The sequence below is a fragment of the Wenyingzhuangia gilva genome (genome assembly GCF_030519655.1).
Taxonomy (GTDB): Bacteria; Bacteroidota; Bacteroidia; order Flavobacteriales; family Flavobacteriaceae; genus Wenyingzhuangia; species Wenyingzhuangia gilva.
Genome location: NZ_JAUMIT010000001.1, coordinates 115,343 through 230,685, shown reverse-complemented (window position 1 = coordinate 230,685; position 115,343 = coordinate 115,343). Strand labels below are relative to the sequence as shown.

Annotated in this window: 98 protein-coding genes, 3 tRNA genes, 1 other RNA gene and 1 riboswitch (2 of these 103 running past the window's edge); of the genes, 54 read left to right on the top strand and 48 right to left on the bottom strand. The window is 31.7% G+C overall.

The genetic code is table 11. The features are described 5' to 3' along the window. On the top strand, nucleotides 1-655 hold the 3' portion of the coding sequence (locus QVZ41_RS00985; RefSeq protein WP_302882691.1) for a GMP reductase. 386 nt of this gene lie to the left of the window's left edge; 655 of the gene's 1,041 nt are visible here — the last part of the coding sequence; the start codon falls outside the window, past its left edge; it ends in the stop codon at nucleotides 653-655. A 34-nt stretch (nucleotides 656-689) separates the two neighbouring features. On the opposite strand, the gene QVZ41_RS00980 is transcribed toward QVZ41_RS00985, so the two are convergent. Further along, nucleotides 690-1,316 (bottom strand): 2OG-Fe(II) oxygenase, encoded by a 627-nt coding sequence (locus tag QVZ41_RS00980; protein WP_302882690.1) that lies wholly within the window; start codon nucleotides 1,314-1,316, stop codon nucleotides 690-692. A gap of 139 nt (nucleotides 1,317-1,455) precedes the next feature. Here QVZ41_RS00980 and QVZ41_RS00975 point away from each other — a divergent pair, with 139 nt between their 5' ends. The 4 genes from QVZ41_RS00975 to QVZ41_RS00960 are packed head-to-tail and all read left to right on the top strand — an operon-like array spanning nucleotide 1,456 to nucleotide 6,043. Beyond that, nucleotides 1,456-2,076 (top strand): TetR family transcriptional regulator, encoded by a 621-nt coding sequence (locus QVZ41_RS00975; protein WP_302882689.1) that lies wholly within the window; start codon nucleotides 1,456-1,458, stop codon nucleotides 2,074-2,076. Further along, nucleotides 2,066-3,367 carry a TolC family protein gene (locus tag QVZ41_RS00970; protein ID WP_302882688.1) on the top strand — a complete coding sequence of 434 codons (1,302 nt, stop codon included), beginning with the start codon at nucleotides 2,066-2,068 and terminating at the stop codon, nucleotides 3,365-3,367. Before QVZ41_RS00975 ends, QVZ41_RS00970 begins: the two co-directional genes overlap by 11 nt. Before the next feature lie 15 nt (nucleotides 3,368-3,382). Further along, a complete protein-coding gene (locus QVZ41_RS00965; protein WP_302882687.1) occupies nucleotides 3,383-4,465 on the top strand; it encodes an HlyD family secretion protein in 1,083 nt (360 codons plus the stop codon). A 3-nt stretch (nucleotides 4,466-4,468) separates the two neighbouring features. Beyond that, a complete protein-coding gene (locus tag QVZ41_RS00960; protein WP_302882686.1) occupies nucleotides 4,469-6,043 on the top strand; it encodes a DHA2 family efflux MFS transporter permease subunit in 1,575 nt (524 codons plus the stop codon). A 62-nt stretch (nucleotides 6,044-6,105) separates the two neighbouring features. On the opposite strand, the gene QVZ41_RS00955 is transcribed toward QVZ41_RS00960, so the two are convergent. From QVZ41_RS00955 to QVZ41_RS00930, 6 genes are all read right to left on the bottom strand, one after another. Further along, entirely contained in the window at nucleotides 6,106-7,293 is a 1,188-nt protein-coding gene (locus tag QVZ41_RS00955; protein WP_302882685.1) for an efflux RND transporter periplasmic adaptor subunit, read from the bottom strand. A 5-nt stretch (nucleotides 7,294-7,298) separates the two neighbouring features. Continuing rightward, entirely contained in the window at nucleotides 7,299-11,606 is a 4,308-nt protein-coding gene (locus QVZ41_RS00950) for a CusA/CzcA family heavy metal efflux RND transporter (RefSeq protein WP_302882684.1), read from the bottom strand. 61 nt (nucleotides 11,607-11,667) lie between these two features. Continuing rightward, nucleotides 11,668-11,988 (bottom strand): DUF6660 family protein, encoded by a 321-nt coding sequence (locus QVZ41_RS00945; protein WP_302882683.1) that lies wholly within the window; start codon nucleotides 11,986-11,988, stop codon nucleotides 11,668-11,670. 20 nt (nucleotides 11,989-12,008) lie between these two features. Then, nucleotides 12,009-13,598: an L-aspartate oxidase gene (gene nadB, locus QVZ41_RS00940; RefSeq protein ID WP_302882682.1), complete on the bottom strand. Its 1,590-nt coding sequence runs from the start codon at nucleotides 13,596-13,598 to the stop codon at nucleotides 12,009-12,011. A 3-nt stretch (nucleotides 13,599-13,601) separates the two neighbouring features. Beyond that, nucleotides 13,602-14,600, bottom strand: coding sequence for a quinolinate synthase NadA (nadA, locus tag QVZ41_RS00935; protein WP_302882681.1), 999 nt, complete (start codon nucleotides 14,598-14,600; stop codon nucleotides 13,602-13,604). A gap of 73 nt (nucleotides 14,601-14,673) precedes the next feature. Continuing rightward, nucleotides 14,674-15,747 carry a branched-chain amino acid aminotransferase gene (locus QVZ41_RS00930; RefSeq protein ID WP_302882680.1) on the bottom strand — a complete coding sequence of 358 codons (1,074 nt, stop codon included), beginning with the start codon at nucleotides 15,745-15,747 and terminating at the stop codon, nucleotides 14,674-14,676. 127 nt (nucleotides 15,748-15,874) lie between these two features. Here QVZ41_RS00930 and mnmC2 point away from each other — a divergent pair, with 127 nt between their 5' ends. After that, complete coding sequence (gene mnmC2, locus QVZ41_RS00925; protein ID WP_302882679.1) at nucleotides 15,875-16,540, top strand: tRNA (5-methylaminomethyl-2-thiouridine)(34)-methyltransferase MnmC2; 666 nt, start codon at nucleotides 15,875-15,877, stop codon at nucleotides 16,538-16,540. 2 nt (nucleotides 16,541-16,542) lie between these two features. Next, on the top strand, nucleotides 16,543-16,677 hold the full coding sequence (locus tag QVZ41_RS00920) for a hypothetical protein (protein WP_302882678.1): 135 nt from the start codon (nucleotides 16,543-16,545) through the stop codon (nucleotides 16,675-16,677). On the opposite strand, the gene QVZ41_RS00915 is transcribed toward QVZ41_RS00920, so the two are convergent. Both QVZ41_RS00915 and QVZ41_RS00910 read right to left on the bottom strand, forming a co-directional pair. After that, on the bottom strand, nucleotides 16,678-17,760 hold the full coding sequence (locus tag QVZ41_RS00915) for a glycosyltransferase (protein ID WP_302882677.1): 1,083 nt from the start codon (nucleotides 17,758-17,760) through the stop codon (nucleotides 16,678-16,680). Then, nucleotides 17,757-18,653, bottom strand: coding sequence for a hypothetical protein (locus tag QVZ41_RS00910; RefSeq protein WP_302882676.1), 897 nt, complete (start codon nucleotides 18,651-18,653; stop codon nucleotides 17,757-17,759). Before QVZ41_RS00910 ends, QVZ41_RS00915 begins: the two co-directional genes overlap by 4 nt. A gap of 56 nt (nucleotides 18,654-18,709) precedes the next feature. Here QVZ41_RS00910 and ruvC point away from each other — a divergent pair, with 56 nt between their 5' ends. Both ruvC and hemW read left to right on the top strand, forming a co-directional pair. After that, nucleotides 18,710-19,264 carry a crossover junction endodeoxyribonuclease RuvC gene (gene ruvC, locus QVZ41_RS00905; protein WP_302883461.1) on the top strand — a complete coding sequence of 185 codons (555 nt, stop codon included), beginning with the start codon at nucleotides 18,710-18,712 and terminating at the stop codon, nucleotides 19,262-19,264. A gap of 140 nt (nucleotides 19,265-19,404) precedes the next feature. Then, nucleotides 19,405-20,529, top strand: coding sequence for a radical SAM family heme chaperone HemW (gene hemW, locus QVZ41_RS00900; RefSeq protein ID WP_302882675.1), 1,125 nt, complete (start codon nucleotides 19,405-19,407; stop codon nucleotides 20,527-20,529). Here the strand turns inward: hemW and QVZ41_RS00895 are convergent. Then, nucleotides 20,526-21,866, bottom strand: coding sequence for an aldehyde dehydrogenase family protein (locus QVZ41_RS00895; RefSeq protein ID WP_302882674.1), 1,341 nt, complete (start codon nucleotides 21,864-21,866; stop codon nucleotides 20,526-20,528). The two genes, hemW and QVZ41_RS00895, sit on opposite strands and share 4 nt — an antisense overlap. Nucleotides 21,867-21,952: 86 nt before the next feature. Here QVZ41_RS00895 and QVZ41_RS00890 point away from each other — a divergent pair, with 86 nt between their 5' ends. The 3 genes from QVZ41_RS00890 to QVZ41_RS00880 all read left to right on the top strand — a co-directional run bounded on the left by QVZ41_RS00890 (nucleotide 21,953) and on the right by QVZ41_RS00880 (nucleotide 23,738). Further along, a complete protein-coding gene (locus QVZ41_RS00890; RefSeq protein ID WP_302882673.1) occupies nucleotides 21,953-22,312 on the top strand; it encodes an MmcQ/YjbR family DNA-binding protein in 360 nt (119 codons plus the stop codon). 72 nt (nucleotides 22,313-22,384) lie between these two features. Next, a complete protein-coding gene (locus QVZ41_RS00885) occupies nucleotides 22,385-22,993 on the top strand; it encodes a GDSL-type esterase/lipase family protein (protein ID WP_302882672.1) in 609 nt (202 codons plus the stop codon). A 16-nt stretch (nucleotides 22,994-23,009) separates the two neighbouring features. Continuing rightward, on the top strand, nucleotides 23,010-23,738 hold the full coding sequence (locus tag QVZ41_RS00880) for an esterase family protein (RefSeq protein WP_302882671.1): 729 nt from the start codon (nucleotides 23,010-23,012) through the stop codon (nucleotides 23,736-23,738). Between the two features lie 86 nt (nucleotides 23,739-23,824). Here QVZ41_RS00880 and QVZ41_RS00875 read toward each other — a convergent pair whose 3' ends face one another. Beyond that, nucleotides 23,825-24,292: an OsmC family protein gene (locus tag QVZ41_RS00875; protein ID WP_302882670.1), complete on the bottom strand. Its 468-nt coding sequence runs from the start codon at nucleotides 24,290-24,292 to the stop codon at nucleotides 23,825-23,827. Then, nucleotides 24,285-25,682 carry a dipeptidase gene (locus QVZ41_RS00870; RefSeq protein WP_302882669.1) on the bottom strand — a complete coding sequence of 466 codons (1,398 nt, stop codon included), beginning with the start codon at nucleotides 25,680-25,682 and terminating at the stop codon, nucleotides 24,285-24,287. Before QVZ41_RS00870 ends, QVZ41_RS00875 begins: the two co-directional genes overlap by 8 nt. A 90-nt stretch (nucleotides 25,683-25,772) precedes the next feature. Between QVZ41_RS00870 and QVZ41_RS00865 the strand changes: the two genes are divergently transcribed. Together QVZ41_RS00865 and QVZ41_RS00860 are read left to right on the top strand one after the other, a co-directional pair. Further along, a tRNA-Leu gene (locus tag QVZ41_RS00865) sits at nucleotides 25,773-25,854 on the top strand. A 332-nt stretch (nucleotides 25,855-26,186) separates the two neighbouring features. Next, nucleotides 26,187-29,384, top strand: a complete 3,198-nt coding sequence (locus QVZ41_RS00860) for a T9SS type A sorting domain-containing protein (RefSeq protein WP_302882668.1) — start codon at nucleotides 26,187-26,189, stop codon at nucleotides 29,382-29,384. A 22-nt stretch (nucleotides 29,385-29,406) separates the two neighbouring features. Here the strand turns inward: QVZ41_RS00860 and QVZ41_RS00855 are convergent, their stop codons facing one another. Continuing rightward, the gene (locus QVZ41_RS00855) at nucleotides 29,407-30,039 is read right to left on the bottom strand and encodes a low molecular weight phosphatase family protein (RefSeq protein ID WP_302882666.1); all 633 of its coding nucleotides are present in this window, start codon (nucleotides 30,037-30,039) and stop codon (nucleotides 29,407-29,409) included. 77 nt (nucleotides 30,040-30,116) lie between these two features. On the opposite strand from QVZ41_RS00855, the gene QVZ41_RS00850 reads away from it, so the two are divergent. After that, the gene (locus QVZ41_RS00850) at nucleotides 30,117-30,656 is read left to right on the top strand and encodes a Smr/MutS family protein (protein WP_302882665.1); all 540 of its coding nucleotides are present in this window, start codon (nucleotides 30,117-30,119) and stop codon (nucleotides 30,654-30,656) included. Nucleotides 30,657-30,714: 58 nt separating this feature from the next. Here QVZ41_RS00850 and QVZ41_RS00845 read toward each other — a convergent pair whose 3' ends face one another. Genes QVZ41_RS00845 through QVZ41_RS00830 form a run of 4 tightly spaced genes read right to left on the bottom strand, consistent with a single transcriptional unit; the run spans nucleotide 30,715 to nucleotide 35,800 of the window. After that, nucleotides 30,715-32,547 carry an ABC transporter ATP-binding protein gene (locus tag QVZ41_RS00845; protein WP_302882664.1) on the bottom strand — a complete coding sequence of 611 codons (1,833 nt, stop codon included), beginning with the start codon at nucleotides 32,545-32,547 and terminating at the stop codon, nucleotides 30,715-30,717. Nucleotides 32,548-32,550: 3 nt separating this feature from the next. Continuing rightward, nucleotides 32,551-34,269, bottom strand: a complete 1,719-nt coding sequence (locus tag QVZ41_RS00840) for a phospho-sugar mutase (RefSeq protein ID WP_302882663.1) — start codon at nucleotides 34,267-34,269, stop codon at nucleotides 32,551-32,553. A gap of 57 nt (nucleotides 34,270-34,326) precedes the next feature. Beyond that, complete coding sequence (locus QVZ41_RS00835) at nucleotides 34,327-35,280, bottom strand: glycosyltransferase family 2 protein (protein ID WP_302882662.1); 954 nt, start codon at nucleotides 35,278-35,280, stop codon at nucleotides 34,327-34,329. A 7-nt stretch (nucleotides 35,281-35,287) separates the two neighbouring features. Then, entirely contained in the window at nucleotides 35,288-35,800 is a 513-nt protein-coding gene (locus QVZ41_RS00830; protein ID WP_302882661.1) for a DUF4199 domain-containing protein, read from the bottom strand. Nucleotides 35,801-35,936: 136 nt separating this feature from the next. Here QVZ41_RS00830 and ffs point away from each other — a divergent pair. Continuing rightward, an RNA gene (ffs, locus tag QVZ41_RS00825) (signal recognition particle sRNA small type) lies at nucleotides 35,937-36,035 on the top strand. A 95-nt stretch (nucleotides 36,036-36,130) separates the two neighbouring features. Here ffs and QVZ41_RS00820 read toward each other — a convergent pair. Then, nucleotides 36,131-36,985: an RluA family pseudouridine synthase gene (locus tag QVZ41_RS00820; RefSeq protein WP_302882660.1), complete on the bottom strand. Its 855-nt coding sequence runs from the start codon at nucleotides 36,983-36,985 to the stop codon at nucleotides 36,131-36,133. A gap of 185 nt (nucleotides 36,986-37,170) precedes the next feature. On the opposite strand from QVZ41_RS00820, the gene QVZ41_RS00815 reads away from it, so the two are divergent. Beyond that, nucleotides 37,171-38,481, top strand: a complete 1,311-nt coding sequence (locus QVZ41_RS00815; RefSeq protein WP_302882659.1) for a DEAD/DEAH box helicase — start codon at nucleotides 37,171-37,173, stop codon at nucleotides 38,479-38,481. Between the two features lie 115 nt (nucleotides 38,482-38,596). Here QVZ41_RS00815 and QVZ41_RS00810 read toward each other — a convergent pair whose 3' ends face one another. Further along, nucleotides 38,597-39,544 (bottom strand): DMT family transporter, encoded by a 948-nt coding sequence (locus QVZ41_RS00810; RefSeq protein ID WP_302882658.1) that lies wholly within the window; start codon nucleotides 39,542-39,544, stop codon nucleotides 38,597-38,599. 38 nt (nucleotides 39,545-39,582) lie between these two features. Further along, a complete protein-coding gene (locus tag QVZ41_RS00805) occupies nucleotides 39,583-40,893 on the bottom strand; it encodes a DEAD/DEAH box helicase (protein ID WP_302882657.1) in 1,311 nt (436 codons plus the stop codon). Nucleotides 40,894-41,399: 506 nt separating this feature from the next. Between QVZ41_RS00805 and QVZ41_RS00800 the strand changes: the two genes are divergently transcribed. Continuing rightward, the gene (locus QVZ41_RS00800) at nucleotides 41,400-42,455 is read left to right on the top strand and encodes a hypothetical protein (protein ID WP_302882656.1); all 1,056 of its coding nucleotides are present in this window, start codon (nucleotides 41,400-41,402) and stop codon (nucleotides 42,453-42,455) included. A gap of 192 nt (nucleotides 42,456-42,647) precedes the next feature. Here the strand turns inward: QVZ41_RS00800 and QVZ41_RS00795 are convergent, their stop codons facing one another. The 7 genes from QVZ41_RS00795 to QVZ41_RS00765 all read right to left on the bottom strand — a co-directional run bounded on the left by QVZ41_RS00795 (nucleotide 42,648) and on the right by QVZ41_RS00765 (nucleotide 49,246). Beyond that, nucleotides 42,648-44,210, bottom strand: a complete 1,563-nt coding sequence (locus tag QVZ41_RS00795; RefSeq protein WP_302882655.1) for an NAD(P)/FAD-dependent oxidoreductase — start codon at nucleotides 44,208-44,210, stop codon at nucleotides 42,648-42,650. Between the two features lie 133 nt (nucleotides 44,211-44,343). After that, nucleotides 44,344-44,790 carry a KTSC domain-containing protein gene (locus QVZ41_RS00790; RefSeq protein WP_302882654.1) on the bottom strand — a complete coding sequence of 149 codons (447 nt, stop codon included), beginning with the start codon at nucleotides 44,788-44,790 and terminating at the stop codon, nucleotides 44,344-44,346. Nucleotides 44,791-44,887: 97 nt separating this feature from the next. Next, nucleotides 44,888-45,835: a tRNA dihydrouridine synthase gene (locus QVZ41_RS00785; RefSeq protein ID WP_302882653.1), complete on the bottom strand. Its 948-nt coding sequence runs from the start codon at nucleotides 45,833-45,835 to the stop codon at nucleotides 44,888-44,890. Nucleotides 45,836-45,909: 74 nt separating this feature from the next. Further along, nucleotides 45,910-46,545 (bottom strand): hypothetical protein, encoded by a 636-nt coding sequence (locus QVZ41_RS00780; RefSeq protein ID WP_302882652.1) that lies wholly within the window; start codon nucleotides 46,543-46,545, stop codon nucleotides 45,910-45,912. A gap of 91 nt (nucleotides 46,546-46,636) precedes the next feature. Further along, complete coding sequence (locus tag QVZ41_RS00775; protein WP_302882651.1) at nucleotides 46,637-46,957, bottom strand: hypothetical protein; 321 nt, start codon at nucleotides 46,955-46,957, stop codon at nucleotides 46,637-46,639. A 5-nt stretch (nucleotides 46,958-46,962) separates the two neighbouring features. Continuing rightward, entirely contained in the window at nucleotides 46,963-48,129 is a 1,167-nt protein-coding gene (locus tag QVZ41_RS00770; protein WP_302882650.1) for a tetrahydrodipicolinate N-succinyltransferase N-terminal domain-containing protein, read from the bottom strand. A 76-nt stretch (nucleotides 48,130-48,205) separates the two neighbouring features. Then, entirely contained in the window at nucleotides 48,206-49,246 is a 1,041-nt protein-coding gene (locus tag QVZ41_RS00765; protein ID WP_302882649.1) for a sugar ABC transporter substrate-binding protein, read from the bottom strand. Nucleotides 49,247-49,372: 126 nt separating this feature from the next. On the opposite strand from QVZ41_RS00765, the gene QVZ41_RS00760 reads away from it, so the two are divergent. Both QVZ41_RS00760 and uxuA read left to right on the top strand, forming a co-directional pair. Beyond that, nucleotides 49,373-50,188: an SDR family oxidoreductase gene (locus tag QVZ41_RS00760; RefSeq protein WP_302882648.1), complete on the top strand. Its 816-nt coding sequence runs from the start codon at nucleotides 49,373-49,375 to the stop codon at nucleotides 50,186-50,188. A gap of 20 nt (nucleotides 50,189-50,208) precedes the next feature. Further along, nucleotides 50,209-51,372 carry a mannonate dehydratase gene (gene uxuA, locus QVZ41_RS00755; RefSeq protein ID WP_302882647.1) on the top strand — a complete coding sequence of 388 codons (1,164 nt, stop codon included), beginning with the start codon at nucleotides 50,209-50,211 and terminating at the stop codon, nucleotides 51,370-51,372. 72 nt (nucleotides 51,373-51,444) lie between these two features. Here the strand turns inward: uxuA and QVZ41_RS00750 are convergent, their stop codons facing one another. Then, on the bottom strand, nucleotides 51,445-51,843 hold the full coding sequence (locus QVZ41_RS00750; protein ID WP_302882646.1) for a DUF2721 domain-containing protein: 399 nt from the start codon (nucleotides 51,841-51,843) through the stop codon (nucleotides 51,445-51,447). 196 nt (nucleotides 51,844-52,039) lie between these two features. Between QVZ41_RS00750 and ychF the strand changes: the two genes are divergently transcribed. The 6 genes from ychF (at nucleotide 52,040) to QVZ41_RS00720 (ending at nucleotide 60,039) form a co-directional block, all read left to right on the top strand. Next, nucleotides 52,040-53,131, top strand: a complete 1,092-nt coding sequence (gene ychF, locus QVZ41_RS00745) for a redox-regulated ATPase YchF (protein WP_302882645.1) — start codon at nucleotides 52,040-52,042, stop codon at nucleotides 53,129-53,131. 71 nt (nucleotides 53,132-53,202) lie between these two features. After that, nucleotides 53,203-54,099 carry a DMT family transporter gene (locus QVZ41_RS00740; RefSeq protein ID WP_302882644.1) on the top strand — a complete coding sequence of 299 codons (897 nt, stop codon included), beginning with the start codon at nucleotides 53,203-53,205 and terminating at the stop codon, nucleotides 54,097-54,099. Nucleotides 54,100-54,196: 97 nt separating this feature from the next. Next, entirely contained in the window at nucleotides 54,197-56,053 is a 1,857-nt protein-coding gene (locus QVZ41_RS00735; protein WP_302882643.1) for a DNA topoisomerase IV subunit B, read from the top strand. A gap of 62 nt (nucleotides 56,054-56,115) precedes the next feature. Further along, the gene (locus tag QVZ41_RS00730; protein ID WP_302882642.1) at nucleotides 56,116-58,692 is read left to right on the top strand and encodes a DNA gyrase/topoisomerase IV subunit A; all 2,577 of its coding nucleotides are present in this window, start codon (nucleotides 56,116-56,118) and stop codon (nucleotides 58,690-58,692) included. Nucleotides 58,693-58,892: 200 nt separating this feature from the next. Next, nucleotides 58,893-59,450, top strand: a complete 558-nt coding sequence (locus tag QVZ41_RS00725) for a transposase (protein ID WP_302882641.1) — start codon at nucleotides 58,893-58,895, stop codon at nucleotides 59,448-59,450. A gap of 91 nt (nucleotides 59,451-59,541) precedes the next feature. Further along, complete coding sequence (locus tag QVZ41_RS00720; protein ID WP_302882640.1) at nucleotides 59,542-60,039, top strand: hypothetical protein; 498 nt, start codon at nucleotides 59,542-59,544, stop codon at nucleotides 60,037-60,039. Nucleotides 60,040-60,243: 204 nt separating this feature from the next. Here the strand turns inward: QVZ41_RS00720 and QVZ41_RS00715 are convergent, their stop codons facing one another. From QVZ41_RS00715 to QVZ41_RS00695, 5 genes are read right to left on the bottom strand one after another with little or no spacing between them, the layout of a single operon-like run. Beyond that, nucleotides 60,244-61,368, bottom strand: a complete 1,125-nt coding sequence (locus QVZ41_RS00715; protein ID WP_302882639.1) for an ABC transporter substrate-binding protein — start codon at nucleotides 61,366-61,368, stop codon at nucleotides 60,244-60,246. A 2-nt stretch (nucleotides 61,369-61,370) separates the two neighbouring features. Then, nucleotides 61,371-61,910 (bottom strand): alpha-ribazole phosphatase, encoded by a 540-nt coding sequence (gene cobC, locus QVZ41_RS00710; protein ID WP_302882638.1) that lies wholly within the window; start codon nucleotides 61,908-61,910, stop codon nucleotides 61,371-61,373. Continuing rightward, nucleotides 61,907-62,659, bottom strand: a complete 753-nt coding sequence (locus QVZ41_RS00705) for an adenosylcobinamide-GDP ribazoletransferase (protein ID WP_302882637.1) — start codon at nucleotides 62,657-62,659, stop codon at nucleotides 61,907-61,909. Before QVZ41_RS00705 ends, cobC begins: the two co-directional genes overlap by 4 nt. Before the next feature lies 1 nt (nucleotide 62,660). Further along, nucleotides 62,661-63,674, bottom strand: coding sequence for a nicotinate-nucleotide--dimethylbenzimidazole phosphoribosyltransferase (gene cobT, locus QVZ41_RS00700; RefSeq protein WP_302882636.1), 1,014 nt, complete (start codon nucleotides 63,672-63,674; stop codon nucleotides 62,661-62,663). A gap of 7 nt (nucleotides 63,675-63,681) precedes the next feature. Further along, the gene (locus QVZ41_RS00695; RefSeq protein WP_302882635.1) at nucleotides 63,682-64,185 is read right to left on the bottom strand and encodes a bifunctional adenosylcobinamide kinase/adenosylcobinamide-phosphate guanylyltransferase; all 504 of its coding nucleotides are present in this window, start codon (nucleotides 64,183-64,185) and stop codon (nucleotides 63,682-63,684) included. 94 nt (nucleotides 64,186-64,279) lie between these two features. Between QVZ41_RS00695 and QVZ41_RS00690 the strand changes: the two genes are divergently transcribed. The 3 genes from QVZ41_RS00690 to QVZ41_RS00680 all read left to right on the top strand — a co-directional run bounded on the left by QVZ41_RS00690 (nucleotide 64,280) and on the right by QVZ41_RS00680 (nucleotide 68,416). After that, nucleotides 64,280-65,206 carry an ABC transporter substrate-binding protein gene (locus tag QVZ41_RS00690; RefSeq protein WP_302882634.1) on the top strand — a complete coding sequence of 309 codons (927 nt, stop codon included), beginning with the start codon at nucleotides 64,280-64,282 and terminating at the stop codon, nucleotides 65,204-65,206. A 21-nt stretch (nucleotides 65,207-65,227) separates the two neighbouring features. Then, a riboswitch (cobalamin riboswitch) is annotated at nucleotides 65,228-65,434 on the top strand. 24 nt (nucleotides 65,435-65,458) lie between these two features. Beyond that, nucleotides 65,459-67,348, top strand: a complete 1,890-nt coding sequence (locus QVZ41_RS00685) for a TonB-dependent receptor plug domain-containing protein (RefSeq protein ID WP_302882633.1) — start codon at nucleotides 65,459-65,461, stop codon at nucleotides 67,346-67,348. A 6-nt stretch (nucleotides 67,349-67,354) separates the two neighbouring features. After that, nucleotides 67,355-68,416 (top strand): YncE family protein, encoded by a 1,062-nt coding sequence (locus QVZ41_RS00680; protein ID WP_302882632.1) that lies wholly within the window; start codon nucleotides 67,355-67,357, stop codon nucleotides 68,414-68,416. A 57-nt stretch (nucleotides 68,417-68,473) separates the two neighbouring features. On the opposite strand, the gene QVZ41_RS00675 is transcribed toward QVZ41_RS00680, so the two are convergent. Next, entirely contained in the window at nucleotides 68,474-68,989 is a 516-nt protein-coding gene (locus tag QVZ41_RS00675; protein ID WP_302882631.1) for a DUF7935 family protein, read from the bottom strand. 102 nt (nucleotides 68,990-69,091) lie between these two features. Between QVZ41_RS00675 and cdaA the strand changes: the two genes are divergently transcribed. Next, nucleotides 69,092-69,865: a diadenylate cyclase CdaA gene (gene cdaA / locus QVZ41_RS00670; protein ID WP_073122112.1), complete on the top strand. Its 774-nt coding sequence runs from the start codon at nucleotides 69,092-69,094 to the stop codon at nucleotides 69,863-69,865. Here the strand turns inward: cdaA and QVZ41_RS00665 are convergent. After that, a complete protein-coding gene (locus tag QVZ41_RS00665; RefSeq protein WP_302882630.1) occupies nucleotides 69,862-72,537 on the bottom strand; it encodes a putative LPS assembly protein LptD in 2,676 nt (891 codons plus the stop codon). The genes cdaA and QVZ41_RS00665 overlap by 4 nt on opposite strands. 207 nt (nucleotides 72,538-72,744) lie before the next feature. Here QVZ41_RS00665 and QVZ41_RS00660 point away from each other — a divergent pair, with 207 nt between their 5' ends. The 11 genes from QVZ41_RS00660 (at nucleotide 72,745) to QVZ41_RS00610 (ending at nucleotide 83,698) form a co-directional block, all read left to right on the top strand. Then, the gene (locus tag QVZ41_RS00660; protein WP_302882629.1) at nucleotides 72,745-74,100 is read left to right on the top strand and encodes an N-acetylmuramoyl-L-alanine amidase; all 1,356 of its coding nucleotides are present in this window, start codon (nucleotides 72,745-72,747) and stop codon (nucleotides 74,098-74,100) included. A 20-nt stretch (nucleotides 74,101-74,120) separates the two neighbouring features. Further along, entirely contained in the window at nucleotides 74,121-75,086 is a 966-nt protein-coding gene (locus QVZ41_RS00655; protein ID WP_302882628.1) for an MlaD family protein, read from the top strand. 5 nt (nucleotides 75,087-75,091) lie between these two features. After that, nucleotides 75,092-76,405, top strand: a complete 1,314-nt coding sequence (locus QVZ41_RS00650; protein ID WP_302882627.1) for a 4Fe-4S dicluster domain-containing protein — start codon at nucleotides 75,092-75,094, stop codon at nucleotides 76,403-76,405. A 76-nt stretch (nucleotides 76,406-76,481) separates the two neighbouring features. Then, entirely contained in the window at nucleotides 76,482-77,267 is a 786-nt protein-coding gene (locus tag QVZ41_RS00645) for a (Fe-S)-binding protein (RefSeq protein ID WP_302882626.1), read from the top strand. A gap of 79 nt (nucleotides 77,268-77,346) precedes the next feature. Then, nucleotides 77,347-78,240 carry a 1,4-dihydroxy-2-naphthoate octaprenyltransferase gene (gene menA / locus QVZ41_RS00640; RefSeq protein WP_302882625.1) on the top strand — a complete coding sequence of 298 codons (894 nt, stop codon included), beginning with the start codon at nucleotides 77,347-77,349 and terminating at the stop codon, nucleotides 78,238-78,240. 31 nt (nucleotides 78,241-78,271) lie between these two features. Continuing rightward, nucleotides 78,272-78,802, top strand: a complete 531-nt coding sequence (locus QVZ41_RS00635; RefSeq protein ID WP_302882624.1) for an SRPBCC family protein — start codon at nucleotides 78,272-78,274, stop codon at nucleotides 78,800-78,802. Between the two features lie 59 nt (nucleotides 78,803-78,861). After that, nucleotides 78,862-79,896, top strand: coding sequence for an o-succinylbenzoate synthase (locus QVZ41_RS00630; RefSeq protein WP_302882623.1), 1,035 nt, complete (start codon nucleotides 78,862-78,864; stop codon nucleotides 79,894-79,896). Then, nucleotides 79,878-80,792, top strand: a complete 915-nt coding sequence (locus tag QVZ41_RS00625; protein ID WP_302882622.1) for a CPBP family intramembrane glutamic endopeptidase — start codon at nucleotides 79,878-79,880, stop codon at nucleotides 80,790-80,792. The genes QVZ41_RS00630 and QVZ41_RS00625 overlap by 19 nt, the downstream gene beginning before the upstream one ends. Before the next feature lie 111 nt (nucleotides 80,793-80,903). Further along, nucleotides 80,904-81,482 (top strand): acyltransferase, encoded by a 579-nt coding sequence (locus tag QVZ41_RS00620; protein ID WP_302882621.1) that lies wholly within the window; start codon nucleotides 80,904-80,906, stop codon nucleotides 81,480-81,482. Then, the gene (locus QVZ41_RS00615) at nucleotides 81,482-83,176 is read left to right on the top strand and encodes a gliding motility protein RemB (RefSeq protein WP_302882620.1); all 1,695 of its coding nucleotides are present in this window, start codon (nucleotides 81,482-81,484) and stop codon (nucleotides 83,174-83,176) included. The genes QVZ41_RS00620 and QVZ41_RS00615 overlap by 1 nt, the downstream gene beginning before the upstream one ends. A 6-nt stretch (nucleotides 83,177-83,182) precedes the next feature. After that, on the top strand, nucleotides 83,183-83,698 hold the full coding sequence (locus QVZ41_RS00610) for a DinB family protein (protein ID WP_302882619.1): 516 nt from the start codon (nucleotides 83,183-83,185) through the stop codon (nucleotides 83,696-83,698). Between the two features lie 29 nt (nucleotides 83,699-83,727). Here the strand turns inward: QVZ41_RS00610 and era are convergent, their stop codons facing one another. Both era and QVZ41_RS00600 read right to left on the bottom strand, forming a co-directional pair. Then, entirely contained in the window at nucleotides 83,728-84,609 is an 882-nt protein-coding gene (gene era / locus QVZ41_RS00605; protein ID WP_302882618.1) for a GTPase Era, read from the bottom strand. A 136-nt stretch (nucleotides 84,610-84,745) separates the two neighbouring features. After that, a complete protein-coding gene (locus tag QVZ41_RS00600) occupies nucleotides 84,746-85,633 on the bottom strand; it encodes an SDR family oxidoreductase (protein WP_302882617.1) in 888 nt (295 codons plus the stop codon). 146 nt (nucleotides 85,634-85,779) lie between these two features. Between QVZ41_RS00600 and QVZ41_RS00595 the strand changes: the two genes are divergently transcribed. Beyond that, complete coding sequence (locus QVZ41_RS00595; protein WP_302882616.1) at nucleotides 85,780-86,154, top strand: winged helix-turn-helix transcriptional regulator; 375 nt, start codon at nucleotides 85,780-85,782, stop codon at nucleotides 86,152-86,154. On the opposite strand, the gene QVZ41_RS00590 is transcribed toward QVZ41_RS00595, so the two are convergent. From QVZ41_RS00590 to lacZ, 3 genes are all read right to left on the bottom strand, one after another. Beyond that, the gene (locus QVZ41_RS00590; RefSeq protein WP_302882615.1) at nucleotides 86,151-87,347 is read right to left on the bottom strand and encodes a hypothetical protein; all 1,197 of its coding nucleotides are present in this window, start codon (nucleotides 87,345-87,347) and stop codon (nucleotides 86,151-86,153) included. The genes QVZ41_RS00595 and QVZ41_RS00590 overlap by 4 nt on opposite strands. Before the next feature lie 189 nt (nucleotides 87,348-87,536). After that, nucleotides 87,537-89,891, bottom strand: a complete 2,355-nt coding sequence (locus QVZ41_RS00585) for a glycoside hydrolase family 95 protein (RefSeq protein WP_302882614.1) — start codon at nucleotides 89,889-89,891, stop codon at nucleotides 87,537-87,539. A 78-nt stretch (nucleotides 89,892-89,969) separates the two neighbouring features. After that, entirely contained in the window at nucleotides 89,970-93,074 is a 3,105-nt protein-coding gene (gene lacZ / locus QVZ41_RS00580; RefSeq protein ID WP_302882613.1) for a beta-galactosidase, LacZ type, read from the bottom strand. Between the two features lie 245 nt (nucleotides 93,075-93,319). Here lacZ and QVZ41_RS00575 point away from each other — a divergent pair, with 245 nt between their 5' ends. Beyond that, nucleotides 93,320-95,893 carry a carboxylesterase family protein gene (locus QVZ41_RS00575; protein WP_302882612.1) on the top strand — a complete coding sequence of 858 codons (2,574 nt, stop codon included), beginning with the start codon at nucleotides 93,320-93,322 and terminating at the stop codon, nucleotides 95,891-95,893. A 95-nt stretch (nucleotides 95,894-95,988) separates the two neighbouring features. Here the strand turns inward: QVZ41_RS00575 and QVZ41_RS00570 are convergent, their stop codons facing one another. Next, nucleotides 95,989-96,993 (bottom strand): LLM class flavin-dependent oxidoreductase, encoded by a 1,005-nt coding sequence (locus QVZ41_RS00570; protein WP_302882611.1) that lies wholly within the window; start codon nucleotides 96,991-96,993, stop codon nucleotides 95,989-95,991. An 89-nt stretch (nucleotides 96,994-97,082) separates the two neighbouring features. After that, nucleotides 97,083-97,523, bottom strand: a complete 441-nt coding sequence (locus tag QVZ41_RS00565; protein ID WP_302882610.1) for a YHS domain-containing (seleno)protein — start codon at nucleotides 97,521-97,523, stop codon at nucleotides 97,083-97,085. Nucleotides 97,524-97,916: 393 nt separating this feature from the next. On the opposite strand from QVZ41_RS00565, the gene QVZ41_RS00560 reads away from it, so the two are divergent. Beyond that, nucleotides 97,917-97,989, top strand: a tRNA-Met gene (locus QVZ41_RS00560). A 430-nt stretch (nucleotides 97,990-98,419) separates the two neighbouring features. Here QVZ41_RS00560 and QVZ41_RS00555 read toward each other — a convergent pair. Together QVZ41_RS00555 and QVZ41_RS00550 are read right to left on the bottom strand one after the other, a co-directional pair. Then, nucleotides 98,420-99,028 carry a hypothetical protein gene (locus QVZ41_RS00555; RefSeq protein ID WP_302882609.1) on the bottom strand — a complete coding sequence of 203 codons (609 nt, stop codon included), beginning with the start codon at nucleotides 99,026-99,028 and terminating at the stop codon, nucleotides 98,420-98,422. Nucleotides 99,029-99,084: 56 nt separating this feature from the next. Beyond that, the gene (locus QVZ41_RS00550) at nucleotides 99,085-99,801 is read right to left on the bottom strand and encodes a LytR/AlgR family response regulator transcription factor (RefSeq protein ID WP_302882608.1); all 717 of its coding nucleotides are present in this window, start codon (nucleotides 99,799-99,801) and stop codon (nucleotides 99,085-99,087) included. A gap of 607 nt (nucleotides 99,802-100,408) precedes the next feature. On the opposite strand from QVZ41_RS00550, the gene nrdG reads away from it, so the two are divergent. Next, entirely contained in the window at nucleotides 100,409-100,855 is a 447-nt protein-coding gene (gene nrdG / locus QVZ41_RS00545; RefSeq protein ID WP_302882607.1) for an anaerobic ribonucleoside-triphosphate reductase activating protein, read from the top strand. A gap of 5 nt (nucleotides 100,856-100,860) precedes the next feature. Next, nucleotides 100,861-102,648 (top strand): anaerobic ribonucleoside-triphosphate reductase, encoded by a 1,788-nt coding sequence (nrdD, locus tag QVZ41_RS00540; protein ID WP_302882606.1) that lies wholly within the window; start codon nucleotides 100,861-100,863, stop codon nucleotides 102,646-102,648. On the opposite strand, the gene QVZ41_RS00535 is transcribed toward nrdD, so the two are convergent. After that, nucleotides 102,645-103,091: an RrF2 family transcriptional regulator gene (locus tag QVZ41_RS00535; RefSeq protein WP_302882605.1), complete on the bottom strand. Its 447-nt coding sequence runs from the start codon at nucleotides 103,089-103,091 to the stop codon at nucleotides 102,645-102,647. The genes nrdD and QVZ41_RS00535 overlap by 4 nt on opposite strands. A gap of 130 nt (nucleotides 103,092-103,221) precedes the next feature. On the opposite strand from QVZ41_RS00535, the gene QVZ41_RS00530 reads away from it, so the two are divergent. Further along, nucleotides 103,222-103,294 (top strand) — tRNA-Met (locus QVZ41_RS00530). Nucleotides 103,295-103,352: 58 nt separating this feature from the next. Here QVZ41_RS00530 and QVZ41_RS00525 read toward each other — a convergent pair. The 3 genes from QVZ41_RS00525 to QVZ41_RS00515 form a co-directional block, all read right to left on the bottom strand. Beyond that, a complete protein-coding gene (locus QVZ41_RS00525; RefSeq protein ID WP_302883460.1) occupies nucleotides 103,353-103,520 on the bottom strand; it encodes a transposase in 168 nt (55 codons plus the stop codon). Between the two features lie 11 nt (nucleotides 103,521-103,531). Further along, nucleotides 103,532-103,672, bottom strand: coding sequence for a hypothetical protein (locus tag QVZ41_RS00520; protein ID WP_302882604.1), 141 nt, complete (start codon nucleotides 103,670-103,672; stop codon nucleotides 103,532-103,534). Nucleotides 103,673-103,905: 233 nt separating this feature from the next. Continuing rightward, entirely contained in the window at nucleotides 103,906-104,169 is a 264-nt protein-coding gene (locus QVZ41_RS00515) for an ISAon1 family transposase N-terminal region protein (protein WP_302882603.1), read from the bottom strand. 614 nt (nucleotides 104,170-104,783) lie between these two features. On the opposite strand from QVZ41_RS00515, the gene QVZ41_RS00510 reads away from it, so the two are divergent. From QVZ41_RS00510 to QVZ41_RS00480, 7 genes are all read left to right on the top strand, one after another. After that, entirely contained in the window at nucleotides 104,784-105,392 is a 609-nt protein-coding gene (locus QVZ41_RS00510; RefSeq protein ID WP_302882602.1) for an RNA polymerase sigma factor, read from the top strand. Between the two features lie 165 nt (nucleotides 105,393-105,557). Continuing rightward, nucleotides 105,558-106,691, top strand: coding sequence for a FecR family protein (locus QVZ41_RS00505; RefSeq protein ID WP_302882601.1), 1,134 nt, complete (start codon nucleotides 105,558-105,560; stop codon nucleotides 106,689-106,691). Between the two features lie 136 nt (nucleotides 106,692-106,827). Continuing rightward, nucleotides 106,828-110,463 (top strand): SusC/RagA family TonB-linked outer membrane protein, encoded by a 3,636-nt coding sequence (locus QVZ41_RS00500; RefSeq protein ID WP_302882600.1) that lies wholly within the window; start codon nucleotides 106,828-106,830, stop codon nucleotides 110,461-110,463. Nucleotides 110,464-110,468: 5 nt separating this feature from the next. Continuing rightward, entirely contained in the window at nucleotides 110,469-111,890 is a 1,422-nt protein-coding gene (locus QVZ41_RS00495; RefSeq protein WP_302882599.1) for a RagB/SusD family nutrient uptake outer membrane protein, read from the top strand. Nucleotides 111,891-111,892: 2 nt separating this feature from the next. Then, complete coding sequence (locus tag QVZ41_RS00490; protein ID WP_302882598.1) at nucleotides 111,893-114,319, top strand: zinc-dependent metalloprotease; 2,427 nt, start codon at nucleotides 111,893-111,895, stop codon at nucleotides 114,317-114,319. Then, the gene (locus QVZ41_RS00485; protein WP_302882597.1) at nucleotides 114,316-114,840 is read left to right on the top strand and encodes a DUF3347 domain-containing protein; all 525 of its coding nucleotides are present in this window, start codon (nucleotides 114,316-114,318) and stop codon (nucleotides 114,838-114,840) included. The genes QVZ41_RS00490 and QVZ41_RS00485 overlap by 4 nt, the downstream gene beginning before the upstream one ends. A gap of 178 nt (nucleotides 114,841-115,018) precedes the next feature. Beyond that, nucleotides 115,019-115,343, top strand: the 5' end (the start) of a protein-coding gene (locus tag QVZ41_RS00480) for a glycoside hydrolase (RefSeq protein ID WP_302882596.1). The gene runs 1,226 nt beyond the window's last position; only the first 325 of its 1,551 coding nucleotides appear in the window; it begins with the start codon at nucleotides 115,019-115,021; its stop codon lies off the right edge, out of view.

The following is a 115,343-nucleotide window of genomic DNA, read 5'->3' as shown; positions in this document are numbered from 1 at the left end:
TGTGGCTAATGGTTATTCAGAGCACTTTGTGAGTTTTGTTCAGAATACAAGAAATTTATATCCCGATAAAGTAATCATAGCAGGAAATGTGGTGACGGGTGAAATGGTTGAAGAATTATTGTTGTCTGGTGCAGATATAATCAAAGTCGGAATTGGACCAGGTTCTGTTTGTACCACAAGAGTAAAAACAGGTGTTGGGTATCCACAATTGTCTGCTATTATAGAATGTGCTGATGCTGCTCATGGTTTGGGTGGACAAATAATTAGTGATGGTGGTTGCGCTACACCAGGTGATGTTGCTAAAGCTTTTGGTGCAGGAGCAGATTTTGTAATGTTAGGAGGAATGTTGGCTGGACATGATGAAAGTGGAGGAGAATTGATTGAAAAAAACGGAGAAAAATTCAAGCAGTTTTATGGAATGAGTTCTGCTACAGCTATGGAAAAACACGTTGGAGGAGTGGCAGAATATAGAGCCAGTGAAGGAAAAACAGTTGAGGTTCCTTACAGAGGAAAAGTAATACAAACCATACACGATATTTTAGGAGGGATCAGAAGCACTTGTACTTACGTTGGAGCACAACGCTTAAAGGAATTAACCAAAAGAACTACTTTTATTAGGGTAGCAGAGCAAGAGAATAGAATTTATACTAAATAAAAAAAGAGTCAGATTTTTCTGACTCTTTTTGGTTTTAAACACTTTTTAACCAACCAGCAATGCTGATTCTATTTCTTGTTAATGATGGATGCACTTCGTGTTCTAATTCATCACTTTTAAAAAAGACAACTCTACCCTCTAGCGGATATACATCATCTATTTTATTATCGTTAATATACAATGATAATTTCCCACCGTCTTTTGTAGACCAATCTTCGTTTAAATAAATTACCAAAGAGAACTTTCTTCCTTTTTCACTTTTAAATTGATCCAAATGACGTTTGTAAAAACTATTTACTTCATAAGTAGCATAGTGGAATTCTGATGCATTTATTGAAGTATAACAGGTTCTATTTAAATAAGAAATAAATCTATTGATTTTGTTTAATAACGAACGCTCAAATGCATTGGTAGAATTTTCATCAATCCATTTAATTAAATCTCCTCTTACCAAAGTATTCTTTTGGTAATCAAACTTTTTACCTATTCCTGCAGGATGCATTTCACCATTTTCTCTATATCTAAAAAGGTTGTCTCTTAGTCCAGAAATGGTATCAACATCCATAAAACTCTCAGTAAAACCGTACTGATTATTTAAGAGTCCGTCAATCAAAGCTTCAAACTGAAGCTCCTCTTGTTCTATGCTTAATTCGTTTTTCATATAACCGCCTAAAGTAGCTGATTTTAATATTGTTTTTTCTTATTTAAAAAAATATCACAAAAAATAATTTATTAAACACTTGTTTAAATTAAACGTTTGTTTAATTTTGTATAAGATTTAAGATTAAATAATCGGAGACATGAAATTAAATAAAAAACAGGTTCACATTTTAAGCGTAGCAGAAAAGCTGTTTGCAGAAAATGGTTTTGATGGTACATCTGTTAGAACCATTGCAAAAGAGGCTGATGTTAATGTGGCAATGATTTCTTATTACTTTGGTTCAAAAGAAAAATTACTAGAAACATTTTTGTTGTATAGAATTGCAGATTTTAGAAATGAACTGGTAAAAGTTATCAATCAAGAAAAATCTTTTTTAGAAAGGCTAGACAATTTAATAGAATTAATTATTCATAGAATTCATTCAAAAAGAAGAATGTATAAAATCATTCATTTTGAATTTTCTAACGAAACAAGAGGGTTTGATTTTAAAGCATATACCAAGGAAAAATTAGAAAGTTTTAAAACAATAAAGGCTTTTGTGGAAAAAGGACAAGAAGCAGGGGTATTCATCAAAAATGTGAATGTAGAATTGTTAATGCCTACCGTACAAGGATCTTATTTTAATTTTTATTATAACAAACGTTTTTACAAAACCTTAATACCCTTAGAGAATGATGTTGCCGTTGATATTTATGTGCATCAAACTTTAACAAAACACATTCAACAAACCATAAAATCATTATTAACAAATGAAATTTAAAATACTATTGCTTAGTGTTTTTGTAACTATTGGATTACAGTCACAAAGCAAACAATCGATGAATTTAAAAGAAGCTATTCACATAGCGCTTGAACAAAGTGACATGTCTAAAATAGCGGATGTAAAAGTAACCACAGCAGAAAATGAAATGCAAGTGGCTAAGAATTTATTGTATCCTGATGCTAAAATTACTGGTCAGTATGCCTATTTAACCAATGCAAATATAGATTCAAAATTAAATGATAATAGTTCTTCATCAGGGAGTAATAGCAGTCCTAATATCAATCAATTAATGTTTGGACAAGCTAGTGTTTCTATGCCCTTGTTTACAGGTTTTAAATTAAAAAATACGGTTCAAGCAAGTGAAAATAATTATAAAGCTGCGACTTTAAATGCCGAAACTAAAAAAGAAGAAATTGCTTTAAGCGTTACGCAAAGTTTTATCAATTTATACAAGGCAAATCAAACTATTTTATTGATACAAGAAAGCTTAAAAAGTGCAAAACAAAGAGTAAAAGATTTTACCTCTATGGAGCAAAACGGAATCATTGCTCGTAATGATTTGTTAAAAGCACAAATTCAAGAATCAAACATTGAGGTAGGTTTAGAAGATGCTAAAAAGACAGCTAATATTTTAAATTACAGATTGGCTATGATGTTAAAATTACCTGAAAATACAGTGATTGATATCCAGTCAGATGATTTGGGAAAACTAGAATTGGTGAATGATAATATTTCCATAGAAAGAAGTGATTTAGAAGCTTTAGATTATCAATACAAAGCAGCTGAAAATCAAATTAAAGTAGCCAAAGGAAATTATTATCCAACCATTGGGTTGTCTGGAGGATATGTGGCTTTAGACTTAAAAAATGCTTTAAGTGTGACTAATGCTATGAATATTGGAGTAGGGGTTTCTTATGATATTGGAAGCATATTTAAAAATAAAAGCAATGTTAAGGTTGCCAAGAGCAAAGCTAAAGAGTTGGAATATGCAATTGATGTTCAGAATGATGCAGTTAAAGTAGAAGTAGAAAATGCAAGACAAGAATATCAATTGGCAGTAAAAAAATATACGGTTTTTACAAGATCTGAAGAGCAATCAATAGAAAATTACAGAATTGTACAAGATAAATATAACAACGGTTTGGCTGATACGAACGATTTGTTAGAGGCAGATGTAGATCAATTACAAGCCAAATTAAACGTGACTTACGCCAAAGCAAACATTACAGAAAAATATTACGCTTGGTTAAAAGCAACAGGATTATTAATCAACACATTAGAAAAATAAAGAATATTTCATATCATGGAACAAAAGAAAAAAATCAATAAAAAGTTTGTAGCCATCATTTCAGTATTGGTTACTATTGGAGTGGTTTACGGAACTTACAAGTTTGTCCACTCATTATCTCATGAAGAAACAGATGATGCTCATATGGAAGAAAATATGAGTCCTATCATTCCTAGAGTAGGAGGTTATATACAAAAAGTTTATGTATCAGATAATCACAGTGTACAAAAAGGAGACACTTTATTTGTGATTGATAATAGTGATTATGTAGTAAAAATTGAACAAGCAAAAGCGAATTTATTAGCTGCTCAAAATGCTTTGTTAGTAGCGCAAGCAAGCATTGGTTCTTCTGAAGCTAATTCAGCTACCGCAAGTGCACAAGTGAATACTGCTACAGAAACCATTAAATCTGCCGAAATTAAACTATGGAGAGCAGAAAATGATTTTAAGAGATATGAAAATTTATACAAAAATAATTCTATTACAGCACAACAATACGAGCAAGCGTTGGCTGCAAAACAGGAAGCTGAAAATCATTTACAAGTTTTAAAAAATCAAAAGCAAGCAAGTAGCAGTCAAAAAAATGCGGCTGTTTCTCAAACGGATATTTCTAAAAAACAAGTAGCAGTTGCCGAAGCAAATGTGAAAAGTGCAGAAGCAGTTTTAAATGCTGCAAAATTAAATTTAAGTTATACAGTGGTTACAGCTCCAATTAGTGGACAGTTATCAACAGTGAAAATTCAAGAAGGACAATTTGTACAGCCAGGTCAATCTTTATTTTATTTAATTGATACATCAACTAAATGGGTGGTTGCTAATTTTAAAGAAACACAATTATCAAAAATGGTGGTGGGTCAAAAAGTAGGAATTAAAGTAGATGCCTATCCAGGAGATGAATTTGAAGGAGTTGTTGCAACTTTTTCTCCAGCAACAGGATCTAAATTTTCTTTGTTACCACCAGATAATGCTACAGGGAACTTTGTAAAAACCATTCAGCGTTTGCCTGTAAAGATTGAATTTACAGAAAACAATAATAAAGAAGCATTGGCAAAATTACGTTCAGGAATGAATGTAGAGGTTGATGTGCATTTAAAATAAGTTATGCAGGATCAAGACAGTTTAGTAGAATATGGTTACAGAAGGGTTATTATAACTATTACAGCAATTCTGTGTGCCTTACTAGAAATAGTAGACACTACTATTGTAAATGTAGCTCTGAATGACATGAAGGGAAGCTTGGGAGCTACTCTTACTGATGTTGCTTGGGTAATTACGGCTTATGCTATTGCCAATGTAATTATTATTCCTATGACAAGTTGGTTGTCTAAGCAATTCGGTAGACGAAACTATTTTGCAACCTCCATTGTTATTTTTACGGTGTCTTCATTTTTATGTGGAAATGCCGATAATATTTGGGAATTGGTGGCTTTTAGATTTGTTCAAGGTTTAGGAGGAGGAGCCTTATTGGTAACTGCTCAAACCATTATTACAGAAAGTTACCCAGCCGCAAAAAGAGGAATGGCACAGGCTATTTATGGAATGGGAGTGATTGTAGGACCAACTTTAGGACCTCCATTAGGAGGGTATTTGGTTGACAATTATTCTTGGCCCTATATCTTTTATATCAATATTCCCATTGGAATTATTGCGACAGCTTTGACTATTTTTTTTGTGAGAAGTCCTAAGTATGGAGAAAAATTGAAAGCAAAACAAGTAGATTGGATAGGAATTATTTTATTAACCACCTTTATTGGATCGTTACAATTTGTACTAGAACATGGTCAACAAGATGATTGGTTTGATAATTCATTAATTACAGCATTGTCGGTAACGTCCGTTTTTGGTTTGATATTGTTTATTTGGAGAGAATTAACCTATGAACATCCTATTGTAAATTTAAGTGTACTAAAAGATAGTAACTTAAGAATAGGAACTATCATGACTTTTATTTTAGGATTTGGTTTGTATGGTTCAACCTTTATTATCCCAATTTATACACAATCCGTTTTAGGATTTACAGCAACCGATGCTGGTTTGTTATTGGTACCAAGTTCTATTACAACAGCCATTATGATGCCTATTATTGGTAAGTTATTGCAAAAAGGAGTTCCGCAAAAATATTTGGTAGCAGGTGGTTTTGCCATTTTCTTCTTGTATAGTTTATGGATGTATTTGGTGATGACACCAGATACGGGAACAGAACATTTCTTTTGGCCATTAGTGGTAAGAGGGTTGGGATTAGGGTTGTTATTTGTACCGATTACAACTTTATCATTATCAACTTTAATAGGAAAAGATATTGGAGACGGAGCAGCATTTACAGGAATGACAAGACAATTAGGAGGTTCTTTTGGAATAGCCATTATTACCACCATGATTGCCAGATTTACCCAACAACATAAAGTTGATTTATTGCCAAATATTAATGCCGTGAATTTGCAAGTTCAAGAAAGAATTCAGGGATTAAAAATGATGTTTATGAGCAAAGGTTATGCGGTAAATGAGGCTTTAGAAAAGGCGTACAAAGTGTTAGAGGTTTCAGTCATGAAACAAGCTACAGTATTGTCTTATATGGATATATTTTTATACTTAGGAGTGTTGTTTTTACTCTGTATTCCATTTGTTTTATTAATCAAAAAAGGAGCGGGTAAAATAGATACTTCCTCGGTACATTAATTGAGTTTAGTTAGTTTACGTTTAGAAAAAAGCACTGCCTAGGCAGTGCTTTTTGTTTTTAGTTAATGTTCGTGGCTTAATTCTCCATTTTTAGATTGAGCATAAATGTAATAAGCTCCATCAGTTACAATTTGCATATTTTCTGGAATTTTATCAATAGGGGTAACTTCTGTAAAGCCTTGGTTAGTTGCTCCTGTTTTTACATTTATTTTTAAAAATTCAGTTTCTGCATCATCTTTATTGGTTGAGGCAACATAAATAAAGTGAGTTCCATTTTCTTTTAAAACAGCACTTTCTGGTAAGGCATTTACAGTTTTATCATTCAACCATATTTTTGCATTGATGAATAAATCTTTAATAAAAATGGGCTTTTCATCTTCTAAATGTCCATGAACTCTCACTGTTTTAGCTGTTCCGTTAAACTCTTTACCAATTACACTTACTTCTCCTTTGTATTGTGTATTATTAATGGCAGGAGTAGTGTAGCTTATTTTTTGTCCCACTTTTATTTTATCAATATCTTTTTCAAAAACATCTAATTCTAAGTGTAAATGATCGTTGGCTACAATTTCCATCAAAGAAACATTAGGCATTACAAAAACGCCATTATGCATATTAATTTTGGTAATAAATCCACTCATAGGAGCGATGATCGGAATTTGTTGTGAAATATTATCAGGAGTCAAGTTTTTAGTAGCAATGCCTAAGTAATTTAATTGTTGGGAAACTCCCATATACTCGGCCTTTAGCATGTCTACTTTTGCTTTGGCAGTTTGTAAGTTTTTAGAAACACCAGCATTGGCATTCACTAATTCTTGCTGTCTAGAAACTTCAATTTCCTGAAGTTCTAATTGTGCTTTTGTCTTTAAAAAATCTTGTTGTTTTACAATAAAATCTGGATTTTCTAAATAAGCAATAATTTCTCCTTTTTTGATAAAATTTCCTTCGATGAACTTTTTATGGCCTGATATAATTCCTTCGTATTTTGCATTCACAGATGAATAGGCATTGGGAGGTAAACCAAGTAAACCAGTAGCTTTTACAAAATTGTTGACTTTCATTTGAGAAAAATCACCAAATCTTAAATCGATGGTTTTAATTTGATTTTTACTTAAGTGAGTGTTTTTATCATCATGATGTTCTTGAGTCTCATTTTTTTCTGAATGTTTGTCTGAAGCTTCTTTTTTACATGAGGTCATCATAATTAAAAGAAGTAATGCACAAAAAATGGGTTTGATATATGTTTTCATATTTTTTATTGTTGATTGGTGATGAATTTATAGTAAGCCACGGCATTGTTGTAATTCAATAATTGATTCCAGTATTTTTGCTCGTTATTGCTTACCATTTGCAAAGTATTTAACAATTCTAAGTAAGAAATTTCACCTGCTTGATAATTAAGTTTTGCAATTCTAATCATTTCAGGATTGATTTGATTCACTTGTGATTCATAAAACTCAACTCCTTGTTGATAGGTTAATACTTGAGTTTTTGCATGATTTATTTCCTGTTCAAAAGTCAAAGCATCACTTTTATATTTGTTTTTGGCAATTTCTATTTCTATTTGTTGAGCTTTTATTTTTCTTTTGGTTTGACTGTTAAATAACGGAATACTAATCCCTCCAGAAACACCATTGAGCCAACCTCCTTGCACATAATTTTGAGCAGCATAACCAAGATTAAAACTTGGATTTAGTTGTGTTTTACTTACTTTCATTTTGGCTTCGGTAATGGCAATATTCTGTTTGCTTTTTTCTAACCAAATAAGTTGAATGCTATCCTTAAAATCGATGTTAGATTTTACAAAATTTGTAGATGGAAAGAATAAATCATCACTATTTAAAAGGGATTGCAGTTTCTTTTCAGAATTTTGTATTTCTAAATCGGATTGTTTTGTGAGTAATTCGTACTCTTTTAATTTAGAAAGTAAGGTATAAGCTTCAATATTATTGGTGGCTCCCGCTTTTACTCTGACCTTGGCAATATTGCTATATTGGGTATATATATCTACTAATTTTGCATATAGGCTTTGCAATTTCTTTTGATGTTGCAAGTTGTAATACGCTTGTTTTACCTGATAAGAAACTTCACTAATTATCAATGTTTGTTCTAAAGTACTTTGTTGTGTAATTTCGCTTTGTAAACGATTATTTGCTTTAGAAACGCCGATATTGTTGAATTTTTGAGATACTTCAATTTGGTTGACTTGTTGATTGTTTTTAACAAACAAACCATCTCCTTTATAACCAATAGCAGTATTTCCTAAATTATATGTAACGTTTTGTAAAGATTCATTTTTTTCTACTTCTAACGAAGCTGCTTTTATTTTAGGATGGTTTTCTAAAGCTATTTGAATGGCCTCCTCTACAGAAATAGATTTTTCTTGTGCTCGTGAGACTATTCCAATGCTGAAGCATACAAAAACCATTAATGTAGTCTTTGAAGAGATTTTTATTTTTTTAGGCTTCCAGTTTTCTATCCATTGATATAAGATGGGTAAAATAACTAAGGTTAAAAATGTTGCAGAGATCAATCCTCCAATCACAACAGTGGCTAGTGGACGTTGTACTTCTGCTCCTCCAGAAGTCGATAACGCCATGGGTAAAAAACCTAAAGATGCTACGGCAGCGGTTAAAATTACGGGACGTAAACGAACTTTTGTTCCTTCCAAAATTCTATCATAGATATTATCCATTCCTTCTTTTTTAAGTTGATTAAAATAACCAATCAATACAATTCCGTTTAATACAGCTACTCCAAACAAAGCAATAAATCCAATTCCGGCTGAGATACTAAAAGGCATTCCTCGTAATTGTAAAGCCCAAACACCACCAATGGCAGATAATGGAATGGCCGTGAAAATTAAAGCGGCTTGTTTAAAAGAACCAAACGTAAAGTAGAGTAAAATAAAAATTAAAGCCAAAGCAATAGGCAAGGCCACAGACAAACGAGCATTAGCAGCTTTTAAATTCTCAAATTGTCCGCCATAGGTAAAATAATATCCTGAAGGTAATTCCAATTTGCTGTCTAATTCTTGTTGAATTTTACCAACCAAGGTTTCTACATCAGTGTCTCCAACGTTTACACCAATTACAATTCGTCTATTGGTATTTTCTCTAGAAACTTGCATAGGAGCATCCTTCAATTGAATATTCGCAATAGTACTTAACGGAATTTGATTTCCATCTTCTAAAGAAATAAATAGGTTTTGTAGGTCATCAATCTCAGCTCTAGAACTTTTATCTAATCGAACGACCAAGTCAAATCTTTTTTCTCCTTCGTAAATTATTCCAGCTTTTTCTCCGGCAAAAGCGGTTCTAATAATTTTATTAACATCCTGAACATGTAAACCATATTGAGCCAATTTAGAATAGTCATATTCAATCATAATTTGTGGCATTCCAACAGTTTGTTCTACATTTACCGTTCCTACACCTGGTAGTTTTTTAATGATTTTTTCTCCTTCTTTGGCTTTGTTATAAAGTACGTCTAAATCATCTCCAAACAATTTAATGGCAATATCTGCCTTGGTTCCGGTCATCAATTCGTTAAAACGTAGCTGAATGGGTTGAGAAAATTCGTAACCTACACCAGGAATGTCTTGTAAAGAAGTTTCTATTTTTTCAAACAAGTCTTGTCGGTTTTCTGCTGATGTCCATTCGTTTTTAGGTTTCATCACCAATGTATAATCGGCAACTTCTACAGGCATTGGGTCGGTAGGGATTTCTGCGGATCCAATATTGGCTACAATGTCTTTAATTTCAGGAAACTCTTTTCTCAACTTATTTTGAATCCTTTTAGCGGTTTCTATACTCTGTGTTAAAGAACTTCCTGGAGGTAAAATTTGTTGCATAGCCAAATCTCCTTCTTCTAACGTAGGAATAAATTCACCTCCCATTTTGGTAAAGGCAAATAAAGTGATGATGAATATTGCTATTGTACCCCCAATAAATATTTTCTGATGTTTTAAAGCTTTTTTTAAAACAGGTTGATACCTTTTTTGGATGGCATCAATTAATTTATCGGTAAAAGTTCTTTTATAACTAATGTTTTTGTTTAAAAACAAAGATGCCATCATGGGAACATAGGTCAATGATAAAATCAAAGCTCCAGTAATGGCTAACATCACCGTTTGTGCCATGGGTTTAAACATTTTACCCTCTATGCCAACCAAAGCTAGAATAGGAATGTAGACCATTAAAATAATGATTTCTCCAAAAGCAGCAGAACTTCTAATTTTTTGAGAAGAGAAAATCACTTCATTGTTCATCATTTTTTTTGTCAGTTGTTTTCCTGCGTGTTTTATTTGTAATCTGTGTACAATGGCTTCTAGAATAATCACGGCTCCATCTACTATCAATCCAAAATCAATGGCTCCTAAACTCATCAAGTTGGCAGAAATACCTAATAAATTCATCATAGAAATGGCAAACAACATGGCAAACGGAATCACCGATGCTACAATCAATCCTGCCCTCCAATTTCCTAATAATAAAACTAGAATGAAGATGACAATCAATCCTCCTTCAATTAGATTTTTTTCTACGGTTCCAATGGCGGTTTTAATCAATTTATCTCTTACCAAATAAGGTTCTACAATAACTCCTTCGGGTAATGATTTCTGAATTTGAACAACTTTTTCTTTGACTAATTCTGTCACTTCGGCGGAGTTGGCTCCTTTAAACATCATTACTTTTCCACCTACGACCTCTTCACCGTCGCGAACCAAAGCTCCATATCTTGGAGCTTTTCCAAAATGTACTTTGGCTACATCTTTTATTAAAATAGGGATATGATTATCGTTATGAATCACAATATTTCCAATATCATCTAATGATTTTGCAATCCCTTCAGCACGGATATAATAGGTGTTAGGATTTTTTTCAATATAAGCTCCACCTGTATTTTCGTTGCTTTTTTCTAAGGCATCAAAAATATCAGTAATGTTTAGACTCATGGCTTTTAAAACCGTTGGATCAATGGCTACTTCGTATTGTTTTAAGTAACCTCCCATAGAGTTAATTTCTGCCACACCTTCAATTCTTAATAATTGTCTTTTTACAATCCAATCTTGAATGGTTCGTAAATCCGTAGCACTATATTGACCCTCAAAACCTTTTTCGGGTCTTACTACATATTGATAGATTTCTCCTAGTCCTGTAGAAATAGGAGCCATTTCTGGAGTTCCCAATCCGTTTGGAATGTTATCTTGGGCTTCTTTTAATCGTTCACTAACCAATTGTCTGGCCAAGTAAATATCATAATCTTCTTGAAAAACCACGGTGATTACTGATAGTCCAAATCGTGAAATAGATCTAATTTCTTCTGTTTTTTGAAGACTTTGTAGGGCTAGTTCAATGGGAGTTGTAATAAATTGTTCTACTTCCTGAGTCGCCAAAGTAGGGGTAACGGTAATAATTTGAACCTGATTATTGGTGATGTCAGGAACTGCATCAATGGGGATTTGTCTTAAAGAATAGACGCCCCAAATGGTTAGAGCCATCATAAATAGCCCTATAATAAACTTATTCTTAACCGAATAAGCTATGATTTTATCAAACATGTTTGTTGTTTTTGGTTAAACTTTATGAAATGACAAGACAGACTTGTCCTAATAAAATAGCTTAACCAATATTTGGTGGATGCCAAAGACCTTTGGCAAATTTGTAGTGATAATGGTAAGCGTAGAAAAAATTACAAGCGTCGTAATTTTTGATATTGTCTTGTTTAAACGTAATTAAAACAGGGAGAGTAATAGAAGTTCCACAACAATTACAGGTACAAAGTGGGGTGCATTCATCATGGATATCTTGTGAGTGTTCTTGATGAGGTTTGTGAATTTCAGTACTTACATGTTCATTTATAGGTTCAAAAATATTATCTGTACATGGTATGGCTACCATGACAAAAACAATAAAAGATAGTATGAACGCTAAAATTCTCATCTTTATAAAGATATTCTTTTTTATGGTTTTAAACAATCTTGATTATAAAAACCACCTTTATTCTCTTTGCGTTCCATGGAAGCTTGAATGATTAAATAGGCATTGGTAATCATATTTCTTAATTCACAAATAGGAACAGAAAGTTTGGCTTTTTTGTATAATTCTTTATTTTCTTGATACAACATTTCTATACGATTGGCAGCCCTTTGTAAACGTTCATCAGAACGAACAATACCAACATAATTACTCATAATTTTTTGAATATCTCTTCTATCATGTGTAATTAAAATATTCTCTTTGTTTTTAGAGGTATCTGTATCATCCCAACCAGGAATATCATTCCTAAAAGTTAAAGAATCAAATTTTGTAATAGCGTGTTCAAAACTTTTGTGAGCATATACTACTGCTTCTATTAAAGAGTTTGAGGCTAATCTATTAGCTCCATGTAACCCCGTTCTAGAACATTCCCCGCAAGCATATAAATTTTCTATAGTAGTTTCTCCATTCATATCAACAGCTACACCACCACATATATAGTGAGCAGCAGGTGTTACAGGAATAAAATCTTTGTGAACGTCAATTCCTAAAGATTTACATTTTTTGGTGATGTTTGGAAAGTGATTGACAAAATGTTTTGGATCGATGTGTTTACAATCTAAATACACATAATCTTCACCCGTTAATTTCAATTCAGAATCAATGGCTCTAGCCACAATGTCTCTAGGTGCTAATTCCAAACGATCATCGTATTTTTCCATGAAACGTTCTCCATAAATGTTTCTTAAAATTCCACCTTCTCCACGAACGGCTTCAGTAATTAAAAATGCAGGAGATTGTGCTGGTTCTTGATGTAAAGCTGTTGGATGAAACTGAATAAATTCAATGTCTTTAACTTTGGCTTTCGCTCTATAAGCCATGGCAATTCCATCACCTGTAGCAATTTTAGGATTGGTGGTTGTTCTGTAAACTTGACCACTACCACCAGCTGCCAATAATGTTATTTTGGCTTGAATGGTTTTTATTTCTTGTGTATTTTCATCTAACACGTAAGCTCCATAACAAGTAATTTCATCTCTGTGAGTTACTGTTTTTTCGTGACCTTGAGCTCTTAAAATATGATGATCAGTAATGAAATCTACTGTAAAATGATCTTCTAATAAAGTGATGTTTTTAGTTTTATCTACGGTTTCTAATAAGGCACGAGCAATCTCAGACCCTGTAACATCTTTATGATGTAAAATTCTATTTTGAGAATGTCCTCCTTCACGACCCAAACTATAATCGCCTTGATTGGTTTTGTCAAATTGAGTCCCCCAAGCAATTAGTTCTTCCAATCTTTTTGGAGCTTCTTCAACCACCATTCTAACCACAGCTTCATCACATAAGCCATCACCAGCAATTAAGGTATCTTGTATGTGTTCTTCAAAAGAATCGGTGTCGGTGTTGGTTACGGTAGCAATTCCTCCTTGGGCATATTTGGTGTTGCTTTCTTCTTTTTCCGCTTTTGTTACCAAAATAACTTGAGCTTCTTTAAAGTGATTGGCAACTTTTAGAGCATAAGAGAGTCCTGCAATTCCAGAACCGATGACTAGAAAATCTGTTTTAATCATATTTTATTTAGAAAGTGCTAACATTCTCTCGATAGGTAGCAATGCATCTGCAGCTAATTTTTCATCTACTTCAATAGCAGGTAATTCGTATTTTAAACACAAAAATAATTTTTTCATGGTATTCATTCTCATGTAAAAACATTCGCTACAAGCACAAGTATTATCTTCTTCTGCAGGAGCAGGAATTAAATGCTTGTTAGGAACTTGTTTAATCATTTCATGTAAAATACCAGCTTCTGTAGCTACAATAAATTTTTCTTTTTTGCTCTCTCTCGCGTATTTTAACAAACCAGCAGTAGAACCAATATAGCTCGCTGTTTTTAAAATATGTGATGGAGATTCTGGATGTGCAATAATTTCAGCGTCTGGATGCTCCGCAGCAAGAGTCAATAATTTTTCAATAGAAAAAGCTTCATGCACCATACAAGCTCCATCCCATAAAACCATATCCCTTCCTGTTTCTTTGTTTAAATAATCTCCTAAGTTTTTATCTGGAGCAAAGATGATTTTTTGATCTTTTGGAAAAGAATTGATAATTTTTACAGCGTTTGATGAAGTACAAACAATATCACTCATTGTTTTAATTTCAGCAGAACAGTTGATGTAGGTTACCACTTTATGCTCAGGGTATTTTGCTTTAAAAGCTTTAAAATCTTCTGGCGGACAAGAATCTGCCAAAGAACAACCCGCTTTTAGATCGGGTAATAAAACCTTTTTCTTAGGGTTTAAAATTTTTGCAGTTTCGGCCATAAAGTGAACTCCGCAAAATACAATGACATCTGCATCAGTTTTTGCAGCTTCTTGTGCAAGCTGTAAACTATCACCTACAAAATCAGCAATATCTTGAATGGCTTCTTCTTGATAATAATGAGCCAATATGACAGCATTTTTCTCCTTCTTTAATCGATTGATTTCCGCTACATAATCTGTAGTGTCTTTGGTATCGATATCTAAAAAACCTTTATTATTTAAGTTTTCTTTTGCTTTTGCTAAAGTGTCCATTACATTAGTTTTGAAGTACAAATTTACAAAAAAAGAGCCTATGTAGGCTCTTTTGATTTTATGTTGGTCTTATTTAGATTGACCTTACAGCATATTTCCAACCGAAAGTATCTTCTGCTTTACCAGTTTGAATGTCTGTTATTTTCTTTTTAATAATAGATGCATAGCTGTTTTCTAATTTAGGAAGATCGTAATCGTTTCCTTTAAAGTGAAAACTTACAATAGGGTTGATAACCGCCGCTGTACCTGCTCCAAACATCTCTAATAAAGTTCCATTTTTTGCAGCATCTTCAATTTCGTAAACAGAAATATCTCTTACTTCAACTTTATATCCTTCTTTTTCTGCAATGGCAATCACACTTTTACGAGTAATACCATCTAAGATTCTGTCAGAAGTTGGAGCAGTAATTAAAGTATCACCTACTCTAAAGAAAACGTTCATTGTTCCCGCTTCTTCTAATTTTTCGTGCGTACTAGAATCTGTCCAAACTACTTGTTGATATCCTGCTTCGTTTGCTAATTTTGTAGGATAGAATTGCCCTGCGTAGTTCCCTGCACATTTTGCAAATCCAACTCCTCCACTTGCAGAACGACTGTATTTATCGGCAAATAATACTTTTACATCTCCGCTGTAATATGATTGCGCTGGAGATAAAATAAACATGAATTTATAACGCTTTGCTGGTGAAGCCGAAACTCCTGGTTCTGTAGCAATAATAAAAGGACGGATGTACATAGAACTACCTTCTGTAGTTTGTATCCATTCTTTATCAATATTTAACAACAACTCCATTCCGTCAAAGAATAAATCTTTAGGAAATTCAGGAATTGCCAAACGCACAGCAGATTTGTTTAACCTGATTAAGTTATCTTCAGGTCTAAATAACCAGACGGCACCATCGACAGACTTGTAGGCTTTCATTCCTTCAAAAATTGCTTGACCGTAATGGAATACTTTAGCTGATGGGTCTAGAGAAATAGGACCATAAGGTCTAATCTGAGCGTTTTTCCACTCTCCATCAATGTAATCACATTCAAACATGTGATCCGTAAAGTTTTCTCCAAACGATAAATTGCTAAAATCTACCTCATTAATCTTTGTGGTAGTAGATTTTTTAATCGTGATGTTCTGGTTGTTAATTCCCATGATTTCGTTTGTAAAAAAATATATTTATGAAGAACAAAAGTAAATATAAAAATTGTAAAGTATGCAATAAAAAGACTTTTTAACAAAGTATATTAATACCTATATTTGCTGCCATAAACCAACTGTTTTGAAAAGACAAATAATCATAACATCTGACGGATCTACTACGATTCACCTCCCTGCATGGAACGAGAATTATCATTCCACGCACGGTGCTATTCAAGAGGCCTATCATGTGTTTATTGAAATGGGTTATAAATCTATGGAAAAAGATGATTTTTCTATTCTTGAAATTGGTTTTGGAACAGGCTTAAATGCTTTTATTACGTTGTTAGAAACGGCTAAAGATCAACGTAAAATAAATTATGTTGGGATAGAGGCTTACCCTGTTAGAGAAGATGAGTTGTTGGCTTTGAATTATGTGTCAGAATTAGATACTAGAAATTTATCGCATAAGTTTGAGGAAATGCACTTAACCCCTTGGAACAAGCCACAAGAGGTAACGCCTAATTTCACTTTGACCAAACGTCAAATGTTTTTTCATAATTTACATGATATAGATACGTTTGATTTGATTTATTTTGATGCTTTTGGAGCCAGAGTACAACCTGATTTATGGACAGAAGAAATTTTTGAGTTGATGTTTAAAGCCCTAAAACCGGGTGGGAAAATAGTTACTTATGCCGCTAAAGGGAGTGTGCGTAGAGCCATGCAAACAGTAGGGTTTTTAGTAGAAAGATTGCCTGGCCCTCCAGGAAAAAGAGAAATGTTAAGAGGGACTAAAAAAATATAAATATGACAGAGTTTACAAGACCAAAAAGAAAAAAGCCAAACAGACTTAGAGTTATTTTATTAGTAGCCTTGTTGTTTTTGGTGTTGTATTTGTTAAAAAATGCAGATGCTTTGATAGCTCAGTTTTTAAACAAATAACTAACGTTTAAACTTTCTTCCTTTCCAATTATAGCCACCAAAAAGCGCTTTTATTCCTATATAAGTATTTAAAAAAGGATAAAGTATTCCCACCAATACATATTGTTGAATACTGATTTTTTGTTTTAATTTTTTATTGGTTATCAAAATGATAATCAGGTCGATTCCGATTTTTAGAAGCAACAGATAAAAAGTAAATAGCGGTTTTAACATCAATCCAAATACAATGAATAATTGGGTGATTAAAACGATTAATCCAATAAACTTGGTAAAAAAACTTTTGTAATGTGTGCTTTTGGCAGCCCAACGAATGCGTTGTTGAATTACCTTTTTCCAGTTATTTTCCGCTTTTGTAACAACTAGTGCTTCTGTAGTATTTAAATAATGTACTTTTTTTGGAAAGTCTTTCACAAAATTTTCCAAAGTAAAAACATCGTCACCACTTGCAATGTTGGTTTGATGAGATTGCATTTGTAGATACGCTTTTTTATCAAAACCCATATTGGCAGCATTACACATCATTGGTTGTTGAATTCCAAAACTTCCCATGGTCACGCTAATCAAACTTAGACTGTCGTATTTTTGATATTGTTCCACAAAATTCTTGTTGGTTTTAAGTGCAATAGGCCCTGCTACGAATAAACTTTGTTTTTGATATATGATACTATTATATGCATATAACCAATTTTTAGGAAGGACACAGTCTGCATCAGTAGTGATGATAAAATCAAACTTCGTAGCTTTGATTCCAACTTGAATGGCATCTTTTTTAGGAGAATAGCTTACTCGTTGGTTGTTTAATATTTTGATATTTGGTATTTTGTCTTGCCATTGTTTGATGATGTTTACAGAGTTGTCTGTAGATTCGTCATCAATCAAAAGAATTTCAAAATTGTCTGAATCATATTCCAAATTTTGAATGCTTTTTAAAAGGTTATTTAAAGATTTTTCTTCGTTCCTAAAAGGAATCAAAATGCTAAATCTTTGTTGATGTAAAGATTGATCAACTTCTGTTTTAGGCAAACGAATCAATCCAACTATAAAAAGAAGAATCATCAAACTATAAAGGATTATGACAATCATATTTGTTCTTTTTTTAGATGATAAAATTGTAAAAAACTTCCTGTAATGGCTGGAGCAGCATGGTTGCAAATCCATAAAATAAAATAAGCAATTAAAACATGAGCTTCGGAATATCCTAAAGGAACCAAAACAAACAAGGCTACACTTCCTTTAATGGCAAAATCTAAAATATTTAAAATGGGTAGTAAAGAACTTAACAAATAAATAGCACAAATTCCTGCATATAAAGCGATGGTGTCTAATTTATCATGATGTAATAATACCATCAACAAAAAAGAAAAGAAAATGAATTTTATCACTGAAAACAGGAACAATTGCATGTGAACTTTTACGGGAATACTTTTAATATATGCTATGATTTTTTTTCTGAAAACAATAAAAACAATCAACCCTATAAAACTAGTAATCATTAAAAATGTTTGTTGATTAAAAGCTCTAGCATCAATATTGTCAATCAAATAATAAACGCCCCAACTTCCAAAAATAATGGTAGTCATCATTTGATAAATCCCTTTGGATAAATTTAAAAGCACAATTTTTTTGCTGTGCTCTTTGGAATAAAAAAGGATTTTTTTGAAATAATTCCCTGAGTTAAAAGGGGTAATCAATCCATAAGTATAAGCCACCAAAGTTTCGTAAGCTGCTTTTTTAAAAGAAATTTTTTCAAAAGTCTGAATTACAATTTTCCACTTCAAAATTTCAAAAGTCCAATTTCCCAAAGACAAAAGAATGATAAAAATAAGAGTTACAGGATTTAAAAAATCATAGAGATCTGATGCGCTAAAGGTAGTGGTGGAAACTCTATAAGCGATATAGAACAAGGCAATACAGCTTACCACATATTTTAATATGCGATTGAGCAAAGCAAAATGTTTACGAATTGATTTAAGCATGCAGTATGGTAGCATTCAATTTAGCTATCTTTGCTAAAATAGTTAAATCCACTTTATTGGCTGTAGAAAAAATCATATTAGGTATAGACCCTGGAACCACCATTATGGGATTTGGAGTAATTAAGGTCGTAGGAAAAAAAATGGAGTTTGTTCAAATGAACGAATTGTTGTTAAGTAAATACAGCGATCCTTATGTAAAACTACGCTTGATTTTTGAACGAACCATAGAATTAATAGACACGTATCACCCAGATGAATTGGCTATTGAAGCTCCGTTTTTTGGAAAAAATGTACAATCGATGTTAAAGTTGGGTAGGGCACAAGGAGTGGCTATGGCTGCTGGTTTGTCTAGAGATATTCCAGTGACAGAATACTTACCTAAAAAAATTAAAATGGCCATTACCGGAAATGGAAATGCCAGTAAAGAACAAGTAGCTTTAATGCTTAAGAGTTTATTAGATTTAAAAACGTTACCCAAAAACTTAGATGCTACCGATGGTTTGGCGGCAGCCGTTTGTCACTTTTTTAACAGCGGTGTTAAAGTTGGAGGGAAAAACTATACAGGTTGGGCAAGTTTTGTGAGTCAGAATGAAAGTAAGATAGTAAAGTAGTTGAGTTGCTTAATCGTTTATTTGTGAAATGGTTTAAGTAATTAACATCAACATAATAAAGATAAAATGCTCAGAGGTTAATTACAAATTAGTGAAAAAGTAACTAAGCAGTTAAACAAATCAACAAATCATCAATAAAAATGTCAGGTATTTATTTGCACATTCCGTTTTGTAAAAAAGCATGTCATTATTGCGATTTTCATTTTTCTACTTCCTTAAAAAATAAAGAACCTTTATTAAAAGCATTGGCACAAGAAATTATTTTAAGAGCTAATGAATTTAAAAACAAAAAAGTAGAAACCATTTATTTTGGAGGAGGAACACCAAGTATTTTGGAGGTTGATGAAATTAAAAACATCATTAAAATGATTAGAGAAAACTATGAGGTAGTTCAGTTTCCTGAAATTACTTTAGAAGCCAATCCTGATGATTTAACAGATGATAAAATAAAAGAGTTAGTCCGAACAGAAATTAATAGGTTGAGTATTGGGGTGCAATCTTTTGGTGATAAAGAGTTGCTAATGATGAACAGAGCACATTCGTCTCAAGAAGTAAAACAATGCTTGCAAACAGCTACACAATATTTTGACAATATTACCATTGATTTGATGTATGGAATTCCAGGATTGTCTAATGAGGAATGGAAACAAAATATTCAACAAGCCTTAGATTTTGGAATTTCACATATTTCCTCTTACGCTTTAACGGTTGAAGAAGGAACTGCTTTGGATAATTTTATTAAAAAAGGAAAATATCCTGCCATTGATGAAAGTCTAGCAGCACAACATTTTGATATTTTGGTTGATACCTTAATCCAAGCAGGATTTGATCATTATGAAATATCAAATTTTGGAAAGCCGAACTTTTACTCCAAGCACAATACTTCTTATTGGTTAGGAAAATGGTATTTAGGTTTTGGACCCTCGGCACATTCTTTTAAAGGAACAGTTAGAAGTTGGAATGTGGCTAACAATGCTAAATACATCAAATCTTTATCGGAAAATAATTTGCCTTTCACTCAAGAAACGTTGACTATCAAAGATCAGTACAACGAATATATCATGACGGGTTTGAGAACTATTTGGGGCGTGTCTTTAGAAAAGATTTCTCAAGATTATGGTTTGAAAACAAGGACTTTTTTAGAAAAACAGATTCAACCTTTTTTAGAAAATGGCACTTTATCTTTAAAACAACATCAGCTAAAAACTACTCAAAAAGGAAAGTTTTTAGCTGATGGAATTGCTAGCGAATTGTTTTGGGTTTAAGCGATGGTATTGGTTTTGGCATTTAAAAATGTTTTTAAACCATGCTCTCCCAGTTCTTTTCCATAACCAGATTTTTTAATTCCTCCAAAAGGAAATTTAGGATCGCTTGTTACTTTAAAATTGATGGAGACATAACCCGCTTCTATTTTTGTAGCCAATATTTTGGCTTTTTCAATATTTGTTGTCCAAATAGCGGTTCCTAGACCGTAATCAGAATTGTTAATTTCGTCAATTAAAGTATCAGCGTTTTCATAAGGAATTACGCAAATAACAGGTCCAAAAATTTCCTCTTTTAACATCGGATTGTCTTTGTTTACAATTAACAAAGTAGTTTCGTAAAAAGGGTTGTTTATTTTTCCCCCTACCATTAATTTCGCTCCGTTTTTAATGGTTTCTTCAACTTGATTTTGCAAAATAGGTAAAAATTCAGCTTTAGAAATAGGGCCTATTTGAGTACTTTTTTCTAAAGGATTTCCATGTTTTAAATTCGCTATCTTCTGTTTAAAAAAGGAAATAGCATATTCTAATTTATTTTTAGGCACAAAAATTCTTTTAGCAGCAATACATACCTGACCAGAATTAGCAGTTCTAGAATCAAAAGCAGAGGTTAAGGCGGTATCAAAATCTGCATCTTCCATAATAATAGAAGCATCTGTTCCTCCCAATTCTAATACAGATTTTTTTAAATGTTTTCCTGCTAAAGCAGCTACAGAACTTCCTGCTTTTGTACTACCTGTTAAACAAACACCCTGTACAATTGGATGAGCAATAACTTGTTCTACTTGTGGAATATCAATAATTAAATTAGTAAAAACATGTTTTGGATATCCTGCATCTTCAAATAATTGCTGAATAGCTACGGCACAACCTGTAACGTTTGGAGCGTGCTTTAACAAACAAACATTTCCTGCCATAATGTTTGGGAACGCATAACGGAATACTTGCCAAAGTGGAAAATTCCACGGCATAATTCCAAAAACGGCTCCTGTAGGATGATAACTTACATAAGTGTTTTCATCTAAAGTTTGGTTTTCTAAAAAGGCAGTTGTGTTTTGAGTAAAGTAATCAACAAGGGTACTGGTTTTTATTACTTCGGCCAAACATTGAGTAATGGGTTTTCCCATTTCTATACTAATAAGGTTTGCCAAAGCTTCTTTACGATTTAGCATTAACTCTTTTAGTTTTAATCCTAACTGTTCTTTTTCTTTAAAAGAAATATTTCTCCAATTTTTATAACTTTCTTGAGTGGCATTCAGTTTTAAATGCAACTCATCATCTGTTAAAAAAGAGTATTGATGAATCTTTTTTTGAGTATATGGATTGGTGGTAATAATCATTAGAAAATATGCAAAGTTTGATTTACAAACTTACAAAATGTATCTTAGTAGGCATCCTGTTCTGTCCTAAGAAAAATTGATGAAAAATGAATATAGAAGATTTAAGAATGTATTGTATCTCTAAAGCTCATGTAAGCGAGAGTTTTCCTTTTGATGAATCCACCTTGGTTTTTAAAGTATCTGATAAAATGTTTACTTTGGCTGGTTTAGAAAGAATTCCACATGCAGTAAATGTAAAATGCAATCCTGATTTGGCTGTGGAGTTAAGAGAAAAATATTCATCGGTAACACCAGCTTTTCACATGAATAAAAAACATTGGAATACTATTTTGTTAGCTTCAGAAATGTCTACAGATGAAATAAAAAAATGGATAGACCATTCTTATGATTTGGTAGTAAATAGCTTTACAAAAAAGAAACAAAAGGAATTAGGTTTTATAAAATAGTTAAATTTCAGGATGTTATGCTTGAAGCATAAATTTTGATTAACTTTAGCCCTCGATTTAAAAAAGTGGAAGATGTTTTGGTATCATGAAGAGTTAGAAAGATTAGAGCGAGAAAAGAAAAAGTTAACATACAAACCCAATATGGTTTTTTACGGTAGTTCTTCTTTTAACTTGTGGAATGAAATTCCTAAACTTTTTAAAGAATTTACTCCAATTAATATGGCATTTGGTGGTTCTACACTGGCAGCTTGTTCTTGGTTTTATAAAAAAAATTTTAAAGGATTAAATCCTAGGGCAGTTATGATTTATGCTGGTGACAATGACTTAGGTGATGGAAGACATCCTGAAGAAGTAGTTTTGTTTTTTAGAACTTTATTAGATCAAATTAGGAAAGATTATGGAAATATTCCCGTAACTTTTGTGTCTATCAAACCAAGTCCTAGTAGATGGTACTTAGAAGGTAGCATTCGATATACAAATAGTAATATTAAGGAAATAACCAAAGAAGATAAAAACTTATACTTTATAGATATTTACGAAGCTATGTTAGACGCTTCAGGAAAACCTAACAAAGCCTATTTTATAGAGGATGGTTTACATTTAAACAGTAAAGGTTACAAAGTTTGGTATGATATCATTAAAACACATAAAGAATCATTTCCAGTGTTAGAAATGTCTTAATTTTTAAAGAAAAGCTATGAAAAGAGAATACCATAAATGGTACAGTCCCAATTTAGAAAAAGAAATGGAATTGTTGGTTTTTGGTCACTCAGGTGCAAAAGTCTTGTTTTTTCCTCCAAGAATGGGACGTTTTTTTGATTATGAAGATTGGGGAGTTATTAAAGCTTTAGAAGAAAAAATTAAGGAAGGACATTTACAACTTTTTTGTATTGATAGTATTGATACAGAAACTTTTTACAATGTACAAGATCATCCTGGACATAGAATTTACAGACATTGTCAATATGAAAATTATTTGTTAAACGAGGTTTTTCCTTTAATGCACCAAGTAAATAACAATCCAAACGTAATTTCTGCGGGTTGCAGTTTGGGAGCTTATCATGCGGTAAATATTGCCATGAGACATCCTAATTTGTTTTGTAAAGTTGTGGGAATGAGTGGGCGTTATGATTTAACAGTTTGCAAAGGTTATTTTGATGATTTATTAGGTGGGTATCACAATGATTTTGTGTACTATCACATGCCTAATCAGTATTTAAAAAACTTGGATGATGGAGCTTTAATTTCCGACATCAAAAAATTAGATATTGTTTTAGTGATTGGTAAAAATGATTTGTTTTTAGAAAGCAACTATGAATTAAAAACCATTCTTGATGAAAAGGAAATTTCTTATCAATTTCACGAATGGGATGGCGAAGCACATAGAGCCAAATATTGGCGAAAAATGGTAGCTATTTATATTTAAAAACTGATTATTGTAATCTCATAAATCTCTGTCACTTCGAGTAAGTCTCGTAATGTAATGTAGAGATTTGTATCGAGAAGTATCTTTTAATAATAATCTATTCTTGGAGCGTGGTTAATATTAAAATTACAAGACCTAGCAATAAAGCAATAATTGTGAGCTTCATTAAAAATTACTTCAATTTCCTTGGCATCTTTGTGTTTGATACAAATAGAAGGTTGTAAGGTCACTTCATCAAATTGTCCACTTCCATTAGGGTTTACTTTTAGAATTCCAATGGGTTCATCACTATAACTCGCAATTTCTATATTTTTCAATCCACACAAGTAAAAAAAAGACATCATATAACATGATGACAGAGCACTTAGCAACATTTCTTCAGGATTATATAAAGTATGATCTCCATGAAAAGTAGCATCAGCAGACCCCATTAAATTTGGTTTGTTGTTAAAACTTAATTCATAAATACGCTCATATCGCAACCTGTTCCTTTTATCTGTGGCAAGTTTTCCTTTCCACTCTAAGCCAATTTTGTAAGTATGTTCGTTACGCATTTTGTTGATGTATTTCTGTAAAGTATTGATAAAAATATGGAATGGTTTCTATTCCCTTGTAAAAGTTAAACAAACCATAATGTTCGTTAGGAGAGTGAATGGCATCGCTGTTTAATCCAAATCCCATTAAAATAGTATGACTTTTAAAAACTTCGCTAAACAAAGAAACAATAGGAATACTTCCTCCTGAAGGTTGTGGAATAGGGGTGTTGGTAAAAGTTTCTGCATAAGCTTTGTAAGCTGCTTGATAACCTGTTGAGTCTAGCGGAGTTCTGTAGGCTTTTCCTCCATGATGAGGTTTTACTACTACTTTTACAGATTTTGGAGCCAAACTCATAAAGTAGTCGGTAAATAATTGAGTGATTTTGTCAGGATCCTGACCAGGAACCAATCGCATAGAAATTTTAGCAAACGCTTTTGATGGTAATACGGTTTTAGCTCCTTCACCAATATAACCTCCCCATATTCCATTTACATCCAAAGTAGGTCTTACGGTGCTTCTCTCAAGGGTAGAAAAAGATTTTTCTCCCCATTCTTCTTCAATATTTAAGGCTTTATTATAGTCTTTTTGTTCAAAAGGAGCTTTGGCCATTTCTGTTCTTTCTTCCTCAGACAATTCATATACATCATCATAAAAACCAGGAATGGTAATGTGATTGTTTTTATCATGAAGTTTGGCAATCATTTGACTTAATATATTGATAGGATTTGCCACAGCACCTCCATAAAAACCAGAATGTAAATCTCTATTAGGTCCTGTAACTTCAATTTCTACATAACTCAATCCACGCAAACCAGTAGTAATAGAAGGCTGTTGATTAGAGATCATTCCCGTATCTGAAATTAAAATCACATCATTTTTAAACAATTCAACATGTTCTTTAATAAAAGGAGCAAGGCTTGGCGATCCAATTTCTTCTTCTCCCTCAATCATGAATTTTACGTTACATGGTAATTGATTTGTAGCAATTAAAAACTCAATGGCTTTGATATGCATAAACATTTGACCTTTGTCATCACAAGCTCCTCTGGCAAAAATGGCTCCTTCTGGATGAATTTCTGTTTTTTTAATGGTCGGTTCAAAGGCAGGCGTGTCCCAAAGTTCAATAGGATCTGCAGGTTGTACATCATAATGTCCATAAACCAAAACGGTAGGTAAATTAGGATCTATCATTTTATCTGCATAAACTACAGGATTTCCTTTGGTTGATAATATTTGTATGTTTTCACAACCAGCCTCTGCTAAAGCATTGGAAACGTGTTCGGCAGTTTGTAAAATTTGTGGTTTGTAATTAGAATCTGCACTTATAGAAGGGATTTTTAAGAGTTCAATAAGCTCATTTAAAAAGCGTTCTTTGTGGTTGGAGATGTATTGATTTATGTTTTTCATGATGAAATATTAAAGAATTACTAAAATATAATATTTCTCTTTGCAAATTGTAACTATTGTTTATATTTGCAGTCGTTAAAGATTTTAACTGCAGGCGTGGTGGAATTGGTAGACACGCTAGACTTAGGATCTAGTGCCGCGAGGTGTGAGAGTTCGAGTCTCTCCGCCTGTACAAAAAAAGGCTTCATAATTGTGAAGCCTTTTTTTATGCTCTTTATTTGAGGTTAAGGCGAGAGACACTCCTTTGTTATTTGTTTCTCTTCACATATTATCTAAAACTTATAACAAGTAATTTTTTTTAGAATTATTTCTAAACAGTAAAGAAATAATATATAAACCTCCTGTGCTTTGGGAGGTAGACTTGTACGTACCATACGTATTATTTACTGGAGTTACTTATTTATTCATGTTTGGTGTAAACATACTTTTGCAGTATAGTTTATATATTATAAAATAACCTTTTCAAAATAGATAAACTAGACTAATAATTAAAAAACAATCAATATGATAAAAAAACTATTTTTTATTTTTATTGTGCTGATATCCAGTACAATTAATGCAAGGTATTTTGAAAACAGAAAAATACTTGAATCTTTTGTTAAAGAACATGAAATTCAACCTAAAGTTTTGATTCATGATGTAGCGCTAATCAATACAATCATTCCTAGCACTAATAATGTCTTATATGTAAATAAAAATGTAAGTGGAGGAGATAAAAGTGGTAATTCTTGGGCAAATGCAATTCCTGAATTAGCAGATGCATTAATTTGGGCTCATAACAATCAAGATACTGCTTGGTCAAGTAATCCTTTACAGATTTGGGTTGCTGGCGGAACGTATACCCCGTTATATAGTCCAGAAGATGGTTCTAATTTTGGAACAAACCAAACAAGAGGTAATGCTTTTTTAATGGTTGGAAATGTTAATCTTTATGGAAATTTTAAAGGAACAGAAAAGTCGTTAAGTGAAAGGGATCTCAGTCTTACTGAAAATGAAACTATATTAAGTGGAGATCTTAATAACGATGATGATAATGGTGGAGATAATTCTGAGAACACTTATCATGTTGTAATTGCGTGTGGAAATAAAAATAATGCAATTCTAGATGGTTTTACAATAACTAAAGGAAACGCTAACGGTGGTAGTGAAGAATACTTAGTAAGCGGTAATGCTATACGTTATAATCAAGGTGGGGGAATGTTTTTTTTAGATACAAGTTCAACAATCAAAAATGTATCTATAACAAAAAATACAGCAAGTTTTGGAGGAGGAATATACAATTATGAAGTTCCCTTAAAATTAAATAATGCTACTATAAGTAATAACACGGCATCTAGTTATGGTGGTGGAGTGTATGACCGTTATTCATCTGCTGTATTATCCAATGTCTTAATAACTGAAAATACTGCAATATCAGGTGGAGGGTTGTATGGTTTTGGTACACGCTTAAAACTTATAAATAGTTGTATCTCTAATAATAGGGCAAGTATGTATGGTGGAGGTTGTTACTATACCTCTACTTCTAAAACTACTATGGTAAATACAACCTTAATTAAGAATATATCACAATCTAACTCTACAGGTCATGCTATATACAATCACTTATATTCTAGGGTTACTATTGGTAATAGCATTATTTTTGGAATTATTAGAAATACTTCTTCAGCAACATATACCTCTAATCATAGTATTATAGAAGGTTCTTCTAACACTTTAAATGGTAATATAGACGCTTCGGGACTTTCTGCTTTTGATATTTTTACCGATCCAACAAATAATGATTATAGTTTGTTAAGCTCTAGTCCAGCAGTGAATGCAGGAAACAATTCAATTTATACCGGTATAGGAGGTAACTTAAATGATGATACCGATTTAACAGGTAATACCAGATATCTGGAAGGAGTAATTGATATAGGTCCTAATGAGTATCAGGTGATTCACTCTGATAGCAGTAATATTTTATATGTAAACAAGAATGTTAGTACAGGAAATGGAAGTGGTAATTCTTGGAAAAATGCGATACCAGAATTAGCAGATGCTTTACTTTGGGCTCATAATAATCAAAATACAGAATGGGCAAGTACGCCACTACAAATATGGGTAGCTAGTGGGATTTATAATCCACTATATAGTCCAGAAGATGGAGCTGATTTTGGAACCAATCAAACAAGAGACAATGCCTTTTTGTTAGTAAAAAACGTACAAATTTATGGTAGTTTCTCTGGAGCAGAAACCAATGTAACAGACAGGAGTTTGACATCAGAAACTTATACCTCCATTTTAAGCGGTGATATTAATAAGCAAAATGATATTAGCGATAATACTTATCATGTGTTACTAGCTACAGAGAATGTTGGAGTTGCTTTAATTGATGGTTTTACTATTTCTAAAGGTAATGCCAATGATTCTGGTAGTATAACAGTAAATAGTCAAACCATTAATAGAAATTACGGGGGAGGTATATTTTTATATAACCATGCTTCTCCTACATTTAATAACATCATAATTAATACAAACTCAGCTAGTGTTGCAGGTGGTGGAATGTATTGTAGTTTATCATCTGCTCCTACAATTACAGATGCAATATTTAAAGAAAATACATCTGCAGATAATGGAGGTGCAATGTATTTGAATAGTAGTTCTCTTTTTTTGAACAAAGTGTCTTTTTACGAAAATGTAGCTGGAAATTTGGGAGGAGCTATATATAATTATAATTATGCAGATTCTAGTTTGTTTAATGTGACCATTACGAATAACAGGGCTGAAAATAATGGAGGAGGAATCTATAACTTTTCTTCTTTTCCTAGTATATCTAATACTTTCATAAGCAATAATAATGCTAAAAACGGTGGTGGTATGGCTAATTTTAATTCTTCTCCTAAAATGTTTAATGCTACATTAGCAAATAATACAGCTGTAACTTCTGGAGGAGGTATTTTTAATGATAACAATTCTGCACCTACGTTAATCAATGTTTTAATACATAGTAATAGTGCTATGAATGGTGGAGGAGTTTATAATAATAATTCTTCATCTAATTTTACGAATGTGACTTTGGCTTTGAATAACGCTGACAGTGGAAGTGGATTTTATAATGTAGCTTCAACTTTTAAAATTACCAATAGTGTTTTATGGGATACCTTCTATAATTATTCAGGATCATATACAACAAACAGCCATAGTTTTATTATGAATAGTAATAATACTTCAAACGGTAATATCAATGCTTTAGGATTTTCTGAAACAGACGTTTTTACAGATCCATATAAAGATGATTTTAGTTTAAAATCTGGTAGTCCAGCTCTTAATGTTGGTAGTAATGATGCTTATACTAATGCTGGAGGAGATTTGTCTAATGATAATGATTTAGGAGGGAATACAAGATTTTACGGAGGTATAATAGATTTAGGATGTTATGAATCAGAAGAAATAACTTTAGGTAATCATCATCATATTTTAGATGAAATGTTTTCTATTTCACCCAATCCTACAACGGGTTCATTTACAGTAAAACCATCTTTTAATTCTATGATAGAAAAACTGGAATTATACAATGTTTCAGGTCGTATTATAAAAACAGTAATCCCTAATTCTGGATTGGAGAATGTTAACGTAGATATCTCAAATTTAAGTTCTGCTATCTACTGGATTAAAATATACAGTAATGCAGGTATAAGTGTTTCACAAATAATTAAGCACTAAAAGTATTACAAACCTCCTTGTTTTAAAGGAGGTTTGTTACTTTCTTAAATAACAATCCCATTTCTCCTGCAATCTTTTTTGAAGTATTTAAGTATACTTCTTTTTCGTTTTCTTCATCATCACTCCATTTAGGGTCTTTGTAGGGTAAATGAAAACGAGCAGAAGCTTCTAAAATAACAGGACAATTTTCATCAGCATTTCCACAAGTAGTAATGGCAATAAAAGGAGTTTGATTGATAGGGTCATCTATAACCTTAGAATAACCTAAAACTTCTTTCTTCGCTCCAATGTAATTAATTAAATACTTAGGGTTTTTGTGGCTAAATTCTTCTAAACTAAACTTAAAACCAGCTTCTTCTAAAGCTTTTAAAGTACCATTATAAAATGACGTAGCACTAGTTCCACTAGAAAAACTAGATGCGTTATCAATTCCATAATATTCCATCGCATAATAGGCCCAAACCTGTGCAAACTGACTTCTTCTAGAGTTGTGAGTGCATATAAAGTTGATATTAACTTCTCCTTTTTTGTGAATTGTTTTTACAATTTTATTCGCTATATTTTCTAGTAAAGTTTCTCTTTGAATATCTAACTTTGTATTTCTGATAGCTCTTTCAAAAAAATCCTTAACATTCGCTTTATGTAGGATGGTCATTTAAGGTGTTTTAATATTATAAAACACAAATATAGGAGAGTACGTATAAACAGATGTTAATATATAATTAAGGAACAATGAAACTTAAATCAGGTGATAAAGTACTGGTAAAAGACTCCGTTATAAAAGGAATGGTTTCTAAAGTGTTGAAAAACAGCGTTCTTGTTTTAGATGAAGATGGTTTTGAGTTAGAATATGACACCCGTCAATTGATTTTAGTAGAAATAGAACAATCTGAAATGTCAAAATTCTCAGATATTAATAACAAAATGTTACGTCAAAAAGCATCGTTGATAGAACAAAACAAAAGAAGTTCTAAAAAATCTAAACAAGAAAAATATGGTGTGGTCATGGAGGTAGATTTACATATTGAAAAATTAGTAAAATCTAAATCAGGAATGTCTAATGGCGATATTTTAAACAAACAATTAGATACGGCTCAGCATAAGGTTGATTTTGCTATCAAGAACAGAATCCCTAAAATTGTATTCATTCATGGGGTAGGAGAAGGGGTCTTAAAAGATGGATTGTACAGTATTTTTAATCGATATTCTTTAAAATATGAGGAAGCTTCTTATCAAAGATATGGTTTGGGAGCAACAGAAGTTACTTTTTAAAACAAAAACAGCGTATTGAAATTATCAATACGCTGTTTTTTTATGAGGTGTTTTTTAGCTATGATTCTAAAGATTGCATATTCACCAAATTGTAATAGGTTCCTTTTAAACTAATCAAGTCTTCGTGTTTTCCTTGCTCTACAATTTCTCCTTTTTTCATTACGATAATTAGATCTGCATTTTGAATGGTAGATAATCTGTGAGCAATCACAATAGATGTTCTATTTTCCATCATGTTTTCCAAAGCTTGTTGCACCAAATGTTCAGATTCAGTATCTAAAGCTGAAGTAGCTTCATCTAAAATCATAATTGGTGGATTTTTAAACACAGCTCTAGCAATGGCAATTCTCTGTTTTTGTCCTCCTGAAAGCAATCCTCCACTGTCTCCAACAGGACTGTTATAGCCTAAAGGAATGTCTTTAATAAATTCATGAGCGTTGGCGATTTTTGCAGCTTGCATCACCGCTTCATCTGTGGCGTCAGAAATACCCAAGGCAATGTTATTTTTAATGGTATCATTAAATAACAATGCTTCTTGAGCCACAATCCCCATTTGTGCTCTTAAAGATTTTGTATTGATGGTTTTAATATCTACACCATCAATGGTAATTTTTCCTTCATTAACATCCCAGAAACGAGTGATCAAATTGGCTAAAGTAGATTTTCCACTACCAGATTGTCCAACCAATGCCACCGTTTTTCCTTTTGGAATGGTTAAAGAAAAATTCTTTAACACATATTCTTGATCATACTTAAATGAAATATTATCAAAAACAATTTCTTGATTGAATCCTGTAATTTCCACTGCATTTTTTTGATCTGCCAATGGATTGGTGCTGTCTAAAATTTCAATGACTCTATCTGCTGCTGCATTTCCTGTTCTAATGCTATTGTTGGCTTTAGAAATAGCTTTTGCAGGTGTTAGAATGTTATAGGCCAATCCCATAAAAACAATAAATTGACTTGGTTCAATAGATTCACCAACCAATACCATTCTTCCTCCAAACCAAAGCAAACAAGCAATGGTTGCAATTCCTAAAAATTCACTTGTAGGACTAGAAGCAGAGGTACGTTTTCCCATCTTGTTACTTAGTTTAAGAATGGTATCGCTTAATTCATTATATCTGTTAATAATAAATTTTTCAGCATTAAAAGCTTTGATAATTCTTAATCCTGTAATGGCTTCTTCAATACTACTTAACATATTTCCTCCTTGTTGAAAAATAGCGGTAGATTGTTGTTTAATTTTTTTTGTGATGATAGAAATTACAAATCCAGAAACAGGGATGAATGTGAATATAAACAGAGACAATTCCCAACTCATATTAAACATTATAACCAAGGTGAAAACAATGTTTAAAGGCTCTCTAATAAAAGTGATTACCAAATCTAAATAAGTATTGTTTACAATACCAATATCATTGGTTGCTCTAGAAATCACATCTCCTTTTCTTTTTTCTGAATAGAAGGAAACAGGTAAAGAAATAATTTTCTCAAACATTTCATTTCTGATGTCTTTTAAAACATCATTTTTTAAAAACATCATGTAAATATTCCCCAAGTAACCAAAGATGTTTTTTAGTAAAAAAACTAAAACAACTCCAGCAACCATATAAGTTAAGGTATTTTCAATACCGTTGTCTATAGTGTTAGTGGTTACAAAATAATTTAAAAAAGTTTCTAAATACTCTTTATTTAGATGAGTAATTCCAGGGAAATCAGGTTTTATAGTAATAGGGTCTGTTTCACCAAAAATAACACTCAATACCGGCATTAAAGTTACAAACGATAAAGCGGTAAATAAGGCATATAAGATGTTAAATAATATGGCAAAAAAGCCTTGCCATTTGTATGGCAAGGCATAGGATAAAAATCTTTTAAAATTTTTCATTCATTAATTTAGGTTTAAGGCTACAATTACATCTTTAATTTTTTGATCTAATTGCGCTTCTACTGTTTCTGCTTGGTCGTGACTATTTAAAGTTCCTTTAACGCCAAAGTAGAATTTTATTTTTGGTTCGGTACCACTAGGTCTTACACAAACTTTTGTCCCGTCTTCTGTATGATAAATTAATACGTTAGATTTTGGAACATCAATAGTTGTTTCTTTTCCTGTGATTAAATTCTTTTTTGTAGAATATTCATAATCACAAACATATTTTACTGGAGAACCTAAGATTTCTTTTACAGGATTTGCACGGAAGTCGGCAATCATTTGTTGAATTTGCGCAGCACCGTCCATTCCTTTTTTGGTGATAGAAATTAAACTCTCTTTATAGTATCCATGTTGGATGTAAATATCTAACAATTGTTGATATAAAGTTGTTCCATTAGCTTTTGCATGGGCAGCCATTTCACAAGCTAATAAACAAGAAGTCACCGCATCTTTATCGCGAACAAAATCACCAATCATATATCCAAAACTTTCTTCTCCACCACCTACAAAATCTTTGGTTGGATTGTCAGCAATTGCTTTTCCAATCCATTTAAATCCGGTTAAAGTAATAACCGTATCAATTCCGTAATGATCTGCTAAAACTTTTACCATTTCTGAAGAAACAATAGTGGTTGCAGTGAATTGAGTTCCGTTTAATTTTCCTGCTTTTTTCTTTTGGTTGATTAAGAAATCAGTCATTAAAATCATGGTTTGATTCCCATTTAACAACTTCATGTTACCGTCTAAATCTCTTACCGCAATTCCTAAACGATCACTATCAGGGTCACATCCCATTAAAATATCAGCATTTATTTTATTAGCCAATGCAGTAGCCATTTCTAAAGCTTCTGGCTCTTCTGGGTTTGGCGATTTTACAGTAGGGAAGTCTCCATTTGGAATGGCTTGTTCTTCTACAATATGTACATCACTAAATCCTGCTTTATTTAAAACTTGAGGAACTGATTTAATAGAGGTTCCGTGTAAAGCTGTAAAAACAATTTTTAAAGCACTTCTGTCAACTTCTCCAAAAGTTCCGTTGTCTACAGATACTTGGTTAAAAGCATTGTCTACTTCTTCGCCAATGTAAGTTAATAGATCTTCGTTTGCGTTGAACTTAATTTTATCAAAAGAAACTTTGTTAACTTCGTTAATAATCAATCCATCATTAGGAGGTGTAATCTGACAACCATCTGCACCATATACTTTGTATCCGTTGTATTCTGGTGGGTTGTGAGAAGCTGTTAACACAATTCCAGCATCTGCTTTTAAATATCTAACAGCAAAAGACAATTCTGGAGTTGTTCTTAAGTCATCAAACAAAAAAACTTTAATTCCGTTGGCTGTAAAAACATCAGCGACTACTTTGGCAAATTCTTTACTATTGTGGCGACAATCGTAAGCAATTACCGTACTTAACTCTTTGTTAGGATTGTTCTGAATTAAAAAATCAGAAAGTCCTTGGGTCGCTTTTCCTAAAGTATATTTGTTAATTCTGTTGGTTCCTGCTCCCATAACACCACGCATACCACCAGTTCCAAATTCCATGTTTTTGTAGAATCTGTCTGTTAGTTCTTCGGGATTGTTATCTATTAAATCTTGAATTTCTTTTTGGGTTTCTGCATCAAATGTAGAGGTTAGCCATTGTTTTGAAGCTTCAATAATTTTAGGAGTTACCATGTGTGATTATAAAATTAAGTTAGTGTTTTTAGATATTATAAATATATAGAATCTGAATTAGATTTCTTTTTCAATATAGTATAAATTGTTTGCTTTTCTGTTTTTTAAAATCATCTCCCCGATAAATCCAGCAATAAACAATTGTGTTCCCAAAATCATAGTGGTTAAGGCGATGTAAAATAAAGGATTATTGGTAACTAATTTGGCGGTTTCGTGATAGTAAAAAACAATAAGTAATTTTTGAATTCCGATATAAGAGGTTGATATAAAACCAAATAAAAACATAAAAGTTCCCATCAATCCAAAGAAATGCATAGGACGTTTTCCAAATTTTGATAAAAACCACAAGGTGATTAAATCTAAAAATCCATTGGTAAAACGATCGATTCCAAATTTGGTTTCTCCATATTTTCTTGCCTGATGTTGTACAGGTTTCTCTGCAATATTTTTAAAACCAACATTTTTTGCTAAAATAGGAATGTATCGGTGCATTTCACCAGTAACATCAATGCTTTTGATGACTTTTTTTTGATACGCTTTTAAACCACAATTAAAATCATTCAACTCAATTCCAGAAGTTTTTCTAGCTGCCCAATTGAATAATTTTGAAGGAATGTTTTTTCTTATTTTAGAATCGTAACGTTTCTTTTTCCACCCACTTACAATATCATGTCCTCCTTGAGTAACCATGTTGTAAAGTTCTGGGATTTCTTCAGGACTGTCTTGCAAATCAGCATCCATGGTGATAATAACATCACCTTGTGCTTTTTTAAAACCAGCATTTAATCCTTGAGACTTTCCAAAGTTTTTTAAGAATTTAATTCCCTTAACGTTTGGGTTTTCAGCTTGCAAAGTTGTAATCTTTTTCCAAGAATCATCGGTGCTTCCATCATCAATAAAAATAAGTTCGTAACTGTAATTATTTTGTTTCATTACGGTTACAATCCATTGGTGTAATTCTTGTAAAGAATCCGCCTCATTTAACAATGGAATGACAATAGATATTTGCATGCTTGTTTTATTTATTACGTACAAATATAGCTGTTACTACTGCAGTAATAAAACCTATAAATAAGTTTGATGCAAAAGTGAATAAGACTCCGGTGATTATTAAATTGTTTTTTGAATCTTCAGCTTTTTGATTTATTTCATTAACACTCATGTTAGGAGTATTAGTATTTAAAGTGATTACACCTTGTTTGTACTCCTCTAATGTATTAGGTTCAATACTAAATATGAACAATAACATATAAAGAGTATAGGTAAGAGAAATAATAAGTGCAATTGATAACCCTACTTTAATTATTGATTTAAAATCAATAAATTTCTTTTGTTTTTGACCAACAATAATTCCTAGTGCCGTAAATATAATAGGAATTACAAAGCGGATGTATAGTTGAATATTTGTATAGCCTGCTAAGAAAGGATTTTTATTGTATAGCAAATATGGGATGTGTTCGTTTAGGCAAAAAGCAAATCCAGCGATAATTGAAATGAATAAAATAGGGTTTGTTTTTATATAATTTTTCATTTTTCTATTTAAAATTTAAAGGCAAATATAGGTATTTATTAGGCTAAAGTGTACGCTTTGAACAAGATGAATTGAATGTTAAAAAATCATGTGTTAAATGTTGTGAGAATTGTAATAAGGTTGTAAATTTGCGGCCGGGCAAGTCCTACACAACTAGCTCCCTCGGAATCCCCCAGGGCGGGAACGCAGCAAGGGTACTTGGTTGTAGCGGTGTGATGTAGGCAGCTTGCCCTTTTTTATATGACAATTAGTAAGTTTATTTTACATAACTATCCAGCTCAAAAAGCTGGATTTTGTGTTTTAAATAACTAAGGTTTAAGATTCAGATTCTTAAATAAATAGCTTGTTGAACTTTGCTGGCGTTTCTTTTTTAATCACTAGTTTTTCTTGTGTATAAGGATGTGTAAATTCTAAAGATTTGGCATGTAAAAACAATCCTTTTCCTTTTAAAATCTTTTCCTCAATTCCATGTTCAACATCTCCTAAAATAGGGTTGCCTATATGTGCACAGTGAATTCTTAGTTGATGTCTTCTTCCTGTATGTGGTGTTAATTGTACCAAATTTAACTTGTCAAATCTTTCGGAATCAACGGTTTTTAAAAGTAGATAACTAGATAAACTTTCTTTTCCATCAATAGGAAAATTAATGGTTCCTTGGTTTTTCATTTCACCAATGGTAACGGCTTCGTAAGTTTTTTGTATGGTTTTGTCTTCAAATAATTTTCCTAATTCCCTTATACTACTAGCTGTTTTCCCAATTAATAACAAGCCGCTTGTGGCAAAATCTAATCGGTGTACAGGTTGAGGTTTTACAGCGTTTTCTAAGGTACTAGGTTTTAAGTTAAAAGGCAAAGCGTTGGTTACAGTTTTGGCTTTATTACCACTAACCAATAGACCAGCAGGTTTATAAATCACGGCTAAATAATCATCTTCCCAAAGCACTTCTAAGGCTAAATCGATGTTTTTTTTGATGAGATTTTCATCTTCTAATAATTCAATTTTTTCACCTCCAACAATAAATTGTCCTGAAATTCCACGTTGATTATTTACCAAAATCAATCCTTTTTTGATGGCTTTTTTAATTCCGGCTTTGGTTGGAATGCTAGCAAAAATCCCCACGGCATAATCAGACAATCTGATGCCGTATGGTAAGTTAGGAGAAGTGTGGGTTTCTGTTATTTTCATTGTTATACGAAGCTAAAGCATTCTTCTTAAATATTTATAGGTTTTATCTGCTAAATTTATAATGGTAAACGGAGCTATCTGTCTCATAATCAAACAATATAAAAAAGTAGAGCAATATCATTTATTAAGTCGTACCTTTGCAGCCGCTACAGAATCGGTTTCACGCCAATTCTTAAAATATATTTATGACATTTGAATCTTTAGGATTATCAGAGGCTATTTTAAAAGCCATCAACAAAAAGGGATATACAGAGCCCTCAGCCATTCAGCAAAAAGCCATTCCACATATTTTACAAGGTAAAGATGTATTGGCATCTGCACAAACAGGAACAGGAAAAACAGCAGGATTTACATTACCATTATTACATTCATTATCTACTCAAAATAAGTGGAAAAGAAGACCTATACGTGCTTTGGTATTAACTCCTACAAGAGAGTTGGCAGCACAGGTTTATGAAAACGTAAGAGAGTACAGTGAATTTTTAGATATAAAATCAGCCGTAATATTTGGAGGAGTAAAACCAAAACCACAAATTACTACTTTAAGAAGAGGAGTAGATGTATTGGTAGCTACACCAGGTAGATTATTAGATCTTATCACCCAAGAAGCATTGTCTTTGTCTAAAATTGAAATATTGGTTTTAGATGAGGCCGATAGAATGTTAGATATGGGATTTTTACGTGATATTAAAAAAATATTAGCGTTGGTTCCAAAAGAACGTCAGAACTTATTGTTTTCTGCTACGTTTTCTCCAGACATTAAAGCATTGGCAAATACTTTTATGAATAGTCCAGTGTCGGTGGAGTCTGCTCCACAAAACACGACTGCAGAAAAAGTAAAACAAACTTTTTACAACGTAAATAAAGGAGACAAACCAGAAGCCGTTATTGGGATGGTAAAAAAAGGAAACTGGAGTCAGGTTTTAATTTTTACACGTACCAAACATGGTGCTAATAAATTGGCAGAAAGATTGGCGAAAGCAGGTATTACAGCCTCTGCCATTCACGGAAATAAAAGTCAAGCTGCAAGAACCAAAGCTTTAGACGGATTTAAGAAAAGTTCGGTAAGAGTGTTGGTCGCTACTGATATTGCCGCTCGTGGATTGGATATTCCTTTGTTGCCACACGTAATTAACTACGAACTACCAAATGTACCTGAAGATTATGTTCATAGAATTGGACGTACTGGTAGAGCAGGAGCAAGTGGACATGCCATTTCTTTAGTATGTGGTGAGGAAATAAAATTTGCCTTAGACATTGAAAAATTATTAGGCTTAAAATTGCCTATGCAACCTTTAGAAGGTTTTGATTTTAAAGCTCCAACAGCTGAAGAATTAAAAGCGATGAAAAAAGGACCATCAAGAACCAATTCTCCAAAAGCAGCACAAAAGCCTAAAACGGCTAAAAAGAAAGCTAAACCAGGTGAAACCCCAAAATGGGTACAAACAAAAAAAAGTGCTGCTTCTAAATTAGGGAGAAGTAGAAATAGAAGATAATAATCTAGTACGAAGTATTTAGTACAAAGTACAGAGTAAAAATAATACTGTTCACTATCAGTAGTAACGAAATAAAAAATCCCAAAATGAAATTTCATTTTGGGATTTTTTATGTTTATCGAGCAATGTTTCTCATCACATTTATTTTTTTCTTCTTTTTTCGATTAAACTTTCCGTTAATAATGAATACGGCTAAAATCCCTAAAACTCCTCCAACAACGGTATTCCATAAAATTTGTTCTCCAATAAATATAAAGGAAGTTAATACGGCAGTACTAGGTACAATAAAAATATAAGTACTCGCCTTTTCAGCTCCAATTCTTGCGGTTACATATAAAAAGCAAGTGGTGGCTAAGGCTGAGTTTACAATTCCAAAATATAGTATGTTTAACCAAAATTTGGTATCGGCTGTAGTTAGCAACTGTTGAAATTCTTTAAAATCTACAAAATAAGCTAAAATGATGGCAGCTGTAATATGTGTCCACAAACTAAATCCAATAGCGTTTCCAAATTTATTGGCATGAGAACTAATTTTACTCATCACCGCCCAAACAAAAGCAGCTAATAAAAAATAGACGTTCCCCACATCTAAAATAGCAGCTGTATTGTCCCAAACTTTTAACAAAACCATTCCGGCTAAAAATCCAAAAAGCAATCCAAGATATTCTTGTTTGCTAGGTAGTATTTTGCTGATAACCAATCCGATGATGTAAGCAAATATAGGATTGATAGTCGTTACCAACACGCCACCTGCTCCAGGAAATCCCTCGTGAACACCTCTGAAAAAGAACAAGGTGTATAATAAAATAAAGATGGATGCTCCCACTATATGAAACCATCCTTTTTTATTAACGTTTACTTTAATTTTAGCAAAATAAGTTAGTGGAATTAAAGTCAAAGGCACTAAAATAAAACGCATTAAACTTAAGTTTAATGCATTAGTGTAAGTTCCTAAAACTTTAGCACAAGTCCAACTGGTTCCCCAAGTGCACATGCTAAGGATCATGGCTATTAAGAGAATTTTTTCGTTTCTAGTGTGTGGTTTGGTTTCGGTGGTTTGCATTTTTTACTTTTTCATGTTGATGTCATAAAAGTAAGAAATCAAATTTCTGTAATCCTAACTTTTTTCTTCTTTAATCTTTCATTGTTAATGATGTCTAATAAGGGTTTGGTGTTTTTAAGTTTTACAGATACAAATGCACAATCGTGTTTTAGTTCTATCACCCCGACTTGATTCCCCGACAAGTTTCCTTTTTTTATTAACAAACCAGCAATATCACCTTTTGATATTTTGTCTTGTCTTCCTCCAGAAATAAATAAAGTTTTCCATGGTGATGGTTCTGGTAAAGAATTTTGTTGCAAATGCGCTACATCCTCAATGTTGATGAATTCTGGTAACTCTTCCTTTTTCCATTGAATTACATAAGCAGTTCCTTCACTATTCATCCTAGCAGTTCTACCGTTTCGGTGGGTGAATTCCTCTATTTTTAAAGGCAATTGATAATGAATTAAAAAATCAATTTCAGGAATGTCCAATCCACGAGCAGCCAAGTCTGTTGCAATTAAAATATTATAAGTTCCGTTACGGAATTTTATCAAAGCACGTTCTCTGTCTTTTTGTTCCAAACCTCCATAAAAGCAACCGTGTGGAATTTCATGATCGTTAAAATAATCACTTACTCTAGCAATGCTGTCTTTATAATTACAAAAAATAATTCCAGATTTGTTCCCAATATGGCAAAGTGTATCCACCAAAGTTTTTAATTTGTCTTTGTCTGGAGACAATACTTTTTTGAGGACCAATTGAGATTTTTTCTCACTTAAAAAATTAATTTCTATAGGATTTTGAATCCCTACAAAAGTTGGAATCTCAATTTCTTGCGTTGCCGAGGTTAATATTTTTTGTTTGATAGATGGAAGTAATTCCACAATTTCACTCATCTCTGCTTCAAAACCAACTTCTAAAGATTTGTCAAACTCATCTAAAATGATGGTACTAATATCAAAAGTTTCAAAACTTCTCTTACGTAAATGATCTGCAATTCTACCCGGTGTTCCAATTAAAACAGTTGGTGTATGAGCTAACTCTATTTTGTCTTTAGACATGGGTCTACCACCATACACACAATTGGCTTTGTAACCTGTTCCCATTTCTCTAAAAACTTGCTCTATTTGTATGGCCAATTCTCTAGAAGGAGTAATAATAATGGTTTGAACCTCTTTGCTATTAGGATTTAATTTCTCTAGCATTGGTAATAAAAACGCTAAGGTTTTACCAGTTCCTGTAGGAGATAACAAAACAACATCTTTGTTGCTAGCAATGGCTTCTTGCGCAGCTTTTTGCATAGGATTTAACTGTGTAATTCCTAATTTAGAAAGGATGCTTGCTTGATTTTTATAGTTTGTAGACATGTTTGTATGGAGTTCTTGTTTCCTCTTGCAAGGTAGTATTAACTTAAGCACAAAAGTAAGCTGGTTTTTGTAAATGTAGACCATATGAAAACACATATTATATTTTAATAAATTGCATTTTATCAATAAGATAAAAAAAATCAATTTTTTTAAAACCACCATAATCATTCTTACGTAGGTAAATAAGTTAACCTAAAAGAATAATTATGATGAAAAATATAACTGTGGTCAATAGTATAAGTTCAAAATTTATAACAGCTATGATATTAGCCGTTTCTTTTATAGCAACATCATGTGTAATGATAATATTGTTGATGATGGTATGGTTGATACAAATGTAGATTTATTACTCCTAGTAATTAAAGGTTAGATTTTTTATTAGACTAAGTATTGTGTTTGTTATTAGAAAGGAAGTCTGTAGAGAATTAAAATTAAAAAAAGTCAATTTTTTAAAACCATCCTCATTATTCTTGCGTAAGTAAGGTGTAATCATAAAAATAAAAATCATGAAATTTAAGAATGTAATGAAAAAATCAAATTCAAAACTTGTAATTGCAATGGCTATGGTTGCCTCTACTTTAGCGGTATCATGTAATGATAACGGAGATGACAATAACCTTGTTATGGGAGATGTTAAACTAAGTCTTTTTGCATCTAATAATTCAAACGGAAATATTACTGTTTACGATGTTACCTCTAGTCAAGATATTTCATCAAAAACATTAGTGACCTCTTCAACAGCAGCAGATGGTGTTTATTATGATTCTGATTTTGAATCAGTATTTCAGGCATCTCGTTCAGGTAATAGTTTAGAAGGATTTGTAAATATTAATAGTATTTTAGGAGGGGCTTCTATTAGTGTAGGTATTACAGGGACTAGCGATATGATGAGCCCAAGAGAAGTTGCTGTTAACGGAAATTTATATGTTGTAGCTGATAACGCTGATGTAGACGGAGACATGAACACTCCTGATGGTAGTTTATACATTTACGAAATGACAAACGGAAGTTTTACACTTAGAAATACCGTTGTTACTGATTTTAAACTTTGGGGAATTACTTTTAACGGAAATGATTTATATGCTGTTGTAGATGCTACAAATGAATTGGCTGTTTTTTCTAATTTTTTAAGCAACACAACTAATGCTTCTATAAGTGCAACCAAACGTATTGCCATAGAGGGAATTACAAGAACTCATGGAATTACTTATGATGTTAGTTCTGATATATTGGTGATGACTGATATTGCTTTGGCTTCTAACGGACAAGATGATGGTGGATTCCATATTATTAAAGATTTTTCTAATAAATTAAATGCTACTCAAAATGGAGGAATGATTTCACTAGCCAACCAAACAAGAGTAGCGGGTTCTAATACCATGATGGGAAATCCTGTAGATGTTGCTTATGATGCAGAGTCACAAATAGTATATATTGCCGAAGCTGGTAATGGTGGAGGAAGAATTTTAGCTTTTAATAATATTGGTTCAGGAGGGAATTTAACACCCTTCTTTAATAGTTCATTAGCTTCAGCTTCTTCTGTATTTTTAGCTAAAGAATAGTTTATAGTTTTATAGAATATCGATAAAAAGAGATTGTTTAAATAAACGTCATTCTGAATTTATTTCGGGATGACGTTTTTTTGTTTCCGTCATGCTGAACTTGTTTCAGCATCTCATTCGTTGATGGTTTTGTAAAGTTTTTGGTGCGACCCCTGAATCAAGTTTAGGATGACATGAAACTTTTTTATTTTATCATGCTTTTAAGTTCTGAATAGCAGCCTCTGCACAGCGTTCTCCGTCCATGGCTGCAGATATAATTCCACCAGCATAACCACCACCTTCACCACAAGGGTATAATCCTTGAATTTCTGGGTGTTCTAAGTTTTCTTTTCTTGGAATATTTACGGGAGATGAGGTTCTAGATTCTACCCCTACAATATTTGCTTCATTGGTATTGTATCCGTGCATTTTTTCTCCAATTTGCGTAAAACCTTTTCTTAATCTACCTCCAATGGCTTTAGGTAAAAGAGAATGTAATGGTGCAGAATTTAATCCGGGTTGGTAAGAGGTTGGATTTAGTGAGGGTGATAAAACCCCGTCAATAAAATCGGTTAATCTTTGTGCGGGAGCTGTTTGAGATCTTCCTCCAGCAGTAAAAGCCAATCGTTCTAAATCTTTTTGATATTGCAATCCTTTTAAAGCTCCGTATTGCTCGTATTTTTGTAAATCTTTTTGAGCATTGATCTCTACTACAATTCCAGAATTGGCAAATACATTATTTCGTTTGGATGGAGACATTCCGTTCACCACCACTTCACCGTTGGCGGTTGCAGCAGGAACAATAAATCCACCAGGACACATACAGAAAGAGTACACACCACGTTCACGTACTTGTTCTACCCATCCGTATGCGGCAGCAGGCAACAATTCGTGTCTACTCCCTTCACAATGGTATTGAATCCCATCAATAATTTGTTGAGGATGTTCTACACGAACCCCCATGGCAAAAGATTTTGCTTGTAAGGCAATTTGTTTTTTATCTAACAATTCATAAATATCACGAGCGGAATGACCTGTGGCTAAAATTAATGCTTTGGCACTTAGTTCACGTCCATCTTGTAATTGAATGGCTTGTAGTTTGTTGTTTTTGGTAATGATGTCAACCACTCTAGATTCAAAATGAACTTCTCCTCCGTAATGGATGATGTTTTCACGAATTTTAGCAATAATTTTAGGAAGTTTGTTGGTTCCAATATGCGGATGCGCATCAACTAAAATTTGTTCTGTAGCTCCGTGGTACACCAAGTTTTCAAAAATTCTACGAACATCACCACGCTTTAAACTTCTAGTGTATAATTTTCCATCAGAATAAGTACCTGCACCACCTTCACCAAAACAATAATTAGAATCTTCATTTACGTTATGGAATTGGTTGATTTGACGTAAATCTCTACGTCTGTCTTGTACATTTTTACCACGTTCTAAGACCACAGGTTTGTATCCCAATTCAATACAACGTAAAGCTGCATACATTCCCGCAGGACCAAATCCTACTATGTGAATTTCTGGTTTGTTACTAACATCTTGGTAATTAAATTGATATTCTGATTGCTCTGGAGCAGCTTCTTTAATATAAACGGCTACCTTATAGTTAAAGTAAATTTGAGGTTTACGAGCATCAATAGATTTACGTAAGACTTTTACAGTTGTAATGTCTTTTCTAGAAATACTTAACCATTCCGCCGCTTTCATTTCTAAAATGTTCGCCTTGGTTTCTTCTTGCAGTTTTATACGAAGTTGAATCTCTTTTACCATGATGCAAAAATAGTTTATTTATTGCTAGTATTTAATAGGTTGATAGGTAATCCATATAAAAAAAGATGATGAGAAATAGCGAACTACTCATCATCATCAGTCTTTATAATTTATTTAAGGGAACAGTTTTTGTTTATGCTTCTACCGTTCCTTTTTTAGATTTTCTGTACGTAAAAGAATTAAAAATATTACGTCTTCCAAAATTGTTGATTGATTTACTGTTTACAAACTTTAAGAATAATTTATGGTTTACTCCAAAATACTCATAAGTGTTTCCATCGGTAAAAGTCACTTCTAACAACATACTTTTGTGGTGATAATCTGCTACTTGAGATTCTGTAATGGTTTTTTTATACTCCTCTAAATTTGCTTCTTTGGTTTCTGGAGCAATACTTACTAAGAAATGATAACCATCAATAATTTTTAAACTTGCTTTTTCAGCTTCTATTTTTTCTTCTTCGTCCTGAAACTTATCAGGATGCCATTGTTTTACCAATCCTCTATAAGTAGTCTTTAACTCCTTAAGAGAGATAGCTCCTTCTACTTTAAAAAGCTTTTTATATTCGTTAATACGCTTCATGTTTTGTTTTTTCAGGTTGCGGCTGCAAAGCTATTCATAATAATATAGAATACAGTATTTTAAAGTGTATTTGTGAAGCTTATTTTTACCAATTAATTTATCGTTGCATGGCAAAAATTTCTGCTACAGCAGATTTGTATTTTACTTGATTTCCAGCTTTTTTGATGGCTTTATAAGTTTTTTGGGGACTGTCAAAAGATTGAGAAAAGTATTCCCAAAACCCTAACATCTTCATTTTAATAGGAGTCGGGCCAGACAAAGCTTCATCGTATTGTTGATAAATAGTATCGTGAAATTCTTTAAAAATTTGCCATCTGTTTTCAGGATACTCTGTCGTGTTGTTCTGAATCATACTTGGTAAAAAAGGATCAGCAATTAAACCACGACCAATCATAAAATGATTGATACTTGGAAAACGTTCTTTTAGTTCTCTAAAAGATTGTACGCTTGTGATGTCTCCGTTGTAATATAGTTTATGCGGACTGTTTTCTACACATTTTTGAAAAGAATCTAAATCTGTTCCTCCTTTGTACAATTGCTTTCCTATACGAGCATGAATGGCAATATTCTTTAATGGATATTTTTCTAGAATAGGGAATACTTCTAAAATTTCGGTAGGTTCTTCATAACCCATTCTCATTTTCATAGAAATGGTTACATCACTCTCGTTATGTGCTTTGTGTAAAACTTCATCAATTTTTTGAGGTTGGCAAATCATTCCAGATCCCATTCCTTGTTTGGTCACCATTGGATAAGGACAGCCTAAGTTCCAATTAAGTTCTTTGTAACCTAAAGATTGAATGTATTTAATCACAAATAAAAATTCATCAGAATCATTGGTCATCACCTGAGGAATCAATTCAGAAACTTGATTGTTCTCAGGATTTAAATCTCTTTGGTAATTGTTTTTAATCACCATTTTACCATTCATCTTAATATAAGGAGCGTAAAATGTATCTATTCCTCCAAAATAATGATGAAAAGCGTTACGAAAACGAAAATCTGTAAATCCTTGTAAAGGAGATGATAAAAGTGTAATTGACATCCAAAAAATTTTGGCAAAAGTAGTGAAAAACAAAACCACCCAATCAAAAAAGAAAGCGTGGTTTAAATTTTATTTTAATACAAATGATTTTCGTTGAGTTGATGTACTAAACTTTGTGCAACTTGTTTGGGAATGTTGTTGAATAAATCATCAGCATTTTGCACTCCATATTCACTTTTCCAAACCACCTTATCTTTGCTAATATCTATTCCTGTAAAAACATAAGTGTACATTAAATTGCTAGAATTTGTAGTGGCATTATAGGTGTCTTTTTCAAAAACCTTTTCGTTACTATTTATTTTATTGTAAAGTCTTTGGATGTCTTTTTGAAAAATGGTAATCACCAAATCGATATTTTTATCTAAGACTTCTTCATCTATATTTTGTTGAATTTCTTCCTGATTTAAAACAAGTGTTTTGTCCAAGTTGTTTTTAATCAAATAAAAATCAGCATATTTATTCTGTTCTTCTAATTGTTCTTTGGCAAACTCAACTATTTTAGTATTGATTTTGGAAACGGTTAACTTGTTTTTAATCTCCGTATCAAACAGTTTTTTAATAATGTTTTGATTGGTATAATAACTATCGGTCACAAACAAAACTCTTTTATAAGTTGGGGGAATGTCATCTGTTTTTTGACTAATGGCTGTTTTAGGACTATTACAGCCAGCAACGATAAGGGTAAATAGAAAATAGATGATTTTCTTCATGGAAATAAATTTTTGGGAGAAATTACAACAATCAGTCCGATTTAAAAAAGAAAACCACCTAATCTAAAAAAAGAAAAGGTGGTTTTGCGTTTTAGTTGTCAGAGTTTCCAATATCATCGATACTTTCAACTTTTGAGGCTTTTTGTTTGAATTTTTTTTCTAAATAGTTGTAGTAAAAATAACAAGCTACAACACCAAAAGGAATTGCAATAACACTTGTGGTTATAGTGTTTTGGGTAATTGTTGTTCCAAAGAAACCATCAATAATACCTAAAATCATTCCACCTATAAATGTACCTGCATAATAAATAACAACACCCATAATGGCATTTTTCCATAAATGCATGTCGTAGTTATCAGCTAGATCATAAAATTTTTTACCAACAAAATATATTAAAAGTAAGCCTAACATTTAAATTAATTTTTTACGTGTAAAGCTTCGTTTAATTCAATTGTTTTTGGGTTAGGACGACAAGTTAAGTGTCCGTTTGTAGAGTCTAATAAGAACAATAATTTATCTTTTCCATTTAACTCAGCACCTTTTACAATGTTTTGTCCTTCTTCCACAACGTTTCCGTTAATATCAACAGGTTGTTTGTTGGCATCGTATAACCAAACCTTAGCAGCAGCAGTTACATAAACTCCCGCAGCAATAGTACATCCAAATCCTAAAGAAATTCCTGTTCCAGAGTTAGCCCCTAATAAACATTTGTCTCCAATAGAAATCACATTTTTATTACCTCCAGATAAAGTTCCCATAATAGAAACCCCACCACCTAAGTCAGAATCATGTCCAACAACAACTCCAGCAGAAACTCTACCTTCAATCATGGCATTTCCTTTGGTACCTGCATTAAAGTTAATATAACCAGCAGGCATTACAGTTGTTCCCACGGCACAATGAGCCCCTAAACGAACTTGAGATCCGCTAGCAATTCTAACTCCGTTAGGTACGTGGTAATTTACCATGTAAGGGAATTTATCAACATGAGAAACAATAATGTTTTCTCCTTTAAAAGTAGCTTTAATTCTTTCGGCAGATAAATCTTCTGGCAAAATAGGTCCTTGGTTGGTCCAAGCAATGTTGTTTAATTTTCCAAAAACACCTTCTAAAGACAATCCGTGAGGTAATACGTGTAATTGAGATAAACATTGTAGTTTAAAATATCCTTCTACGGCATCGGTAACAGGTTGGTCTTTATCAAATAAGAAATAAGCCACTACATCAATTTCCTGATAAGTATTACTTGGTGTTGCTATATTTTCTAACAATTGTTGAATGATAACAATGTTTGGATGTTTTTCTATTTCTCCATGAAAAGCAGCAAAGTTATCAAAAGCTTGTTGTAATTGAGCCTTAGATACGGTTACAAATCCATTTTCTCCACCTTTAAAACCAGTTACATCTTGTAATAATGCAGCAGTTCCAAAAGCAGTATCCCAATTAATGCTAGGAAAGTTTACGTCTAAAACTTTATCTCCTTTAGACCTGCGAATTCCCAATCCAAATGCTAATGGTTTTGTGTATCCTTCTGTAGCTTCAACTTTTGCTACGTATGCTTTAAAATCTTCTATGGTGTTCATGTTATGTTTTTTCAAAAAATGATTTGGCAAATATAAGGCATTGAGATTAGCTATAAAAACCAATAAGATTTAGTTGTTACAAAAAATCTACGTTTTCTTTTAAAACAATTTCAATAGGAGAAAAATAGTGTTTTTCTGGTTTTATTTGATGCGTTAAAAAATTAAAGAGCAATTTAATTCCATCATATCCTTGTTGAACAGGATTTTGACTGATTAAAAAATCAACAGTTCCATTTTTTAAATACTTAATATTATCGTTAGTGGTGTCAAAACCACCAATTTCAATATCTTTTTTGTCTAAACTTTCTACTATTTTTGCTACGGTACTTACTTTACTTGAAGGCACAAAAATTCCTTTAATATTTGGATATTTAGAAAGATAATTGTCAAGTTGATTTTTTAACGTTTCGCTGTTTTCAACATGATCAAAATGCAGGTTGTGAATAGCAATTGATTTTTTAGAGGTTTTAAAAAAATCTCTAAATCCGTTAATTCTGTTGTTAATAGAAGTGTAATTAGAAATATCTTTACGAATTTCAATAATTAAAATCTCTGCTTTTTTAGGCAATACCCAATTCATTAATTTTCCAGCAAGCAATCCGCTTTTAAAAGAATCTTGTCCAATAAAAGAAAGATTGTTAAGTCCTTCTGTTTCTGTATTGATAAATACATAAGGAATGTTTTGATTTTCTAACAACCCAATCAGATCCCTAGTTTCTTTGTTAAAAATAGGAGCGATTAATACAGCGCTAGGCTTGCTATCTATCATTTTATGAAAAGCATCTATATAAGTATTTGATGAAAATTGATCAAAATGAAAGTTGTTGATTAAAAAGCCAAGATTTTTAATTTCTTCTATCGCATTGGCTATTCCTTGTTTAGGAGACTCCCAAAATTCATCAGAACTTATGTTTTCTGGCAAAAGAGTCGCAATAGTATACGTTTTTTTTGACGCCAAAATACTCGCAACAGGATTTACCGTATAATTATAGTCCTCAATAATTTTAAGAATTTTCTTTTTGGTTCTCTCAGAAACGCCTGGTCGGTTGTGTAAAACTCTGTCTACAGTACCTATAGAAACGTTTGCTTTTAATGCGATGTCTTTAATGCTTTTCAATGTTTTATTTTATTAATTTCATAAAAACAGGAACAAAATTATGTTAAAATAGTGATGAATGATGTTTGGTTCATTATTTTTTATTAATTTCGTGTGCGTACACGAAAATATAAAATTAAAGTTAAAATGGCACAATTATTCAATATCAAAGATCAAGTGATTGTCGTTACAGGTGGAGCAGGAGTGTTAGGAGGTAACATTGCAGAGCATTTGTTAAGCGAAGGAGCTAAAGTGGTAATTATTAGTAGAAGCGAAGATACAGTTGCTGCAAAATTAGCAGAGTTAGAAAAAATAGGAAAAGAGGTTGTTGGATACGCATGTGATGTGTTAAGCGAGGCTTCATTAACAGAAGTAAAAGATAAAATTATTGCCAAGTGGGGAAAAATTGATGCTTTGGTAAATGCTGCGGGTGGAAATATGCCGGGAGCTACCATTTCTCCAGACAAAACATTCTTTGATTTAAAAATGGCGGATTTTAGAAAAGTGTCTGAATTAAATTTAGATGGAACCGTATTACCATGTTTAATTTTTGGGAAGGAGATTGTAGCCAATGGAAAAGGAAGTATTGTAAATGTATCTTCTATGGCAGCAGCACAAGCCATTACAAGAGTTGTTGGTTATTCAGCATCTAAAGCAGCTATTGATAATTTTACCAAATGGTTGGCTTCTGATTTTGCTTTAAAATTTGGAGATAAAATTAGAGTGAATGCCATTGCACCAGGATTTTTTATAGGGAAACAAAACTTACGTTTGTTAACCAATGAAGATGGTTCTTATACAGAAAGAGGAAACACAATTATTAAAAATACGCCTATGAAACGTTTTGGAGAATCGGAAGAATTAAACGGAACCGTACAATGGTTGTTAAGTGATGCTTCAAAGTTTGTAACAGGAATTGTAGTGCCAATTGATGGTGGTTTTAGTGCCTTTAGTGGAGTTTAATAAAGATATAAGTTAGAAAAATGATACAAACATTTAGATGGTTTGGGGTAAATGATTCTGTTCAATTATCTCACATAGCACAAGCTGGTGCAACAGGAGTGGTAACGGCTTTACATCATGTAAAGAATGGTGATATTTGGGAAGTGGAAGAAATCATGAAGGTAAAAAACATGATTGAAGCGGCTGGTTTAGAATGGTCTTTTATAGAAAGTATTCCTATTCATGAAAATATCAAACTACAAAAAGGTGATTATTTACACCGTATAGAAAATTACAAGCAGAGTTTAAAAAATGTAGCAGCATGTGGAATTAAAAATGTGTGTTACAATTTTATGCCTGTGTTAGACTGGACAAGAACTCAACTTTTTTGGCCTTTAAAAAATGGAGCAACGGCTTTGCGTTTTGACAAAGTTGAAATGGCTGTTTTTGAAATCTATTTGATGGAAAGAGAAGGAGCGGAAAAAGACTATACAGAAGAAGTTCAGACCAAAGCAAAAGTATCTTTTGAAAACATGTCATCAGAAGAAAAAACACGTTTGTCTGATTGTATTTTAAAAGGATTGCCAGGAACGGTGGATGATTTGTCTATGGATGAGTTTAAAGCAATGATTGCGCAGTATGATGGTTTAAGTCATGCAGATTTAAAGTCAAATTTATCATTCTTTCTAAATCAAGTAGTTCCTATTGCAGAAGAAAATGGAATTGTGATGGCCATTCATCCAGATGATCCACCAATGGATATTTTAGGATTGCCAAGAATCATTAAATCAGAAAAAGATTTAGAAGATTTAATCGGTTTTATTGATAGCCCGAGTAACGGAATTACTTTTTGTACAGGTTCTTTAGGGGCAAATCCAGATAATGATTTGCCTAAAATGATAGAAAAGTTTGCGGATAGAATTCACTTTTTACACCTAAGAAATGTAAGAAGAGAAGCTGATGGAAGCTTTTTTGAAGACAATCACTTAGGAGGTTCTAGCGATATGTACGAGGTAGTGAAAGCAGTTGCTAAAATTGAAAAACAAAGAGGAATAGAAATTCCAATGAGACCAGATCACGGTCACCAAATGATTGATGATTTAACCAATGACAAAGCTTATTGTGGATACACAGCTATTGGTAGGTTAAAAGGTTTGGCAGAACTAAGAGGTTTAGAATTAGGAATTAAAAGAAGTGAGGCTTAAATAGCTGAATTTTAAATATAAAAAAGGGCAGTTGTTAATTAACAACTGCCCTTTTTTATGTAATTAGGTTTGCTAAATAAACTTTCCTGTCATTCCTTTTAACTGTATTTGTAAAGCTTTGGTGGAGACTTGAATTTCAATAAACAATAAAATCAATGAAAACATCATACAACAAAGGCTAATGATAAAGATGATATCAGCAGAAATCAACATGTTTAAAAATAGCAATAACATGGTCAGCACAGCTCCCATAAAACTTAGAATGGCAAATCCTTGGGTGGCTCTAATCAACGTTAGTCTTTTGCTTAGAATCTTAATTTGAGCTCCAATATCTTTTTCGTGAGAATCTTGATATTCTTTGTGCAGTTGTCTAATCAAAGAAGCAATGGCTAAATAGCGGGCATTATAAGCCAACATAGATAAAGAGATTGCTGGAAATAACAAGGCAGGGATACTCATAGATAAATTCATGTTCGGGGAGTTTTTAATTTGAAACTTAAAAGTAATGCTAAGTTTTTAAAGTGAAAAGCAGTAGGCTGTTAATTTATGATGTTTAGAAGTTGCGTTATTTTAGAAATTATACTATTCACTATTCAATACTCGTTACTATTTTTTCAAGATTTTAAATTATAGATTGTATCTTTGCCACTTCTAAAAATAAAAACTCATGAAAGCAGGTATTGTAGGATTACCTAACGTTGGAAAATCAACATTATTTAATTGTTTGTCTAACGCAAAAGCGCAAAGTGCAAACTTTCCATTCTGTACTATTGAACCAAATATTGGAGTCGTAAATGTACCAGATCCAAGATTAGAAAAGTTAGAGTCTTTGGTAAATCCAGAAAGAGTAGTGCCTGCAACTGTAGAAATTGTTGATATTGCCGGATTGGTAAAAGGAGCAAGTAAGGGAGAAGGTTTAGGAAACCAATTTTTAGCAAACATTCGTGAAACCGATGCTATTTTACACGTGTTACGTTGTTTTAATGATGACAATATTATTCACGTTGATGGTTCTATCAATCCTATTAGAGATAAAGAAACGATTGATATTGAGTTACAATTAAAAGATTTAGAAACAGTAGAAAAGCGTTTAGAGAGAGTTAAAAAATTAGCTAAAACTGGAAACAAAGAAGCGCAAGCTGAATTTGATGTTTTAGACAGAATTAAAACTTCTTTAGAAGCTGCAGTTTCTGTTCGTGCATTATCATTTACTGAAAAAGAATTAGAATTTGTAAAACCATTACAATTCATCACTATCAAACCTGTAATGTACGTTTGTAATGTTGATGAAGAATCAGCAGTAGATGGAAACGAATATGTTGAGTTGGTAAAAGAAGCGGTGAAAGATGAAAATGCTGAGGTGTTATTTTTAGCCGTTGGAACTGAAGCGGATATCAACGAATTAGAAAGTTTTGAAGAGCGTAAAGAGTTTTTATCTGATATTGGTTTAGAGGAGCCAGGAGCCGCAAAATTAATTCGTGCTGCTTACAAGTTATTAAACTTACAAACTTACTTTACGGCAGGGGTAAAAGAAGTAAGAGCTTGGACCATTAACATTGGAGATACTGCACCACAAGCAGCAGGAGTAATTCATACAGATTTTGAAAAAGGATTTATCCGTGCAGAAGTTATTAAGTATAACGACTATGTTACTTTAGGAAGTGAAGCCAAAGTAAAAGAAGCTGGTAAATTATCTGTAGAAGGAAAAGAATACATAGTACAAGATGGAGATATGATGAATTTTAGATTTAATGTCTAATGTTCTCCATTAATAAGAATAAAAGCCAATTCATCATTTTTTTGAATTGGCTTTTTTATTGAATAATAATTATGAAAAAAATATCAGAAAATACTGTTGGTGTATTGATTGCTTTGTTGGCAGTATTTCTATTTTCGTCTAAAGCAATTATTGTAAAATTAATTTATGATTTTCAACTCCCAACCGTTCATATTCTTTTGTTAAGAATGTTGTTTGCCTTGCCTTTTTATTTGGTGATTTTGGGAGTTAAAAGAAATGAAGTGAAAGTAGGCTTAGAAAAAAAGCATTATTTGTGGCTAGTTCTTTTTGGAGTGATTGGTTATTACATAGCAAGCTTTTTTGATTTTTATGGATTAAAGTTTTTATCAGCAAGTTTGGAACGAATTATTTTGTTTGTGTATCCAACTTTGGTAGTACTAATAGGAGCGTTATTTTTAAAAACCAAAATTACCAAACAACAAATTTGGGCAATTATAATCACTTATTTTGGCGTCTTTTTAACTTTTGCTTCAGAGTTGCAAATCAATCATGATGATCATTTGTTTTTAGGGGCAGGGCTCATTTTTATGAGTGCTTTAACTTATGCCTCATATTTGGTGGGAAGTGGTTGGTTGATACCTAAATTTGGAACCATTCGTTTTACCTCAATGGCTATGGTTGTGGCTTGTACTTCCGTAATTATACATTATTTAATTACAGATAGACAGTCTGTTTTAAATTATCCAGCAGAGGTATATCAATACGAGATACTGATGGCTGTTTTTTGTACTGTTTTGCCTTCTTATTTGGTGTCTTATGCGATTCAGAAACTGGGAGCTTCCAAGTTTGCTATTATTGGGAGTATCGGACCCGTATTTACTATTTTATTAGCAACTATTGTTTTGGGAGAAAGTATTACTTTTATACAAGCAATTGGAGTTGTAATTGTAATTTTGGGAGTAAGAATTGTATCAAAAAAAGAACGATGATTGCGTTAAAAACCTGTTGATAATTCAATTTTAAAGACCGTCGGTAAAGACGAATAAAACCTTAAATTTAACAAGAACCTAAATCAGAGCTTTGTTCATGAGTGAAGAAACAAAATATACCGAAGACAATATACGATCGTTAGACTGGAAAGAACATATTAGAATGCGACCAGGGATGTATATTGGGAAACTAGGGGATGGATCCTCTCAGGATGATGGGATTTATATTTTGATCAAAGAGGTGATAGACAACTCCATTGATGAATATGTGATGGGCGTTGGGAAAACCATTGAAATTTCTGTAAAAGACGAAGTGGTTAAAATTAGAGATTACGGTCGTGGAGTTCCTTTGGGAAAAGTAGTGGATGTAGTTTCTAAAATGAATACAGGAGGAAAGTATGATTCTCGTGCTTTTAAAAAATCTGTAGGGTTAAATGGTGTTGGTACCAAAGCAGTAAATGCGTTGTCTAGTAATTTTTCTATTCAGTCTATTCGTGATGGACAAACCACCACAGCCGAATTTGAAAAAGGAGAATTGATTCATCAAACACCTTTGGAAGCGACGACCATTCGAAGAGGAACAAGAGTTATTTTCCATCCAGATCCAAGTATTTTTGTGAATTACAAGTTCAGAAGTGAATACGTCATCAAAATGATAAAAAACTATGTGTACCTAAATCCAGGTTTGACCATAGTTTTTAATGGTGAAAAGTTTATTTCAGAAAATGGATTGAAAGATTTGTTGGAAGAAAATATTCACGAAGATACTTTGGCATATCCTATTATTCATTTAAAAGGAGATGATATAGAAATTGCCATGACTCACAGTAAAACGCAATACAGTGAGGAATATCATTCTTTTGTAAACGGACAACATACTACGCAAGGAGGTACACATCAAAATGCGTTTAGAGAAGCAGTGGTAAAAACCATTAGAGAGTTTTTTGGTAAAAATTTTGAAGCTTCGGATGTTCGTAAATCTATCGTAAGTGCCATCGCAATTAAGGTAATGGAACCTGTTTTTGAAAGTCAGACCAAAACCAAGTTGGGATCTACCGAAATGGGAGGAGATTTACCAACGGTGAGGACTTATATTAACGATTTTGTTAAAACCAATTTAGATAATTATTTACACAAAAATCCTACCACTGCAGAAGCTATTCAACGTAAAGTAATGCAGGCAGAAAAGGAACGTAAAGAATTGTCTGGAATTAGAAAAATAGCTAGAGAACGTGCCAAAAAAGCAAGTGTACACAATAAAAAACTTCGTGATTGTAGAATCCATTTAGAAGATTCTAAAAAAGAAGGACACCTAGAAACTTCTTTATTTATTACCGAGGGAGATTCTGCAAGTGGTTCTATTACCAAGTCTCGTAATGTAAATACCCAAGCGGTATTTAGTTTAAAAGGAAAGCCTTTAAATTGTTATGGGTTGACTAAAAAAATTGTGTACGAAAATGAGGAATTTAACTTACTGCAAGCAGCTTTAAATATTGAAGACGGAATAGAAAATTTAAGATATAACAACGTGATTATTGCGACCGATGCCGATGTAGATGGTATGCATATTCGTTTGTTATTGATTACTTTCTTTTTACAATTTTTTCCAGAGGTGATTAAAGAAGGTCATTTATATATTTTAGATACCCCTTTGTTTAGGGTAAGAAATAAAAAAGAAACCATTTATTGTTATTCCGAAGAGGAAAAACAAAACGCGATAGAAAAATTAACAGGAAAAGCAGAAATCACACGATTTAAAGGGTTGGGGGAAATTTCACCTGATGAATTCCAGCATTTTATTGGAGATAATATTCGTTTAGATCCTGTGATGTTAGACAAAGAACAGTCTATAGAATCTATGTTAGAGTTCTACATGGGTAAAAACACACCAGACCGTCAAGAATTTATTATCGACAATTTGAAATATGAGTTGGATATTATTGAAGAGAATTAGTCTCTAAAAAATAAATCGACATTAACGTAAAGAAGTAAAACATAAACACCAGTTGCAACTATATGCAAGACGACATCAACAAGCAAGAAGAAAACGAATTTGAAAATCATAAACCGGTAGAAAGTCAAGAGACCATTACCAAAGTTACAGGAATGTACAAAGAGTGGTTTTTAGACTATGCTTCTTACGTAATCTTAGAACGTGCAGTACCAGCCATTGCAGACGGTTTTAAACCTGTGCAAAGACGTATTATGCAATCTATGAAAGACTTAGATGATGGACGTTACAACAAAGTAGCCAACTTAGTAGGACACTGTATGCAGTATCATCCTCATGGTGATGCTTCTATTTCTGATGCCATGGTACAAATTGGTCAGAAAGAATTGTTGATAGACATGCAAGGGAACTGGGGGAATATTCTTACAGGAGACCGAGCAGCAGCAGCTCGTTACATAGAAGCCCGTTTGTCTAAGTTTGCTTTAGAAGTAGTTTTTAATCCAAAAACTACCGATTGGCAAGCTTCTTATGATGGTCGTAGAAAAGAACCTATTAATTTACCTGTAAAATTTCCAATGCTATTGGCACAAGGAGGTGAGGGAATTGCAGTAGGGTTATCAACCAAAATATTACCACACAACTTTAATGAACTGATAGATGCTTCGATTAAAATATTAAGAGGAAGAAGCTTTACTTTATTTCCAGATTTTTTAACTGGAGGAGTAATTGATGTTACCAATTATAACGATGGTACCAGAGGAGGAAAAGTAAGAGTGAGAGCAAAAATTTCTCAGTTAGATAAAAAAACTTTAGTGGTAAACGAAATTCCATTCGGAACTACCACTTCAACTTTAATAGAATCCATACTAAAAGCAAACGATAAAGGGAAAATTAAAATCAAACAAATAGAGGATAATACTGCTAGAAACGTTGAGATTTTAATTCACTTACCACCAGGAGTATCACCAGATAAAACCATTGATGCTTTATTTGCTTTTACCAATTGTGAAGTGTCTATTTCTCCTTTGTGTTGCGTTATTCAAGATCATAAACCTGTGTTTATTGGAGTTTCTGATATTTTGAAAATATCAACCAATAATACTTTACACTTGTTAAAACGTGAATTAGAAATTCAGTTAGGTGAGTTGCAAGAAAAATGGCATTTTGCTTCTTTGGAACGTATTTTTATAGAAAATAGAATCTATCGTGATATTGAAGAAGAAAGTACGTGGGAAGGAGTCATTTCTGCTATTGATAAGGGATTAAAGCCACATATATCACATTTAAAAAGAGCCATTACAGAAGAAGATATTGTTCGTTTAACAGAAATTAGAATCAAGCGAATTTCTAAGTTTGATATCGACAAAGCCAAACAAATTATTGAAAGTTTAGAAGATGAAATTGCTCAAGTGCAACATCATTTAGAGAACTTAATAGAGTTTGCTATTGATTATTTTAAGAGTTTAAAAGAAAAATACGGGAAAGAAAAACCTCGTATGACAGAAATTAGAACTTTTGATGATATTGAAGCAACCAAAGTGGTAATGCGTAACGAAAAATTATACGTAAATAGAACTGAAGGTTTTGTGGGTACTTCTTTAAAAAGAGATGAGTTTGTAGCGGATTGTGCAGACATAGATGACGTAATTGTATTCCGAAAAGATGGAACCATGATCGTAAGTAAAGTGGCTCAAAAAACCTTTGTTGGTAAAGATATTATTCATGTAGCCATCTTTAAAAAAGGAGACAAGCGTACTATTTATAACATGATGTATCGTGATGGTCGTTCTGGTCCAAGTTATATGAAACGTTTTAATGTAACGAGTATAACCAGAGATAAAGAGTACGACTTAACAGCTGGAAACAAAGGTTCTGTAGTTTGGTATTTTACTGCCAATCCTAATGGAGAAGCAGAAACGGTTTCTGTAGAATTAAAACCATTGGCCGGGTTAAAGAAATTAAAATGGGATATAGATTTTTCGGATTTAATGATTAAAGGACGTTCTTCAAAAGGGAACTTAATTACCAAGTATCCTGTCAAGAAAATTGAGTTTAAATCTGCTGGAACTTCTACTTTAAAACCACGTAAAATATGGTTTGATGATACTGTACAACGTTTAAATGTTGATGGAAGAGGAGAGTTGTTAGGAGAATTTACAGCCAAAGATAAATTGTTAGTTGCTACACAATCTGGAAAAATAAAAACCATTACTCCAGCTTTAACCACACATTTTGAAGATGACATGGTAGTGCTAGAAAAATGGGAACCAAACAAACCTATTTCTGCTATTTATTATGAAGGGGAAAAAGAAAAATATTACGTAAAACGTTTTGTGATAGATCATCCAGACAAGGAAGAGTTTTTTATTAGTGAACATCCAAAAACACAATTACAAATTGTAGTGACCGATTATAGACCTAATGTTGAGGTGGTATTTAGCAAACGTAATCTTGAGAATTTGGTTATTGATTTAGAAGATTTTATTGCTGTAAAAGGAATTAAAGCTTTAGGAAACCAATTAACTGATGATAAAATTAAATTGGTGAATAGATTAGAACCTTCTCCTTATAGCCCTGCTGAAAATGATATTGAAGTAGAGGACGAAAAGGAGATTAATGGAGATCAGCCAACGTTATTCTAGTTTTTTAAAAAAAGTAGTTTCATCGTTAGGTAACAACTCCCCTCTGGTGCTCGAATACTCGAGTACCTTTATTGTAATTAGCGTTTCCTAACGCGAGTGTGTGGCAAGCATTATAATAGTACTCGAAAAGATTCGAGCACCAGCGTATATTGCTTTTTTGTAGCTTAATGTAGTTTTATTAAATTGAGAACAAAAAAGCGATGTCGGAAAAATACAAAGTAATAGATAGTGCTGTACCAACTTTTATAAGCTGTACTTTTGTACAGTGGACAGATATTTTAACAAGACAAAACTATATGAGTATTATTGATGAGTCTTTGTTATTTTGTAAAAAAGAAAAAGGATTAAGAGTTCACTATTATGTTTATATGACAAGCCATATTCATTTAATTGTGACTTCTGTAAAAAATGAAATACAAGAGATTGTCAGAGATTTTAAAAGATATACCAATAAAAAAATTATTGAAGCTATACAAGATATAGGGGAAAGCAGGAGAGAATGGATATTGGCCAAGTTTGCGTATGAAGCAAATAGAACCAAAAGGGCAAACCAATATAAGGTTTGGAAAGATGGATTTCATCCTATTATTTTAAATACCTCAAAAAAATTAAATCAACGAATAGATTACATACATAAGAATCCTGTTGACGAAGGATTTGTTTCAAGTCCACAATATTGGAAAAACAGTAGTTATAATTTTTATGCTGACGATTTAAGTTATGAAGGAGGAATAATACTTACAAATTTGTTTGATTAGAATTTTATTAAAAACAAAAGGAATAATAAAGGCACTCGAAAGGATTCGAGCACCAGAGTGAGTAGGGAAATAAATGCAGAAAACAACAACAATGAGAAGCTTATTAATAATGTTTTTTACCTTTTCATATCAATTTAATATTGAATTTTTCGAAAGTAAATTTTTAGAAGGAACCCCTCATAAAAGAGATATTAGTTCGGACAGTATACAGATAAAGTATTGGGACTCTAATAAAGTGTTTGAATATAAATTTAGTATTATAAATGATTCTATATATAATTACAGTCTTAAAGGAAAATCTACTTTGATTAATAAAATAAAGGTTGAAAAAATTAAGAAATATATTAACATGTTTTTTGAATCAAAAAACAAGCAAATTGAATTAGATAGGATAAAAAACAAAGGTTTTTTAGACATAGGAACTTACTCAGAATTAAAGATATTATTTTTTGTAAATGGTTATATTGTCCAAAAAGAAGTTGTCATACTTGGAAGCGATACTCATAAAATAATTTACAGCTCTGAGTTTATGAACTTTTTAAAAATAATACGAAATATCTGTGAGTCTATTGACACAAAACATCTATAAATATAATAAACCTATAAAATTTTGCATGCTCCCCACTAGCCCCCTCTGGTGCTCGAATGTTCGAGTACCATTACCATAATTAGCGTTTCCAAACGCTAGTTATTGCAAGATATAGAAATTAAGTCTTTAAATTTTGTAAGAAACAGAAGGAATAAATAAGGTCCTCGAAAGGATTCGAGCACCAGACAAGATGGACAGTCTAGGTTATTCCAACCTCTTAAAAAAAGTAGTTTCATAGTTAGGTAACAACTCTGGATGACAAATTTTAATAAAATCTTTTAGAATTAAATCGGGTCTTAAGGCACCCAATTCAAAAAATACTAGTCCACCAGTCTCACCAATAGTATTTGTGTACGTATAAATATTGTTGGTGCTAAAAGGTTTAAAACTTGTGTAGTGTTTATTGGTGTTTGCTAAGGCTTTTTTATCAAGAGCATAACCAGGAGCAAACCAAAAATCTGCATCTTTAGCTTTAACAAATACTTCTTCAAATTGTAAAGCCAAACTTCCTGTGCTCTCTGTGTTTTGCCAATAATAATTAGTTCCCGCATCTTTCATAATTTGTGCTACATAACTATCTCCAGCAGGAGTGTACCAAATATCATTGTAAATTCCTCCGTATAAAACATTGGGCTTATTAATGTTGTTAGGAATTGTTTTTAAGGCTTTTTGATAACTATCAACAATTTGATGAAACACCAAATCGGCTTCTTTTTCTTGATTTAAAAACAAGGCAAAAAACTTAATCCATTCTGCTCTACCCAAAGGAGTTTCTTCTAACCAACTAGCATCAATCACAATTGGGATTCCAGCTTTTTTTAAAGTCGTAAAATTTTTGTTCACATTGTTCACGGCAAAAGCAAATAAGATATCAGGCTGAATATCCAAAACCATTTCGGTATTCATATGTTCTTCATGTCCAACATCAATAATACTTCCATTGTCAATTAAAGCTCTTGTTTTTGGAGAAGATACAAACTTTGTGTTTGGGTATCCTTTTAATAAAGTTTCACTTTTTAGGGCTTCTAAAACAGGGATTTGAGTAGTAGAAGTCGCGATTATTTTTTTTAAAGGAGTATGAATCACAATTTGATTTTCATGACTTGGCTTGATAACCGTATCTCCTTTAATAATAATATATTCATAGGGAGTTGTGGCTCCTTTGTATGGCGTTTTTACAATAGCCTTGATGTATTTTTCGTATTTTTCATACACAAATCCTTTGGCAAATTCTGGTTTGATAAGAGCCTTGTTTTCTGTTTTTTTAGTTGCCTTGGGTTGACAAGCAATAAGGGTACATAAAATAAATAGAGGTGTAAAAAACTTCATGTTTAAAGAATTTGATATTGGTTGGTTTCAGTATCTATTTGTACAATAGTTCCGTAAGGAATTTTAAAATCAAAAGAATCTGTTAAGTCTGTTTTTGTAATGTGTGCTAAAATACTTCTGATGACCCCAGCATGAGTAACCAGTGCTGTTTTGTCTTTTTTGATGTTTTGGTAAACCGACAAAACTCTTAAATATAAATCCATATAACTTTCTCCATTAGGAACAGGAACGTGAACAAAATCTTTCATCCAAGGATCAATTTCTTGTTGTGGAATTTTATTCCAATCCATCAATTCCCAATCTCCAAAATCTAATTCTTTTAAATTGTCATCTATTGTAAAATCAGTTTTTATTTTCGCAGCAAGGTTAGTACATCTCTGTAAGGGACTACTTATTACTTGTTGGATATTGATATTCTTTAGTTTAGAAATCAAAAAATCAGATTCTTCTTCAAAGCTATCAGAAAGAGGAATGTTTGCTTGTCCGTAGCAAATACCTTTGTCAATATCGGGTGTGGTATGTCTTATTAAATATAGATTCATAGAATAATTAATAAGCTTAAATAAAAGACGACTTCTGAAACTTGTTGTGTAGCACCGGCACAATCACCTGTATGCCCACCAATCCATTTGTGAAAATATTTTGCCAACATGTATTTTGATATCATCACAGGAGTAAAAGCAAGAAATACATAAAAATTAAAAAAGAAAATCAAGGGAATGATGGCAAAGATTCCACTAATGATAACGTCTTTTAATTGAATACCAATAGCCGATGGTTTTACTTTACTTTTATCAATATCTTGCACATAAGGTTCCGTATAAATAAGTGTGGTTGCAGCAAATCTACTAATAGCGTGTCCTGAAATTAAAGCAATAATATAAGTGTGAATATTAAATTCGGATAAAGCATTGAATTTAATCGCTAATAACAATCCTAACCCTACAATTCCATAAGTTCCCACTCTAGAATCTTTCATAATGGTTAAGATTTTTTCTTTGGTCCAACCGCCACCAAAACCATCGCAAACATCTGCAAAACCATCTTCGTGAAAAGCACCTGTAATCCAAATGGTTCCTGCCATACTTAGCAGTATAGAAATAGCATCGTTAAAAAGAAATTCGGCTAAATAAAACACCAAAGCTCCAAAAGCTCCAACTATAATTCCTACCAAAGAAAAATATCGACTACTTTTGGCTAATATTTCAGGAGAATGGTCTATGTTTTTAGGACAAGGAATTCTTGTGAAAAACATAATGGCAGTCAAGAAAATAGCAATTTCTTTTTTCATATTAACTCAATTTATTGGTCACACTAGCACTTTCAAAACTAGCCATTTCGTTTAAAAAGTTTACGGCAGATTGTACCAACGGATAAGCCAAAGCAGCTCCTGTACCTTCACCTAATCGCAGTCCAATATTTAAAATGACATCTGCTTTTAAAAATTGTAACATTTTGGTGTGTCCTTGTTCATCTGAACAATGAGAAAAAATACAATTATCAGTTACAGATGGTTCCATGTCATGGGCGGCTAACAAAGCAGAAGTCACAATAAATCCATCAACTAAAATGGTCATGTTTAATGCTTTTGCTTGTAATATTGCTCCTGTAATCATGGCAATTTCATAACCTCCAAAAGTGGCTAAAATCTCCAAAGGATCCGTAATATTAGGATGTGCTTCTTGAGATTTTCTTAAAACAGCAGTTTTTACTCTAATAGCATCATTGTTTAATCCTGTTCCTTTACCCACGCATTTACTGATATCAGTATTGGTATATGCACTCATTAGTAAAGAGGCGGAAGAAGTATTCCCAATTCCCATTTCTCCAAAACCAATCACATTGGTCCCCTCGGCAAATTGTTTGGTAACCAATTCTTTTCCTTTGTTAATTGCTTTTTTACAATCCTCAATACTCATGGCTGGTTGTACAGAAAAATCGGCAGTTCCTTTATTGATTTTGGCATCAATTAAATGGGGAGTTTTCCCGAAATCGTAATTTACACCAGCATCAATAATTTTTAAATGGATATGGTGTTGTTTACAAAATATGTTGATGGCTGCTCCACCATTTAAAAAGTTAAAAACCATTTGGGTGGTGACTTCTTGTGGAAAAGGACTCACAGGTTCGGAATTTACAATTCCATGGTCTCCTGCAAAAACCAAAATAGCAGGTTTAGATAAAATAGGAGAGGTGGTTTGTTGAATTTGTCCCACTTTAAAGGCTATTTTTTCTAAAATACCTAAAGATCCCAAAGGTTTGGTTTTGGTGTCTATTTTATGTTGTAAAGTTTCTTGAAAATTCATGTTGATTTTATTTTAAAGTCATTGGAAGTCCAGAAACCATAAAGGTTGCTTTGTCGCTTAATGTAGCAATTTCTTGATTTACCCAACCTTGTAGTTCGGTGAATTTTCTTGATATTTCGGTATTGGCATGCACCCCCATTCCTATTTCGTTAGATATAATAATCAAGGTGGCATTTATTTCTTTTAACTTGCTTAACTCCTCTTTTACCAATGATAAACTTTTGGCTACATCATATTTTGTATCGGTATAAAAATTGGTGAGCCATAAGGTAACACAATCAATGACTACCACCGACTTCTCTGGAATAACAGAACTTAAATGTTTTTCTTCTTCAAGGGTGGTCCATCGCTCATCTCTGTCAGAAACATGTCTGTCTACGCGTTTTTTAAAATCTTCATCCCAAATTCTAGAAGTGGCTAAGTAATAAGGATTTGGACTTAGTTTTTCAGCCAATTTCTGTGCATAGCTACTTTTGCCAGAACGTTCTCCTCCTGTGATATAATATATCATGTCAAATTTTTGAACAAAGATTGGTAAGTTTTTTAAGATTAAAAAAATATATCTGTAAAAAGAATTTACTTTAGCAATCTTAAAATTATTTTTTATGAAAGTGTCTTCTTTTATGCCAGCAGTTACTCAAATTATCTATGATTTGGGTTTGCAAAATTTGTTAGATGGAATTACGTTTGAGTGTCCACAAATAGCTTTAAAAGAGAAAACACCTGTGGTAAGATGTGTTTTAGAAGGGAAAAATTATACCAGTGACGAAATCAATACCTTGTTCTCTAATAGTAAAGCCACGGGAGAAAGTTTATATTTTGTTGATGAAGTTGCTTTGGCTAAAATTGCCCCTGATGTAGTGTTTACTCAAGATGTGTGTGACGTTTGTCAGATAGACACCGAATGTGCCTCTTTAGCGGTACATAAATTAGAGAAGATTCCTGAATTGATTTCTATCACTCCACAATCTTTAGAAGATGTATTTGAGAATGTCATTACCATCGCAAAAGCTTTAGATCAAGAAGTTTTAGGGAAAGACCATGTTACTTTTCTTAAGAATAAAATTGCAGATATAGTTGACAAGCAACGTGAGGCTAGGGTAATGCCCAAAAGTGTGATGTTGTTAGAATGGATAGATCCATTGTTTAATTGCGGACATTGGATTCCTCATCAAATAGGCTATGCAGGAGGAATTGATTTATTATCACATCCTTCGGGAGATAGCATTGTTATCGATTGGCAAAAAATAGTAAAATACAATCCAGAAGTTTTGGTCATTGCTCCTTGTGGATATTCCCAAGAAAGAACTTTAGAGGATATGAAGTTTTTAGAAGCTAAACCTGAATGGAATTCTTTAAGAGCTGTACAGAACAAGCAAGTCTATTTAGCCGATTTTGATATGTTTACGCAATCATCTGCTAGTACATTGGTAGATGGAATTGTGGTATTATCAAAAATATTTCACCCTACAGTTTTTACTGAACCTACAGGGTTGGAAAATAGATATTGTAATTATTTTGATAAAAAATAATTGAGAACTAAAAAAACAACGTAAATTTGCCACGATTTTGGTTTTTATGCTATTCAAGAAATTGAGAGCTAAAATTAAAAGGGAATCTTGTTAAAATCAAGAACTGTCCCCGCAACTGTAAGCTTAGCCCAATAGGGTGCTTGTTACATTCTTAGACCACTGTTTTATAAAATGGGAAGGTAGTAATAAGACGCAAGTCAGGAGACCTGCCACAATCATAAATATAAATTCTTTCGGGAGCAAAGGAAATTTATGATAAAACTATGTAATGCGTTTTTTTTAATAAGCATGCTTTGGTGTGCTGTAACCTTAGCTCAAAATGATACTATCAATCGTTTGGGTAAAGTTACCATTGTGGCCGATTCTTATGTAAGAAATAATGTAGTTGGTCAAAAAGTTACCCTTATAACAGGTGAGAATATTGTAAAAAACCCAACAAACCTAACAGAAACTTTAAGATTTAATTCTGTAGTAGCCATTAGAGATTATGGAAATGGAGGGACAAGCTCAGCTCGTTTTAGAGGAACTTCGGCAGCTAACACAGCTGTTTTGTGGAATGGAATTAACGTAAATGCTATTGGAAATGGACAAACAGGATTAAATAGTTTGTCTTTAAATACTGCTGATGAAATTGTAATTAAAAGTGGAGGAGGTTCTGTAAAATATGGTTCTGGGGCTATTGGAGGTTCTATCCATGCAAACGATAATCTGTACTTTCACAAACATCAAAACTTTCAATTGTTTAGTTCTTATGGAAGTTTTAATACGACTTCTAATTTTTTCAAAACCAATTTGGGAACTGAAACATGGGCAATAAAACTAGGAGCAAATTTTAATAAATCTGATAATGATTATGATTTGATTGACGATAGGTATAAAGATACAGATGGTAATTATTTAAAAAACAGTAATGGTGATTATGAAAATTACGGATTGAATTTAAGTGTAGGATATCAGTTTTCAGAAGGAAATTCGTTAAGTTTTTATACCACCGGTTTTAAAGGAGATAGATTGTTTTCGGGAGAATTACCAAATCCATCTGGAGCTAATGAAAAATATATAGATTTAAATCAGCGTAATTTAGTAGTTTGGGATGTTCAGAAAAATCAGTTTTCTCATGTTTTTAAATCAGCGTTTTTAACTCAAGAATATCGATATTTTAGTGATAAAAACAATATAGATTACGATTACGGAAAGTCAAAAAGATGGTTGTTTAATTATGATTTTACATATCATCTAACTAAAAACACCGCTATTAATGCCTTTTTAGATCTTCAAAATATCAAAGGGAAAACAAATCAAATTTCTGAAAAAACAAGAGAACAATACGCTTTTGCGTTGGGTTTTAATTCTATTCTTACTAAGCAATGGAGATATAATTTAGAACTAAAAAAAGAATTCAATTCTGCCTTTACAGTTCCTGCTGTTTTTTCTTTGGGAAACAATTATGCGTTAAATGATACAAATGAAATTCTTTTAAATATTTCAACCAATTACAGAGTACCTACCCTAAATGATTTGTATTGGCCAGGACAAGGAAATACAACTTTAATTCCAGAACATTCAAAACAGGTAGATGTAGGCTATCAATATAAAAATGATTGGTTTACAATTAAAAGTACTTTGTTTTATATGAATGTTGATAACAAAATTATTTGGACTCCAAATAATAATTCAGGAGTTTGGAAACCGATGAACTTAAATGAATCTCTCCATACAGGAGCTGAGTTTTTTGGAGGATTTTGTTATTCTTTTTCAAAAAACCATTCTGTTGATGTTGCTACAAATTACATCTATACTGTGGCAAAAGATGCAGAGACAAATAAAGAGCTCATTTTTGTGCCTAGACATTTATTTAATGCCACTGTAAATTATCAAAATAATATTTTTACAGCATATGCACAGAATTTAAGTCAGAGTAAAGTATATACTACAGAAGATAATATTGACACTCCCGGGGCAGTGTTAAATGCATTTACTGTTTTTAATGCAGGAGCAGGAGTCTCGTTGTTAAAAAAAGGAACCAAATCTTTACATGTTATACTAGCGGTTAAAAATATTTTTAATCAGTTGTATTTATATAGTGTTTCAAGACCTATGCCTGGAAGAAATTATAACCTAAACATCAATTATAAATTTTAAAATTAAATGAAAACTACCAAACAAATACTAAAGCTTTTAGTTATTGCTCTTATTATCGTATCATGTAATAATGATGATTCTATAGAGTTAGTAAATAGAGATTATTCTAATGGAATTTTAATCAGCGGAGAAGGATCGGGAGCAGGAACAGGTTCTGTTACTTATTTGTCATCAGACCAAACATCAAAATATCAATTTATTTATTTAAGTGCTAACGGAACTCAGTTGGGAACATATTTACAATCTATGGCTTTTAATGAAAATAGTGCTTTTATTATTGTAGATAATGCCAATACGGTTACAATGGTTGATAAAAAAACTTTTATTAAAACTGGAGAAATTAAAACTGATTTAAACACTCCCCGTTTTATGACTGTTGTAGGAGATAAGGGATATATTACCAATTGGGGAGATCCATATAACACAGAAGATGATTATATTGCTGTTGCAAATTTAAATACCAATACTGTTGAAAAAACAATTTCTGTAGCAAATGGTCCTGAACAAATTGTTGCCAAAGGAAATAAGCTATATGTATCTCACAAAGGGGCATATGGAACAAATAATGTTGTTTCTGTAATTGATACAGCTACTGATGATGTTGTTGAAATTACAGTGAAAGACAATCCAGATGAGTTGTTGTTAAATAATAATGGAGATTTGTTAGTTCTATCGGAAGGTAGTATTGTTTATGATCCATGGCCAACTATAAAAAGTGAAACAAAAGCAGCTATACATATTATAAATACTACTACTAATACAATAACGAAAACGATAGAGTTTGAAGAAGGGGAGCATCCTAGTTTAATGACTTATGACAACGGACAAATATATTATTACCTATCAGGAGGGGTTTATAAAGTGAATTCAGGAGAAGAGACTTTACCAACTAAAGCATTAATATCTCAAAGTTTATATGGAATGGCAGTTAAAAACGGAAACCTATATGGTGTAGAAGCAAACTTTACTGCTCAAAGTAATCTTTATGTATTTGATTTAAGTACCAAAGAAAAAGTGTTTACAACAAAAGTAGCTTTAGGAGCTTCAAAAATTTACTTTACTGAGTAATTGGTGAGTTGCTATGAAGAAGAGAAAAGCCCATGCAAATTTGCATGGGCTTTTTGTTTATAAAATAGTTTGTACTTCTTTTTGAATGTATTGTTGGGCAATTTGTGTGGGGGATGGGCCTTCTTTTCCAATTTTAATTAATTCTTGTTGTAAATCTTTTCCACTCGTTAAATTATCGTGCATGCTGTAAGCGGTAATATTATTTAAAATAGTGGTTTTGGTGTTTACAATTAATGTCCAACAATCGGGACTTACATAAATTTGCTGTACCAAATTGTGTTCAAATTCAGCATTTATTTGAGCAATCAATAATTTGGCGTATTCAATTTTATTGAATGTTTCTGGATCAATTCTGTAAGCAAGATTTGTGATATTTATACGTTCTAAAAACAAGGTCATTCTTTCATAAGCCTGAAGTCTTATGGGTAAACTTTGTTTCTTTTTATCATTCAGCATTTCAAACTTTCGTTTGTTATTCTCCATAAAAACATATTGCTTTAAAAAGTAAGCAGCTACACCACCAGTAATTACTGATGGAAGGGTGTATTTAAGGATTTCTAGAATTTCATCCATTGTAAAATATTTTAAGCGAATATAAATGTTAGTTTTTAGGTGTCAAAATATGAGTTTCTTTAAAAATGATTACTTTTAGGCAAGCAATATAAAAACAAGCCTGTGTTCAGTTTTTTGGAATTTACTTTTATTGATCTGCTAGATATTCTTTTAGTAGCCTTTTTGTTATTTAACGTATATAAGTTGTTAAAAGGTACAGTGGCCATTAATATTTTTATTGGTATTGCCATTGTGTTTTTAATATATAAAGTTACTGAGGCCTTACACATGGAAATGTTTAGTTCTTTATTAGGAACTTTAATAAGTGGTGGAGCCATTGCGTTGATTATTATTTTTCATCCAGAAATGCGTAAGTTTTTGCTGATGTTAGGATCGACAAATTTTAAAAGCAAAAGAAATTTCATTAACCAATTAAAGTTTTTAAAAGCAGAAATATCTATTGATGTTGATGTAGAAGCTTTGGTGATGGCTTGCGAAAAATTTGGTGTTTCTAGAACAGGAGCTCTAATTGTAATTGAAAGAAATAATAGTCTTGATTTTTTAAGTGAAAAAGGAGACAGCATGAATATTGAAATTAATATTCCTATTCTAGAAAGTATTTTTTATAAAAATAGCCCGTTACACGATGGTGCTATTATTGTAAAAGAAAACTATGTGGTAGCCACAAGAGTTGTGTTGCCTTTGTCAGAGAAAAAATTGCCAAGTAGGTTTGGATTAAGACACAGAGCTGCTATTGGAGTTACTGAAAAAACAGATGCTATGTGTTTGGTGGTTTCTGAAGAAACAGGAGAAATATCTTTTATTATTGATGGTGCTTTTGAATTGTATAGCACTACTAATGAGTTGCAAGAAAAAATTAGAATGTACCTAAGTTAAAAATCTCTGTTAACGTTACGTTTGTCCCATTTTAAATCACTCAATACAGAAGATTTAACTCCGATAAAGAAATAGTAAGAACTATAATTTCCAATAGGAACCCAGTTAAAGTTCATACTCCAACTTCTTAAATCTCTCGTAAATCTTAAATTGGTGTAAGTAATACCACCATTGATGAAATCATAACCAGAGGAGGCTCCAACTTTCCATCCTGGACTTAATTCTACATCACCAGAAAACATTAAAGAAGCAGATGAAATTTTTTTCTCACCCAAACTGTTGGTATAATTGGTAGAAAATGAGAAACGTAAATTCCAAGGCATGGCAGAGATATATTGAGGTAAGTCAGTAGTTTCTTCTGTTTCTTTTTGGGTATTTGTTTCGTCCTCTGGATTTACAGAAAAATCATTGGTGTTTTGTTGGTCTGCACCAAACAGATCTTGATCATAAGCTGTTGGGTCTTCCTCTTCTTCTGTAGTGACTCCCTCTTTTTTCTTTTCAAAATCCTTGTTAGAAAAGGAATACCCTGTGGTAAAGTTAGCTCTGGTCATTCTAAGTAAAGGACCTCCGTTTTTATAACTCAAAGCATCAACTCTTTCTATTTTACCAGTGGTTGCGTTAGGTTTTAAAGCATAAGGGTCTAAAGATGCTCCAAAGTTTAGGTTCATTTTTTTTAGAATGGTTGTCCCTGCCGTTAAGTTTACAGGAGAAAGTTTAAAACTTTCTGCAGTAAAATTATAACTGGTACTCATATTTAATGAGTTTAAAATGGTGATTTTTTTATCCTCGCCTTCTAAATCATCTTTATTGGCTACTTTTCCTTCTAAGGTATTGGCCAAACTAAATCCTAATGAGTTTGAAACTCCTCTGGAAGGACCTCCATAAATTCCGTTATCAAATTTTGAATAAGTTTCAAAAGTTGTTGCAGCAGCATTTTTTTGTACCTCTTCATAATAAAAACCAAAATCAGGTCTGTAGCTATAAGAAACAGAAGGTCTCATGGTATGTCTAATGGCTTTTAAATTGCTGTTTTTAAACTTAAACATTCCATAAATAGTGGTACTTAATGATGTTGATGCACTGTAATCTCTAAAGGCATTGAACCCAGAAATAGTATCTGTCACAACTTTATTTTCTATAGGATCATATTCTTTGTGAATTTTATCTAAATACCAAACTTCTCTATAACTCATACTAGGCGATAAAGAAAAATATTTAAACAGTTTCATGTTGGTACTCATACTTACATTGTGTTGAGCCCCATTTTTTGCTTTGTCAAACATTTTGCTACTAAAAAATTCATCTTCAGTAGTGGTTACTTGATTGTCAGCTTTCAAAGAATAGGTAAGACCAATTCTTTGAAAAGCATTTTTTTTGGTTCCATTTTTAGGAGCAAACGGGTATTGTCTGTCCATGTTTAACTGTAAAGATGGGAGTGTTAAATAGACATCTTTTGTGTTTGTATTTTGTCTGTGGTTAGCAGAAAGACTCATGTTAAAAGGAGTTCCAACAAAATCTTGATAATAAGAAACAGAAGAACTTAAAGTGTTGGTCAATCCTAAACCATTGTTAGTTTCATTAACAGACTGCCTAAAATATTGACTACTACCTAAGTTTACAGAGGCAGAAAATCTACTATTAGGAGAAGCTTTACTGTCTTGACTATGAGACCATCTTAAGTTAAAGTTTTTGGCAACACTATAGCTAGAAAAACCTTCAATTCCGCTAATAAGATTATCGTAATTAAAACTAAAATTTCCACTAAACTTATATCTTACTCGATAACTTGAAGCGGCATTAATTCCCCAGCTACTATTAGAATAAATATCGGCAGTAAGTTTTAAATCAAAATAATCGTTAAGCGCTAAATAATAACCTCCATTTTGTAAGAAAAATCCTTGGTTAAAAGATTCTCCATAAGTTGGGAAAATAATACCAGAGGTTCTATTTTTAGTTAATGGAAAATAAGCAAATGGGAAAATAGCAGGAGTGGGTACATCAGCAATGACTAAATTAGTAGCTCCTGTAATAATTTTTTTACCTGGAACTACTTTTGCTTTGGTAGTTTTTAAGTAATAATCTGGATGTCTTGGATCTGAGGTTGTAAAAATAATATTACGCACAAAAATGGTAGAATCGTTTACTCTTTTTGTTTTCTGACCTAAGGTGTTAATTCCGTTTTGTTCCGTTTCTAAACCATAAATAATGGCTTTTTTGGTTTTGTAATTAGAAATTAATGAATCTTGAGTGGTTTCATTACCAGTGGTTTTAAAAACAGGTAATTGAGAATATTTTCCTTTTTCATCGGGAATTCCTCTTGCTTGAAAGGTATTGGTGTTGTAATCAATTAAAATTTGACCAGCAGTAATTTCGTTTTCTCCGTAAACTACATGGGCTTCATCATATAAATAAACCTTTTTATTTGGAATATCTTCTTCAATATACCCTTTGGCAGAGTGTTCTATAATATCCTCTATGGCTTCTTTTTTCTTAGGAGTAACAATGCTATCATTAGCAATGTTGGGAATACTGTCGTTTTGTATGGCAACAATACTATCATTTTTAATAGCAGGTATGCTATCGTTTTGCACAATAGAATCTTTAGCTTGCGTTAAAATATTAGTATCTGTAGTTTTATCCTGAGCTTTAGCAGGTAAACTACTTAAGCACATGAATAAAACTAATAAAAGAATGTAAAGTCTATTTGTTTGCAATGCTTTAAGTCCTATTTTTGTCTAGTCCAATTGACAACAATATGGATGCCAATTTAAAAGTCCAAAAATAATTAAATTTTATTGATGAAATTGATTCCCATATTTAAATATCAGAACTTTTCTTTAATACGCATAAGTGTTGTGTTTATTGTGCTCTTTAGCTCAATGATAACAGATGTTTCTGCCCAAAAACATGAAGGTTTTATTGTGGTGCTAGATGCTGGTCATGGAGGGAAAGATCCGGGTAAAGTAGGATACAAAGGAGCAAAAGAAAAAGATGTAGCCCTAAATATCGTCTTAAAAACAGGTAAAATACTATCTACTATTCCTGGTGTTAAGGTAATGTATACCCGAACTACGGATGTTTTTGTTGATTTATGGAAAAGAGGAGATATAGCCAATGATGCGGATGCAGATTTATTCGTGTCAGTACATTGTAATGCACATACCAGTCAAGCAATAGGAGCAGAAACGTGGGTGCTTTCTTTAAAAGGAAATGATAGAAATTTTAGAGTTGCAAAGGCGGAGAACGAGGTAATCTTACAAGAAGAAAATCACCAAGAGCGTTATCAGGGTTTTGATCCTAGCAATCCAACCTCAGTAATAGGACTATCATTGGAACAAGAAGAAAACTTAGATCAAAGTTTATTGTTAGCTAGTTTGATTCAAACTGAGTTTGAAAAATCTTTAAATAGAGTCAATCGAGGAGTAAAGCAAGCTGGTTTTGTGGTATTGTATCAAACATATATGCCAAGTGTATTGATAGAAACGGGATTTTTAACTAATAGAATTGAAGGTCAATATTTATATTCTGCTGCGGGACAGCAACAAATGGCAAGTTCCATAGCTAAGTCTGTGCAGAAATATTTACAAAGACAACAGTTGAACGTAGCTGCAAATGATTTTTATGATGGAGATGTTATCAGTAGTCCAAACACGAGTAATGTTGCTAGTGCTTCAGAAAATATAGGGACTTATTATAAAGTTCAATTGGCTTCTAGTAAAAATAGAATTAGTACATCTTCTTATAATTTTAAAGGATTAAAAGATGTAGAAAGAGTTCAGGTTGATGGCTTTTACAAATATTATTTAGGAAGATACAACAACAAACAAGAAGCAAATACAGGATTGTCATTAGCCAAATCAAAAGGTTATAAAACCGCCTTTGTTGTTGGTTTTAATGATGAGGTAAAAGCGACACCACATTCCATAACAGAACAATTAGCCACTCCAAAAGTTGTTAATAATGCTGTTTCTAAGGTGTATTACAAAGTTCAAATAGCTTCATCAACAAATAAAATCAGTACAAGCCCCTCTAATTTTAAAGGATTGGATGAAGTAGAAGCTGTTAAAGTTGGGAATTATTATAAATATTATTTAGGAAAAACAAGCAGTTACGACCAAGCAAAGAAGTATTTAGCCTCTGCAAAATCTAAAAAATACAGCTCAGCTTTTGTAGTGGCTTTTTTAAATGATGAAAGAATCACGCTAAAAGAGGCCTTGAAAAGGCAAACAAATTAAATATTTTGTATTTTCGTTCCATGATAAAAATTTCTAGAGAATTAAAGGCAGGTGTTGCTGCACTGGTAATATTAGCATTGTTTTATTGGGGCTTTAGTTTCCTAAAAGGCAGAAATCTGTTTAACGGTGGTTTAAGCAGTTATTACACAACTTATAAGAACATTAACGGATTAAAAAAATCTAGTGCTGTGACTGTAAATGGTTTTACAGTAGGTAAAATTTTAGATATTCGTTTTAGTGATGACCCTGAAAAAAAAGGTCAGTTAATTGTAGAGTTTACCATTGAAGAAGATTTACATTTTTCAAAAAAATCTATTGCAAAAATCTATAGTGGTGGATTAATGGGAGGCAAATCATTGGCAATTATCCCATCGTATGATGGAGAAGAAGCTGAACCTGGTGATTATTTAAAAGGAGAAATAGAATCTGATATTTTTTCATCGATCACCAATAAATTAAATCCCCTACAATCTAAAGTAGAGAATGTAATTGTAAATATAGATTCGGTTACAGCCAATTTAAATGCTTTGTTAAATAAGCAAACCATAGAAAATTTAAATACAAGTTTTGAAAATTTAAATGTAATCATGGCTAGCTTAAAAAATACTTCAGCATCTGTGGAGGTAATGATTGAGAGTAATCAGCAGAATATGAATGCTACTTTTAGTAACATCAAGAATACTACAAAGAACTTAAAAACTTTTTCGGATTCTTTAGCACAAATTAAAATATTAGCTATTTCAGAAAAAATTAACAGAACCGCTTCTCATTTAGATAGCATTACTGCTGGAATTCAAGCCGGACAAGGAACTATAGGTTTGTTGGCTAAAGATGAAAATTTATATAACAATTTAGAAGCTGCTAGTAAGGAGTTGGAAGAATTGTTGAGAGATGTAAAAGAGCATCCAAAAAGATTTGTTCACTTCTCTATCTTTGGAAAAAAAGAAAGAAAATACGAGGAATCAGAAGAAACTAAAGAAAACTAAAAACTATGCAGTTTATTCCAAATATTATTTTTGCCATTTTATTAGGAGTAGGAGTCTACTTTTTTGCAAACAATGTAAAAAAGTTACTTCGTAATATTAAACTGGGTAAAGATATAGATAGGTCTGATCAAAAATCTGAGAGATGGTCAAATATGATTAGAATCGCTTTGGGGCAATCTAAAATGGTAAGAAGACCCGTTTCTGGTTTTTTGCATATCATTGTTTATATTGGTTTTATTATTATAAATATTGAGGTTTTAGAAATTGTTTTAGACGGACTGTTAGGAACACATCGTTTATTTTTACCCATTTTAGGAGAAAGTGTTTATGGATTCTTAATAGGAACTTTTGAGGTTTTAGCCATTTTAGTTTTTATATCTGTAACTGTTTTTTGGTTGCGTAGAAACGTACTTAAAATCAAACGTTTTTGGAACAAAGAAATGACGGATTGGCCCAAAAATGACGGAAATTACATTCTGTATTTTGAAATGGTCTTAATGACTTTGTTTTTAGTAATGAATGCTACAGATGTACATTTACAACAATCAGGAACCGGAAATATCATCAGTCAGTTTTTTGTACCATTGTTTCAAAATATTCCTTTTGAAAGATTGTATCTGATTGAACGCACAGCTTGGTGGTTGCATATTTGTGGAATTTTAGTTTTTCTTAACTATTTATATTACTCAAAACATTTACACATTTTATTGGCTTTCCCTAATACGTTTTATGCAAACTTAAAGCCTAAAGGTCAGTTTGTAAATAATAAAAATGTAACCAAAGAAGTACAATTAATGATGGATCCTAACGCAGATCCATATGCTGCTCCTGCCGAGGATGAAGGAGAACCAGAAAAATTTGGAGCGAGTGATGTGACCGATTTAAATTGGGTGCAATTAATGAATGCTTACACTTGTACAGAGTGTGGTCGTTGTACATCGGTTTGTCCAGCAAATTTAACGGGTAAAGAATTGTCCCCAAGAGCTATTATGATGAAAACTCGTGATAGGTTAGAGGAAGTTGGTAGAAATATAGATGCTAATAAAGGGACTTTTCAAGATGATGGAAAGCAATTATTAGGGGATGATTATATTACTCAAGAAGAAATTTGGGCTTGTACAAGTTGTAATGCTTGTGTAGAAGAATGTCCTGTAAATATTGATCCATTATCTATTATTATGGACATGAGACAATATTTAGTAATGGAACAATCTGCAGCTCCTCAGGAATTAAATGCAATGATGACCAATGTAGAAAACAATGGTGCTCCGTGGCAATACAGTCAAATGGATAGATTGAATTGGGTAAACGAGGAATAGTCAATTAACAATTATCAATTAGGAATTACAAATTCATCAAACTCGTAATTCGTAATTTCAAAATTCGTAATTAGATATGATAACAGTACCAGTAATGGCAGACTTATTTGCCGAAGGAAAGGAACCAGATATATTGTTTTGGGTAGGTTCTGCAGGAAGTTTTGATGATAGAGCTAAAAAAATAACCAGAGCCTTTGTTAAAATATTAAACAAAGCTGAGGTAAATTTTGCGGTGTTAGGAACCGAAGAAAGTTCTAGTGGTGATGCTGCTAAAAGAGCAGGAAATGAATTTTTATTTCAGATGCAAGCCATGACTAATATTGAGGTGATGAATGCTTACAATGTGAAAAAAATTGTAACGGCTTGTCCTCATTCTTTCAACACTTTAAAAAATGAATATCCTGAGTTAGGAGGAAAATACGAAGTTTTACATCATACACAATTTATAGAACAATTGGTAAATGAAGGAAAATTAGATCTTTCTAAAGCTAAGTTAGATATCAATACCATCACTTTTCACGATCCTTGTTATTTAGGACGAGCAAATGATGAATATGATGCACCAAGAACTTTATTAAAATATATCAAAGGAACTAATTTGGTTGAAATGAAAAGATCAAGAAACAATTCTTTGTGTTGTGGTGCAGGAGGAGCTCAAATGTTTAAAGAGCCAGAAAAAGGGACTATGGATGTAAATGATCTACGTACTCAAGATGCCTTAGAAACCAAACCAGATGTGATTGCTACAGGATGTCCTTTTTGTAATACCATGATGACAGATGGTATTAAACATCACAAAAAAGAAGCAGAGGTTCAGGTAAAAGATATTGCTGAATTGCTAGTAGAATCTTTAGGATTGTAAACGGCAAACAATAAAATTATTGAAGTGAGTATCTCACACTTTAAAGGTGTTATGTAGTTACTTTTTTTATGAATAAAATATGAAACATTGGATTCAAGCGGCAAGGCTAAGAACTTTGCCTTTGTCGTTGTCGGGAGTAATTACAGGGAGTTTTTTAGCAGCTTCAAAAGGAGCTTTTCATTGGGATATTTGTGTGTTGGCTTTGTTAACAACTGTTGGATTTCAGGTCCTATCTAACTTTGCTAATGATTATGGAGATGGAGTGAAAGGAACAGACAACGAAAATAGAGTAGGCCCACAACGAGCTTTGCAAAGTGGAACTATTTCTCCAAAGCAAATGTTAAAAGGGATTTATATAACCATTGCCATTACTTTAATTATTGCATTGTTATTAATTTATGTTTCTTTTGGTAGTGAAAACTTTATGTTGTCTATTATTTTCTTTTTCCTAGGATTGGCTTCTATTGGAGCAGCCATGAAATATACCATGGGAAAAGGAGCCTACGGATATTCTGGTTTTGGAGATCTATTTGTCTTTTTGTTTTTTGGATTGTTAGGGGTCGTAGGCTGTGAATTTTTATATACGAAGCAAGTATCAACCTTGTCTTTTTTGCCTGCCATTTCTATAGGATTGTTTAGTGTTGGTGTGTTGAATTTAAATAACATGAGAGATCGATTGTCAGATATTCAATCTAATAAAAATACTTTGGCAGTAAAATTAGGAGCAAATAAAGCAAAGGTTTATCATTATGTATTATTGATTGTTGGAATGCTATCCACCATTTATTATGTTGTTGCTTTGAATTATTCTTTTAAAGCATATTTATTTTTAATAGCTTTTGTTCCTTTATTAAAACATATTAAAACAGTTTACACCAATAAAGAAGCTGTATTGTTAGATCCTGAATTAAAAAAAGTTGCTTTAAGTACCTTTTTGTTTTCGCTCCTTTTTGGTTTAGGATTAATTATTTAATACTTTTAAGGAACTTGTAAAACTAATAAAAATGAAAAAGATTTTTCTATACGGATCTGTAATCATTATTGCAATACTTTTAATTTTGATAATGATTGCACCAAAATCTGAAACCATACAAAGGTCAATTATTATAGAGAAACCTATAGAGGTAGTGTACCCTTATTTTGCCTCTTTACAAAATATAGAGGAATATGATGTTTTACAAACTTTAGACCCAAATACAGTACATGAATATAGAGGAGTTGGGAACACTGTAGGTTCTGTTCGCGCGTGGAAATCAGAACATAAGCGAGTTGGAGTTGGAGAACAGGAAATTATAGAAATGATCCCTAATAAAGAAATTATTTCTGAGTTAAGAATTGAAAAACCTGTTGAATTTAACTCAACTACGTTTTTTAAGTTTGATGACAATGGAACTGATACCAAAGTTATATGGGGACAAGATTTATACTATGGAGCCTTACAAAGTGTTTTTATGATGCTTATTGATGTAAATAAGTTAAAAGGTTCTGATTTAGAAAAAGGGTTGAAAAATGCCAAATCAATATTAGAAAAATAAACAGAATACTTAATAAATTCAAAACCTTTTGGCTAAACCCAAAAGGTTTTTTTTAGTGTATGAAAGCAAATTATAAAAAATATATTCTTGATTTTAAACAAGCCTCTGGGACTTCAAGAGGAGTTTTAAAGACTAAAGAAACCTATTTTATCATTTTAGAAAAGGATGGAAAAATAGGATATGGAGAAACAGGTTTGTTTAGAGGTTTAAGTGCAGATGATAGACCCGATTATGAAGCCAATTTAAAATGGGCTTGTAAAAATATTCATTTAGGAATAGATACTTTATGGAAGGAATTAATTGAGTTTCCTTCTATTCAATTTGGATTGGAACAAGCTTTTTTGTCTTTAGAAAGTTCTAACGGTTTTGATTTGTTTCCTTCAAAATTCACAAGAGGGGAAGATGTTATTCCGATTAATGGATTGATTTGGATGGGCAGTGAAACTTTTATGAAAGAGCAAGTTGCAGATAAAATAAAAGCAGGCTTTTCTACCATTAAAATGAAAATTGGAGCCATTGATTTTGATACAGAAATTAAACTATTAAGTAGTATTAGAGAAAAATATACCACAAAACAAATCACATTAAGAGTTGATGCAAATGGAGCTTTTGCTCCACAAAATGCTTTACGTAAATTAGAACGTTTAGCCATGTTGGGTATTCATTCTATTGAACAACCTATCAAACAGGGAGAATTAAATGCAATGAGAGATTTGTGTTTAAAATCACCAGTACCGGTGGCTTTAGATGAGGAATTGATAGGTGTTTTTAAGTACGAAGAAAAATTAGCTTTGTTAAAAAATATTCAGCCACAATATATTATTTTAAAACCTAGTTTGGTGGGTGGTTTTAAAGGATGTAATGAGTGGATTGAAATAGCCAACTCATTAAATATTCCATTTTGGATTACTTCTGCATTGGAAAGCAATATTGGACTAAACGCTATTAGTCAATATACCTATACTTTAGGTGTTCAAATGCCACAAGGTTTGGGAACTGGTGGTTTGTTTACCAACAATATAGATAGTCCTTTAGAAGTAGTAGATGGAAGTATCAGGTACAACACAAATGCAGCATGGAAAATAGATTTTTAGATCAAGCATACAAAGCAAATCATAGTATTTGGAACTATGTACTAGGAATTATTTTAGTAGTTATAGGAGCTTTAACTTTTTCTTTGCCTTACAATTTAGTGATTGCAAATAAAATTACAGAAGGAACTGCAGATGCTTCAAGAGTTGAAGATATCAACTATTTATACACTTTATTAGATAGCAATACATCTTTGTTTTATATGATGTTACCTTTTGTAGGTGCTATGATAACTTTATTTATAATCATAAAAAAAATACACAAACAAAGTTGGACAAGTTTAACAACGAGTAGAGTTAAAATAGATTATAAACGAGTTTTCTTTTCTTTCTTCTTTTGGGCAAGCATCACTTTGTTGTTGTTTTTTATTGGCTATATCATTAGTCCAGAACAGGTGGTTTGGAATTTTGATGCAAAGAAATTTTCGATTTTATTTTTGTTATCAATTGTATTAATTCCTATTCAAACTAGCTTAGAAGAATACGTGTTTAGAGGATATTTGATGCAAGGTTTGGGAGTCAGTTCTAAAACAAAATGGGTGCCTTTATTGGTTACATCAGTCGTTTTTGGACTGTTGCATTATGCAAATCCTGAAGTAAAAGAATTGGGTTATGGAATCATGGTTTTTTATATAGGAACAGGATTGTTATTGGGAATTATGACTTTAATGGATGAAGGAATAGAATTGTCTTTAGGATTTCATGCTGCTAATAATTTGATAACAGCTCTATTAGTTACTGCGGATTGGACAGCATTCCAAACGGCAGCCATTTTTAAAGACATATCTTCTCCAAGTTTGATGACGGAACTAGTTGCTATGTTCTTTTTATATCCATTATTGCTATTTGTTTATGCTAAAAAATACAAATGGAATGCTTGGAAAGAAAAGTTGATATAGAATAGTTGATAAAGAAAAACTTAGTTAAATTAGAAAAGAAACATCTCGACTACACTCGATAAACTGTTAAAGGTATTGTAGTGTAATCTAGAAATTAAGATGATAAAAAATATGTCTCAAGAATTTTTTGCTCACAAAACAGCCGTGATTGATGAGGGAGCTAAGATTGGAAAAGGAACCAAAATATGGCACTTTAGTCACATCATGCCTCATTCAGAAATAGGAGAGGTTTGTAACATTGGTCAAAATGTGGTAGTGTCTCCCTTTGTAAAATTGGGTAGAAATGTTAAAGTGCAAAACAATGTTTCTATATATACAGGAGTGGAGTGTCAGGAAGACGTGTTTCTAGGCCCTTCCATGGTGTTTACCAATGTTATCAATCCACGTAGTGCCATCATCAGAAAAGACGAATACAAAGTTACGTTGGTTAAAAAAGGAGCTAGTATTGGTGCTAATGCTACCATTTTATGTGGTAATACCATTGGAGAATATGCAATGATTGGTGCTGGAGCAGTAGTTACAAAAGAAGTAAAACCTTATGCTTTGGTGGTAGGAAATCCATCAAAACAAATGGGTTGGGTAAGTGAATACGGACACAGATTAAAATTTGATGCAGACGGAATGGCTATTTGCAAAGAAAGTTTACAAGAATATAAATTGACTAACGATACCGTGACTAGAATATCATGATGAAAAAAATTATTTGGGTATTATTATTGGGAGCAAACATTTTAAATGCTCAAGAAAAAGAGGAACTCTTTCCAGAGCATGAAAGTCAGTTAAGAATTCCGTTTAATCATGCTAGTTATAGTGTTTTTGAACAAGGTATTTATCAAGCTGAGAATAGTCATACAGCCATAAAACCATATGTGTATCAAGCTGTGAGTAAAGTGGCAGGATTGGATGCATATAAAAACAGTTTATTAAAAAATAAAAAATCTTGGGGAGGTAGAAAGTTGTGGAACGAACATTTGGTAGCTGTTAGAGGAAAAGATTATTGGTTTCATTTAGATGTGCTTTTGGATGTAGATGCTGGAGTTGATAACACCGATGTTGGTACGACGATGAACAATACTAGAATTCTTAAAATTGAAGGACAGATAGGGAATAAGTTTTCTTACAGTGCTTCTGCTTTTGAGAGTCAAACAAAATACACCCAGTTTGTTTACGATTATATAAAAATCAATCAACCAGAAGATGCAGCAGGTTTAATACCTGGAAGAGGAAAAGGAAAAGGGGTTGGAACTTATGGAATGGATTATGGAATTTCAACAGGATATGTTTCTTATGCTCCTAGTAAATTTTTTGATGTACAATTTGGTCATGGTCAAAATTTTATTGGTGATGGGTATCGTTCTCTGTTTTTGTCTGATGTTTCTGCTCCAAGTACTTATGCAAAAATTACCACAACTGTAGGAAAGGTACAATACACTAATATGTGGATGTGGTTAAAAGACTTTAATTATTCTATTGATGATGCTTCGGCAGGAATGAACTATGGTCACAAAAGGAAATATGGAACCTTTCATCATTTAAGTTGGAATGTAACACCTCGTTTTAATCTTGGTTTTTTTGAAGGGATTATTACTGATAATGCTGGAAGTTCAGGAGCATTTCCTGCAGAATATTTTAATCCTATTATTTTTTATAAAAATTTAGAATTTGCCAATGGTGAAGATTCTGGTAACGGAATTGTAGGAATGGATATGAAATATAGGTTAGCAGAAAACACCATTTTTTACGGACAATTTTTATTAGATGATTTTAAAGTGGCCGAATTTTTTAAACCTCAAAATGGGTATTGGGCAAATAAAAATGCCATTCAAATTGGAGCTAAGTTTTTTGATGCTTTTAAAGTGAAAGGATTACAATTACAGGCTGAATACAACAAAGTAACACCGTTTACCTATTCTCACGAACAACAACATAATTACGCTCATTTTGGACAGCCGTTGGCTCATTTATGGGGAGCTAATTTTTGGGAAACTGTGTTTATTGCCAGATATAATAAAAATCGTTGGGGAGCACATGCAAAAGTTGTGTATGGTAAAAAAGGATTTGATATTGATGGAGATTCAACATCTTATGGAGGAAATGTGTTTGTGTTGGCAACAGAAAGAAATGGAGATTACGATCAGAAATTTTTACAAGGAAATGTAGCCACTACTTTAAACGCAGATATGGAAGTAAGTTATTTAATCAACCCATCTAATAATTTTAAAGTATTTGCTGGTGCGTTAATTCGTAACTTTAAATCAGACAGTCCTATTACCAGAATAGGAATTGAACCAGAATCTACGGGGTATACTTTTAATGTGGAAAACACCCAATGGTTTGTAGTAGGAGTAAAAGCCGATTTATTTAACAATTATAGAGATTATTAATACCAAATGAAAAAAACCAATATAAAAGAGATGCCTTTCTTTTATGATAGGTATATTGATTTAGTATCAGAAAATGAAACTGTTTTAGAAGCTTTAAGTAGTTCACAAAACATTTTAGAAGAATTAAAAGAATCATTAATTCAACAACAAGATTATCAGTACCAAGAAGGAAAATGGACGCCTAAGGATATTTTACAACATTTGATAGATACTGAAAGAATTATGTCTTACAGAGCCTTGACTTTGGCTAGAGGAGAACAACAAGAGTTGATTGGTTTTGAAGAACAAAAATATGCACAACACACCAATGCCGGTAGTAGATCTGTAGAGGATTTGTTACAAGAATTTTCTTTGGTAAGAAAATCTACTTTAGCCCTGTTTAAAAGCTTTAGTGATGAGATGTTATTGCGAGAAGGAATTTGTTCGGGAATACACGTAAGTCCATTAATATTTGGGTGTATTTGTGTAGGGCATGTACAGCATCATGTAAATGTATTGCATGAAAGATATTTTACTAAATAAAAAAAGCCACTCATTGAGTGGCTTTTTTGTTAGTCTTTATATCCAAAACGCTTTAACTGTCTGTCGTTAGAACGCCAGTTTTTGTTCACCTTTACATAAAGTTCTAAGAATACTTTTTTATCAAAAAAGATCTCTAGGTCTTTTCTAGCTTCCATTCCTACTTTTTTTAGAGCAGCACCTTTGTGACCAATAATAATTCCTTTTTGTGTTTCACGCTCTACCATAATAATAGATCGAATACGAATGATGGTGTCATCTTCAAAAAATTCTTCTGTTTCAATTTCTACAGCATAAGGAATTTCCTTTTTGTAATTTAATAAGATTTTTTCTCGAATTGCTTCATTTACAAAGAAACGCTCAGGCTTATCTGTTAATTGGTCTTTAGGATAAAAAGCTGGAGATTCAGGAAGTAATTCTTTAATCTTATCAAAAACAGGTTCAATATTAAAATTCTCTAATGCAGAAATTAAATACACGTTTGCTTTTGGAACTTTTTCTTCCCAATAAGCCAATTTTTCTTCAATTTCTTGTTGATTAGAAGTGTCTATTTTGTTGATTAACAACATTACAGGAACTTTAGAGTTCTGAATTTTATTAAAGAACGCTTCATCTTTTAATTCTTTTTCACCTATTTCTACCATATAAATCAAAACATCAGCATCTTCAAAGGCAGATTTTACAAAATCCATCATAGAAGCTTGCATTTCGTAGGCGGGTTTTATAATCCCTGGAGTATCCGAAAACATGATTTGATAATCATCTCCGTTTACAATTCCTAAAATACGATGTCTAGTTGTTTGCGCTTTAGAGGTGATGATAGATAATTTTTCACCTACAAAGGCATTCATTAAAGTAGATTTCCCAACATTGGGATTTCCTATTATATTTACAAAACCAGCTTTGTGTGTCATGATTACAAATTGAACTGCAAAGTTACGTAAACCAATATTAAGAATGATAATGTGTGAGTGAAGAATTCAATAGATGCTAAAAAACAAAAGGCTTACAATAATTTGTAAGCCTTTTATAAAAAAATAAGATCTGTTTTTATTGATAAACTTCCGTTAAAAAATCTTTCAATGTTTGTGTTTTTCTTCCTAAAACAGTTTCTAAATCATCTGTTTGTTGATCAAATTCTGTGTTGGCAATTCCTAAACTAAACATAATTAACATATCTATAATAAAATCAGGTAAACCAACCTCTGTCATTTTAGTTTTAAACTCAGCTTCTTCAGGAGAAATGTAAGTAATAGATTCGTTGATGGTTTCTGATAGAAGTTTTGCGATTTCAGAGAATGTGATTGTTTCACTTCCGTTAAATTCTAAAATTTTATTTTCATAGGTTTCAGGATCGCTAAGAATAATAGCTTCTGCTTCTGCAAAATCTTTTCTAGGAACAAAGGCTGTTGCACCATTTGCTGTTGGTAAATAAATAGATTTTGTTTGTAGTAATTGCGCTTTATCACCAATAAACATAGGAATTACTTCTGCATATAAACTATGTCTTAAAATGGTATAATTAAGTCCAGAATCAATAATTAAATCTTCTGTTTGTTTGTGAGAATCTACTACAGGAAATAATGGAGCTGATGAACTTTCATCTTTTCTAACAGTACTAGTATATAAAATATGTTTTATCCCTACTTTTTTAGCTGTTGCCACTACATTTTTATGCTGAGGTAAACGATTGTTGATATCACTTCCAGAAACAAAGTATAATACTTCAATGTCCTTAAAAGCATTTTCTAGAGATTCTATATTGTCGTAGTCACCAATTCTTATCTCAATACCATCACTTTTATACTGTTTTGCTAAGTCGTTGTTTTCATCTCTAACCAAAACCGCTAAATGATTTAAGTTGTTTTTTTCTTTTAGGAATTTTACAACAGTGCTACCTAAACCTCCTGTTGCACCTGTAATTAATGTTTTTTTCATTTTGATATTTTTTAATATTTATTTAATAAAAGTTTTTTACTTACTTTTGGTAAGTCAAAGATAGAAGGTAATTATTGTTTATACAAGAACTGAAAAATAAGTAAGACACTTACTTTAAGGTAATTAACATTGATAATGAGTTGATTATGAGTAAAAATAATTTAGAAAAATATTTGGATGCAGATAATTGTCCAGTTAGAAATGTGTTAGATAGGATAGGAGATAAATGGTCTGTTTTAGTGATTCTACTATTAGGAGATGCTGATACTTTACGTTTTAATGAAATACATAAGTATATAGGCACCATTTCTCAAAAAATGCTAACTGTTACTTTAAAAAAGTTGGAAGCAGATGACTTAATTCACCGTGAAATCTATCCTCAAATTCCGCCAAAAGTAGAATACAATTTAACGGAAAGAGGAAAAAGTTTGTTACCAAATTTAAAAAACTTAGTTTCTTGGGCGAATGAACATATGGTAGAAATAAAAAGTGCCAGAGCTACCGCTTTAACCTCAAGTTAAAGAGTATAACTTAATAGAAAAGAGATTCTTTTAGGTTTGGTAATTAAGCCATAATTTGAAATACCATTACTTACATCATACCTGATTTCAAATAAGGTTTTTTTATATTTTAAACCAACACCTGCTAAAAGACCTTGTTCGTATTTTCTTGCTTCATAGATCTTACCTTCATCATTTATTATAATTGGATCTTGAATCTTTCCGTAATTAGCTTCTTTGTACGCAAAACCATTTATAATTCCAGCATTGATGAAAATAAATAGTTTTTTTAATGGAAAAGTATACCTAGCCATATTGTTCAATCTAATACTAGAATACGCAATTTCAGAATAATTCTGAGATGTTGCTATCTTAGATGTTCCAGAAAATTTAAGATTTGTATAAAAAACCTCATTATTGATAGACCATCTTCGTAGTTTTTTAGGAAGAGTAACATTTAAAAAAAAGCCTCCTGTAAAATCATACGATTTATTATAGTTGGTAGGAAAAGTAATTAGGTAGTATTCATACTCATTTTCGGAGTTTAATAATATACGACTAAATGTAACATCGTCTGTGTTAAGAATACCAATACTTGCTCCAATTGTCAACCCAAATTCTATATCAATTTTTTCTTTGGCTTTTTTATATGATGTTTTGGTTAGATTAATTTTATAAAATTTTTCAAAAAGATGACTAAGACTACTTAAATTATATTTGGTGTTTTTAAAATCGGATTCTTTTAAAGGAATAGAATTTTTAAAGTAATTTTTTAGTTGTTCTATGTAGAAATTTTGTTCAACAGTTATGTTTGTACTTTTTTGTTTCTTAAGGTATTTATTATAAATTAGGATTTCATAAGTATTATCTTTCTTTATGTAAAAACTTTCAATTCCTGTAGGGCTTATATATTGGTATAGACTTTTGACTCCTCCATATATGGTTTGCAAAAAAACATGGTTTTCTGTTAATTTAATTTTTGGACTGTAACTAAGCTGATTTGTTTTGTTGGAATTAGATAATGTTTTAGCAGAGGTACTAATAAATTTTTGATGATTTACAGAAAACTCAACAATATCTTTAGGAGTATAATTAATGTCTTTTTCAGTCAATTTACTTTTAAAGTTTATTTTTATTGGTGTTTTATCCCAATCTAAGTAATTTATAAGTCCTTTAATAGTATCTTTTTGTTGATTAATAATATATCCAGGCAAGTAGTTGTTTTGTGAAAAAGTTTTTTCTAAGGTTATAAAACTTAAAAGTATTATTAAGGTTTTTAATATTTTTTTTGAGTTTATATTGAAAAACATTTGTAAATAGTTATGGAGCGAATTGATAATGTAAATGTAAAAAAAAATAGCGCTAAAACATGAATGCTTTAGCGCTATAAATATATTTTGTTGTTACCACAAAATCTCTTTTGTTTCACCTTTCCTTAATGAAACCTCTTTTTTTATTTTTCCATAAATCAAAGTGGTTTTTCCTGTGGTAGTAGCTTTTATACTGGTTTTGATTAATGTATTATTTTTCCATTCCATTTCAAGTTCAAAACCACCTTTGGCTTTAATACCTTTAATGCTTCCTTGGTTCCAAACATCTGGCAAAGCAGGCAATAAATATATTTTGCTATCGTAAGACTGCATTAGCATTTCAATAACCGCAGCAGCACCTCCAAAATTACCATCAATTTGAAAAGGAGGGTGGGCATCAAAAAGGTTAGGATAAGTCCCACCATGTCCTTTATGAGTTCCATCAGATTTATCAGGATCAACATATTTTAGTAATTCTCTATACATTTTGTAAGCATGATTTCCATCCTGTAATCTAGCCCAAAGATTAATTCTCCATCCTTTAGACCATCCAGTGGTTTCATCTCCTTTTATTTCTAGAGTTTTACGAGCAGCATTGGCTAAATTAGGAGTGTTGTTTACTGTAATATGATGACCTGGATACAAACCAAAAAGATGAGATTGATGTCTGTGTTTTGGTTCTTCGTCTTCCCAATCATAATACCATTCTTGTAAATTTCCTTTTTTTCCAATTTGATAAGGGTGTAAATTGTCTTTTACTTCTTTTACACGTGTTAAAAAGTCATCTTGTATGTTTAATTCTGATGAAGCACTTATAAAATTATTAAACAATTCTCTAATCATGGCTAAATCAGCAGTAGCTCCGTATAATGTAGCACCGTGATATCCTTCAGGAGTGATGTATATGTTTTCAGGAGAAGTAGAGGGAGAGGTAATCCATTTCTCGTTTTTATCTTTGATCATCCAATCTAAACAGAATTCTACAGCTCCCTTCATCACAGGGTAAGCATCTTTTTTTAGATATTTTTTGTCTTGAGTATAATTGTAGTGTTCCCATAAATGAGTGGCCAACCATGTTCCTCCCATGTTCCAGTTAGCCCAATTAGGATCTCCTTCTCCAAAATCTCCAACAGGGTTGCTAAGAGCCCAAATATCTGAATTTTGACATGCAGCCCATCCGTTAACTCCGTAATAGGTTTTGGCTGTAATAGCTCCTGTTTTAGAAATATTTTTGATAAACTCTAGAAGTGGAGCGTGAAGTTCAGAAAGATTAGCAGTTTCTGCCAACCAATAGTTTTCTTGAGCATTTATATTTAAAGTGTAATTACTGCTCCAAGGAGGTCTCATATAAGGGTTCCAAATACCTTGTAAATTGGCTGGAACTCCTTTGGTTCTTGATGAAGATATTAATAAATATCTACCATAATTAAAGTATAAAATTTCTAAGTTTTTATCCTCAATACCTTCCTCACTATAGCGTAATAATCTTTTATTAGTAGCTAGTTTAGGTGCATCAGTAGGCCCTAAATCTAATTTTACTCTGTTGTATAAATTTTGATAATCTTTTAAATGATTGTTTTTTAATTCTTCAAAAGTTTTTTTAGAAGCTTTTTTTAAGTTGGTAAAAGCATTTTTTTGATGATCAAGTCCTTGTGTAGCAGGATTCTTGTCAAAACCATTAAAACTTGTAGCTATAGAAACATAAACGGTAGCCTCACTACAGTTTTTTATTTCCAAAGAATCATCAGTTATTTTAATTTCTCCATCAATATTTTTTACTTTAAACAAAGTGGTAAACCTTGTTCCTCTGTCTTTGTCAAAAAGAATAGGGTCTTTTATGTTATTTCTATAACTAGGTTCTGCATGATAAGGAGCATAACCACTAATATTTAAGACATCTTTAGTATTGGTGATTTTATATTTTAAGAGACTATTAAAATTGATATTACAATTAATAGTGTTTTTTTGACTACTGGTTAAATGAATTACCATAATTTGATCAGGATGAGAAATAAAATATTCTCTTTTAAAATTAACTCCTTTACTCTTATAAGTAACTGTTGAAATAGCTTTACTAATGTCTAGCTCTCGGTGATAATTTTTAAAATCATCTTGATTTTTATAGTGCACCACCATGGTTCCTAAAGGAGCATATGATTGAGAAAATGCACCTTGAATAAAGCGATTTATAGAATCTGCAGCTTTATAGTTTTCGTTTTGCAACGCATTCCTTACAGGTTTAACATATTTGTAAGCTTCTGGATTGTTGTATGGATTTATAGGTTCTCCAGACCATAACGTTGCGTCATTTAAATATATTTGGTCAGAATTTACTCCTCCAAAAACGGAGGCTCCCATTTTACCATTTCCTAAAACAAGTGTTTCTTCAAAATAGTTGGCTGGTTCATTAAACCATAAAATATTTTGTGATTGTGCTAAAAGTAGCATTGGATTAACCATTATAAAAATAATACATATTTTTATAATGGTTTTAGTTTTTTTTAATGGGGGCATTATTTAATAAATTTATTTTTCAGGAACTAAGATAAAATTAAATTTATACTTTTTGTTGCCGTAAAACATATATTGTTCATGTGGTTTTGCTCCCCAACTAGTATCTCCACCAACACCCATCATTTTGTGGTCTATGTGTAATTCTACAAAATCTTTTTCAGTAATATCAGTAGTGGTTCTTAACAGTTTGTTTTCACCAGGGTCAAAATCACTAGTGCTGTTGTGTAATGCATTAAATTCAATAGGATGCTCTATAGCTTTTATTTTAAGTCCAATTCCTATTTGATTTTTTAGGCTTAACCAACGAACATCAGTTTTGTGTCCATTTTCTTGTGGTCGGTTATAAGCAAAATATTGATCTGTAACCGTAGATTGATATTTACCCACAAAAGCAGCTGTATTTCTATCTATATAATTTTCCCAAGGACCACGACCGTAATAAGATAAATTATTCATTTCCTTAGGAAGCTGTAGGCTTAATCCAATTCTTGGAATTTCAGGTAAATTTTCTTTTTTTGCTTCAAAGCTATAATCTATAGTTATTTTTCCGTCTCCATTAATTACATAGTTAATGTCAATGTTTCCATCAATTTCTTCGTTTTTAAAAGAGGTTGAGATCATTACTTCTGATGTAGATGTTTTTTTAGAATTGATGTTTTGCAATACAAATTTATCTGCTGCATGTTTCCAAACCAAGGCTCTTTTTTGTAATTCATTTCCAAAATCATTATCAGTTGGAGCTCTCCAGAAATCAATTTTTAATGGAGCTTTAATTAATTGGTATTCATTTAAAATATAAGAATGTAATAATCCTGTTTCTTTAGAAATCTGGGTAACAAAATCTACCCCAGTTATTATGATTTCTTTGTCTGTCTCGGAAGTTTTAATAGGCTTAGTACTAATGTTATTTTTTTTAGAAGGAATAACAGTATTCAATTCAAATTGCTCAGAAGCTACTTTGTGTCCGTAAGGAATAAACTTATTTTTAGTATTCTGAAGCGCATAAATATTTAAAAATGAGTCTGAGTTTTTATTAACTTCAGGAAGTTCAATTTTAAATTCTTTATTAGTTTGAGGAGCAACTCCTAATGGAATAAATTTTCCGGATTTAGTAATCTTTCCGTTTTCTAAAAACTCCCAAACAATAGAGTAGTTGTCTATGTTAGTGAAAAAGTTTTCGTTTTCAATAAGAACCTTGCCTGTTTTGATATCTAGTTTTTTAAAGATAATGTTTTGATATACTTTTTTTATTTCAAATAGAGCAGGATGAGGTTTTAAATCGGGGTCTACTACACCATTCATACAAAAGTTGTTATCGTGATAAATACCTTCTGGTTCAAAATGTCCACCATAAGCCCAAAATTGTTTTCCATTTTCATCTAGTTTAGCCAATCCTTGATCCATCCAATCCCAAATAAATCCACCTTGCAATTGACGATGAGACTTTACCAAATCCCAGTATTCTTGAAAATTTCCATTGCTATTTCCCATGGCGTGAGAGTATTCACACCAAATAAAAGGACGATCGTTATCTGAACCTAACCATCTATTTTTAACAAAATCTATAGAAGCATACATATGTCCTGCAATATCAGTATGTCTTTCTTTAATATCAGTCATTCTTTCAGCACGTTCATAATGAACTGGGCGTTTTGTATTTAAAGCATGTGCTGCTTTGTAACCTGCTAAAAAATTAACTCCAGTTCCAGCTTCGTTCCCCATACTCCAAACAATAATAGAAGGATGGTTTTTATCTCTTTTAATCATGTTGGTAATTCTCTCCACATGAGCAGCTTTCCAAACAGGTTTGTTTCCTAAGGTCTTGTCGGGATCATAACCCATTCCATGAGATTCTATATTGGCTTCATCATATACATATAATCCATATTCATCACACAATTGGTACCACATAGGATCGTTAGGATAATGAGAAGTTCTTACGGCATTAATGTTAAATTGCTTCATTACTTTTATATCAGCAATCATGTCTTCTTTATTTACAACGTGTCCAAAATAAGGATTGTGTTCATGTCTATTTACACCTTTTAAAAGAATGGGTTTACCATTTACTAAAAGTTGTCCGTTTTTAATTTCCGAGGTTCTAAATCCTGTTTTAACGGAAGTAGCTTCTACTAACTGATTTTTTTTGTCGTAAAGACTAATGATTAATTGATATAGGTATGGATTTTCTGCAGACCATTTATTTACGTCAGGAATTTTATCAACAAAAGAAATAGACTGTTCATTTTTGGTTGATTTAAATTTAGATTTTTTACTACTAATCTCTTTTCCATTAGCATCAATCAATTGATATTTTATACTAAAGTCTTTGTTCTTGTTTTTGATGTTTTTAATATCAATATTTAAATTTAAAACACCATGTTCATAGTTGTTATCTAAAGAGGCATCAGCATAAAAATCATTGATATGTGTTTTAGATTTTGCTTGTAATATAACATCTCTTTGAATACCAGATAATCTCCAAAAATCCTGATCTTCTAAATAACTACCGTCTGTAAATTGAAATACTTGAACCGCTATTTTATTTTTTCCTGATGTTAAATAAGAAGTAATATTAAATTCTGAAGGTAACTTTGAGTCTTGACTATACCCTACTTTTTTACCATTGATCCACAGGTAATATCCAGATTTGACAGATCCAAATTGTAAGAAAACTTCTTTTCCTTTCCAGTTTTTAGGAAGATTAAAATAGGTTATATAAGAACCTACAGGAGATTCACTAATAAAAGGAGGATTTGGGGTAAAAGGATAATCAGCATTGGTGTAATTAGGGTATCCATAACCATACATTTCCCAGTTACCAGGAACGGTAATTTCATCCCATTTGCTATCGTCAAAATCTGATTTGAAAAAGTCTAAATTTCTTTCAGATATTTTGTTTGCATATTGAAATTTCCATTTTCCATTTAAAAATTGAATATTATCTTCTTGATGTGGATTGTTCTTTTCAGCTTTGTTTAAGGCTGAGTAAGAATAAAAGGTTGCATGTGCTTTTTCTCTATTGATTTGGAAGAGTTCCGGATTTTCCCAGTCGTTTTGACTAAAGATGTTTTGAGAAAAAATAAGGACTAGAATTAACAGTTTTATTTTGGTCATTTTTTAATGGTTTAAATGAGATGATGAAAATACAGATAATTGAGAAAAAAAAGAGGTGTTATTATCGTATAATACCAAGGTGACATTCATTTTTAGGGAGTAATCCTAATGTTTAAAAGCATTTATTATCTAAGTTATTTAGCTAGTGTAATTTGTTATTTGTCGAAATATATTTTTACAGGCTCATAATTCATTTAGTTTTATTTTTTAATTACAAGTAACTATTATAAAAAGAAATAAGCATCATGATGAAAACCAAGCCCATTTTTTTACTCTTACTTTTTGTACAAAGTATTCTTTTTGCTCAGCAAAAAACAGGGAATATTGTTGAGTATTTTGGAAAAGAAAAAGTAGAAACTATTCAGGAAGGTAAATTGATTCATGTTTTTAAAGAAGCTTTAACATTAAAAGTACCTACCCATCATTTTAATTCCTCTTCTTTTCCTAAAGATCCTGTTTATGCTAGGTTTTTAGAAGAGGAAAATTACTTGCCTAATAACAAAGAAACTTTTGATATTGATTTTGTTGGAAATCCAATGGTTTGGAAAACCATAAAAGTAGATGAAACCAATAGTTTTAATGATGAAAATCTATCATCAAGTTATGTATTGTTAAAATACAAATCTAACAAAGTAAAAACGGTTTTGTTTGAAGCATCGGGGCATTCACTTGTTTTGATTAATGGATTGCCACACGAAGGAGATCATTACGATTTTGGATGGAATTTAATTCCTTTAGAATTAAAAAAAGGAATGAATGTTTTTGTACTAAAAGTAGGACGTTTTCCTAGAATTAGAGCAAGGTTAATAGAACCAAAAATGGAGGTGCAATTAACCACAAGAGACGTTTTGGTTCCTGATGTTTTGTTTGATGAACCTAAAAACTATACTGGTGGAATTAGAGTGGTGAATAGCACCAATACTTGGATAAAAGGATATAGTTTAGAATCAGAATTAAAAGGTGAAAAACTAGAAACTATTGTTCCTGATATAGCTCCTATGAGTGTGTTAAAAATGCCTTTTTCTATTGCTGCAGTATCTAATAATAGCAAAGTTGGAGCACAAAAGTTAAATATTATTTTAAAAAATAAGAACAGTGTTTTAGACACCAAAGAAGTTGAAATTCAAGTAAAGTCTAAACATCAAAAAATCAAACGTACTTTTATTAGTGATATTGATGGAAGTGTACAATATTATAGTGTTGCTCCATCAAGCAACAAAGATTTAAAAAACGGAGCTTTCTTTTTATCTGTTCACGGAGCTTCAGTAGAAGCCGTAAATCAAGCCAATGCTTATAAACAAAAAGATTGGGGTGATATCGTAGCACCAACCAATAGACGTCCTTTTGGATTTGCTTGGGAAGATTGGGGAAGGTTAGACGCTTTAGAAGTTATGGCCGATGCTAAAAACATTTATCAACCAAATCCTCAAAAAATATATTTAACAGGTCATTCCATGGGAGGACATGGAACTTGGTATTTAGGAGCTACTTATCCAGATAAATTTGCAGCCATTGCTCCTTGTGCTGGTTACCCAGATTTGTTGTTATACAGAGATGGATTTTTAAAAAGTACTTTAGAATTACCGCAAACAGAATTAACAAAATTAGGAATGACACCAGAAATAGTGAGTCGTTTAAAATTTAATCAATCATTAGAATTGACTCCTGTCGAAAAAATGATTGAAAGAGCAGGAACCCCTAGTAGAACGTTGGAGTTGATTCGTAATTATTTACATGTTGGTGTGTATTTGCTACATGGAGAAAAAGACAATGTAGTGCCAACTTCTATCGCTAGAGGAATGAGACAACGATTGGGAACTTTTCATAATGATTTTGTGTATTATGAATATCCTGATGGAACGCATTGGTATGGAGATCATAGTATAGACTGGGAACCTCTTTTTAATTTCTTTAAAAGACATACTATTAAAAAAGATGATGAAATTAAAAACTTAGAATTCTATACAGGTTCACCAGGAGTATCAGCAAGTTCACATTTTGTTACCATATACCAGCAAGAAATTCCTTTTAAAACCAGTTCATTCAACTTTTCTAAAGAAGAGGGAGATTTGTCTATCAAAACAAATAATGTGGCTTTGTTATTGGTCGATTTTTCAAAATTAGCTACTGATAAAAATGAGATTAAAATTGATGACAATATCATCACAATTAATAAAGGAGCTAAAATGTACTTTCAAAAAGTTGATGGAGTATGGAAAAATACATCAGTTCCTAGTTTAGCGCAAAAAGGACCACATAGAAATGGAGGGTTTAAAGATGCTTTTAGACACCATGTAGTTTTTGTATATGCAACCAAAGGAACCGCAGCTGAAAACGAATGGTATTTAAACAGAGCTAGGTTTGATGCAGAAACGTTTTGGTACCGTGCCAATGGAAAAATTGAATTGGTGAAAGATGTAGATTTTTCGCCTAAGAAATATGCTGATAGAAATGTGGTGATTTATGGAAATAAAAGTAATAACGCTGCATGGAAAACGTTGTTGAAGAAATCACCTATTCAGGTAGAAAATAATAAGATTGATTTTGATGGAAAATCAATTACAGGAAACCAATGGGGAATGTATTTTATTGTACCAAGAACAGATAGTGATATAGCTTGTGTTGGAGTAGTAACTGCTACAGGAAGCAAAGGAATGAAAGCAGCATATATGAATCATTATTTGGTAAATGGAACCACTTTTCCAGATGTTTTATTGTTTGATGATGAAGTTTTAGAAAATGGAATGTCTGCAGTAAAAGCTTCAGGTTTTTTTGGAAATGATTGGTCTGTAGAGAAGGGAGATTTTGAATGGAAATAAATCCAATCAAGTAGAAAAAGAAAGTTTTAGTAGTTTAATTATAGTTTGTTTAAAAAGTGCCTTAACATAAAATGTAAGGCACTTTTTTTTGATACTTATATTTCTTTCATAATTTCAGAAAGCAGTTTGTAGGAATGTATTTTGTCTTCAATACTATAAATATTGGTTGTGACAATAATTTCGTCAACCTTTGTTTTTTCTATAAAAGCCTGAATTTGTTTTTTTACAGTTTCTTTACTTCCTATAAAAGAATATTTAATCATTTGTTGTACAGAAGGATGTTGTAAAATTTCTTTTAAATCATTTGTCATTTCTGTAGGTTCAGATAAAGGTTGTCTTTTTCCAGTTAAAATTCCAACAATCAATTTAAAGAAGGAAGTAGAAATCTTTTCAGCTTCTTCATCAGTATCTGCAATAATTACGTTAACACCTGCAATTGTATAAGGAGTGTTTAATGCTTTTGAAGCTTTAAATTCGTTTCTATAAATGTCTAAGGCATCTAAAAGCATTGCTGTGGCAAAATGACTAGCAAAAGCATAAGGCAATCCTTTTTTGGCAGCCAAGTGAGCACTGTCTGTACTAGAACCTAAAATATACATAGGGACATCAACACCTTCAGCAACCGTAGCTCTCACTTTAGAACTGGCATTTTCTTCAGAAAAAAAAGCTTGAATTTTATCAATTTCTTTAGGAAAAGAATGGGCCGCATCCATAAAATCAGAACGAATGGCATGTGCAGTTTCTTGATCGGTTCCTGGGGCTCTTCCCAAACCTAAATCAATTCTCTTAGGGTATAAGGATCCCAAAGTTCCAAATTGTTCAGCCACAATTAAAGGAGCATGGTTTGGGAGCATAATTCCACCAGAACCAACTCTAATACTTGTGGTTCCCTGAGCAACATATCCTATTAAAATACTAGGAGCGCTGCTGGCAATGGTTGCCATGTTATGATGTTCTGCTAACCAAAAACGTTTGTACCCGTAAGATTCTGCTTTTTGGGCTAGGCGAAGCGTATTTTTATAAGTTTGCTGGATACTGGTTCCAGTGGCTACAACGGCCAAATCTAAAATAGAATAGTGGGTAGGTTTGTTATTTGTCATGTTGAATTTTATAAAATGTAATTAACGTAATCAAATTTTAATTACGTTGATGGTTAAAATATATGTGAAAATGATAAAGATTTGGAGAGTTAAAATCCTTTTTCTTTATAATTTTTATTGGCTTTTATAATAAACTCTTCTTTCTTTTCAGACCAAGTTTCTTGGACTTCTTTATTGTAGTTTAAATAAAGTTTACCATTTACTATGCTCCATGCATCAGCCTCTATTTTTGCTGGGTATCCTCTGGACCAACCAAAGGCACACCATCCTCCGTATTGAGGAGCATATTTATTAGGTTTTTCTTTAAAAAGGGTCATGTTTTCTTTTGAGCTAAAATGCCATGTAGCATTGTTCCATTTGTAGGTGATGTCTTTTTTTCCTATTACGGGTTTAGATTCTGTAAAATAAGCTACAGGATCAAATCCATTAATAGCTCCCTTTTCGGTTGTGAATACCGCTTTGGTTTTGTCTTGTGCAAATGCGCTAGTAGATAAAATAATGGTAAGTAAAAGTTTAACTAAAAGTTTCATGAATTTTATTTTAATTACATCACTATTGTCGAAATGAGACTTTAATAATTACAGATGTGATATAGAGATTGTATTTTTTGATCTATATGAAATATAACGATTGTAAATTGAAGGTTTTGGTTAAAGTTTAAGAAATTCTTTTTTTATTATTACCAATAATTCTATCAGAGATTTTATGTTTAGCTCTTGTGTTTTTTCTTATTGAAACCAATAATAAGTGAGTACAAATTCCATTATATAAGAAATATCATGATTTTTTCTGGTGATAAAATATCAACTGTAACATAAGTGATTAGTTAAGTTGTTGTTTATTATTCAGTTAGTTTTTTTATGGATATTTAGTGTAAAAAAATTGTGAGAATTACGGATATCTTCTATATTTGCAATCCAAATCGCGGGATAGAGCAGTAGGTAGCTCGTCGGGCTCATAACCCGAAGGTCACTGGTTCGAGTCCAGTTCCCGCTACTAAATAAAAAAGGTTTCACATTAATGTGAAACCTTTTTTATTTAGTATTAAGATGTCTTTTTGTTAAAAAATCAACCTTTCCTTTATTAGCACATAATAATGATATACCATATTAATAAAGTTGCAGAGGTGATTGATAGCCATGTAACTGTTTTTATTAAACTCATAGTTGTAGATATTTAAAGAATGTACAGTTAAATTTATAATCAAAGACCTTAGAGATGTTTTTTTTTCGGTGAAATGTTTTTTTTAAGAGGTGAATGGCTTTTTGTAATCGTTTATTGAAAGTTCAATAGATTTGTGAATATTGATAATCGTAACGATCATAACCTAAAGATTAATGATTCGATATCAGCTTTCGCTACCAAATAAAAAAAAGCTGATATTGGTGACGTTTTTTTATGGATAATAGTAAAAACTAATTTTAACTTAATAAATAGCAAGTCTAATTTTTTTTCTTCCAAAAAGAGTATAAAGTTTGGTTATGAAATAAATTTTAAAAAATATACGATTATTGATATCACATTTATTATAAACATGGTGAGCAACTGTTTTGTTTATTACGTTTGTACAGATAGAGTAATCTTTAGTATTAAAGTTTAAAAAACAAGTTAATAAACAAATGGTTTTTTGTGATAGAATTGATATTTCCATATCATAATGTCTTTCACAAAAAACAACAGATAAATTAGGGTTGTTAACGATTGTGTCTATTTTATTATACAGACTATTGATATTGACTAGATTTTTAAAGTCGTAATTAGCAAAGTATTCAATATCATTATTGTTTAGAAAATATTGATGAGCTTGAATAATAATATTAGTTAGACTTTTTTGATGAAGATGTGTTAACATTATCATTTTTTCTTGAAATTTTGATTGCAGTTTTATTAATTTATCAAAATGTATATTTTCTGTATTCGTGGCAATACAAAAAATAACGTGTTCAGGAGTTTTCTCTAAAATATCTTCAAAATGTTTAAACACATCTTCTTCAATAGAGTTTGTTAGGGGTATTATAATAACAGTCTTTTTCATAGCGGGTTATAATAACAGAAATAATAAGTTTTATTTTTTAGTAGGTATTATGCGTTTTAAATAATATTGATTAGTTCTCTAAGTCTTTTAGAAAGTTTTTTACTCAAAGGAATTTGCTCTTTATTAATAACAATAGTGTTATTTTGTATTTCGTTGATTTTACTGATGTTAATTACATAGGACTTATGTACTCTTAAGAATTCATTAGAAGGAAGTTTTTCATCAATCCTCTTTAAAGTAGATTTTATGATGTAATTTTTACACGATGTTTTTATGTAAACATAATCCCCTTTAGATTCAATTAGTATAATATCTGTTGTGTTAATTTTGATTATTTTCCTTTCGTATTTAATAAAAATTTCATTTTGCTTTTGAAATAAACTATTTTCTTTTTGTATAGTTCTTTCTATTCTACTGTTTTTTACAAATTCAGTTACCTTGCTTTTAAAAATATGTTCTTTTAGAGGTTTTAATATATAGCCTACAACATTATTGTTCCCAATTAAATCATACGCATAATCTTTTTTTGAGGAAATAATAATGTAGTTGACTTTTTTCGTTGTGTTTTTTATAAAATCTAAGCCGTTTAATTTGGGCATTTCAATATCAATAAAAATTAGATCTACATTATTTTCAATCACGTATTTAAATGCTTCTATAGAATCGGTAAAAGATTTTTTGATATCAATAAAAAAGTTTTCGGAGCATAAGTTTTCTATAATATGGTGGTTGGATATATCTTTGTCGATAACTAAAGCATGATGGATTTTCATTGGTTTTAATAAAGCATATTTTTTTTATTTAGTCTACTTAACAAAGATAGATTCAGTTTAGTTAACAAAAAAATAAAGTCGATAAAAGGAGTGTAGAGGTAGATTAAACACTTGTTTAGATAGTTTTATAAGAACATTTTAAAGATTCTATAAGTGTAAGCTACTATTATGGTTTTATAATTTTATTACTAATTCAACGATCGTTATTTTTAATAGGTGGAATAATGCTATACCTCCATAATATAATGTTGATATGATAGTTGTTTAGCAGAGTTTTGTGAGTCGAATCCTAATGTTATAATTAGCAGATACTAAAAAAAATTGATTAAATATATTCGTTTTTCTTATCAGATTTAATAGAGGTTAATTCAGATTATATCATTAACAATTTTTAGTTTTCCTATTGATACATAATAAAAGCTAAGGATTTATATAAACCGATTTTTACTATAATTATCAGACTTATAGTTGTTTGTTTATGTTTTAGTACTTCTCTGTTTATTTTCTGTAATTTTTATTGTTGATAACTCTTTTAATAAGTTATTAGCATTTGTAAAATATCATTTTATTATAAATAATATCTTTATAAAGATAAAAAGGTCTTTTTATGTATTATTATCGATTTCAAATAGCTTTTCAAGAGGTACCCAATGAAATTAGCCTTTGTTTCTTAATATGTGGATGTTCTTTAAAATGTAAAGGTTGTCATTCTCCGTTTCTTTTTAAAAAAGAAAATGGAGAGTGTTTAACTGATGAAATATATATTTCTGTTTTAGAAAAATATAAAAATTATGCTACCTGTGTTTTGTTTATGGGGGGAGAGTGGGAATCAGAGGAATTAATTCACAAGCTTCAATTGGCAAAAGCACATCATTATAATACTTGTTTGTATACGGGTTTGGATAAGGTAGAACAAAATATTATGAATGAATTAACATGGTTAAAAACAGGTCCCTGGATAGAGTCTTTAGGAGGATTAACCAATGAAAAAACAAATCAAGTTTTTAGAAATGTAAAAACTAATGAAAAATTAAATCATCTCTTTAAAAAATAAAAATCATGATAAGATTAACAGAAACCCAAATTAACCAAAAAATTAATTTTATTGAACATTATTTGTATTCAGAAAATGCAGCAGATGGTTCTAAAGTAGATGCAAATGCAAATGTTACTTCAAAAAACATTGCAACTATGGAAGCTGAATTAAATAAGGATATTAATATTCAGGTAAATAGAGCATTGGTTAGTAAAAAAATAGCCATTCTTTTTGGACAAGAATTAGCAGATGAATATGTACGTCAAATAGAACATCATGAAATATATATACACGATGAAACCTCTTTAAAACCTTATTGTGTGTCCATAAGCATGTATCCTTTTTTAATAGATGGTTTAACCAAATTAGGAGGAGAAAGTAAGGCTCCCCAGCATTTAGAAAGTTTTTGTGGTGAATTTGTAAATCTTGTTTTTGCTGTAAGTTCTCAATTTGCAGGTGCGCTGGCTACTGTAGAGTTTCTAATGTATTTTGATCATTTTGCTAAAGTAGATTATGGAGAGGATTATTTAGTTACTAACAAACAAACAATAGAAAATCATTTACAACATGTAGTGTATGCTATAAATCAACCTGCAGCTGCCAGAGGATATCAATCAGTTTTTTGGAATATATCTCTATATGATCAATTTTATTTTGAAAGCATGTTTGGCGATTTTGTATTTCCTAATATGGAAAAACCTAGCTGGGATAGATTAAAAAAATTACAAGCTTTTTTTATGACTTGGTTTAATAAAGAAAGAACCAAAGCTGTTTTAACTTTTCCAGTGGTAACAGCAGCTATGTTGGTAAATAATGGCAAACCCAAAGATGAAGAATTTACAGATATGTGTGCTAAAGAATTAAGTGAAGGAAATTCGTTCTTTATATATCAATCTGAAAGTGCCGATAGTTTGGCTTCATGTTGTAGACTTCGAAATGAAATTACAGATCATACTTTTAGTTATTCTTTAGGAGCAGGAGGGGTTGCCACAGGTTCTATCAATGTTATTACAATAAATATGAATCGATTGGTACAACAAGGAAAGGATATTAAAAAAGAAGTAAAAAAAATACATAAATATCAAGTAGCCTATCGTAAGCTAATGGATGAGTATAATGATGCGAGTTTGTTACCAGTCTATAAATCAGGTTTTATTACTTTAGATAAACAATTTTTAACCATTGGTGTAAATGGAATGGTTGAAGCTGCTGAAAGTTTAGGGATTAAAGCACATAATACGGAAGCGTATAAACAATTTATCAATACTTATTTGAAGAGTATTTTTGATGAAAATAAAAAAGCAAAAGAAGAGTGGGGGTATCTATTTAATACAGAATTTGTTCCTGCTGAAAACTTAGGAGTAAAAAATGCAAAATGGGATAGAGAAGATGGTTTGGAAGTATATAGAGATTGTTACAACTCTTATTTTTATGCTGTAGATGATGAAGAAGTAAATAGTATAGATAAAATTATATTACATGGAAAAGAATGTATACAATATTTAGATGGTGGATCTGCGTTACATTTAAATTTAGAAGAAGCCTTAACTAAAGAAGGATTTAAGAAGTTGATTGAAGCCACAGCTTTGGCTGGGTGTAATTATTTTTGTTTTAATATTAGAATAACTGTTTGTAATGTTTGTGAAAATATAGACAAGAGAACATTACATGAATGTCCTAGTTGTGGCTCTAAAAATATAGATCATGCAACAAGAGTAATTGGTTATTTAAAAAGAGTTTCTAATTTTAGTTCAGGAAGACAAAAAGAACATGCTTTAAGATATTATGAAAAGGATAAAGTATTTCATTAATCTTCTAGTATTTTTAAAGATAAACAGGTTCCATCAGCTTTAATCTCTTCTCTAAGTTTTAAAATGTTTTTATGTTTAAAATCTGATAAAACAGCATTTCTAAAAGGTTTTACCATGTGATGTGCAGGACAAGGATGTTCATCACTACAAACAGAAAGACCCAAAAAACATTGGTTAAATTTTTCTGTCCCATCAATACTTAAAACAATGTCCCATAGAGTGATTTCTAAATCTTTTTCTGTTAGAAAAAAACCACCACCAGGTCCTTTGGTAGATGAAACTAATTTATGAGTACTTAGTTGTTGTAATAATTTAGCTAAAAAGGGTTGAGGTGTTTCAAGTTCTTCGGCAATCTTTTTAATTCCAATTTTTTTAGTTTTACTAGAATTAATTGCTAAATATAAAACTGCTCTTATGGCGTATTTACAAGCTTTTGAAAGCATAATGTTAAAATGATAATTTACTCAAAGATATGAATATGACAGTTTTATCTCTTTGTAAAAGTTAATTAATTAAATAATTTAAATTTCAGTTGCGAGAATCATTCATATCTCCTATATTTGCAATCCAAATCGCGGGATAGAGCAGTAGGTAGCTCGTCGGGCTCATAACCCGAAGGTCACTGGTTCGAGTCCAGTTCCCGCTACTAAAAAAAGCCCTTAATGTTTTAGCATTAAGGGCTTTTGTGTTTTTAATTAGCAAGGTTACGGATCATGCCTAATTGTTGTGTTTAAGCAAAAAATATTGGTTACTCTAAAGAGGAAGAATTCTAGATTTTTTACTCCTCTGAACTGTGTTCTAAAGGCTTTTATTTTGGCATTGAAAGATTCAGCAGAAGCATTATTACTTCTGTTGTTGAAGTAATTTAGGATGGTTCTGTAGTTTAGTTGTATTGTGTTGTATTGGCAATTGTATTAAAAGCCTTAAACCCTGATTTTTCTACTTGATTATACCACTGCGCTAATCTTGTGTGTGCTATTTTTATTGATTTAGCTTGGTTGAATATATTTCTGAGTCCTTGCACTAAGTCAAACGCTTTTTTGATATCGAGGTATTGTTGAAATAGAATTTAACTTCTAAAGTATTGATTTTTTGTTCAATACGAGGAAGCTTTATATAATAGGTATCTGCTTCTAGCAAGCAATTGTTTTTTAGTATCTCCATTTTCAAAAGTTTCAAATTTCTTTTAAAAAAAATTGTGAATTCCTTGGTCATACGAGTTCCCTTAGTTATTAGATTCCAGTCTCTTTGTAGACTTTAGCTATTGTTTTTATCTAGCCATCTTCTACGTTTTATATATGGGTATACTCTATTGCCTCTTATAGGAAAGTCTTGTACGGTTATTTCTTTGTGAAAACCATGCACAATGATTATTAGATTGCTAAACTCTTTAGGAGCTGTTATTTTCTCTTCAAAATATAGATGAAGTATTTGTTTAGCGTTAATGTACTTTACTAAATCGAAGTTGTCGATTAAGAATTCAGGAAGTATAAGTTTTAAAAGGTATAAAGTAAGTTCCAATACCAATAAATTTAAACCTTAAAACTAAAACTATCTTATTTCAAACACAACTTTTGTTCTTGATCCACATTATAGTTGATTTTGACTTTCGTCCAATGTTTAACCACAAAAGACGACAACTATGAACGTTTTAAGTACTTTTTCTATCCTGTTCTGGATAAACACATCACGTATTAAAAGTAACAAAACCCAAATTTTTGCTAGAGTAACCGTTAATCAAAATATCGCTAATATGATTGTTATTTGTGTTAAAAAAAAGTAATGGTAGTGTCAAGAAAATTGATTTTAGACTGCATAAAACAACCCTTTTTGGTGTTAAACTAAGATATTTAATCCCAAATAGAGATCTTAAGTTTAGATTTTATTTTGAAAATGATAAAATAATATTTATTTTTTTATTAAAATAAAAAAAGCTACTTGTGTGAATTGTGGTTAATGTATTTTTTGGGTATTATTAAATTTTTGTTCATGTTTACAATGTATGCTCAGTCATATTTAATTAATTTTGTGGCGATTAGATAAACATTAAAAACAAGTCTAAGCTCAGTACATGTCTGAAAATCTTGTCAATTGTCAATCCACACCAAGCCAAGTCATAATCGTTAGACACAATATTGAAAACTCAATCTATTTATCATAAACATGCTGATGATATTTTATTTAATCTTTTAAAAAATGATGATCAGTTAGCATATACAGAATTGTTCGAAAGATATTCTGTGATTTTAGTCAATCATGCATATAAGATGCTTGGTGATAGAGATGATGCAAATGATATTGTTCAGGAACTATTTTTATCAATTTGGAATAAACGAAGAGATTTAATACTTACAGGATCACTTTCTTCTTATTTATATAAAGCAACAAAAAACAAAATACTTAATCATATTGCTCATGAAAAAGTTGTTGCTCGTTACGCTGATTCAATTTCCAATTTTATAGAAAATGATTATGTTTTTGCAGATTCCAAAATAAGAGAAGAGGAGTTACATGCTATTATAACCAAGGAAATAGATTTGCTTCCTGATAAAATGCGACAAGTTTTTCTTTTAAAAAAAGTTGAAGAACTTCCGTATGAAGAAATAGCACATAAATTAAATATTACCGATAAAACGGCTAAACAGCAAGTTTACAACGCACTTAAAAAACTTAGAGAGAGGTTGCATCCTTTATTGAGTGTATTTATCATGTGTCTTTTTGTTTTATTTATAATAATTTCCTAGTCTATAGAATATTTAAAAAGCTGATTTACAATGTTTTTTTTCTTTGTGATTGTGCTTGTTAAAGATTTAATAATATTTTTTTAATTTTTTTTTGATTTTGTCTATGACAAAAACTCTTATTAGCTGTCTTAATATAAAACAGCACGTAAATCACGTACTTTATTTATGAACAAAACTGAAATTTTAGCATTACTAAAAAAATACCAAGAAGGTACTTTGTCTGATGTAGATAAGGATAAACTTGAAGCATGGTATTTACATGAGGCTTTAAAAAGCAATAAGACTCTTACAGAAGATGAGTTAGAAAAAAGTTATCAACATCTAAAGTCTAAATTACCAGTATATAAAGAAACTAAAGTGGTAAAGCTATGGAGTCGTATTACTGTGGCAGCATCAATAGTTTTATTACTTGGGGTTAGTCTGTTTTATATGACAGAATCCAAAGAACAAAAGATACAAGTTGTAGATAAGTTAGATGAGGTACTTCCAGGTGGAAAAAAAGGAATATTGACACTTTCCAATGGAAAACAGATTGTTTTGACTGATCTTTCTACAAAAGATACCGTTGCAAAAGAAGGAGAAAGAGAAGAGGTAATTATTAAAATGAATTCAAAAGGAATTATTACTTATAAAATAACCCCAAATTTAAGTAATATAAAATCTAATTCATTTAACACATTATCAACTCCTGTGGGTGGTCAATATAATATTGTTTTGTCAGACGGAACTAAAGTGTATCTAAACGCAGCTTCATCTATTAAATATCCAACTCATTTTAATGGAAAAAATAGGATTGTAGAATTAGAAGGGGAAGCTTACTTTGAAGTAGTACAAGATAAAAACAAACCTTTCATCGTAAAATGTGCCCACCAATCAATTAAAGTCTTGGGAACTCATTTTAACGTTCATGCTTATCATAATGAATCGGTTATAAAAACAACATTATTAGAAGGAAGTGTACTAATTACTATTAAAGATCAAAAAACAATATTAAAACCTGGACAACAATCTAATGTTCTGAAAAAAGAAGATAAAGTTACAGTTCTGGAGGTAGATGCAGAAAACTCAGTTGCATGGAAAAATGGAAGGTTTAAGTTTGACAACACAGATATAAAAACTGTAATGAAACAACTAGAACGTTGGTACGATATTAAAGTAGAATATCAAGGAGATGTACCTAATGTAAGTTTTAGTGGGGGGACATTCATGAATAAAAATTTGTCTGAGGTATTAAAAGTACTAGAGTTAAGTAATATAAAATTTAAAAGAGAAGGTAAAAAAGTTGTGGTTTATCCTTAAGTATAAATAGCAAGGTTATAGAAAAAAAAACCAGAAATAGTAACGATACTTCTGGCTTTTATAAGGTTAATAGTCAATAATCTTTTTACACATGTCTAACTAAAACAAATGTCTAACTAAAAACACACGTTAATGTATGAAATTTAAATTAAAACAAAAAACACTTCAATTAACCCTCGAAGAGAACATCTCAAAGGTTAATTTTTCGAATTATTTATGGGGATTTGTCTTGTTTTTAACATTCATTGGAGCTTCTAATGTACAAGCTCAAAACATCACAATTAATGTTCAAGAGGTAGCTATTGATAAAGCTTTAAAAGAAGTAGCAAAACAATCAGATTATGAAGTGTTTTATACGCAAAAACTATTTAAAGACTCAAAGCCAGTCACATTAAATGTTAAAAATGCAACTTTAAAAGAAACTTTAGATTTAGTTTTTAAGAATCGAAATTTACAATATACTTTAACCAATCAAACAATAGTGGTAACGGCTATTAAGCAAGAAAATGAGACAAAGAAGTTTATAGATGTGACTGGTAAAATCTTAAACAATAAAAAAGAGCCAGTTGTTGGAGTTACCGTTCATGTAGTAAATACAAACAAGTATAATATTACTGATTTTGATGGGAATTTTTCTTTTAAGAATATTCCAACAGATGCTATGATTCAATGTTCGGGTGTTTCTATTGTAAAAGAAATTTTTTCTGTTAAAGGAAACACTCAGCCAACCTTTATTATAGAAGAGAAAATTACAGAAATGAATGAGGTTGTAGTAACAGGTTATAAAACAATTAAAAGAAGTCATTTAACAGGTTCAGTCTCAACGGTAGATGAAAAAACATTAAATCAAAATATAAATACAGACCTTTTAAGTGCTTTAGAAGGACGTGTATCAGGATTAATGTTTCAAAAAAATCCATATGGTGAATCTTCAGATACTCCTATTTTAAGAGGTATGGGAACTTTCTCTTCTTTAGAAGTAGGTTATAGCCCGCTTATTGTAATTGATGGAATGCCAACGGAGTTAACTTTAGATGAAATTAATCCTTATGATATAGAAAGTGTAAACGTACTAAAAGATGCAGCAGCAGGATCTATTTACGGTTCAAGAGCAGCAAACGGTATTATTGTTTTAACTACAAAAAAGGGGAAAGGTAATTTAACAGTTAATGTAAATACAGACTTTTTTGTTTCAACAAAACCAAACTTAAGAGGTTTAAACTATGCTTCAACAAGTGATCTTATAGATTTTGAACAAGATGTTTATGATAGAGAGCGTAGTAGATATAATGATGTTACTACAATGTTTGATAGTTATGGAAATATTGGTGGTAATAGTGAATATTATAGTCCTTTATACCAACTTAATAGAGATTTAGAAGAAGGAAATATAAATCGTTTAGATTATGATAATACAATTTCTCAATGGAGAAAAAATGATTTTATGAAAGATTATCGTGATCATGTGTGGCAAAATGAATTTAGAGAACGCTATAATATTTCTTTCTCAGGAAGTTCTAATAAGCACAACACTTACGTATCAATAAATTACGATCAAACACAAAATCGTATTAAATATAATAATAGCCAAAGTTTTAACTTGTATGCTAAAAGTAGCTATACTGTAAATAGCTGGTTAGATGCTACTTTTGGAGTTAACGGAACTATTAAAAATGATGATGTAACTGATGCTAGCTATGGAAATTTTGATATTCAAAAAAGATATGAACGTATCACGGATGAGGATGGAAATTTAATAATTTCTCCATTTGTAAAAATTAGTGATGGATTTACTTCAAGTGACGTAACTAATCCACATGTAGCTGCTCAAATAGCTAATTTAAGTGGTTTTAAACCTATAACATTTAATGTTTTAGATGAATTACAGGAAGGAATTTCACACAGAAACTCTTTAAAATTAAGAGCTTTTACCAATTTAAAAGCCAAATTATGGAAAGGTTTAAGTTTAAGTTCAAAATTCCAATATGAAACAGCTCGAAATAATAACGATCAGTATTACGATATAAGCTCGTATAAAATGCGTTATGCTATAAATACATTAACAGATTACAATCCTAGTAGTGATACATATAGTTATATAGACGGGTTTTCAGAAGGAGGTCGCTATCAACAGAACAGCAGTCAGGCTAGTAATTATTCATTTAGAAATCAGTTAGATTATAGTCAAGAGTTTGACCAAGGAAAACATTTTGTAAGTGCTATTGCTGGTTTTGAAATGCGAGAAACCTTTGTACCTAGAAATGTACAACAATTGAGATATGGTTATGATCCTGTTACCCTTACTTCTGCAACCATAAATACTTTAGATTTAAGTAGAACAGGTGTGCCAAGTTATATTTACGGTCGTAACAAAACATTAGGAGCACCATCAAGAACGCAACAAGAAATATTACATCGCTATTTTTCAGTTTATAGTACCTTAAATTATACTTTTTTATCTAAATATAATTTAACAGGAAGCTATAGAGTAGATAGAGCAGATTTATTTGGTGTCGATTCAAAATATAAAAATCGTCCATTGTGGTCTGTAGGACTTGGTTGGAATTTGAGCAGAGAAAAATTCATGAAAGACATAAAGTGGATTAATAGTTTAAAACTTAGAGCTACTCACGGAATCAGCGGAAATATAGATCAAACTACGTCTCCATACGTAACAGCAACAAGAAAGAATGATAAGCTATATCAATCATTCCAGTACATAAATATTACTTCTCAACCAAACCCTATGTTACGATGGGAAAAAACAAGTACAACAAACTTTGGTTTGGATTTTGGTTTGTTTAGAAGTAAGTTAAGAGGTAGTGTAGATGTTTACCGTAAATACAGTTCGGATTTGTTAACTACAACAGATTTAGACCCTACTGTTGGAGCTTTAACAAGAAGAATTAATGCAGGAGCTTTATTAAATAAAGGAGTTGAGTTTAGTGCTGGTTACGATTGGTTTAATAGAGGAGATTTTAAAATGAATTCTAATTTTGTTATTGGTTTTAATAAAACAACCGTAGATAAAGTTACCAGAGCTCAGTCTAATGCTTCTGTATATGTAGGTTCACCAATGAATTATTTTTTCGAAAACGAGACTTACAATAGCTTGTATGCATACAAGTTTGGAGGTATTGTTAATGGCTATCCTTATGTGTTAGACGAAAATGGAGACCCATCAATTACTTTTGATGAAAATGAAATTCCAGTATCAAACTCCATAAAAACAATCACCAATCCTGATGCTCTTGTAAATAAAGGAAGTTTGATGCCCACTTATACAGGTTCATTTTCTCAGCGTTTTTCTTATAAGCAGTTAGAGTTAAATGCACTTTTTGTATTCTCTGGAGGGAATGTCATGAGAAAAGATGTTATTGATATGAGTTCTGATGAAATAAATAACAGAGGAATTGCAGATAGATATACAGATTCTCAAAGAAATGATAATACTCGTTTGTATGTAGACTTTGATGAAAGCGTTCGTAATTATGCCGGAACTATAAGTAGTCAATGGAGGAATTCAGATATAAACGTGGTTGATGGTGATTATATTAAACTTAGAAATATTTCTTTAGGTTATAACGTACCAGAGACGTTACTTAATAAAATTAAATTTTCAGCAATTAAATTTACTTTTCAGGTTAATAATCTTTGGTATTGGAGCGCTGCTGGAAATCATATAGATCCAGAGGTTTATTCATCCAACTCAGCTACACGTAGTATACCATTGCCTAAAACTTTTCTATTAGGTCTTAATCTAAAACTTTAAAAACAATGAAACATATATATAAATTTATACTGTTATCAATTATATTAACAGTTACTTCTTGCGAAGAATATACAGATATTACTCCCAAAGGAGCCTTAGTAATTGAAAATGCATCTGAGTTTCACGAAATGGTGGCACTACCAAATAGAGGTTATCCAATTAATAATTTTCAATATTTGGTAGATGATCAGTGGATGAGAGAGTTCTATGTAATTGGACAAACTCCAAATATAAACACCATTAATTTTACTTTTGATGAAAGTGCAGATCGTGTCTCTTTAATGAAAGGATCAAGTTTTTATAATCAGGCATACTCTTATATTAATAGATGGAATACCATTATTTCATTAGTAGATGATAGTAAAGGGGATGGTGCTACAAAGCAATTAGCAAAAGCTGAAGCTAAAATTTATAGAGCTTACGATCATTTTTTATTGGTGAATACTTATGCAAAGGCATACGATGCCGAGACAGCAGCAACAGATGGTGGTATTTGTATTATGGATAAGTTTGACTTAGAAGCACAACCAGCAAAGTCTAGTGTGGCGAAAGTTTATGACTTTATCCAAAAAGATATAGAAGATGCTCTTCCTTATTTAAAAGAAACACCAGAGGTTTATCACCCATCATTAGCATTTGCATATGCTTTTAAAGCAAAAGTCCATTTATTTAAGAAAGAAATTGCAGAAGCAAGAATGGCAGCAGAAAAGTCATTAAGCTATAATGATGAAATTTTTGATTTAGTAGCATATAATCAACAAGGTGGATTGGATGCTTATTCAGTACCAGCTGAAGACAATGTAGAAGTCTTAAGTTATATGTATATGACAGGGTATAATGAATTAAATTATGCTTATAGTTATATAATAAGCCCAGAATTAAAAGAATTGTTTGGAGATAATGATGCCCGTTTAAATATGTTTTTTAACACAACTTCAACAACATTTTTGGATGCAGGTTCTAATACAGCTTATTGGAATGTAAGATATAATAAATTCTTTTATCCAACCGTAGGAATGAAAACAACTGAGGTTTATTTGATGTTAGCAGAATGTTATGCTAGAGAAAATAATTTTAGTGAGGCGATAGATATTTTAAATCAGCTAAGAGAAAAACGTATTCTTTCTGGTGCGGTAAATTTAGAAGTACCTGCAACAAGAAAAGAAACCATGGAACTTGTTGTTAACGAACGTAGAAAAGAATTGCTTTTTGGTTTTCATCGTTTTTTTGATCTTAAGAGGTTAAATACAGAAGCTGAATATGCAAAAACAATTACTAGAGTTTTTCCTATCGTAAATCAAACGGTTCCTCAGGAAACCTATACATTACGACCTAACTCTAGGTTGTATATTATTCCATTTCCATTATCGGCTTTAAATCAAAATCCAAAACTTACATTAAATACAAACGAAACAGTTCCATTTTAATTATGATTAAAAAAATAGGAGTACTACTGTATTTGTTTATTGCGGGGCAACAACATATATATGCGCAAACAGATACAGACAAAAAAATAGATAGCACAAAACAAAAAAACACTCAAGATTACAGTAAATTAATTAATGATACTTCTATTAATAAGGAAGGATTGTTTACTGTTAATCAGGTTGATTCTAAGTTTTACTTTCAAATACCAGATAGTTTGTTTAATAGGTATATGATGGTTGTAACAAGGTATCTATCTACACCTGAAGGGTTTAAACGTTTTGGAGGAGAGAAAGTTAATGAACAAACCATTTATTTTGAGAAAGGTCCTGATGACAATGTTTTTTTAAGATCGTTACAATACAAGCAGGGAGTACGTAATCCAGACGCGATGTTATCTAAAGCCATTGCAGGAAGTAATGAAAATCCAATTATTTTAACTTTTCCTATTAAAACAATTAATCCTACTACAGGAAATATTGTTATTGAGGTTACAGATGCATTCGAAAAGGATAATTTAATTTTTTCCATAAACAATAAAGAGAAAAAAGAGAAAAAGCTGAATTCCCTTGCAAATGATATGTCTTTTATTGAAACGATAAATGTATATCCAATTAATGTTGAAATAAAGACAACAAAAACCTACAAGAATGCGACTGTAGATGGGGAGAATATAACTTTGAGATTAAATTCGTCAATAGTTTTACTTCCTAAGAAACCAATGCGTAAACGTTTTGCTGATGAGAGAGTTGGTTTTTTTTCAAACAAATATGTTTTGTTTGGAGATGATCAGCAACGTGCTCAATCAAAATATATTGTTCAACGTTATCGTTTAGAACCAAAGGAAGAAGACATTGAGAAATATAAAAGAGGGGAGTTGGTTGAGCCCAAAAAACAAATAGTTTATTATATAGACCCTGCAACTCCTAAAAAATGGAGGCCTTTTTTAATTTTAGGAATTAATGATTGGCAAAAAGCTTTTGAAGCTGCAGGTTTCAAAAATGCAATTATTGGTAAAGAGTGGCCAGAAGACGATCCAACAATGAGTTTGGAAGATGCAAGATATTCAGTAGTTAGGTATTATGCTTCAGAAACCCCAAATGCCTATGGACCAAGAGTAAGCGATCCTAGGAGTGGCGAAATCATAGAAAGTCATGTAGGTTGGTTTCATAATGTAATGAAATTGGTTCAAAAATGGTATATGATTCAAGCGGGACCTTTAGATCCTAGAGCTAGAAAAATGCATTTAGATGATGAATTAATGGGACAGTTAATTCGTTTTGTTTCTTCTCACGAAATAGGACACACAATTGGTTTACGTCATAATATGGGGGCAAGCAGTGCAACACCAGTAGAAAAACTTAGAGATAAAGAATGGGTAGAAGCTAACGGTCATACTGTTTCTATTATGGATTATGCTCGTTTTAATTATGTAGCTCAACCAGAGGATAATATAAGTCCAAAAGGTTTGTATCCTCGTATTGGTATGTACGATAAATGGGCTGTTAAATGGGGGTATGGTTATTATCCTGATGCAAAAGATGAATATGAAGAATCTGATATCCTAAGTAAGTTGACGACAGAGAGTTTAACTGAAAATCCAAAACTGTGGTTTGGAGGTGAAGGTAAAGGTGAAGATCCTAGAAGTCAAAAAGAAGATCTTGGTGATGATGCGGTGTTGGCAAGTGATTATGGTATTAAAAATTTGAAACGAGTAGTGTCTAATCTTATAGAGTGGACTTATGAACCAAATGATCCTTATGAGAATTTATCAGAAATGCATAAGGCTGTTGTAAAACAGTACTCTGTATATTTATATCATGTTTTAAAATATTTTGGTAGAAATTATATAACAGAAAGAACAGTAGACGAAAAAGACGTTGTCATTAAACCAGTTCCCAAAGAAAAGGTAAAAGCAGCGATATCATACATAGGAAGGCAAGTGTTTGTAGCTCCACTATGGATGTATCCAGAGGATATAGCTCAGTTAACAGATTTAAAAACAACAGACCAAATATTAAGTCAACAAATGCAAGTTTTAAATATGTTGTTAAGCTCAGGGATGTTATATAATCTAGATCAAAAATCAATTCAGTTTGAAGGGGTTTATACTGTTCCTGAATTTTTAAATGATTTGCAACAAACAGTTTGGGTTGAATTTAGTGGTAACGAAAAACTTGATTTTTATAGAAGATCACTTCAACGTGGTTACGTTGAAAAATTAGACTTATTATTATGCCCTACAGGTAAGAGTATAACTACAGCTCAGAGAAGCGATATACTTTTGTATGGAAAGCAACATCTTTTAGACCTAAAAACTATTGTGAAAAAGTTAAAGAGAGGTGAAAAAGGAATTAATAAAGATCATCATAAAAATATTTTAATAGAAATAGACAAAATTATTACCAAGCTAAATAAAACATCAGAATGAAAAATTTAATTTTAATAGTCTTACTAAGTATAAGTTATTTATCTCAGGCTCAAACAAGCTCATATCAAGAGGTTACTCCTGATTTGGTGGAAAAAAGAGAAGAGTTAAAAAAGGAAATTACAGATAATTATTTGCTTTTAAAAAACAGCCTTATAATTTCAGATAGTTTATCCGTAAAAAAAAATGCAAGTCAATTAAAAGAATCTTTGGGTAAGTTTAAATTTAAAAAATTAAAATTAGCTCAAATGAATGAAGCTGTGAAAATTAGAAGAGAAATAATTGAGTTAGCTACTGAGTTAATTGATACTGGAAATATTAATAAGCAACGTAATATTTTTCAAACACTTTCTTCTAAATTTTGGCAAATCGCAGACAAGCTTAAAGCAAAAAATGTTACGCTATATTTACAAGTTTGTCCAATGACAAATGCAAAATGGGTTAGTGATAGTGATAAAATAGAAAATCCTTTTTATCCTAAAAATATGTTAACCTGTGGAGAGGTAAAGGCAAGTTTAAAATAAACAACCCTTAAATATTAATCTTCCCAAAAAACCTTCAAGTTTTTACTTGAAGGTTTTTTTTATTAAAAAAGTATGTGAAAATGATTTTACACCATTATTTGTCTCAATTTATCCTCTATCTTCCATTGAAATAATTAGTTATTTTATAACTTCTAAATAGTTTTAAATAGTTTTAAAAATGATTATCAATAAAATATTCATCACCCTATTTACAGCCTTTTTTTTCGTCACTATTTTTCCTGCCTATAGTCAGTCAAAAAGTATAGAACAAACAAAAGATTCAACAGATTTTGTAACCATTGAGATTGATGAAAACGAAGAATATCAAATTATAGATCATTTTGGGGCTTCTGATGCTTGGTCAACACAATTTGTTGGCAACTGGCCATTAGTAAAAAGAGAAGCCATAGCAGATTTATTGTTTAGTACGGAAGTAGATGAGTATCAAAATCCAATAGGAATAGGATTGTCTATTTGGCGTTTTAATGTTGGTGCAGGAAGCG

Bases quoted from the DNA above. Each gene is read 5' to 3' on its own strand.
- QVZ41_RS00490 (WP_302882598.1), top strand. From the start codon at position 111,893: ATGATTAAAAAAATAGGAGTACTACTGTATTTGTTTATTGCGGGGCAA.
- QVZ41_RS00785 (WP_302882653.1), bottom strand. From the start codon at position 45,835: ATGTCAATTACACTTTTATCATCTCCTTTACAAGGATTTACAGATTTT.
- cobC (WP_302882638.1), bottom strand. From the start codon at position 61,910: ATGAATCTATATTTAATAAGACATACCACACCCGATATTGACAAAGGT.
- QVZ41_RS00575 (WP_302882612.1), top strand. From the start codon at position 93,320: ATGATGAAAACCAAGCCCATTTTTTTACTCTTACTTTTTGTACAAAGT.
- QVZ41_RS00960 (WP_302882686.1), top strand. From the start codon at position 4,469: ATGCAGGATCAAGACAGTTTAGTAGAATATGGTTACAGAAGGGTTATT.
- QVZ41_RS00970 (WP_302882688.1), top strand. From the start codon at position 2,066: ATGAAATTTAAAATACTATTGCTTAGTGTTTTTGTAACTATTGGATTA.
- QVZ41_RS00500 (WP_302882600.1), top strand. From the start codon at position 106,828: ATGAAATTTAAATTAAAACAAAAAACACTTCAATTAACCCTCGAAGAG.
- QVZ41_RS00615 (WP_302882620.1), top strand. From the start codon at position 81,482: ATGAAAAAAATTATTTGGGTATTATTATTGGGAGCAAACATTTTAAAT.
- QVZ41_RS00675 (WP_302882631.1), bottom strand. From the start codon at position 68,989: ATGGATGAAATTCTAGAAATCCTTAAATACACCCTTCCATCAGTAATT.
- QVZ41_RS00665 (WP_302882630.1), bottom strand. From the start codon at position 72,537: ATGTGCTTAAGTAGTTTACCTGCTAAAGCTCAGGATAAAACTACAGAT.
- QVZ41_RS00845 (WP_302882664.1), bottom strand. From the start codon at position 32,547: ATGAAAAATTTTAAAAGATTTTTATCCTATGCCTTGCCATACAAATGG.
- QVZ41_RS00885 (WP_302882672.1), top strand. From the start codon at position 22,385: ATGTTTTGGTATCATGAAGAGTTAGAAAGATTAGAGCGAGAAAAGAAA.
- QVZ41_RS00625 (WP_302882622.1), top strand. From the start codon at position 79,878: ATGGAAAATAGATTTTTAGATCAAGCATACAAAGCAAATCATAGTATT.
- era (WP_302882618.1), bottom strand. From the start codon at position 84,609: ATGACACACAAAGCTGGTTTTGTAAATATAATAGGAAATCCCAATGTT.
- QVZ41_RS00650 (WP_302882627.1), top strand. From the start codon at position 75,092: ATGCAGTTTATTCCAAATATTATTTTTGCCATTTTATTAGGAGTAGGA.
- QVZ41_RS00920 (WP_302882678.1), top strand. From the start codon at position 16,543: ATGACAGAGTTTACAAGACCAAAAAGAAAAAAGCCAAACAGACTTAGA.
- QVZ41_RS00485 (WP_302882597.1), top strand. From the start codon at position 114,316: ATGAAAAATTTAATTTTAATAGTCTTACTAAGTATAAGTTATTTATCT.
- QVZ41_RS00800 (WP_302882656.1), top strand. From the start codon at position 41,400: ATGAAATTTAAGAATGTAATGAAAAAATCAAATTCAAAACTTGTAATT.
- QVZ41_RS00705 (WP_302882637.1), bottom strand. From the start codon at position 62,659: ATGAAAAAAGAAATTGCTATTTTCTTGACTGCCATTATGTTTTTCACA.
- QVZ41_RS00955 (WP_302882685.1), bottom strand. From the start codon at position 7,293: ATGAAAACATATATCAAACCCATTTTTTGTGCATTACTTCTTTTAATT.
- QVZ41_RS00585 (WP_302882614.1), bottom strand. From the start codon at position 89,891: ATGCTACTTTTAGCACAATCACAAAATATTTTATGGTTTAATGAACCA.
- QVZ41_RS00610 (WP_302882619.1), top strand. From the start codon at position 83,183: ATGAAAAAAACCAATATAAAAGAGATGCCTTTCTTTTATGATAGGTAT.
- QVZ41_RS00910 (WP_302882676.1), bottom strand. From the start codon at position 18,653: ATGCTTAAATCAATTCGTAAACATTTTGCTTTGCTCAATCGCATATTA.
- QVZ41_RS00780 (WP_302882652.1), bottom strand. From the start codon at position 46,545: ATGAAGAAAATCATCTATTTTCTATTTACCCTTATCGTTGCTGGCTGT.
- QVZ41_RS00810 (WP_302882658.1), bottom strand. From the start codon at position 39,544: ATGCAAACCACCGAAACCAAACCACACACTAGAAACGAAAAAATTCTC.
- QVZ41_RS00685 (WP_302882633.1), top strand. From the start codon at position 65,459: ATGATAAAACTATGTAATGCGTTTTTTTTAATAAGCATGCTTTGGTGT.
- QVZ41_RS00555 (WP_302882609.1), bottom strand. From the start codon at position 99,028: ATGAAAAAGACTGTTATTATAATACCCCTAACAAACTCTATTGAAGAA.
- QVZ41_RS00635 (WP_302882624.1), top strand. From the start codon at position 78,272: ATGAAAAAGATTTTTCTATACGGATCTGTAATCATTATTGCAATACTT.
- QVZ41_RS00570 (WP_302882611.1), bottom strand. From the start codon at position 96,993: ATGACAAATAACAAACCTACCCACTATTCTATTTTAGATTTGGCCGTT.
- QVZ41_RS00830 (WP_302882661.1), bottom strand. From the start codon at position 35,800: ATGAAAAATTATATAAAAACAAACCCTATTTTATTCATTTCAATTATC.
- QVZ41_RS00735 (WP_302882643.1), top strand. From the start codon at position 54,197: ATGAGTGAAGAAACAAAATATACCGAAGACAATATACGATCGTTAGAC.
- QVZ41_RS00805 (WP_302882657.1), bottom strand. From the start codon at position 40,893: ATGTCTACAAACTATAAAAATCAAGCAAGCATCCTTTCTAAATTAGGA.
- QVZ41_RS00550 (WP_302882608.1), bottom strand. From the start codon at position 99,801: ATGAAAATCCATCATGCTTTAGTTATCGACAAAGATATATCCAACCAC.
- QVZ41_RS00620 (WP_302882621.1), top strand. From the start codon at position 80,904: ATGTCTCAAGAATTTTTTGCTCACAAAACAGCCGTGATTGATGAGGGA.
- hemW (WP_302882675.1), top strand. From the start codon at position 19,405: ATGTCAGGTATTTATTTGCACATTCCGTTTTGTAAAAAAGCATGTCAT.
- QVZ41_RS00740 (WP_302882644.1), top strand. From the start codon at position 53,203: ATGAAAAAAATATCAGAAAATACTGTTGGTGTATTGATTGCTTTGTTG.
- QVZ41_RS00890 (WP_302882673.1), top strand. From the start codon at position 21,953: ATGAATATAGAAGATTTAAGAATGTATTGTATCTCTAAAGCTCATGTA.
- QVZ41_RS00695 (WP_302882635.1), bottom strand. From the start codon at position 64,185: ATGATATATTATATCACAGGAGGAGAACGTTCTGGCAAAAGTAGCTAT.
- QVZ41_RS00965 (WP_302882687.1), top strand. From the start codon at position 3,383: ATGGAACAAAAGAAAAAAATCAATAAAAAGTTTGTAGCCATCATTTCA.
- menA (WP_302882625.1), top strand. From the start codon at position 77,347: ATGAAACATTGGATTCAAGCGGCAAGGCTAAGAACTTTGCCTTTGTCG.
- QVZ41_RS00870 (WP_302882669.1), bottom strand. From the start codon at position 25,682: ATGAAAAACATAAATCAATACATCTCCAACCACAAAGAACGCTTTTTA.
- ychF (WP_302882645.1), top strand. From the start codon at position 52,040: ATGAAAGCAGGTATTGTAGGATTACCTAACGTTGGAAAATCAACATTA.
- QVZ41_RS00840 (WP_302882663.1), bottom strand. From the start codon at position 34,269: ATGGTAACTCCTAAAATTATTGAAGCTTCAAAACAATGGCTAACCTCT.
- QVZ41_RS00730 (WP_302882642.1), top strand. From the start codon at position 56,116: ATGCAAGACGACATCAACAAGCAAGAAGAAAACGAATTTGAAAATCAT.
- nrdG (WP_302882607.1), top strand. From the start codon at position 100,409: ATGTATTATTATCGATTTCAAATAGCTTTTCAAGAGGTACCCAATGAA.
- QVZ41_RS00795 (WP_302882655.1), bottom strand. From the start codon at position 44,210: ATGGTAAAAGAGATTCAACTTCGTATAAAACTGCAAGAAGAAACCAAG.
- QVZ41_RS00750 (WP_302882646.1), bottom strand. From the start codon at position 51,843: ATGAATTTATCTATGAGTATCCCTGCCTTGTTATTTCCAGCAATCTCT.
- QVZ41_RS00945 (WP_302882683.1), bottom strand. From the start codon at position 11,988: ATGAGAATTTTAGCGTTCATACTATCTTTTATTGTTTTTGTCATGGTA.
- QVZ41_RS00930 (WP_302882680.1), bottom strand. From the start codon at position 15,747: ATGGGAATTAACAACCAGAACATCACGATTAAAAAATCTACTACCACA.
- QVZ41_RS00895 (WP_302882674.1), bottom strand. From the start codon at position 21,866: ATGATTATTACCACCAATCCATATACTCAAAAAAAGATTCATCAATAC.
- QVZ41_RS00600 (WP_302882617.1), bottom strand. From the start codon at position 85,633: ATGAAAAAAACATTAATTACAGGTGCAACAGGAGGTTTAGGTAGCACT.
- QVZ41_RS00835 (WP_302882662.1), bottom strand. From the start codon at position 35,280: ATGCAAATATCTATTGTCATTCCATTGTTAAATGAGGCGGATTCTTTA.
- lacZ (WP_302882613.1), bottom strand. From the start codon at position 93,074: ATGACCAAAATAAAACTGTTAATTCTAGTCCTTATTTTTTCTCAAAAC.
- QVZ41_RS00595 (WP_302882616.1), top strand. From the start codon at position 85,780: ATGAGTAAAAATAATTTAGAAAAATATTTGGATGCAGATAATTGTCCA.
- QVZ41_RS00645 (WP_302882626.1), top strand. From the start codon at position 76,482: ATGATAACAGTACCAGTAATGGCAGACTTATTTGCCGAAGGAAAGGAA.
- QVZ41_RS00495 (WP_302882599.1), top strand. From the start codon at position 110,469: ATGAAACATATATATAAATTTATACTGTTATCAATTATATTAACAGTT.
- QVZ41_RS00875 (WP_302882670.1), bottom strand. From the start codon at position 24,292: ATGCGTAACGAACATACTTACAAAATTGGCTTAGAGTGGAAAGGAAAA.
- QVZ41_RS00655 (WP_302882628.1), top strand. From the start codon at position 74,121: ATGATAAAAATTTCTAGAGAATTAAAGGCAGGTGTTGCTGCACTGGTA.
- QVZ41_RS00725 (WP_302882641.1), top strand. From the start codon at position 58,893: ATGTCGGAAAAATACAAAGTAATAGATAGTGCTGTACCAACTTTTATA.
- QVZ41_RS00760 (WP_302882648.1), top strand. From the start codon at position 49,373: ATGGCACAATTATTCAATATCAAAGATCAAGTGATTGTCGTTACAGGT.
- QVZ41_RS00975 (WP_302882689.1), top strand. From the start codon at position 1,456: ATGAAATTAAATAAAAAACAGGTTCACATTTTAAGCGTAGCAGAAAAG.
- cobT (WP_302882636.1), bottom strand. From the start codon at position 63,674: ATGAATTTTCAAGAAACTTTACAACATAAAATAGACACCAAAACCAAA.
- QVZ41_RS00565 (WP_302882610.1), bottom strand. From the start codon at position 97,523: ATGAAACTTTTAGTTAAACTTTTACTTACCATTATTTTATCTACTAGC.
- QVZ41_RS00815 (WP_302882659.1), top strand. From the start codon at position 37,171: ATGACATTTGAATCTTTAGGATTATCAGAGGCTATTTTAAAAGCCATC.
- QVZ41_RS00720 (WP_302882640.1), top strand. From the start codon at position 59,542: ATGAGAAGCTTATTAATAATGTTTTTTACCTTTTCATATCAATTTAAT.
- QVZ41_RS00820 (WP_302882660.1), bottom strand. From the start codon at position 36,985: ATGAAAATAACAGAAACCCACACTTCTCCTAACTTACCATACGGCATC.
- QVZ41_RS00880 (WP_302882671.1), top strand. From the start codon at position 23,010: ATGAAAAGAGAATACCATAAATGGTACAGTCCCAATTTAGAAAAAGAA.
- QVZ41_RS00660 (WP_302882629.1), top strand. From the start codon at position 72,745: ATGATAACAGATGTTTCTGCCCAAAAACATGAAGGTTTTATTGTGGTG.
- nrdD (WP_302882606.1), top strand. From the start codon at position 100,861: ATGATAAGATTAACAGAAACCCAAATTAACCAAAAAATTAATTTTATT.
- QVZ41_RS00690 (WP_302882634.1), top strand. From the start codon at position 64,280: ATGAAAGTGTCTTCTTTTATGCCAGCAGTTACTCAAATTATCTATGAT.
- QVZ41_RS00715 (WP_302882639.1), bottom strand. From the start codon at position 61,368: ATGAAGTTTTTTACACCTCTATTTATTTTATGTACCCTTATTGCTTGT.
- QVZ41_RS00535 (WP_302882605.1), bottom strand. From the start codon at position 103,091: ATGCTTTCAAAAGCTTGTAAATACGCCATAAGAGCAGTTTTATATTTA.
- nadA (WP_302882681.1), bottom strand. From the start codon at position 14,600: ATGGACACTTTAGCAAAAGCAAAAGAAAACTTAAATAATAAAGGTTTT.
- QVZ41_RS00915 (WP_302882677.1), bottom strand. From the start codon at position 17,760: ATGATTGTCATAATCCTTTATAGTTTGATGATTCTTCTTTTTATAGTT.
- QVZ41_RS00980 (WP_302882690.1), bottom strand. From the start codon at position 1,316: ATGAAAAACGAATTAAGCATAGAACAAGAGGAGCTTCAGTTTGAAGCT.
- QVZ41_RS00950 (WP_302882684.1), bottom strand. From the start codon at position 11,606: ATGTTTGATAAAATCATAGCTTATTCGGTTAAGAATAAGTTTATTATA.
- QVZ41_RS00505 (WP_302882601.1), top strand. From the start codon at position 105,558: ATGAACAAAACTGAAATTTTAGCATTACTAAAAAAATACCAAGAAGGT.
- nadB (WP_302882682.1), bottom strand. From the start codon at position 13,598: ATGATTAAAACAGATTTTCTAGTCATCGGTTCTGGAATTGCAGGACTC.
- QVZ41_RS00630 (WP_302882623.1), top strand. From the start codon at position 78,862: ATGAAAGCAAATTATAAAAAATATATTCTTGATTTTAAACAAGCCTCT.
- QVZ41_RS00790 (WP_302882654.1), bottom strand. From the start codon at position 44,790: ATGAAGCGTATTAACGAATATAAAAAGCTTTTTAAAGTAGAAGGAGCT.
- QVZ41_RS00855 (WP_302882666.1), bottom strand. From the start codon at position 30,039: ATGACCATCCTACATAAAGCGAATGTTAAGGATTTTTTTGAAAGAGCT.
- QVZ41_RS00850 (WP_302882665.1), top strand. From the start codon at position 30,117: ATGAAACTTAAATCAGGTGATAAAGTACTGGTAAAAGACTCCGTTATA.
- QVZ41_RS00860 (WP_302882668.1), top strand. From the start codon at position 26,187: ATGATAAAAAAACTATTTTTTATTTTTATTGTGCTGATATCCAGTACA.
- uxuA (WP_302882647.1), top strand. From the start codon at position 50,209: ATGATACAAACATTTAGATGGTTTGGGGTAAATGATTCTGTTCAATTA.
- QVZ41_RS00770 (WP_302882650.1), bottom strand. From the start codon at position 48,129: ATGAACACCATAGAAGATTTTAAAGCATACGTAGCAAAAGTTGAAGCT.
- QVZ41_RS00680 (WP_302882632.1), top strand. From the start codon at position 67,355: ATGAAAACTACCAAACAAATACTAAAGCTTTTAGTTATTGCTCTTATT.
- QVZ41_RS00775 (WP_302882651.1), bottom strand. From the start codon at position 46,957: ATGTTAGGCTTACTTTTAATATATTTTGTTGGTAAAAAATTTTATGAT.